Annotated in this window: 98 protein-coding genes and 2 pseudogenes (1 of these 100 running past the window's edge); 53 read left to right on the top strand and 47 right to left on the bottom strand. The window is 54.7% G+C overall.

The features are described 5' to 3' along the window. Positions 1 to 42: 42 nt before the first annotated feature. The 6 genes from RAC60_RS03665 to RAC60_RS03640 all read right to left on the bottom strand — a co-directional run bounded on the left by RAC60_RS03665 (position 43) and on the right by RAC60_RS03640 (position 6950). Positions 43 to 1113 carry an amidohydrolase family protein gene (locus tag RAC60_RS03665; protein WP_375092661.1) on the bottom strand — a complete coding sequence of 357 codons (1071 nt, stop codon included), beginning with the start codon at positions 1111 to 1113 and terminating at the stop codon, positions 43 to 45. A gap of 609 nt (positions 1114 to 1722) precedes the next feature. After that, the gene (locus RAC60_RS03660; RefSeq protein ID WP_375092659.1) at positions 1723 to 2667 is read right to left on the bottom strand and encodes a cytochrome d ubiquinol oxidase subunit II; all 945 of its coding nucleotides are present in this window, start codon (positions 2665 to 2667) and stop codon (positions 1723 to 1725) included. Further along, positions 2664 to 4025 (bottom strand): cytochrome ubiquinol oxidase subunit I, encoded by a 1362-nt coding sequence (locus tag RAC60_RS03655; protein ID WP_375092657.1) that lies wholly within the window; start codon positions 4023 to 4025, stop codon positions 2664 to 2666. The genes RAC60_RS03660 and RAC60_RS03655 overlap by 4 nt, the downstream gene beginning before the upstream one ends. Further along, positions 4025 to 4576, bottom strand: coding sequence for a DUF1641 domain-containing protein (locus RAC60_RS03650; protein ID WP_375092656.1), 552 nt, complete (start codon positions 4574 to 4576; stop codon positions 4025 to 4027). Before RAC60_RS03650 ends, RAC60_RS03655 begins: the two co-directional genes overlap by 1 nt. A gap of 662 nt (positions 4577 to 5238) precedes the next feature. After that, on the bottom strand, positions 5239 to 5565 hold the full coding sequence (locus tag RAC60_RS03645; protein WP_110267640.1) for a four-helix bundle copper-binding protein: 327 nt from the start codon (positions 5563 to 5565) through the stop codon (positions 5239 to 5241). 326 nt (positions 5566 to 5891) lie between these two features. Then, positions 5892 to 6950, bottom strand: a complete 1059-nt coding sequence (locus RAC60_RS03640) for an SDR family oxidoreductase (protein ID WP_375092655.1) — start codon at positions 6948 to 6950, stop codon at positions 5892 to 5894. Positions 6951 to 7048: 98 nt separating this feature from the next. On the opposite strand from RAC60_RS03640, the gene RAC60_RS03635 reads away from it, so the two are divergent. After that, positions 7049 to 7939 carry a LysR family transcriptional regulator gene (locus tag RAC60_RS03635; RefSeq protein WP_375092654.1) on the top strand — a complete coding sequence of 297 codons (891 nt, stop codon included), beginning with the start codon at positions 7049 to 7051 and terminating at the stop codon, positions 7937 to 7939. Positions 7940 to 8110: 171 nt separating this feature from the next. Continuing rightward, positions 8111 to 9061, top strand: a complete 951-nt coding sequence (locus tag RAC60_RS03630; RefSeq protein ID WP_375092652.1) for a GNAT family N-acetyltransferase — start codon at positions 8111 to 8113, stop codon at positions 9059 to 9061. Positions 9062 to 9167: 106 nt separating this feature from the next. Here the strand turns inward: RAC60_RS03630 and RAC60_RS03625 are convergent, their stop codons facing one another. Continuing rightward, on the bottom strand, positions 9168 to 9590 hold the full coding sequence (locus RAC60_RS03625) for a MarR family winged helix-turn-helix transcriptional regulator (RefSeq protein WP_110267637.1): 423 nt from the start codon (positions 9588 to 9590) through the stop codon (positions 9168 to 9170). A 198-nt stretch (positions 9591 to 9788) separates the two neighbouring features. Between RAC60_RS03625 and RAC60_RS03620 the strand changes: the two genes are divergently transcribed. The 4 genes from RAC60_RS03620 (at position 9789) to RAC60_RS03605 (ending at position 13738) form a co-directional block, all read left to right on the top strand. Beyond that, positions 9789 to 10352, top strand: a complete 564-nt coding sequence (locus RAC60_RS03620) for a non-oxidative hydroxyarylic acid decarboxylases subunit B (protein ID WP_033738417.1) — start codon at positions 9789 to 9791, stop codon at positions 10350 to 10352. Positions 10353 to 10385: 33 nt separating this feature from the next. Next, entirely contained in the window at positions 10386 to 11813 is a 1428-nt protein-coding gene (locus RAC60_RS03615) for a non-oxidative hydroxyarylic acid decarboxylases subunit C (protein ID WP_375092651.1), read from the top strand. Between the two features lie 9 nt (positions 11814 to 11822). Next, a complete protein-coding gene (locus RAC60_RS03610; protein ID WP_072021682.1) occupies positions 11823 to 12050 on the top strand; it encodes a non-oxidative hydroxyarylic acid decarboxylases subunit D in 228 nt (75 codons plus the stop codon). 809 nt (positions 12051 to 12859) lie between these two features. Further along, entirely contained in the window at positions 12860 to 13738 is an 879-nt protein-coding gene (locus RAC60_RS03605) for a hypothetical protein (protein ID WP_375092650.1), read from the top strand. On the opposite strand, the gene RAC60_RS03600 is transcribed toward RAC60_RS03605, so the two are convergent. Beyond that, complete coding sequence (locus RAC60_RS03600; protein WP_375092649.1) at positions 13619 to 14137, bottom strand: DUF6886 family protein; 519 nt, start codon at positions 14135 to 14137, stop codon at positions 13619 to 13621. The genes RAC60_RS03605 and RAC60_RS03600 overlap by 120 nt on opposite strands. A gap of 198 nt (positions 14138 to 14335) precedes the next feature. On the opposite strand from RAC60_RS03600, the pseudogene RAC60_RS03595 reads away from it, so the two are divergent. Beyond that, positions 14336 to 14518: pseudogene (locus RAC60_RS03595) on the top strand (helix-turn-helix domain-containing protein); the annotation flags it as partial. An 86-nt stretch (positions 14519 to 14604) separates the two neighbouring features. On the opposite strand, the gene RAC60_RS03590 reads toward RAC60_RS03595, so the two are convergent. Then, entirely contained in the window at positions 14605 to 15156 is a 552-nt protein-coding gene (locus RAC60_RS03590; RefSeq protein WP_205950052.1) for a GNAT family N-acetyltransferase, read from the bottom strand. A gap of 308 nt (positions 15157 to 15464) precedes the next feature. On the opposite strand from RAC60_RS03590, the gene RAC60_RS03585 reads away from it, so the two are divergent. Beyond that, positions 15465 to 16040 (top strand): YceI family protein, encoded by a 576-nt coding sequence (locus RAC60_RS03585; protein WP_375092647.1) that lies wholly within the window; start codon positions 15465 to 15467, stop codon positions 16038 to 16040. 29 nt (positions 16041 to 16069) lie between these two features. Here RAC60_RS03585 and RAC60_RS03580 read toward each other — a convergent pair whose 3' ends face one another. The 4 genes from RAC60_RS03580 to RAC60_RS03565 are packed head-to-tail and all read right to left on the bottom strand — an operon-like array spanning position 16070 to position 18560. Then, a complete protein-coding gene (locus RAC60_RS03580; RefSeq protein WP_058702771.1) occupies positions 16070 to 16876 on the bottom strand; it encodes an anti-sigma factor in 807 nt (268 codons plus the stop codon). Next, the gene (locus RAC60_RS03575; protein WP_375092683.1) at positions 16873 to 17430 is read right to left on the bottom strand and encodes a sigma-70 family RNA polymerase sigma factor; all 558 of its coding nucleotides are present in this window, start codon (positions 17428 to 17430) and stop codon (positions 16873 to 16875) included. The genes RAC60_RS03580 and RAC60_RS03575 overlap by 4 nt, the downstream gene beginning before the upstream one ends. Beyond that, a complete protein-coding gene (locus RAC60_RS03570) occupies positions 17411 to 17962 on the bottom strand; it encodes a tetratricopeptide repeat protein (RefSeq protein ID WP_039340843.1) in 552 nt (183 codons plus the stop codon). The genes RAC60_RS03575 and RAC60_RS03570 overlap by 20 nt, the downstream gene beginning before the upstream one ends. Before the next feature lie 13 nt (positions 17963 to 17975). Continuing rightward, positions 17976 to 18560 carry a cytochrome b gene (locus RAC60_RS03565; RefSeq protein ID WP_284181312.1) on the bottom strand — a complete coding sequence of 195 codons (585 nt, stop codon included), beginning with the start codon at positions 18558 to 18560 and terminating at the stop codon, positions 17976 to 17978. A gap of 220 nt (positions 18561 to 18780) precedes the next feature. On the opposite strand from RAC60_RS03565, the gene RAC60_RS03560 reads away from it, so the two are divergent. From RAC60_RS03560 to RAC60_RS03545, 4 genes are all read left to right on the top strand, one after another. After that, entirely contained in the window at positions 18781 to 19749 is a 969-nt protein-coding gene (locus RAC60_RS03560) for a D-2-hydroxyacid dehydrogenase family protein (protein ID WP_375092646.1), read from the top strand. Between the two features lie 318 nt (positions 19750 to 20067). Continuing rightward, a complete protein-coding gene (locus RAC60_RS03555; protein WP_039340834.1) occupies positions 20068 to 20397 on the top strand; it encodes a DHCW motif cupin fold protein in 330 nt (109 codons plus the stop codon). Between the two features lie 214 nt (positions 20398 to 20611). Then, a complete protein-coding gene (locus RAC60_RS03550; RefSeq protein ID WP_033738395.1) occupies positions 20612 to 21067 on the top strand; it encodes a GNAT family N-acetyltransferase in 456 nt (151 codons plus the stop codon). A gap of 391 nt (positions 21068 to 21458) precedes the next feature. Further along, positions 21459 to 22025, top strand: a complete 567-nt coding sequence (locus RAC60_RS03545) for a hypothetical protein (RefSeq protein ID WP_033738394.1) — start codon at positions 21459 to 21461, stop codon at positions 22023 to 22025. Positions 22026 to 22800: 775 nt separating this feature from the next. Here RAC60_RS03545 and RAC60_RS03540 read toward each other — a convergent pair. The 5 genes and pseudogenes from RAC60_RS03540 to RAC60_RS03520 form a co-directional block, all read right to left on the bottom strand. Then, entirely contained in the window at positions 22801 to 23106 is a 306-nt protein-coding gene (locus RAC60_RS03540; RefSeq protein ID WP_283787110.1) for a hypothetical protein, read from the bottom strand. A 19-nt stretch (positions 23107 to 23125) separates the two neighbouring features. Then, positions 23126 to 24670, bottom strand: a complete 1545-nt coding sequence (locus RAC60_RS03535) for a methyl-accepting chemotaxis protein (RefSeq protein WP_324028530.1) — start codon at positions 24668 to 24670, stop codon at positions 23126 to 23128. 1154 nt (positions 24671 to 25824) lie between these two features. Continuing rightward, positions 25825 to 26232, bottom strand: coding sequence for a hypothetical protein (locus RAC60_RS03530; RefSeq protein WP_033737925.1), 408 nt, complete (start codon positions 26230 to 26232; stop codon positions 25825 to 25827). A 751-nt stretch (positions 26233 to 26983) separates the two neighbouring features. Continuing rightward, positions 26984 to 27475: pseudogene (locus tag RAC60_RS03525) on the bottom strand (methyl-accepting chemotaxis protein); the annotation flags it as partial. 98 nt (positions 27476 to 27573) lie between these two features. Further along, entirely contained in the window at positions 27574 to 28533 is a 960-nt protein-coding gene (locus RAC60_RS03520) for a dihydrodipicolinate synthase family protein (RefSeq protein ID WP_375092681.1), read from the bottom strand. Here RAC60_RS03520 and RAC60_RS03515 point away from each other — a divergent pair. Beyond that, positions 28475 to 29110: a methyl-accepting chemotaxis protein gene (locus RAC60_RS03515; protein ID WP_375092643.1), complete on the top strand. Its 636-nt coding sequence runs from the start codon at positions 28475 to 28477 to the stop codon at positions 29108 to 29110. The two genes, RAC60_RS03520 and RAC60_RS03515, sit on opposite strands and share 59 nt — an antisense overlap. 206 nt (positions 29111 to 29316) lie before the next feature. Here RAC60_RS03515 and RAC60_RS03510 read toward each other — a convergent pair whose 3' ends face one another. Together RAC60_RS03510 and RAC60_RS03505 are read right to left on the bottom strand one after the other, a co-directional pair. Further along, complete coding sequence (locus RAC60_RS03510) at positions 29317 to 29754, bottom strand: VOC family protein (protein ID WP_324028528.1); 438 nt, start codon at positions 29752 to 29754, stop codon at positions 29317 to 29319. Between the two features lie 335 nt (positions 29755 to 30089). Then, positions 30090 to 31013, bottom strand: coding sequence for an alpha/beta hydrolase (locus tag RAC60_RS03505; RefSeq protein ID WP_375092641.1), 924 nt, complete (start codon positions 31011 to 31013; stop codon positions 30090 to 30092). Positions 31014 to 31083: 70 nt separating this feature from the next. Between RAC60_RS03505 and RAC60_RS03500 the strand changes: the two genes are divergently transcribed. Together RAC60_RS03500 and RAC60_RS03495 are read left to right on the top strand one after the other, a co-directional pair. Continuing rightward, positions 31084 to 32040, top strand: coding sequence for a LysR family transcriptional regulator (locus tag RAC60_RS03500; RefSeq protein ID WP_324028526.1), 957 nt, complete (start codon positions 31084 to 31086; stop codon positions 32038 to 32040). 174 nt (positions 32041 to 32214) lie between these two features. Then, positions 32215 to 33144: a flagellin gene (locus RAC60_RS03495; protein ID WP_039340776.1), complete on the top strand. Its 930-nt coding sequence runs from the start codon at positions 32215 to 32217 to the stop codon at positions 33142 to 33144. A gap of 319 nt (positions 33145 to 33463) precedes the next feature. Here RAC60_RS03495 and RAC60_RS03490 read toward each other — a convergent pair whose 3' ends face one another. Further along, entirely contained in the window at positions 33464 to 34630 is a 1167-nt protein-coding gene (locus RAC60_RS03490; RefSeq protein WP_162285599.1) for a PAS domain-containing methyl-accepting chemotaxis protein, read from the bottom strand. Positions 34631 to 35022: 392 nt separating this feature from the next. On the opposite strand from RAC60_RS03490, the gene RAC60_RS03485 reads away from it, so the two are divergent. Further along, on the top strand, positions 35023 to 35598 hold the full coding sequence (locus tag RAC60_RS03485; protein WP_205951782.1) for a histidine phosphatase family protein: 576 nt from the start codon (positions 35023 to 35025) through the stop codon (positions 35596 to 35598). 152 nt (positions 35599 to 35750) lie between these two features. Here the strand turns inward: RAC60_RS03485 and RAC60_RS03480 are convergent, their stop codons facing one another. Next, positions 35751 to 37325 carry a methyl-accepting chemotaxis protein gene (locus tag RAC60_RS03480; protein ID WP_205950067.1) on the bottom strand — a complete coding sequence of 525 codons (1575 nt, stop codon included), beginning with the start codon at positions 37323 to 37325 and terminating at the stop codon, positions 35751 to 35753. Between the two features lie 659 nt (positions 37326 to 37984). Here RAC60_RS03480 and RAC60_RS03475 point away from each other — a divergent pair. The 5 genes from RAC60_RS03475 (at position 37985) to RAC60_RS03455 (ending at position 47857) form a co-directional block, all read left to right on the top strand. Next, a complete protein-coding gene (locus RAC60_RS03475) occupies positions 37985 to 39229 on the top strand; it encodes an EAL domain-containing protein (protein ID WP_110267609.1) in 1245 nt (414 codons plus the stop codon). Positions 39230 to 40162: 933 nt separating this feature from the next. After that, positions 40163 to 41296: a glutathione-independent formaldehyde dehydrogenase gene (locus tag RAC60_RS03470; RefSeq protein ID WP_039340758.1), complete on the top strand. Its 1134-nt coding sequence runs from the start codon at positions 40163 to 40165 to the stop codon at positions 41294 to 41296. A 714-nt stretch (positions 41297 to 42010) separates the two neighbouring features. Then, positions 42011 to 44977, top strand: coding sequence for a formate dehydrogenase subunit alpha (gene fdhF, locus RAC60_RS03465; protein ID WP_375092638.1), 2967 nt, complete (start codon positions 42011 to 42013; stop codon positions 44975 to 44977). Continuing rightward, positions 44977 to 45459, top strand: a complete 483-nt coding sequence (locus RAC60_RS03460) for a DUF1641 domain-containing protein (protein ID WP_039340755.1) — start codon at positions 44977 to 44979, stop codon at positions 45457 to 45459. Before fdhF ends, RAC60_RS03460 begins: the two co-directional genes overlap by 1 nt. 814 nt (positions 45460 to 46273) lie before the next feature. Further along, positions 46274 to 47857, top strand: a complete 1584-nt coding sequence (locus RAC60_RS03455) for an APC family permease (RefSeq protein ID WP_375092636.1) — start codon at positions 46274 to 46276, stop codon at positions 47855 to 47857. Positions 47858 to 48088: 231 nt separating this feature from the next. Here RAC60_RS03455 and RAC60_RS03450 read toward each other — a convergent pair whose 3' ends face one another. The 6 genes from RAC60_RS03450 to ycgZ all read right to left on the bottom strand — a co-directional run bounded on the left by RAC60_RS03450 (position 48089) and on the right by ycgZ (position 53095). Next, on the bottom strand, positions 48089 to 48337 hold the full coding sequence (locus tag RAC60_RS03450) for a DUF2543 family protein (RefSeq protein ID WP_006119678.1): 249 nt from the start codon (positions 48335 to 48337) through the stop codon (positions 48089 to 48091). A gap of 107 nt (positions 48338 to 48444) precedes the next feature. Continuing rightward, entirely contained in the window at positions 48445 to 49137 is a 693-nt protein-coding gene (locus tag RAC60_RS03445) for a haloacid dehalogenase type II (protein ID WP_039340748.1), read from the bottom strand. A 160-nt stretch (positions 49138 to 49297) separates the two neighbouring features. Continuing rightward, positions 49298 to 50776, bottom strand: coding sequence for a SulP family inorganic anion transporter (locus RAC60_RS03440; protein WP_058708732.1), 1479 nt, complete (start codon positions 50774 to 50776; stop codon positions 49298 to 49300). 642 nt (positions 50777 to 51418) lie between these two features. Continuing rightward, positions 51419 to 51679, bottom strand: a complete 261-nt coding sequence (locus RAC60_RS03435) for a hypothetical protein (RefSeq protein ID WP_058708731.1) — start codon at positions 51677 to 51679, stop codon at positions 51419 to 51421. Between the two features lie 816 nt (positions 51680 to 52495). Continuing rightward, positions 52496 to 52771 (bottom strand): hypothetical protein, encoded by a 276-nt coding sequence (locus RAC60_RS03430; protein WP_033741039.1) that lies wholly within the window; start codon positions 52769 to 52771, stop codon positions 52496 to 52498. A gap of 90 nt (positions 52772 to 52861) precedes the next feature. Continuing rightward, positions 52862 to 53095: a regulatory protein YcgZ gene (gene ycgZ / locus RAC60_RS03425; RefSeq protein WP_006119672.1), complete on the bottom strand. Its 234-nt coding sequence runs from the start codon at positions 53093 to 53095 to the stop codon at positions 52862 to 52864. A gap of 497 nt (positions 53096 to 53592) precedes the next feature. Between ycgZ and RAC60_RS03420 the strand changes: the two genes are divergently transcribed. Further along, a complete protein-coding gene (locus tag RAC60_RS03420; protein ID WP_375092632.1) occupies positions 53593 to 54090 on the top strand; it encodes a glutathione peroxidase in 498 nt (165 codons plus the stop codon). 103 nt (positions 54091 to 54193) lie between these two features. Here the strand turns inward: RAC60_RS03420 and RAC60_RS03415 are convergent, their stop codons facing one another. Beyond that, positions 54194 to 55618: a trehalose-6-phosphate synthase gene (locus RAC60_RS03415; protein ID WP_375092631.1), complete on the bottom strand. Its 1425-nt coding sequence runs from the start codon at positions 55616 to 55618 to the stop codon at positions 54194 to 54196. 118 nt (positions 55619 to 55736) lie between these two features. Beyond that, positions 55737 to 56288, bottom strand: coding sequence for a GNAT family N-acetyltransferase (locus RAC60_RS03410; RefSeq protein ID WP_058708728.1), 552 nt, complete (start codon positions 56286 to 56288; stop codon positions 55737 to 55739). Between the two features lie 684 nt (positions 56289 to 56972). Between RAC60_RS03410 and RAC60_RS03405 the strand changes: the two genes are divergently transcribed. Both RAC60_RS03405 and RAC60_RS03400 read left to right on the top strand, forming a co-directional pair. Continuing rightward, entirely contained in the window at positions 56973 to 58088 is a 1116-nt protein-coding gene (locus tag RAC60_RS03405) for an alkene reductase (protein WP_375092630.1), read from the top strand. A 14-nt stretch (positions 58089 to 58102) separates the two neighbouring features. Then, positions 58103 to 58417, top strand: a complete 315-nt coding sequence (locus RAC60_RS03400) for a helix-turn-helix transcriptional regulator (protein WP_006119667.1) — start codon at positions 58103 to 58105, stop codon at positions 58415 to 58417. 308 nt (positions 58418 to 58725) lie between these two features. Here RAC60_RS03400 and RAC60_RS03395 read toward each other — a convergent pair whose 3' ends face one another. Next, a complete protein-coding gene (locus RAC60_RS03395; protein WP_375092628.1) occupies positions 58726 to 60270 on the bottom strand; it encodes a methyl-accepting chemotaxis protein in 1545 nt (514 codons plus the stop codon). A gap of 586 nt (positions 60271 to 60856) precedes the next feature. Here RAC60_RS03395 and RAC60_RS03390 point away from each other — a divergent pair. Continuing rightward, a complete protein-coding gene (locus tag RAC60_RS03390; protein WP_375092626.1) occupies positions 60857 to 62821 on the top strand; it encodes a methyl-accepting chemotaxis protein in 1965 nt (654 codons plus the stop codon). Between the two features lie 300 nt (positions 62822 to 63121). On the opposite strand, the gene ychF is transcribed toward RAC60_RS03390, so the two are convergent. Then, positions 63122 to 64213 (bottom strand): redox-regulated ATPase YchF, encoded by a 1092-nt coding sequence (ychF, locus tag RAC60_RS03385; RefSeq protein WP_033741049.1) that lies wholly within the window; start codon positions 64211 to 64213, stop codon positions 63122 to 63124. Between the two features lie 107 nt (positions 64214 to 64320). Next, positions 64321 to 64908: an aminoacyl-tRNA hydrolase gene (gene pth, locus RAC60_RS03380; protein ID WP_033741051.1), complete on the bottom strand. Its 588-nt coding sequence runs from the start codon at positions 64906 to 64908 to the stop codon at positions 64321 to 64323. Positions 64909 to 65166: 258 nt separating this feature from the next. On the opposite strand from pth, the gene ychH reads away from it, so the two are divergent. Further along, on the top strand, positions 65167 to 65442 hold the full coding sequence (gene ychH, locus RAC60_RS03375; RefSeq protein WP_033741052.1) for a stress-induced protein YchH: 276 nt from the start codon (positions 65167 to 65169) through the stop codon (positions 65440 to 65442). On the opposite strand, the gene RAC60_RS03370 is transcribed toward ychH, so the two are convergent. The 4 genes from RAC60_RS03370 to lolB form a co-directional block, all read right to left on the bottom strand. Beyond that, on the bottom strand, positions 65443 to 66591 hold the full coding sequence (locus RAC60_RS03370; protein WP_375092624.1) for a GGDEF domain-containing protein: 1149 nt from the start codon (positions 66589 to 66591) through the stop codon (positions 65443 to 65445). A gap of 220 nt (positions 66592 to 66811) precedes the next feature. Continuing rightward, on the bottom strand, positions 66812 to 67759 hold the full coding sequence (prs, locus tag RAC60_RS03365) for a ribose-phosphate diphosphokinase (protein ID WP_006118899.1): 948 nt from the start codon (positions 67757 to 67759) through the stop codon (positions 66812 to 66814). Between the two features lie 136 nt (positions 67760 to 67895). Continuing rightward, entirely contained in the window at positions 67896 to 68753 is an 858-nt protein-coding gene (gene ispE, locus RAC60_RS03360; protein ID WP_324028501.1) for a 4-(cytidine 5'-diphospho)-2-C-methyl-D-erythritol kinase, read from the bottom strand. Continuing rightward, positions 68750 to 69376 (bottom strand): lipoprotein insertase outer membrane protein LolB, encoded by a 627-nt coding sequence (gene lolB, locus RAC60_RS03355; RefSeq protein ID WP_006118901.1) that lies wholly within the window; start codon positions 69374 to 69376, stop codon positions 68750 to 68752. Before lolB ends, ispE begins: the two co-directional genes overlap by 4 nt. 216 nt (positions 69377 to 69592) lie before the next feature. On the opposite strand from lolB, the gene hemA reads away from it, so the two are divergent. From hemA to kdsA, 6 genes are read left to right on the top strand one after another with little or no spacing between them, the layout of a single operon-like run. After that, the gene (gene hemA, locus RAC60_RS03350) at positions 69593 to 70849 is read left to right on the top strand and encodes a glutamyl-tRNA reductase (protein WP_033741057.1); all 1257 of its coding nucleotides are present in this window, start codon (positions 69593 to 69595) and stop codon (positions 70847 to 70849) included. Between the two features lie 42 nt (positions 70850 to 70891). Next, complete coding sequence (prfA, locus tag RAC60_RS03345; RefSeq protein ID WP_006118903.1) at positions 70892 to 71974, top strand: peptide chain release factor 1; 1083 nt, start codon at positions 70892 to 70894, stop codon at positions 71972 to 71974. Continuing rightward, the gene (gene prmC / locus RAC60_RS03340) at positions 71974 to 72816 is read left to right on the top strand and encodes a peptide chain release factor N(5)-glutamine methyltransferase (RefSeq protein ID WP_006118904.1); all 843 of its coding nucleotides are present in this window, start codon (positions 71974 to 71976) and stop codon (positions 72814 to 72816) included. Before prfA ends, prmC begins: the two co-directional genes overlap by 1 nt. A 30-nt stretch (positions 72817 to 72846) precedes the next feature. After that, positions 72847 to 73245 carry a SirB2 family protein gene (locus RAC60_RS03335; protein WP_039340706.1) on the top strand — a complete coding sequence of 133 codons (399 nt, stop codon included), beginning with the start codon at positions 72847 to 72849 and terminating at the stop codon, positions 73243 to 73245. Further along, on the top strand, positions 73242 to 74051 hold the full coding sequence (gene sirB1, locus RAC60_RS03330) for an invasion regulator SirB1 (protein ID WP_033741062.1): 810 nt from the start codon (positions 73242 to 73244) through the stop codon (positions 74049 to 74051). The genes RAC60_RS03335 and sirB1 overlap by 4 nt, the downstream gene beginning before the upstream one ends. Before the next feature lie 25 nt (positions 74052 to 74076). Further along, entirely contained in the window at positions 74077 to 74931 is an 855-nt protein-coding gene (kdsA, locus tag RAC60_RS03325; protein ID WP_054687807.1) for a 3-deoxy-8-phosphooctulonate synthase, read from the top strand. A gap of 63 nt (positions 74932 to 74994) precedes the next feature. Here the strand turns inward: kdsA and chaA are convergent, their stop codons facing one another. Beyond that, positions 74995 to 76086 (bottom strand): sodium-potassium/proton antiporter ChaA, encoded by a 1092-nt coding sequence (gene chaA, locus RAC60_RS03320; protein WP_006118908.1) that lies wholly within the window; start codon positions 76084 to 76086, stop codon positions 74995 to 74997. A 365-nt stretch (positions 76087 to 76451) separates the two neighbouring features. Between chaA and chaB the strand changes: the two genes are divergently transcribed. Together chaB and RAC60_RS03310 are read left to right on the top strand one after the other, a co-directional pair. After that, the gene (gene chaB / locus RAC60_RS03315) at positions 76452 to 76682 is read left to right on the top strand and encodes a putative cation transport regulator ChaB (RefSeq protein WP_006118909.1); all 231 of its coding nucleotides are present in this window, start codon (positions 76452 to 76454) and stop codon (positions 76680 to 76682) included. A gap of 427 nt (positions 76683 to 77109) precedes the next feature. After that, positions 77110 to 77784, top strand: coding sequence for a gamma-glutamylcyclotransferase (locus RAC60_RS03310; protein ID WP_162835475.1), 675 nt, complete (start codon positions 77110 to 77112; stop codon positions 77782 to 77784). 29 nt (positions 77785 to 77813) lie between these two features. On the opposite strand, the gene RAC60_RS03305 is transcribed toward RAC60_RS03310, so the two are convergent. The 7 genes from RAC60_RS03305 to icmH are packed head-to-tail and all read right to left on the bottom strand — an operon-like array spanning position 77814 to position 86192. Further along, on the bottom strand, positions 77814 to 79220 hold the full coding sequence (locus tag RAC60_RS03305; protein WP_375092620.1) for a serine/threonine protein kinase: 1407 nt from the start codon (positions 79218 to 79220) through the stop codon (positions 77814 to 77816). A 44-nt stretch (positions 79221 to 79264) separates the two neighbouring features. Then, positions 79265 to 80206, bottom strand: a complete 942-nt coding sequence (locus RAC60_RS03300; protein WP_375092618.1) for a hypothetical protein — start codon at positions 80204 to 80206, stop codon at positions 79265 to 79267. 10 nt (positions 80207 to 80216) lie between these two features. Then, entirely contained in the window at positions 80217 to 80996 is a 780-nt protein-coding gene (locus RAC60_RS03295) for a PP2C family protein-serine/threonine phosphatase (protein WP_375092616.1), read from the bottom strand. Beyond that, complete coding sequence (tagH, locus tag RAC60_RS03290) at positions 80993 to 82120, bottom strand: type VI secretion system-associated FHA domain protein TagH (RefSeq protein ID WP_375092614.1); 1128 nt, start codon at positions 82118 to 82120, stop codon at positions 80993 to 80995. Before tagH ends, RAC60_RS03295 begins: the two co-directional genes overlap by 4 nt. 34 nt (positions 82121 to 82154) lie before the next feature. Further along, positions 82155 to 82853, bottom strand: a complete 699-nt coding sequence (tagF, locus tag RAC60_RS03285) for a type VI secretion system-associated protein TagF (protein WP_375092612.1) — start codon at positions 82851 to 82853, stop codon at positions 82155 to 82157. A gap of 13 nt (positions 82854 to 82866) precedes the next feature. Further along, positions 82867 to 84975: a type VI secretion system membrane subunit TssM gene (gene tssM / locus RAC60_RS03280; RefSeq protein ID WP_033741079.1), complete on the bottom strand. Its 2109-nt coding sequence runs from the start codon at positions 84973 to 84975 to the stop codon at positions 82867 to 82869. Further along, on the bottom strand, positions 84975 to 86192 hold the full coding sequence (icmH, locus tag RAC60_RS03275) for a type IVB secretion system protein IcmH/DotU (RefSeq protein ID WP_033741082.1): 1218 nt from the start codon (positions 86190 to 86192) through the stop codon (positions 84975 to 84977). Before icmH ends, tssM begins: the two co-directional genes overlap by 1 nt. A 109-nt stretch (positions 86193 to 86301) precedes the next feature. Here icmH and RAC60_RS03270 point away from each other — a divergent pair, with 109 nt between their 5' ends. The 8 genes from RAC60_RS03270 (at position 86302) to cobA (ending at position 99079) form a co-directional block, all read left to right on the top strand. Further along, a complete protein-coding gene (locus RAC60_RS03270; protein WP_133745185.1) occupies positions 86302 to 86499 on the top strand; it encodes a hypothetical protein in 198 nt (65 codons plus the stop codon). A gap of 633 nt (positions 86500 to 87132) precedes the next feature. Next, positions 87133 to 88356, top strand: a complete 1224-nt coding sequence (locus RAC60_RS03265) for a nitrate regulatory protein (protein WP_006118918.1) — start codon at positions 87133 to 87135, stop codon at positions 88354 to 88356. A gap of 260 nt (positions 88357 to 88616) precedes the next feature. Next, complete coding sequence (locus tag RAC60_RS03260) at positions 88617 to 89879, top strand: CmpA/NrtA family ABC transporter substrate-binding protein (RefSeq protein WP_205950079.1); 1263 nt, start codon at positions 88617 to 88619, stop codon at positions 89877 to 89879. After that, positions 89879 to 90751: a nitrate ABC transporter permease gene (gene ntrB / locus RAC60_RS03255; protein ID WP_006118920.1), complete on the top strand. Its 873-nt coding sequence runs from the start codon at positions 89879 to 89881 to the stop codon at positions 90749 to 90751. The genes RAC60_RS03260 and ntrB overlap by 1 nt, the downstream gene beginning before the upstream one ends. Positions 90752 to 90761: 10 nt before the next feature. Further along, positions 90762 to 91550: an ABC transporter ATP-binding protein gene (locus RAC60_RS03250; protein WP_375092608.1), complete on the top strand. Its 789-nt coding sequence runs from the start codon at positions 90762 to 90764 to the stop codon at positions 91548 to 91550. 10 nt (positions 91551 to 91560) lie between these two features. Beyond that, positions 91561 to 95634, top strand: a complete 4074-nt coding sequence (gene nirB, locus RAC60_RS03245) for a nitrite reductase large subunit NirB (RefSeq protein ID WP_324028496.1) — start codon at positions 91561 to 91563, stop codon at positions 95632 to 95634. Then, positions 95631 to 98252, top strand: a complete 2622-nt coding sequence (locus RAC60_RS03240; RefSeq protein WP_375092606.1) for a molybdopterin-dependent oxidoreductase — start codon at positions 95631 to 95633, stop codon at positions 98250 to 98252. The genes nirB and RAC60_RS03240 overlap by 4 nt, the downstream gene beginning before the upstream one ends. Next, positions 98249 to 99079, top strand: a complete 831-nt coding sequence (cobA, locus tag RAC60_RS03235; RefSeq protein ID WP_039340685.1) for a uroporphyrinogen-III C-methyltransferase — start codon at positions 98249 to 98251, stop codon at positions 99077 to 99079. The genes RAC60_RS03240 and cobA overlap by 4 nt, the downstream gene beginning before the upstream one ends. 34 nt (positions 99080 to 99113) lie before the next feature. On the opposite strand, the gene RAC60_RS03230 is transcribed toward cobA, so the two are convergent. Further along, positions 99114 to 99926: a DeoR/GlpR family DNA-binding transcription regulator gene (locus RAC60_RS03230; RefSeq protein WP_033741089.1), complete on the bottom strand. Its 813-nt coding sequence runs from the start codon at positions 99924 to 99926 to the stop codon at positions 99114 to 99116. A gap of 343 nt (positions 99927 to 100269) precedes the next feature. Between RAC60_RS03230 and RAC60_RS03225 the strand changes: the two genes are divergently transcribed. The 8 genes from RAC60_RS03225 (at position 100270) to RAC60_RS03190 (ending at position 108781) form a co-directional block, all read left to right on the top strand. Beyond that, positions 100270 to 101067 (top strand): GolD/DthD family dehydrogenase, encoded by a 798-nt coding sequence (locus tag RAC60_RS03225; RefSeq protein ID WP_205951800.1) that lies wholly within the window; start codon positions 100270 to 100272, stop codon positions 101065 to 101067. Between the two features lie 55 nt (positions 101068 to 101122). Then, positions 101123 to 102058 carry a D-ribose ABC transporter substrate-binding protein gene (locus RAC60_RS03220; protein WP_033741095.1) on the top strand — a complete coding sequence of 312 codons (936 nt, stop codon included), beginning with the start codon at positions 101123 to 101125 and terminating at the stop codon, positions 102056 to 102058. A 44-nt stretch (positions 102059 to 102102) separates the two neighbouring features. Continuing rightward, the gene (locus RAC60_RS03215; RefSeq protein WP_164481854.1) at positions 102103 to 102714 is read left to right on the top strand and encodes a DUF2291 family protein; all 612 of its coding nucleotides are present in this window, start codon (positions 102103 to 102105) and stop codon (positions 102712 to 102714) included. A gap of 10 nt (positions 102715 to 102724) precedes the next feature. Further along, positions 102725 to 104251, top strand: coding sequence for a sugar ABC transporter ATP-binding protein (locus tag RAC60_RS03210; protein ID WP_375092603.1), 1527 nt, complete (start codon positions 102725 to 102727; stop codon positions 104249 to 104251). Positions 104252 to 104267: 16 nt separating this feature from the next. Next, on the top strand, positions 104268 to 105335 hold the full coding sequence (locus RAC60_RS03205) for an ABC transporter permease (protein ID WP_172912406.1): 1068 nt from the start codon (positions 104268 to 104270) through the stop codon (positions 105333 to 105335). 12 nt (positions 105336 to 105347) lie between these two features. Continuing rightward, entirely contained in the window at positions 105348 to 106142 is a 795-nt protein-coding gene (locus RAC60_RS03200) for an SDR family oxidoreductase (RefSeq protein WP_375092601.1), read from the top strand. Positions 106143 to 106306: 164 nt separating this feature from the next. Then, positions 106307 to 107779 carry a YchO/YchP family invasin gene (locus RAC60_RS03195; RefSeq protein ID WP_375092679.1) on the top strand — a complete coding sequence of 491 codons (1473 nt, stop codon included), beginning with the start codon at positions 106307 to 106309 and terminating at the stop codon, positions 107777 to 107779. A 96-nt stretch (positions 107780 to 107875) separates the two neighbouring features. Next, positions 107876 to 108781, top strand: coding sequence for a bestrophin family protein (locus RAC60_RS03190; RefSeq protein WP_033741099.1), 906 nt, complete (start codon positions 107876 to 107878; stop codon positions 108779 to 108781). Positions 108782 to 108849: 68 nt separating this feature from the next. Here the strand turns inward: RAC60_RS03190 and RAC60_RS03185 are convergent, their stop codons facing one another. After that, positions 108850 to 109941 carry a porin gene (locus tag RAC60_RS03185; RefSeq protein WP_033741100.1) on the bottom strand — a complete coding sequence of 364 codons (1092 nt, stop codon included), beginning with the start codon at positions 109939 to 109941 and terminating at the stop codon, positions 108850 to 108852. An 875-nt stretch (positions 109942 to 110816) separates the two neighbouring features. Here RAC60_RS03185 and RAC60_RS03180 point away from each other — a divergent pair. The 3 genes in view from RAC60_RS03180 to astD are tightly spaced (each overlapping or abutting the next) and all read left to right on the top strand, a layout consistent with a single transcriptional unit that may run on beyond the window. Further along, on the top strand, positions 110817 to 112037 hold the full coding sequence (locus RAC60_RS03180; protein ID WP_375092599.1) for an aspartate aminotransferase family protein: 1221 nt from the start codon (positions 110817 to 110819) through the stop codon (positions 112035 to 112037). After that, positions 112034 to 113065 (top strand): arginine N-succinyltransferase, encoded by a 1032-nt coding sequence (astA, locus tag RAC60_RS03175; RefSeq protein WP_033741105.1) that lies wholly within the window; start codon positions 112034 to 112036, stop codon positions 113063 to 113065. Before RAC60_RS03180 ends, astA begins: the two co-directional genes overlap by 4 nt. After that, on the top strand, positions 113062 to 113082 hold the 5' end (the start) of the coding sequence (astD, locus tag RAC60_RS03170; protein ID WP_375092597.1) for a succinylglutamate-semialdehyde dehydrogenase. It continues 1449 nt past the right edge of the window; the window shows 21 of its 1470 coding nt (coding positions 1-21); the start codon lies at positions 113062 to 113064; its stop codon lies off the right edge, out of view. Before astA ends, astD begins: the two co-directional genes overlap by 4 nt.

Here is a 113082-nt window from a genome sequence, read left to right as displayed (position 1 = left end):
GAGAGCGTCAGGCTGGCTTCATTCTGTTCCAGTGGATGAGCCTCATGCGGTCTTGATTTGATATTCATCAGCATTCTCCAGGGAAGATAAGCGATAGCTCAACGCTGCGGTGCGCCAGAAAAGGTGTGCTTTTTCGTCGGCAGACATGTGTTCAGCCAGCCGTTTGCAGGCGTTCCAGAACACGCCATAGCTGAACATGCCTTTGTCGACCGGGAAATTGCTGGCAAACATACAGCGTGTGACGCCGAACGTTTCGACCAGCGTTTCAAACAGTGGCCGCCAGGCGAGAGAGAGCGTCAGCGAGTCCGGTGGTGTGGCGTTTTGTGCGAAGGGAAAGCCCATGACAGTCATGCCAAAGCCGCTGATCTTCATGCTGACGTTTGGTCGTTCAGCCAGAGCGGTAATGGCGTTTTGCCACGTCTGAAAGGCGGTATCCCTTTTGCCAGCATAAGGCCCCGTGCCGATCGGCCCACCGCAGTGGTCCACAATGATATGAAGATCGGGTAGCGCATCTGCCAGCGCAATAATGTCATCAAGCTGGGTGTGATAAACCCAGACATCCAGCGAGAGTCCGTTCCGGACAAGGCAGGCTGCGCCTTTGCGAAATGCGGTAGTGGTGGCAAGGCCAGCAGGCGGTGTGACAGGGCTTGATACGACGCGGGGATCACTGTGCCAGGCAAGCGGATTACGCATTCCTCGTAAACGTCCACCTGAGCGCGCCATCATGAGTTCAATGACGGGTTGCAGGTCATCTCCTGCCAGCAGACTGGCACCACCTACAATCGCTTCGCAGCCTGCTGCCTTACCATAATGGCCACTGTCAAACATAGCGGCAGCGCCGCTCGCGAACTCAACCTCACCCACGGGCCTGAAAGCTTCAGGTCCGTTACAGCGCAGCATGGAACGGCACTGCACATAAACCGTTGACAGAACCCGGTGTCCGGACTGCTCAATATCGTGGCTGAACTCAGTAACCAGATAACGTCCTGACTGACGATCCCATAAGTGGTGATGAGCATCCACTATCGTTAGATCGGGCATCAACGCGTTTTCGTGATGCCGTGCCAGCCAGTTTTCTCTGACAGGCAAATGCGGTGCGTTAACTGTCTCCATCGCTTCCCCTTATGCTTTATAACCGAACCCAATCTGACGTTGCTGACAGGGCCCGGGAACCAGTCTGCACGCAATGCGAGGTTTACAGAGTAAAACTGTGTTTTACAGAATAAATTGACTATAGAGTCATCGCCCAGCGTCAAGCCAGCAAAAAGAGGATGTTAATTGTGTAAATAAGATGTTAATCACAAATAGCCTGTCTGAACGTCAAAGCCGTGTTTTTAGCGCGTTGTTACCGCGCAATGTGTACGGGTCAATCAGTACACGTGATAACCCTGTCAGCTGCAGGTTTAAGGCAGAACATCGCGAAGGAGCGCCTGCGTCGGGCATAAAGGGAGAACCGACACTTCCGGGGTCATTACGATGCTGATAGCTACACGCGTCTGGCTGGAATACTGTATTTAACCGGAGGGTTATGTCATGCCGCATACTTATGAACGGTTAAGACGGGATAGATGGGCGTTTTTCGGTAATGGAAACGGCAAGAAAGCGAATCGATGAAATCGATAGTGCACCGGTTAACCTCATCGTGCAACGCAGCGAATGTGTTAAGACTGCCGCAACGTTCAGTTCGTGCGCCAGATCGTGTCTGTCAGGTTATCTGTGGGATCATTTGACCCGTCCCCGAAAAACCCAGAAAGCCCAGCTATTGTAGGCCAGTGTCAGGGGCATAATGATGGCGATGCCTGCCAACAAGAAATACTGACTAGAGGCACCTGACGAGGCGTCAGACAGCGTTAACGTACCAGGAATCAGCCATGGATACATGCCGGTCATCAGGGTGATAAACGTGAACGTCACCATCAGCAGCGCAAAAATTAACGGCGATAAAGCGGCGTTACTTTTCAACTTCACGACCAGCCCTGCCCAGCAGAGTGCGACAAGCGCGAGGCTTATTTTCCCGGGAAGCGTTGAGAGGGCTTTCTGCCAGGGGGCAGGTAAATACGCTATGTTAAAAATGAAAAACAGGAAAGTCAGCCCCAGTAACCACCCACTCAGTTGCCTCGCACGTATGTTTGCCTGATCGCCCACGCGCCAGCGTATCCAGCAACAGGCCAGCAGGCTGTTAATCCATACCATGCCCAGGCCACTGATTAATGCATATCCCGACAGCCAGCTAAATTCGGTTTGACCCGGTAAACCGCTCACCAGTAAGCCGGCCATGTAGCCCTGCAAAAAACCGGCCGCAAACGATGCGATAAAAAGGACGAAATCAAGCCAGCGCTTAACGCGAGATGAAGCCTGCCCGCGGTATTCCAGCGCCAGCGCACGGCCAAAGAGGGAGAAAAACATCAGAAACAGCGGAACATAGATAGCATTAAAGATCCGACTGTAGGCCGCGGGAAATAACGCTAAAAGCGCACCCGCAGTCAGGACAAGCCAGGTTTCATTAGCATCCCACACAGGCAGGATGGACTGGACCAGGCGGCGGCGATCCTGCTCATTATCAAAAAAAAGAATAACGGAACCGACGCCCAGATCGGTTCCGTCCAGCAAGAGGTAGATGAGTAACGAAAAGGCTACCGTGGCGGCGGACAGATCATCGAGACTCATGAAGAGGCCTCCGTGCTGATTTCGTCGCTGAGCGCATGACTGTCGAAAGAATTAACGAGGCGTAAGAAATAATAGATTCCCAGGCCAAAGACCAGAGAATACACCCCGATGATGCCGGTGAAAGAGAAGATGACGGTCGATAAGGAAAGGGGAGCAATACTTTGGTCGGTACGTAATAACCCGTAGATCGTCCAGGGCTGACGGCCCACCTCAGTCACGATCCAGCCTGCGAGCAGGGCAATAAAGCCAGCGGGCGTCAGGCCCACAACCCACTTCATCAACCGGCGCGGCCACAGCGCGCGCCGGTAACGCAGCCAGAGCGCGGTCAGGCTGGTCACAAAAATAATGAGCCCCATACCTACCATCACGCGGAAGGCAAAAAAGACCGGCCAGACCGGCGGCTGTTGATCAGGCTGGAATTCGCTCAGGCTTTTAATGTGCCCGGTGAGGTTATGGCGCAAATAAAGTGAGGCCACTGTCGGAATCGCCACTTCTGTGTGGTTAACCTGCGCTTTTTGATCGGGCAGGGCGAAAAGGCGTAAAGGCTCCCCCTCACCCTGAAGCGGCCTGCGCCAGCTGCCTTCAATTGCAGCCAGTTTAGCAGGCTGGTAGTCACGGGTTTTTTCGCCCTGCAGATCGCCCGTTACGATTTGCAGCGGCATAGCAATCAGCAGCAGCCAGAGGGACCATGACATCACACATTTCGCGGCAAGGTCGGCGGGTTGCTTAAGTAACCGCCATGCACTGGCCCCGGCAGTCACGCAAAAACTCGCAATAAGAGAGGCCAGCACCATATGCGTAAACCGCAGTGGAAACGAGGGAGAGAAGACGATGCTTATCCAGCTCCTGGCATGGAAAATGCCATGCTCATCGCGGAGATAGCCAACAGGGGTTTGCATCCAGGAGTTGGCGGCAAGGATCCAGAATGCGCTGAGGAAAGCCCCTAACGCGACCAGGCAGGTTACAATGAAGTGCAGTTTTGGGTTTATTTTACCCATACCAAATAACATCACGCCGGTCAGGCCTGACTCCTGGAAAAACGCCACCAGGATTTCATAAAACATCAGCGGGCCCATGACGCCACCCACTTTATGAGCAAAGGGGCTCCAGTTGGTACCAAACTGGAATTCCATGACTACACCCGAGACGGCACCCACTGCAACCGTGAGCGAAAAGACACGCATCCAGAACTGAAGCGCCTGCCAGTGGTGTGAACGGCGGTAGCGTAACCAGGCTCCTTCCAGCAAAACAATGATCAGGCCAAGCCCCAGGGTAAACGCCGCCAGCACAATGTGCATGCCTATCGTCAACGCAAACTGCGCGCGCGATAGCAAGAGTACGATTTCGGATTCAGGCATCAGCTTGGCTGACCACGGTAACGGCTGACACCGTTTCCAGACGATTGTCGGCTCTCCTGGCCCGACGCGCACATGTCTTGCCGGGCCGGTCTTATCCCCCGCCATAACGTATCGTCTTTCATTAACCTGATGATGTGCTCATCAGCCCGTCCTGCCATCTGCGCCGTTTTTGAGGCATGAACGATGACTAACACCACCGGATTAAACGCCCCGGACGGAATCGTTACCTGCGGCTCAAAGCGCCGTAACCGCTTCTGCACGGCATTGCGCACACCAGGCAGATGCGGGGCGTTGACTGGCTGCGCATAAATCGATGTGTGACTATCGGCCTTGTCCGTGACAGGACGCAGGAAACCCTGTCGATGTCTGCTTTCCCGCAACCAGACAGAGCATCTGCTTGCCGTATGCCCGGTGCGGGCAAATTCCGCGCCAGGTCTGGCGGTTCGGCGATAAGAATGTCGCTGGACAGGCCGCCTGTTCAGGGGGCAGGGGGTAACACGGCCGACGCCTGACGGCTGTTCCGCATCGCAGACAGAGGAGTATGTTTCCATCGTATTCGCCTTTCTGACCAGCAGGCCCGCGCGCTGAAAGGGTGACTCGCTGTTGCGCATAAACGGACCGGGTAATTTACTCAACGTTGTTTTTAAATTAGCTGTCAGACGGGAATAAAGCAGGCGAACCGGCAGACTGAATGAATGAAAAGCCGCCGTCAAAGATAACAGCCAGAAAATTTTAATAACTTTAAACAGTCAGTTAGCGCAGCTGGATAGACGCTCGGGAATAATCTTAATTTTAGCCATGAGTGGGATGATCACGTTACCGCTTACCCCTGAAATAACAGGCTGCAATAAACGAAGCGCAGACGCTGATCTATTCGTTTGCCGCTGCGCTCTGAATGGTTATTCCAAATGGATTTTGATTCATAAAAGAATACATGTGCTGTAGAAAGTCAGGTAATGACAGAATTTCAACGCTACAGCTTACAACTCCTTTATCCTGTGCCAGTCCTTTTAAAATGATTTTATGCACGCATTAAACCTGTCACCGTGCAGAACGTATCAGACAGGGCCTGGCAACCGGTAAACTGAGTCGGCGAGTCATGCAGGATAGCGTTGGCGCGACTTGAGCGAGGTGACATCAGCTTCAGGCTGAATATTCACTCTGATCCTTTACCTTTATAAAAACCCGCCAAAGCGGGCCTGATAATCTGTCCTCATGCGGCCATCTTCCTGCAGTGTTCAGCACACTGGTGACAGGCTCTGGCGCAGTCCTGGCAATGGTCATGTTTGTGCTGACCACATTCATCGCTACACCGCTGACAGACCTCCGCACAGAGCTGACAAAGCGCTGACGCAAATTCGCTATTAAGCGTCATAAACTGCGCGGCAAGACGACATATATTGGCACATTGCATATCCAGTTTTATGCACGTGCGCATCATATCGACATTTTCTTCTTCAAGGCATGAGGCGGCACAATGGTCGCATGCGGCTGCACACAAATAACAAGCCTCAATACAGCTTTTGTATTCATCACGCATAATATCTCCTTAGTGAAGGTGGATTAATAAGCATGAAGAAGATGGCTGTTTATTCAAGGCTGAAATGACGCAATAACCGGTTATACAGGCTACATGGTTGACTTCCGGTGAATTATTCATGGGTGCTTAATTCCGTTATGCCGCGACGGACATAAAACGACGAGTAACGTCACAGAGGGGATGACGCCCGTGCGTCATAATCAACGCACAGGCATCATTAGCGGTTTGCTAAGCCCGCATTTTTATACGACGGATCTGTTCCCGCGTAAGGGCGTCCCGACTGCCCACTTTTGTTTACGCCGGCCGGAACCCGCGGCGGTCAGCGATTAAGGAATTATGCGGGCAGCTCTGAACTGTCTGAACAGACGGAAGAACATCTCATCTGTTGCCTGCATGCCCCGAAATCCTGCACGGCGCAGCTTACTGCCATCGCCGAACATGTCGTAATCCCAGCGAAAAACAAAGTCTGCGAACTGCCCGTCGTTCAGCTTCAGAATGTCAGATTCTGCCAGACGCTTGCTCAGCGCAAGTTCACGCCAGACTGCGCGGTAATCTTTGAACATACGCTCAAACGACACTCTCACGGGCGGTGCGCATTCAACCTCAAACCAACGCGCAATCAACGGCCAGAGTTCAGCCCAGCGCCAGACATCGCCGTTGTTGACGTTGAACGCCTGGTTTGAGGCAGCGGGTGAGGTGGCTGCCCAGAGCGTTGCATCAGCGAGTAAACCTGCATCCGTAAAATCAACGATGCTGCCCCAGGTCTGCGGTGATCCAGGAAAACGGAGCGGGAGATTCAGCGACTGACAAAGTGAAGCATACAGCGCGATGCTCAGTGCAAGATTCATGGTATTACCGGGCACGTTACTGCCTACTACGCCCGGCCTGACAGCATTCCATCGCCATAACCGTCCACGTTGATAATCGCTGAGCCACGTCAGTTGAGCCGCATTGAATTCAGCGCCAGCAACGCCAGGATCGCTTTCACGCGCAGGCGTTTTAAAGGGACCAAGATGTGCGCCATACACTTTATAACCCTGCATCAGGCTTACCGTTTTTAACGATGCCACGGTATCAATGTTGGACACCAGATTACGCAGCATGGTGACGTTGGGTTCCACCATTTCGGCCCAGGTGGCCGCGTTAAGCCAGGCACTGTAAAAAATATGCGTGACATGCGTTAACGGCTGCAGCGCACGTGCGGCCTGCCCGGCATCCCGTAAATCTACGGTGACAACGGGTAGGTTTTGGAGATGCGGCGATGGGTTACGGCTCAGGCCAATCACCTCCCAGTCATTTTGCAGCAGCGTGTTAACGAGCTGACGCCCGACAATGCCACTGGCTCCCGCGACCAGCGCGACGTTTTTCGTTTGCAGCGTATTCATGCATTTTCTCCAGATAAGGTGACGGGAGAGAGTGTGATATATTCATTTTTTTGCGCATATCCCCCTTAACTGATGGCACTTATAAGTGAAATCATTAAATGAACAACAAGCTTAACGCGATGGCGACGTTCCTGCGGGTCGCTGAGGCAGGCTCCTTTTCCGCCGCTGCGCGCCAGATCGGCATGAAACAGTCTGCCGTGAGTCAGCAGATTGCCGCACTGGAAGCAGAACTGGGTGTGGTGTTATTTCGCCGGACAACGCGCGTTATGATGCTCACTGAGCAGGGAGAGAGGTACAGACGCGACATCAAACCTTTGCTGGATGCCATACGGGAAGCAGAGAGGGCGCTCAATCCCGGGGATCAGCAGTGGCAGGGCACGGTGCGCGTGCAGTTGCCCAGCGGCTTAGGGCGCCTTTTTCTTCCCCATCTTCTGGCGCTCCAGAAATCGCACGCCGGATTACATCTTGAGCTTTTACTTGATGATCGTATTGCCGACCTGGTCAGTGAAGGGGTAGATGTTGCGGTGCGGCTGGCGGGCAAACCGCCAGACTTACATGCGGTACGCATGCTGGGCCGCGTGACATCCGGGCTTTATGCGGCGCCGGGATTTAAACAAATTCATTCAGTTGATGAGCTGACGCAGTTGCCTCATATCCGGTTCAGCGGTCTCGCGCTGGACAGGCCTCTGCAGTTAGTTTCAGGAGAGGAGGCAATCGAATTAGAGGTGAACACCGTTTTTCGGGCCAACACCAGCGAAGGGCTCATCGCTGCTATTCAGGCAGGTATCGGGATCGGGGGCATTCAGCATCCGCTGGCAACGGAAGGGCTGGCGTCGGGGTTACTGGTTCCTGTCCTGCCGACATGGCGACTCCCGGATAGATTTCTTTATGCGATTTTTCCTGATGCACGTTTTATTCCCCCGAGCGTCAGGGGCGTTGTGGATGTGATCGCGCAGTTACTTCCTCAACTGGTGGGTATTCACAGTTAAGCCTGGTCCGTTCAGACGGGCACTGAGCGGGTCAGAAAGCGTTTTAGTCTGCGCCAGCCGCACAGCCGCACAGCCGCACAGCCGCACAGCCGCACAGCGGCGTAGCAAGATTGACAGGATCTCCCGCCATATGGTTGTATAATACAACTATATCGTAAAGGATCTACGCTGATGAACACCGCGACAAACACCATTAACACTATCCGCGTTGCATCACGTCTGATGGTGCGCGAACTGGGCTTTATGAATCAGACCCTGGCGGCAACCGATTATTCAGCGTCTGCCGTTCATACCTTACTCGAAGCAGAAGCAAAAGGGTGCGTGACCGCGTCCCAGTTGGTAGAGACACTGGGGCTTGAGAAATCCAGCGTGAGTCGCCTGCTCACTAAACTCGTCGAGGCCGGTGAGCTGGATGAAGCCCCGTCCGCGTATGATGGCAGAACGAAATACCTGCGGCTCACAGACAAGGGGATAAAGACCGTGGGGGCGATTAATCAGTATGCTGATGAGCGGGTCGCCGCTGCGCTGAGAAAGCTTGACCCTGCGCGACAGCACACTGTCTCACTGGGGTTGTCATCCTACGCCTGCGCACTCAAAGCCTGTCGTGAAAACACAGAGCTTGATGAACACAGCCATGTGAGCATCGTCACCGGCTACCATCCGGGCATGGCAGGTCGCATTACGGAGATGCATGGCCGTTACTATGCCAGAGAGCACAATTTCGGTGCCTTTTTCGAAGCAAAGGTCGCAGCGGGCCTTGCCGATTTTACGGGACGTCTCGGTAATGAAGGCAACCAGATCTGGCTGGCAGTCATGAACGATCGTATCGTTGGCTCTGTGGCCATTGATGGTGAAGATCTCGGGAACAATGAGGCGCATCTGCGCTGGTTCATTCTTGACGATGACTGCCGGGGCAGCGGCCTCGGTCGAAAACTGATGGCAATGGCGATGGCGTTTTGCGATGAGCAGAAGTTCTCTGCGGTGCAGCTATGGACCTTTAATAAGCTAACGGCGGCAAGGCGTTTATACGAGTCATTCGGGTTTGAATTATCGAAAGAGTGGGAAGGGGATCAATGGGGCAGCACGATTACGGAACAGCAATTTATCCGCAAAATCCGCTAACCGCGCCGTAAATATTCCCAGGCGGCGAAGATGCACCTGGTGGTTTGTCATTCCGCTGCGGGCACGACCCGGCGGTTAAACCTGTTTCTAAAAGGTAAGGACGCTTTCAGGAAACAGGTTTTTTTAACATGATCTTCAGGAGGCTGATGATGTCGTTTTGTTCATTTTTTTCTAACCTGTTCAGAAAATGGGAATCAACGCGTTCAGCTATCGGTGCCGCAGTTTTAAGCATCTCTTCGCCCTGAACCGTCAGCGTAATAAATCTACGACGTTTGTCTTTTTTTCCCTCTGCACGATTGATCAGTCCCTTACGTTCCATTCGAACAAGCAGTTCTGCCAGCGTAGCCTTTGAACTCAACGCCGCCTCCATTAAGTCCAGTTGTTCGATTCCTGGTTGAGCATGAACGGCTGACAGAACAGCGAACTGCTGCTTTGTCAGAAAGGGCATCTTTTCCTGCCATAAGGCGGTATGTTCCTGAAGAAGTTTCCGTGTCAGATGAAAGAAAAGGTTGCTCAAGTCTTTGTGCATTAAGGTTTATTCCTGATTTTTTACCCGCTGTGTCCCGCTAATGTTAAATCATTATTCCCTCCGTTCAACATTCTTTGTCGGCAGACATAAAAGATAACGCTGATAATAGTAACTATAGAAATCAATTGACTTTCAGGGCGTGCCTGGCGTACCGTCAATTTCATTCGTGCACGAACATTATTTTAATGAGGCAGTCAGATGAGAATTGTCATCGGTATGACGGGAGCCACAGGCGCGCCTTTAGGGGTTGCGCTGCTCAGAGTTTTACAGGAAATCAGCGAGGTTGAAACGCATCTGATTTTGAGCAAGTGGGCTAAAACCACAATTGAACTCGAAACGCCTTTTTCATCGCGTGAGGTGATGAATATGGCTGATGTCGTGCACGGTCCTGCCGACCAGGCCGCTACCCTCTCGTCAGGCTCTTTTCACACCGATGGGATGGTGATTATTCCCTGCAGTATGAAAACGTTAGCTGGCATTCGCATCGGATACGCGGAAGGGCTCATTGGACGGGCTGCTGACGTCATCATTAAAGAAGGCAGAAAACTTGTCCTGGTTCCCAGAGAGACGCCTCTCAGTCCTCTTCATCTTGAAAATATGCTGGCCCTCTCCCGTCTTGGCGTCGCTATGGTTCCGCCAATGCCTGCTTTTTATAACCACCCCAAAACTATTGATGATGTGATCGATCATGTCGTCGCCCGCGTTCTCGACCAGTTTGGAATTGCCTCGCCAAAGGCAAATCGCTGGAAAGGCCTCAACTAGTCTTTAAAAATTTCTGAGTATGGAGAGTGAATAATGGCGTTTGATGACCTACGTAGTTTCCTGAAGGCGCTGGACGAACAGGGCCAGCTTCTTGAAATTGATGAAGAGGTGTTGCCCGAACCGGATATCGCCGCCGCGGCAAATGCGACAGGGCGAATGGGTGAAGGCGCACCGGCCCTCTCGTTTAAAAAAATTAAGGGTTACCATCATGCTCATGTCGTGATGAACACCATCGGTTCCTGGCAAAACCATGCCATTTCGCTGGGCCTCCCACTAAATACACCAGTGAAACAGCAGATAGACGAATTCATTCGCCGCTGGGAAACGTTTCCTGTGGCTCCTGAAAGGCGCGCCAATGCGCCCTGGTCAGAAAATACCGTTGAGGGTGAAGAGATCAACCTCTTCGACATCCTTCCACTGTTTCGCTTAAACGATGGCGATGGCGGTTTCTATCTTGATAAGGCCTGCGTAGTTTCACGTGACCCACTTGACCCGGAACATTTCGGGAAGCAAAACGTTGGCATTTACCGGATGGAGGTGAAAGGTAAACGCAAACTCGGGCTGCAGCCCGTGCCGATGCACGATATTGCACTTCATCTTCACAAAGCGGAAGAACGTGGCGAAGATTTGCCCGTGGCTATCTCGCTGGGCAATGACCCCGTTATCACGCTGATGGGAGCCACGCCGCTGAAGTACGATCAGTCAGAATATGAAATGGCAGGTGCACTACGCGAAAGCCCGTACCCCATCGCGACGGCCCCTTTGACAGGCTTTGATGTGCCATGGGGATCGGAAGTCATTCTTGAAGGCGTGATTGAGGGCCGCAAACGTGAGATTGAAGGACCGTTTGGCGAATTTACCGGTCACTATTCCGGTGGTCGCAAGATGACGGTTGTGCGGATTGATAAAGTCTCCTACCGCACTAAGCCCATATTCGAATCCTTGTATCTGGGCATGCCCTGGACCGAAATTGACTATCTGATAGGCCCGGCAACCTGCGTCCCTCTGTATCAACAATTGAAAGCGGATTTCCCCGAGGTGCAGGCTGTAAACGCCATGTACACGCACGGTTTACTGGCCATTATTTCTACTAAGAAACGCTATGGTGGGTTTGCCCGTGCGGTAGGGCTACGGGCGATGACGACGCCGCATGGTCTGGGCTACGTCAAGATGGTGATCATGGTCGATGAAGATGTCGATCCCTTTAACCTGCCTCAGGTGATATGGGCCCTGTCTTCCAAGGTCAATCCACAAGGCGATCTCGTTCAGTTGCCAAACATGTCCGTACTGGAACTGGACCCGGGCTCTAGTCCCGCAGGGATAACAGATAAACTTGTGATCGATGCGACGACACCGGTCGCACCCGATATACGCGGCCACTACAGTCAGCCGGTAAAAGACCTGCCAGAAACATCACTCTGGGTTGAGAAGTTAACGGCCCTGTTATCAAACCGCGGTTAAGGAGAGAGTATGATTTGTCCACGTTGTGCTGATGAGCACATTGAAATGATGGCAACATCGCCTGTTGAGGGTGTATGGACGGTACAGCAGTGTCAGCATTGCCTGTACACATGGCGCAGCACAGAGCCGGCCAGAAGAACGGAGCGGGAACATTATCCTGACGCTTTCCGGATGACCCAACATGATATTGATACGGCGCCGGAAGTCCCGTCTGTACCTCCTCTGTTAACCCGGTAATTTCCTTTATGGCGGGCCCAGGCCCGCTATGAATGATTTGCCACGTTAAACCTGCTTCATTTCTGTTACTGAATCAAAAAATTATTTGATGACATGACGTTGTACTGCGGTGATATTAAGTGGGTGAAATTAATAATCGGCAGGCGCAAGCAGTAAGCTTAGGGCACGTTAACAGTAATCGTCACCGGGGCCGGTGTCAGCTTCACACGGCAGTAACGATCACAGGAATATAAAGCGGCTGGTTCACATGACTAAATTAAAAAAGGACTATTCTGCTGTGGGGTTACCGTGTAGCTGACGTAGACCAAAAGGGTGCCCGAAGGCTTTCCAGCCTGAGGGGGTTATCTTCAGCGCTCTGAATTTACCCAGACGACTCAGCCATCTCCATGAGATAAAAGCCCCCAGAAGAGCGGAACCGAGTGGACCTGAAAGGTGATACTGACGCTCGGTCAAGTCGAGGCACATACGATAATTCCCTTCCCATTGTTCCGGAATTTCTGTTCCCTGTTGTTCTAACCAACGAGCCCTGTGTCTGTCAGCACATCGCGCTGGCTTTCCCCGCTGGCAATCAGTCCACGGTTAAGCATCCCTTTTCGTGAGTCATCTGCGTTTCTGGCTTTTTGACAAACAGCCTGGGCTCTCTTCAGCCCGGCGGGCAATCCAGGGGAGACTCAAATGATAAAAACCTTGCAAAGGCAGTTGAGATGTTCGCCCGCTCAGGGAGGTCTGGTCAAACCTCAGAAAGCTTTTAAAATCGTCCACCTGCTATATCCTTAAGTGTTTCTAATGCCTTCCGGAGTCATGCCTTCTTGAATCAGTTACCCGATAACGTATCTTCCCCGCTGATGCGGACATCGCTTGGCCGTAGCCTGGCTGTATTTTTACTCGTTACGGCCCTGTCGGTTGTCGGTATTAACGCGTGGTCTCTCTGGAATGACTGGCGCCTCAAACTTTCTGAGCGGGAGGAAGGCGCGCGTAATCTTTCCGTCTCACTTGCCAGGCAGGCCGAAGACGCGTTTCTTCAGGTGGACATCACTCTTAGCGACGCAGTGAGGCAACTTACGCTGAACGGACCGGAGTATGCTTCCACGTCAGCATTTAAAGCGCAAATCCACGAGCAGCAGGGAAAGCTTCCCCAACTGCACGGTTTGTTTATCTATGACAAACAAGGTAACTGGGTCGCGACGTCAGGCAGCTTCGTGCCGGTAAAGGCAACTAATGCTGACCGGGACTATTTTATCTGGCACCGCACGCATGCTGATACAGGGATTCATATCAGTCACGTAATCCGAAGCCGCTCAACGGGCGATTTGGTCATACCGGTATCGGTCCGGCTGAATGATGCCGCCGGCAATTTTGCAGGGGTTGCGCTGGCGACCGTGAAGGTGGACTATTTTCGGCAGTTCTACAGTTACTACAGCCTGGGCAAGCGGGATATGCTGGCGCTTATCCTTGCCGACACGTCCGTGCTTTACATTCGTCCTTTACCCGATTCCTATATCAACCGCAGCCTTTCCTCAAGCCCGCTGTTCAGGAGCGTGCTTAAAAATTCTGACAGCGGCAGTGCGTCATGGCGCTCTGCGCTTGACGGTGTGGAGCGGATATTTGGTTATGCCCGGCTGGAGCGGCAGCCTGTCCATAACGCGAAGACCAATATTCCTGTCCGTAAGTTCGGTGGGAAGGCTTGAAAAGCATTTAAGGCCGACAGGTACAACTTCTTCAGGACATACCCACATCCCGACCTCACCTGTAGGTTCAAAACCTGCGGTAGGCAGTTCATACCTGAAAATCTGTCCGAGGTTAAACCGCGAAAGCCATGTCTGCTCTATGCAGGCTATAGCCGATGAGCTGATCATATTACCCATCCACAATTCTCTGTCCTCGCGTGTGGTTTCCGCGACAGGCCAATAAACAATGCGAGGGCATTCGCGTGGAAACAGATACAAAAGCTCATAAGCTTCGGCGGTAGCCCATATGAGTGAACCGTTCAGCCATTCCTGCCCTGCCGGTCTGTCAACACGAACCTTTAAGGGGCGAGGTCTGAAGACAGCGATGTCGGGATTATCACTGAAATGAAACAGGCGCATTCAGAAGTCCATTTAAAGTAGACGATGTATGATGAATTCATCATTCTATGTTGGAAAAGTTTTATTTAGATGAATACGTCAATGACGGTTTAAGCCACAACTTCTGAAAGATGTGCTGCATTTGCCGTGAGAAATTGTGCTGCTACGTCCAGATCCTCTTGTGCAATGCCTGAGTAACTAAACTGAACTTCAGTCTGGGTCCGTCAGCAGCTCACTGCCGCCGCCGCGAGCTACGCCGTTGGCTACGAGAGCCCGTCGCAGTTTAATCGCGAGTTCAAACGGCTGTTTGGCCTGCTACCGGCAGAAGAGATAAAGCGTATGCAACGTAATTTCGCCTTTCCGCCTTTGCAGCAAAACTCTGCATTTGTGTCATCGCACTGAAGCTGTGATGGCATCGCTGACGAGATGCAAAATGAGCAGGTAGAAAACCGCTCTTTTTCTGATTTATCACTCATATTTAAGCCGTGCTAATACCGGTAGATAACCGTATCATCAATCCGCCCCAGACTATCGAGGCGTTCGTTAACCAGTCTGGCTTCGGGTTTGAAACCGCACTTTAACGCAACAGACTGACTGCGTACGTTACGTCCTGCCGTACGAATTTCGATTCGCTTTGCCTGAAAAAAATCGGCGGCCATGTTTGTGACCAGCTTACAAGCTTCAGACATAATGCCTTTACCCCACATATCAGTAGCGAGCCAATAGCCGATTTCATAATAAGGAATCGCGCGATTCCTGATAAATAAGCTAATACAGCCTGAGAGGTTATCTGACTGACGATCAATGATTAAAAACTTATATTCAACGTTGTCATTCAGGAAATTCCCGGCCGCCTCCGCCATATTTTTCTCAACAGCATTCAGAGAGTGAAAACCGGGAGACCAGAGCAGGAATTCATGATGAAGGGAACTAAATGCATTCAGTTTTTGCTGCATTTCTTCCGTACGACTCATGTCCGGGGCGATCAGATAAAAGGTTTCATGCTGCCGAAAATTAAGGGGAATATCATCCAGGTACATAACTCATCTCCTGAACTCAGATTAATTTTCTTTCTTATCACAAGCGATGAAGATCTGCATCCGCTTCAGATAACAGGTTGGGCAACCTCCACGCCGGACACCGCGTCAACAACCCGCTCACAGCGGAAAGACGCTCGCGCATCGCCAAAAACCGCCGCACTATCCTGCATCTACCTCACATAACCGTGCCGCTTCCCCATCCAAATGCGATCTCCGGCCTCACGAATGTTATATAACTGTAAGTATTAATCGAATAACGTTGTCACCTGGCGCGTTAACGCGTTGTCTGTTTACTGGAGAAACCTGCTATGACGCGCGCTGTTTCTTTTTTGGTTGCTGGAGTGCTGCTGAGTCCGTTCGCCCATGCGGCCCCGCTTTACTACACGATTTCCACGCCTGACACGGCAATAGGGCTGTCATGGCGTGCCTTTGGCGGGATGTCGCATGCGAAACTGACGGGCGTGACCGGCGAGGTGACGCTGAACCCGGAGAATGAGCTGGATAATCATGTCCGGGTCACCATTCCGGTTTCCACGCTAATCGCCTCAAACAATCTGCTGACCTATCAGCTTAAAAGCAGCATGTTTTTTGATGCGCCGCGCTATCCCAACATCGTCTTTACCAGCACCCGCATCGTGGCGCGCGGCAACGGTAAATACCGGCTTTTTGGTGCGTTAGCGGTGAAGGACGTCCAGCGACCGGTGATCCTTGACGCGACGATGGAAGAGCATGATCGCACCGCAGAGACTGGCGACAGGATCTCGCTGCATGCGATGACCACGATCTCGCGCTCGGCCTACCATATGGATCGCTTTACCTCGCTGGTGGATGACAGGGTGACCATTACTATCGATATTCAGGCAGAGGCCAGCCATGTTCCCTGAACGCGCCTGGCCTAACTGCCGCGTGGTGGTCAGGCGTTAAGCGCGGTTTTCAGGGCACTGGCGCTGGCGGATAACTCCCCGGCCGGATTGCGGCCAATCAGAACAAACTGGTAGCCGCGGTGATGCCACCACACCAGGCGCATATCATGGCGCTGTTCGCGCTCAAGCCCGGTTGAGGTCGGATGCGCATCGGGGGAAATGCACAGCGCCATCGGTCCATATTCCGCATGGATCCAGGCAATCTGCGCAATTGACGTACTGTCATAGCGTAGCATGCGCACCATTTTTAACTCTGCGTCGGGCAGCGTGAGCTGCTGCGTATTCAGATGCAGACCGATATCCTGTGCCGTGCGGGCCAGGCCATGCTGCAAGGCGGCAGGGGAGTTATCGGCATCCAGCAGGGTTTCTGCGCTGTAGAGCGACATGTACTGCGCTTCAAGATCGCGAATCTTCTCACTCTCACTCAGCGCGGTTTTGCCGGGGCGCGCCAGATAACCCAGTCCCGAGCCGATCAGCAGAAAACTCAGCGAGGCGGCGATCAGTGAACGACGACTGACGCCCGTAGTGGACGTCATTTTGGGTTCAGGCGTGGGGGGAGCTGAGAGCGCATCCAGCTGGCGCCGCATGTTGGCTTCCGGGGCTTTGTCCAGTAGCGGCGCAAAGGCCGCCTCAAAGTCGAGCTGGCTTTTCATCAGTTCATCAATGCGCTCAGCCAGATCAGAATCCGTCTCCAGCAGCGCTTCGAGCCTGCGCGCGTCAGCCGGATCCATCTCGCCATCCAGCCAGGCGACCAGGGCTTCGTCGCTGTACGGAGGCGTAAATTGCGACGTGTTCATGAGCGTTTCTCCTTTGCGGCATCCCTATCATCAAACGACCTGGCCAGCGCCGAACGCGCGGTGGCCAGCCTGCTCATGATGGTGCCGACAGGCACGACCAGCGTCTCTGCGGCTTCCTGATAGGTAAAGCCTTCTACATAGACCAGAAACACGGTATTACGCTGGGCTTCCGGTAGCGCACTGACGCGCTGCATGATTTTCTGAAAATACAGGCGTTTTTCATCACGTTCCTGCGCGTCCGGGGCCAGCAGTTCGTCACTGTCAACAAAGCCCTGTCCCAGCCGCACGCGGCGGGCGCGCAGATCAGAAATCCAGATGGAGTGAAGGATCGTGAACAGCCAGCGATCGATGCGCGTGCCGGGCGTATACTGCGCGCTCTTTTCGAGCGCGCGAACGCAGGTCGACTGTACCAGTTCTTCGGCAACGTCGTGGTTTCGGGACAGCACCAGGCCGTAGCGCCACAGGCGCGTCAGATGGGCAGCAAGCTGTTGACGAACTTCGCTGGTCGTAATATCACTGTCCTCGCATTGCGTATCAGGATTCCGGATGGCCAGCAATGGCGGCCTGCAAATCACGATACTCCTCGCAGCCCGTTCCGCACAGGCGGGCGAGAGTATTTAACTGCGCTTTCGCCAGGTCGGGACGACCTTTAATCAGCCACGCTTCGCCGAGATATTCACGTACTTTGGCATAGCGTGGATTGAGCGCCAGCGAACGCTGATAATACCCGATACCTTCATCGGTTCGCCCGAGTTTTCGGGTGGCATAGCCGCGGTAATTCCAGGCTTCGGCGGTGTCAGGCTGTTTCAGCTTATCCAGCAGCGTCAGCGCGGCCTGGTACTCGCCTTTTTTCGCCAGATGATAGGCATAACGGGTTTTGTCTTCGTCAGTCAGACGCGCCGATTTATCGGGGACGCACTGTTTACGCTTGCTGTCATAAACCTGCCCATGCGGACAGTCCGGGATCGTACTGTTGGTGCTGTCATCCCCTGCGGCCAGCGCGGGTGCGGTGTGGATAACCAGCAGCAGCGCCGGAATCCATAGTTTACGGCCTGTATTATGCAGTATCGATGCAATGTTTTTCATGGCAGAGCTCCAGTTAACGGAAGGGGCGAACGGGCAGCATGCGACGCAGCACGTTATCGCGGAAAACAAAGTGATGAAGCAGGTCGGCCAGGGCATGAAACGCGGCCAGAACGATCAGCGCCCAGGCGATGGTGTTATGCCATTCCCTCAATGAATGTTTAAACAGGGGATCGACATGGACCCGCCCGCTCAGCCCGAAGAGACCGAAAAAGTGAAACGGCTCCTGCTGTGCCCAGCGGAACAGAAAGCCCAATACAACCTGTGTGAACAGCAACAGACAGCGCGCGCCGTGCACGCAGTGAGACAGAATGGATGCCGTACGGGATATCGACGCCGCAGGCAGGGCATAACGCAGCGAGCATTGACTCATCACCCGCCAGACCGGACGAACCACCATCACCATCACCAGCGCCAGCAAAATACCGCAGGACATGTGCACTGACTGTAAGCCTTTCCTGAGCGGCGTGCCGCGCTCCAGCCATTGCCAGATGTGGGCGCTGGCGAATAAAAAGAGGAGGCTGGCGGCGGTGATCCAGTGCAGCGCCAGAGTCAGCCGGTCATCGTGCTGTCGGGGTTTTACGGGTTGAGCATGAATCATGACATGGGTTCTCTCGTTCAGGTTTCTGCTGAGTAAACGTGCGTCCTGCGATTTCTATTCACTCTTTTTTTCGCAACCCGTTGGCAGGGTCCGCCTTGCTCAAAAGCGTGGACAGAATGCGGCGAAGTCGATTGACGAAACCCTGTTGGTGTTTTAATGATGTAAGACTGTTTACAGGCGGCAGTGAAAAGCGAATCCGACTTTTGAGGCGCGCGTAACGATGACGATACCGGTATGTATTCCCGACGATTATCAACTGGCTACGGCAGGACTGGACTGCCTGAAACGCCATCCGGCCTTTCACTGTACCGCTGTTGGGGATATCCATTGCGATCCCGCCGCCGCTGAAGCGCTGGCAAGTGCTCAGGCCCTGATCCTGATTCGCGAGCGCACCACCATTGACGAGGCGTTTTTACAGCGTACGCCCCAACTGAAGCTGATCAGCCAGACCGGCAAGATCGCCCGCAATATCGATCTTGCAGCCTGTTCCCGGGCTGGCGTGGCGGTGGTGGAAGGCGTGGGTTCGCCCGTTGCGCCGGCAGAGCTGACATGGCTGTTAATCATGGCGGCCCGCAGGAAGTTCGTACAGGCCGTTAACGCCATGCGTGCCGGACACTGGCAGGCAGAACTGGGGCAGGGTGTACACAAACAGACGTTAGGGATTCTGGGCTACGGTAAAATCGGCAAGCGCATTGCGGCTTACGCCCGCGCGTTTGGCATGCAGGTGCAGATTTGGGGCAGCGATCGCGCCCGACAGGAAGCGCAGCAAGAAGGCTTAATCGTGCCAGCCAGCCGTGAGGCGTTTTTTGCGACCAGCGATGTGATAACTGTTCATCAGCGCCTGGTGGCCGCCACCGAGGGCAACATCACGCTGAGCGACCTGGTGCAGATGAAGCCCGATGCGTTGTTTGTGAACACCAGCCGGGCAGAGCTGGTGGCAGAGGGCGCCTTGCTGAGCGCGCTCCGGCAGGGCCGTCCGGGATTTGCCGCGCTGGATGTCTTTGAGACAGAGCCCCTTTACGATCCGGCGCATCCAGTGTTATCGATGCCCAACGTACTTTGCACGCCCCACATCGGCTATGTTGAAAAGGACAGTTACACGCTTTATTTCAGCACCGCGTTTGACAATGTGGTGCGTTTTTTCCAGGGTGACACAAGCCACGTGATCAACCCTGAGGCGCTGGGTTAAACGCAATTTGCTGCGCTAAACCGCTAAGTGGACGCAGTGTCAATACGTACGGGTGTTCAGGGAAAAGATAACACGTTTAAGAAAGCTAAACAGAAAGCCGGAAAGTGATAAAGCCATCCGCTGATCCGTTTAACTATCGCCAGGTTTGTCATCGAGTCCACTCGTATTCACGGCTCACATACCCGAGCGCAGAGGGTAGGAAATGTTTTAATGGCCTGAAGCAGAAGCGTCGCGTTTACTGAGCGAGCCGTTATCTGCCTGCTCCGCTTTAAATACCCCGGGTGACGTCACTCACCCTCGCGAATAAGGCATAAAAAAATGAAGATGGAAAATATCCCTTTTGGCACAACCGACTGGTCACAGATCGAGGAAGAACGCCATGAAGGTGAATGCGGCTTCGCGCTCTGGCGTGTGGCAAAGTTTGGCGCTATCCGGGTGAGAATGGTTGAGTACTCTCCGGGTTATGTCGCCGATCACTGGTGTTTAAAAGGTCACATTCTTCTGTGCCTGAAAGGCGAAATGACCACGGAACTGGACGATGGACGAGTGTTTGTCCTGACGCCTGGCATGAGCTATCAGGTGGCGGACAATGCCGAAGCGCATCGCTCGACGACAACGCAGGGCGCAACGCTGTTTATCGTTGATTGAAGGGAGGTAGGGTGATTTTCTTGTTGTACGCCAGTAAAGGGGGAAGCGCGTTTTTTAAACGTGAGACCGGTTGTTGAAATAATGCGCCAGAACCCGGCATGGAGCACGACAGGTGATGGCCTGCGTCATTAATCATGTGCTGAGTCAGACAAACAATATAAACAGGTCTGAAATATCGTGATGATTTCATCAGACGAAAATGAAAAGGACTATCATGTTCTACCTGTCAGAAATAAATAAAGATGACGCTGCGTTAGCCTGCCTGGTAAGTGAACTTGATGCGTTTCAACGCGCGCTTTATCCTGCAGAAAGTCATCATTGCCTGGACCTTTCCACCGTCAGTAATAAGAAACTGCGCTGCGTCATTGCGCGTGATGCTAATGGGTTGCCCGCTGGTTGTGGCACTTTACTTCTTCAGGACGGCAACGTAGGCGAAATTAAACGGGTTTACATTCGTCCAGAATATCGGGGACGCCAACTCGGCGAGCAAATTCTGGCCTCACTTGAAAAATTCGCGTCAGAGAACAGCTGTTATCAGCTACGCCTTGAAACCGGCATTCATCAACAGCCCGCTATAGCGCTGTATCGTCGCTGCGGCTACAGGCTTTGTGAGGCTTTCCCTCCCTATATCAGCGATCCTTTAAGCGTGTATATGTGCAAGGACCTGTAGCAGTACGGCTTACACTTCATACCTCCGCTTTTATAACGCGCGGTGACATCTTGAGCGTTTGTCGAGGGAGCTGCGTTGCAACTGAGGGTAAATAATTCAGGAAAGACGGTGCAGTAACCGGTTTGTAACCCCGTCATGTTTGCCTGTAAAGGCGGTCGTTTCCCTCTGCCAGGGTAACGTCTGCTGCTCTGGCACTGTTTCTAATACAAGGTTCGCGAGGAAGGTGTCGCTTGTCTGACGCATGAATGTTTGCGCGGTGGCAGAAGCGGACGTTTCTGACCTGCTTATGTAGTTGTTTGGGGCGCGCAGTCTGCTCACCCTGTCCCGGTTGCCTTGCTCACCCTCGCTCTGCGTCTATGCTTTTTCATTTAAGCTTTACAGGTAAAGTAAAATGCTTCCTTCTTCCGATCCTCAGATGTTGCTGCTGCTCTACTTTGTTTTGCCTGTCTGGCTTATTGCTGGGTTTGCGGACTGGCTTTGTCACAGAGCCACTGATATCGAAACCACCACCGGTCTGAAAGAAACCTATATTCATATTCTGATGTTTCTGGAGATGGGCCTGCCCTTACTCGCGGCCCTCTTTTTAGAGGTAAACGCGTTAGTCATTGCGTTTATGATAGTGCTGTTTTTCTGCCATGAGGCAACAGCGCTGTGGGATGTGACTTATGCTGTGACCGCAAGGCGGGTCTCACCGGTTGAGCAGCATGTGCACAGTTTTTTGGAAATGCTACCTTTAGTGGCGCTTCTGCTGGTGGTTTCCCGTCACTGGCCGCAGTTTTTGGCACTGTTTGGTTTCGGTGAAGAATCTGCACGATTTGAACTTAAACTCAGAACAGACCCGTTGCCAGGCCACTATATCGTGGCTGTGCTTACAGGAATAGTGATGCTTGAATTGCTGCCTTACCTTGAAGAGTACTGGCGCGGCAAAAAAGCAAAACAGCGCACACGAAACATCTGACCTGCCATCTGATACATCAGTCGTCCTGATGCACTAAGCGACGTCCGCTCAGACGCTTAAAGCCGTCGTTTGTTTAATCCTGCCTTGTCGGTATCCGGGGTGCCGATAAGCGTGGCGCAACCGTTATGACGCCGACGTGTTTCGTTGCGCTTCAGGGGGAATTTCACTGGGGTTCATGTGGGGTGCAAAGAGGAGCGGGAAGTCACAGTGTAAGGAAGATGAGCAGCAATGCGCGCGCTTTATGTTTGAAAAATGCCCGGTCAGCACGGGAGTCAAGGTGCTCATACCGCTATTGATGACGATGCCGCACGGAGTCTTGATGTAGTCAAATCTGGAAGCGTAATGCGCCCACAGGGAGGGATGATCCACATGCTGCTGCTCGGGGGCAGGCGCCTGGCGCAAGCAGAGACAATGCCGTGTCATCGTCAGCCACGGCAGGCTTCGGTTTACCCGACTGTCAGCGAATGCTGCCGGTCTGGAAATGGCGACTAACGCAAATCATAAGGGTAATAGTCGGCCCGGTGAGCCGGTAATGTCTGTTTATTCAGTTCGGTCCAGGGCGTCTTCTGACCGTGAAGAAACACGCTACAGGATCGGACAGGCCGGAGGCAGGGAAGAGCAGGGGAAGTCAGGTGCGGGGGCTGTCTGGCAGACATTATGCCTGTAAAAAAAGCCCGTCGGCATAAACGCGACGGGCCAGCCCGAAGGCGATAAGTATCTTTCTGACAACAACCACATCCATCAGAGTTAACTCGCACTTCATGACAGGCATATTTCAGCCCACGTCAGGTTTCGGCTTCTCCGTTGTTTCTTTTGCGGCCTGACGGGAAAGGCAGTGAATAAAGTTTCCCAGTATGGCGACCGAACTGACGATACCCAGCAGATCTGCCGTGAGCAGCAAATCAGTTCGCGCCAGGCGATCAATAAGACCGGACTGTGCCAGAAAGGGCTCAATATCCTTAACCATTCGCAGCAGATGATGGAGATTGTTGGCAAAGGTATCCGGGCTGCTGTAGTCACCGCTTTTCAGTTGCGTAAAAAGTACATCAACATCTGCTTTTAGTCTCAGGACGAGAGTCATGTACTCGATGTCACCCTTTTCAGACACGGAATGCCTCCACCATGCCGCGCAGGGCATGCGCCTGCTCAGAGAGGGAGCGGGATGCCGACGATGACTCCTCGACCAGCGCCGCGTTGTTCTGCGTCACGCCGTCCATCTGGCTCACCGCCACGCTGACCTGCGAAATCCCCTGCATCTGCTCCGACGAGGCCAGCGCAATCGTGTCCATGGATTCGGCCAGTTCACCGACCATATCCACGATTTTCAGGATGCTCTGCCCGGTGCCAGTGGCAACCTCCACGCCGCTTTCCACCTGGCTCACGGCCTGTTCAATCAGGGCCTTGATGTCCTTCGCTGCCGTGGCGCTGCGCTGCGCCAGCGTACGGACCTCACCGGCCACCACGGCGAAGCCGCGACCTTCCTCCCCGGCGCGCGCCGCTTCAACGGCGGCGTTCAGCGCCAGGATATTGGTCTGGAACGCAATGCTCTCAATCACCGATGTAATATCCCGGACCTTCAGTGCACTTGCCTGAATGTTATGCATCGTCTCCGTCATGTCAGTGACCTTTGCCTTGTCAGCGTCGACCGTGCGCGCGGTTTCGCGGGCGGACTCCGCAGTCTGCTGCGCACCGGCAGTGTTGCTCTTCACTGTGGCGGTCAGCTGCTCCATGCTGGCGGCGGTTTCCTGCAGCGCGGCGGCCTGTTCTTCGGTGCGGGAAGAGAGTTCGGTGTTCCCCTGAGCAATTTCGTCGGCGGCCAGGGCCACGGAGGCGGCGGCATCCTTGATCTGCGACACCAGGCCGCGCAGGTTGGCCTGCATGCTGTCCAGCGAGGCCAGCATGCTGGTTGTGTCGTTGCGGCGAAGGACGACAGGGGTGGTCAGGTCACCTGCGGCGATGCTGGCAGCCAGCGTCTGCGCCTGAGCGGGCTCACCGCCGAGCTGACGCATCAGCAGCCGGGTAATGAAAACACCGGTGCCTGCCGCAACAAGCACGGATGCGACAGCGAGCAACATCAGGATGAATGAGGCATGTGCGATGGCGGCACTGTTTTGTTCTCCGGATGTGACGCTAACCTTCTTCTGTATTTTTACCAGGTCAGTAAGGGCGCTGAGCATCCTGTCCTGAACCGGATTGACCTCTTTTGCAAGATAGGCAATAAAGGCCTTGTCCTGATTGGCGAGTCCGAGCTGTCTGGCATTTTCAAAAACGGTAAAAAAAGCGTTCTGAGCGTCGTTCAGTCTTTTCAGCGCTTCCTGACCCGCTGGCGTTGAGTCTGCTTCCATGATCTGATGCATTTCTGCAAGGCTGGTCAGAAAGTCGGCTTTACTCTTCTGCATAAGTACATCAGCAGGTTTCATGTCTTCAGGAGTGCTGAGCAGGCCGAGTGTCCTCACCGAGATGGCCATGTCTTTCAGTTCACTGAGCATGAGGGTGGCAAGCTGGCTTTTTTTCATTTTGTAACGAACAACATCATCCAGGCTTTCACGCGCTTTAATGAGGGCATGAAGCGCAGTGCCAGTACATATGGCAGACAGGAGGATAAGAAGGCCGAAACCGGCGGCAAGGCGGGTGGAAATTTTCATGCGCTCTCTCTTTTAAGTTGTTATTTTGCTGTGTTTTTAGTTACTAACTACAATTTACTATCGGCACACCGCTCCGCTTGCTCCACACTTGTTTTGTTAAATTAATATTTCACTTTCCATCCGCAGCCGTCCGACACAGGACTGAGCGGACGTCGCTGGGCGGCGTGCTTTAGCGGATCACGCCTTCGCCTGATGCTGTGCTCTTTAACCCTTCTGCGTTCGTTTTCCGGGGACTGAACCCTCTCTGTACGTTAATGCCTGTGCCACATTTGGCGCGTCGAAAATGTTGGCGCACTGTAGGCTGAGCGCTGTCCTGCTCCCCGCCAGCATCTGACAGGCTGTCTGGCCGGACACCGGAAGGTTAAGCGTGCGTCCGAAGCGGGCGGCAGCCTGGCTGGAGCTCATGGACAGACGAGAGGAGGGCGCAGTGCATAAATTCGGCAGAAGCGGCTGGCAATGCTATCAGCAGGCGCGTCGCCTGATTAACATCTTTACTGACGCTCAGCAGACTGCAAACTTTCGCCACCTATGTCTGCGCAAAACGCGGCAGTGTGGGGTAGTCACCGTTATGAAGGAGTGATGATGCGTATTCGCGGAGCATTGATCCGTGTGATTGGCTGATGCAAACGCGATCGTTTATGAATCTGACCCGGAAGGTGGGTTTACAGAGTAAAAGGCGGTTTAAAACGACGCAACCCAGGCCGCTTTACGTCCGATAGTCGAGTTTCATTATCATTAAACCTGCTCTGCTAACGGGCGCAGAGCAGGTGATCAATCATCACACAGACAATGTAAGCGACTTTCGGCGTGCATCCCGGGCACATTGCTTTTCTGCTGCGGAAAACCAGCTTACCTGCAAAAAAGTGTAAGGTGTCGTGCGCAGAATGGCTGCGTATCGCTGACGTTTATCCTCTGTACGCACGGCGCATTTATTAAACGTCCTGGCTGGCATCAGATACACTCGCTCCCCGCCATCTGCGACTTGCGCATGCTGTAAACGTACGGCAAAGGTAAGACCGCGCAAACATGCCGAACCGCTGCTAACAGGTTGCGTATGGCCAACCAGGCGGAGAACAGGAGTAAGGAGCTGACGCTGATGGTCGGTGACGTCGCTCCGTCATTTGTCCAGGCGGAGGCAGAAAAGATTGGGGGATTTAGCCCGCAAATTTCATATATGCACACCTGATCAGGTAAGGTTCGACTGAATAATATGCCCAGACTGACGACAGGACATTCAGGTCATGCTGACTGTCACCTGAATAGGCTTTTAACAGTTTATCTTTCTTGTCTTTGGACAGTATCACCTCTTCAAGCGTGTCTTTCATCGCTTTCCGGACATCGTCAGGCGCAGCTTTAAAAATCTGGCTTGAAAAAACGGTATCAGACAGCGCTTTCATTTTTTCAGGGTGTCCAAACGCGTCAAAGATGACGGCATCAGAGGCGGCCTGAATTAACGGAATGGACGTGATGTGGCAGTATTCCTGTACTGTTTTAAGGTCTGGCGTCTGAGCCGCGAGAGCATTGCCTGTCATCAATAAGAAAAAATAAATTAATCGTTTCATAACTACCCTAGTGTAAAACCCCTGTTACAGAAACGCGGTCTGCCATAAAGTGAGAACACGACGTCATCGGGATAAAGTGAAAGGGGAAAGGTGCAATCTTTGCCCGTCGGGTATTAAACGCTGAAATATGAAGTATTCAACGCCTCTGCTCAGCGCTAAAAGCCAATCCCTGGTCGCGATCACAAGACGAATATTAAGTGTAATGCTTTTCGCTTTCGTCCTTATGCGGGTTGACGTCAGACGCGTATTCATGCTTTAAAACCACAGAAAAAAGGGGCCCGGACGTGAGCCCCAAATGACTGCATTAACTTGCTATCGATTATAGAGTGTTACTCACCGGTTAGCCGGTTCGATTAATGATAATCGGCAAAGTAAATGTAAATTGCAAGTTTTTGATTATGTTGAAATATAATTTATATATTAGTCCGAATATCTCAAGTAATAGTATATTTCGCTGATGATTTGCGTTGTCAAACCATAATGGACCAGTTCTTTATAGAATGTATAAAGCGCCGGGTGACAGACAAATCATAATGCGAAATGGTATCCGCCAGGACCTGGATTCTGATGTAATCCAGGCCTGCGTCAACATAGTTAATCAACGTGCTGTTCGCATCCTCAATAACGCGCTTAATACAGCTGTTTTATTGCCTGCAATATATTGCTGTGCATTCTGATTTGCCTTCGGTGAGCCGATAGCCCTGAGATGGCGGATATACCGCCGGGGCTGGCCGGCGGTATATCCTGTTTGTCAGAACTGCGTCCAGTTATTCTCGCTACTCTGGTACGTTCCCGCCAGCGGCGTTAAGGTTACTGGTTGCGCGGCAGATCTGCCCGGATGTGGCTTGATATCGGGCTTTCTGACGTTCCCGTCTGCAACAGGCGTAAACGCGGCGACCAGGCCGTTAAGCGCTTCTGCCTGTTCGGTCAGAGAGCGTGCAGCGGACGACGCTTCTTCAACCAACGCGGCGTTCTGCTGCGTCACGTCGTCCATCTGATTCACCGCCTGATGCACCTGGCTTATTCCCAGCGACTGCTCCTGCGCTGCAACCGAAATTTCTTCAATCAGATCGGTGACCTGACGGACTGCATCATCCATTCGCGCCATGTTCTCACCAACGTCACTGGCCTGAGACGCTCCGGCCTCTACAAACGCGATGGATGATTCAATCAGCTCTTTGATTTCATGCGCCGAGGCGGAGGATCGCTGTGCAAGATTTCTGACTTCGCCAGCCACGACCGCAACAGAAGTCGGTAATCGTATTCACTGACAGTCTTTTTGATAAAACATTAACCGGCCCGAAACGTCTGGCCGGCTAATCAAGCCTAAGACGAGGAACACTAATTGACAAGGCCAGGTTCAGCAGAACGCATCGCCGCATGGATTTCTTCTGCTGCGCCATCGCCTAAAGGAAGCAGGGGAGAACGCACTGTCGCATGGTCAAGAATGCCACGTGCAACCAGTGCATGTTTCAGTGCCACCGTGCCTTCCATGTGAGATCCGCGATGGTAAACCGCTTTCGTTACAGGCAGCAGGCGGTCGTGGATTTTACGGGCCTTACTGTAATCCTGATCCTTGCCCGCCTTAATCATTTCAATCCGAGGTTCCGGGGCGATATTACCGTAGCCCACTAGCATGCCATCCACATTAAAAACGGTGTGCAACAAATATTCATCGTGGCAGGTCAGCACCTGAAGATCAGGACGCTCCCGGCGAATCAAGGGGATTTCTGTATCCCAGCGACGCATGTTTCTGACACCGTTCTTCATGGCAAAAACCCCGGGCTGCGCTGAGATATCAAGTAAGGTTTTCAGGTTATAAGTCGCTTTGGTCACATCCGGGTACTGGAACAGAATCAACGGTAGCCCGCTTTCCTCATAAACAACGCGATAGCGGTCCTGAGGAGCACCATCCTGATAACCGAACCGGAGCCAGCCATGTGAAGGATAAAGAAGGCCAGCTGAAGCCCCCGCATCAACAGCCCCCTTAGCTTCAAGCGCTGCCACTTCCGTCCCCTCACCGGTGATACCTGCAATCACAGGAATTTTTCCTTCAACAGACGTAACGAAAGCACGTATTACCGAGGCCTGTTCTTCCTGGGTCAAAAATGTGCCTTCACCCGCACGCCCCAGGACAACACATCCTTTAACACCATTGATGCTGCCCAGCCAGCTCCCCAGGCGCTGAATGGCATCATAATCAATACGTCCGTCGCGCGTTGAAGAAGGCCGTGGTTTTGCCGTGGTGGCTGGCGAGGTGCGTAATCTTGCGCAACGAACCTCCTCCTCGGCAAAGGAAATCAGAGAGCTGATTGATTCGTCGATGCAGTTTATCCATAAAGGTTCGGAACAGACTGAGGGGGTCAGATATAATCTTGACCGCATGAACGATGCGGTGAATCAGGTGAACGACCTTATTAATGAAATATCAGTGGCGGCCAGAGAACAGTCGCAGGGTATCAGCCAGGTTCATCAGGCGGTCAATCAGATGGATGACGTTACACAACAAAATGCTGCACTTGTCGAAGAAGCTTCTGCGGCTGCGCTGTCCCTTAAGGAACAGGCCATGTCACTGAGCAAACTGGTTTCTGCTTTTATTATATCGCCCCGCAAAACCTCAGAAAATAAGAAGCCGGTAATCAGCCCGGAAACGTCAGGGCAGGGGCATGTTTATCCTTCCCCAGGCGAAGCGGGTCGTTCTGATAATAACTGGCAGACATTCCAGGAGCGTGTTCCGTTTAAGTGCCGGGTTGTCACGGTGGATAAATACTTTCCTGTTTATTCAGTAATATGCATCCGCCCTGCGATCAGGATTTGTGTGGATAGCCTGAACTTTATGAAAAGGAAGGATCGGGCCAACGTTAACAGACTCATCTAAGTCAGCTGTTACAGGGAAAAGCAGTGCCGACAGCCTCGCAACACTGCCGGCACAGCTTAACCAGTGTTTATTTTTTTAGAAATTAAGGGGTTATTTGGTAGTGATATACTGATGGCTCATCTTAAATGAGATAACCGGGAGTCTGCTTTGTGCCAGAAGCAAACATTGCAAATATTACTGTTTTAATAAGTCATAACATGTGGGCTTCATTGACTGCGTTCCATCAACTCAAGCGTCTGACCATCGGGGCTTTGTAAATATATTACTCTGGTTCCCTGCATGGGTCCTGACAAAACTGTCTGCGGTTTCCCTAGCGTCTTCCAGCCATAGTCCGATACTTTGCTCAAGAGCACATCAAGATCCTGCACTATAAACGCAAGATGCGCGTAGCCTGGGATATAGGGTGCTGAAGGCTCCTGTGGCTGTTCAATGTTATTGTATTGTAATAATTCAATTTTAATGCCAGCCAGTTCAAGCAAAGCCATTCGGACATCCGCTCCCCTTGCGCCTGTTACTTCATCAATAACAGGTCCAGACATTTTCCCTTCGCGTAATAACTTCCCTCCAAGGATATGGGTCCAAAAGAATAATGAGTCTTCAATATTTTTAACTGAAAAACCGACGTGATCAGCACTTAAAATCATGAGATTACCTGCTGTTTTTGAAAATTGAGCATACAACTATCTTAAATGCCTGTTTTATTTCTTCACGATAAGTGTGAGGGGATTTTTTTCAGGAAAAAAATCACAACCGTGTGTCTGAATAATGTATTTTTCGATTCCTCCATAGCGACAGCTGTACAGGTTAGCTGCTCCCGGTTGACTGATAAGAGGCTGCGTTACAAGTCTTTACCTGATGTAGAAAAACGACGAACGTCCGCTTTTCGCTCATAGCGGACAAAGGAAGAGATCTTAGCGTCCGCTCCGTGCCAGAAGCGGACGTTGGTTTTAAAATGCCGTGCTGATTTATTGTTAGCAGGTTAACCCTCTGTTAAAGCATCATCCAGGAAACGAATCGCATTGCGCAGCGCCTGGTCGGCCTCTGGCAGGGTACCGGCCAGTAAGTGCCATACATGGAACATGCCGGGCCAGACTTCAAGCGACGTGCGCACACGTGCTTCCCCTAAGTTCGAAGCGAGTTGAATCGCCCCACTTAACATAACTTCATTCTCACCCACCTGTATTAGTGTGGGTGCAAGCCCCTGAACATTCGCATAAACCGGAGAGGCATCAGGATGCGTCGGAAGCTCACCTGCAAGAAACTCTCTTGCTAATCGGTTGAGAAAACCAACGCTACAAACAGGATCAATTCCCTCACGGGTCGTGGCTGACAAACCGCTATGAGTGAGATCTGCCCAGGGTGAAATAGCCACTGCCGCAGCGGGGAGCGGAATACCCGCGTCACGCGCCTTGCGCATCACTGTAATTACCATTGCACCTCCCGCTGAATCGCCTGCCAGAACCAGATTCTTGGCATCGATACCACTGTCGAGTAATGACCGATAAGCTGAAAAAACATCATCTACAGTCGTTGGGAAAGGGAAGTCGGGAGCCTGTCGATAGTCTGGGGTATAGACGCTGGCTTTTAACGATGTGGCTATCCTGCCCGTTAATCCCCGATACGCTTCGACACCGCCATGCACATAGCCGCCGCCATGAATGTACAGCGCTACCCGGCTTCCGGCATGTTCTTGATTTTCGCTGATCATTACCGGCACGTTGCCCAATGTGGTGGTGTGACAGGAAACCCCTTCGATAGCAGGAAAAATTTTTTCAAGGTCTTGCATATAGTGTTTACGGATATCAGTCCAGCTGTCTTCAGACTGACCATACAGCTTCTGTACAACCGGGCCAGCGGCAGCTATCCATCCATTCAAGAGCTTTTGTGCATTTTTCGACAGCATTGTTGTGACCTTAATAAGTGAAATTCTACAATTTCACTTTAAAATAATTATTGACGAAAAAGGTTCCCTAATGACGGGCAGGAAAATCGCTTCGACAATGTCTACAGGCTCCGCTCTGGACATCAGGGCAATGCGGATCTTTGTCGCTGTTGCAGAGGCAGGGAGTTTTGTTGCTGGCGGCAAGGCGATGGGGTTAACGCGCTCTGCGGCGGGTAAAGCGATAACCCGGTTAGAAGAGCACCTGCAGACAAGGCTTTTTCAACGCACCACGCGGCGGTTATCTCTGACCACAGAGGGGCATGAATTCTATCACCGCTGCTGCAGATTACTGGAAGACATAGAAGAAGCCGAAGCCAGTATCCGGCATAATTCACCAGTGCCAAAAGGCATTCTGAGACTGACCGTGTCAGAGGGTTATGGCAAAATGGTTATCCTTCCTTTTCTCCAGACGTTTTTACAGAACTCACCAAATATAAACATTGAAGTCAGCTTTAGCGATCGGGTTGTCGATCTGGTGGAAGAAGGATTTGACCTTGCCGTTCGGGTAGGCAGTGCAGCCACAAGCCATCAATACATCACACAGGTGATCGACAGAGCAAGGTCACAGCTATTCGTATCACCGGACTATCTTAAGCAATGGGGTAAACCGGAATCACCCGCTGACCTCAAAGAACATCGTCGTCTTGTTTATGGGTTAGGAGCGGCTTCAGGCGCATGGACACTCTTTGACGAGGAGCATGGGCAAATAACGCTGAACGGCAGGAACCATGTCAGGTTCGACAGCGGCGATGCCATACGCTTAGCTGCCATAGCCGGATTGGGTATCGGTTATTTACCTTCATTCATGATTGAAAAGGATATTTTAGCAGGGCACCTGGTACAGGTATTGGCTGATACACGAGGCGAGGAGGTTGCTATCCATGCTATTTACCCCACTCGCTTACATCTCTCCCTGAGGGTGCGCATTTTTATTGATGGCCTAAAAAACTTTCTGAGTAATCATAAAAAAAGAAATATCTCTCGTTGAGAATATATATCTCCATTTCTCGCTCAACGCGGGCATTATCAGCAACGATACCGGGTTAAAAAAGCAGCAGTCTATGACAGTTAAATGATTTCTCTGTGACACAGTTAAAGAAAGTAACTATTGTGGCGATAACGGTATAGCGTGATATACACGCTTTAACTACAAGGACTTAACATGGCCGTCATTAACACCAATACGCTTTCACTGGTTACGCAGAATAACCTGACCAAATCACAGTCTGCTCTGGGCACGGCAATTGAGCGTCTCTCTTCCGGTCTGCGCATCAACAGCGCTAAAGACGACGCAGCCGGCGAAGCCATCGCTAACCGCTTTACCTCTAACATCAACGGTATGACCGTTGCAGCCCGTAACGCCAACGACGGTATCTCTCTGTCGCAGACGGCTGAAGGCGCCCTGACCGAAATCAACAATAACCTGCAACGCGTACGCGACCTGACCGTTCAGGCGCAGAACAGCTCTAACTCAGCGTCTGACATTGACTCAATCCAGGCGGAAGTTAACCAGCGTATGCAGGAAATCGACCGCGTCACCAAACAAACCGACTTCAACGGCATTAAAGTCCTGAACACCGGTTCCGGCAGCACCACCTACAACTTCCAGGTAGGCGCAAAAGACGGTCAGACAATCGGCATTACGCTGAGCGCAAGTGACGGCTTCGACCTGGCGGCAGCGGGGCAGTCTGGCACCACCCAGAATACCGAGACAACCACGGGCCAGACCGTAAACGGCAATGCCCGCAGCACCTCTGCTATCGGCTTCGACGTTCTGAAGGGCGCGGTCACCGGCGGCACTGGCGGGACGGCGTCCAGCAATACGCCGCTGGCCGACATTGATAAAGCGATTAAGGCGGTCGACAACCAGCGCAGCCTGCTGGGTGCGTCTCAGAACCGTTTTGAGTCCACCATCAGCAACCTGAACAACACCGTGACCAACCTGACCGCTGCCCGCAGCCGTATTCAGGATGCGGACTACGCGACGGAAGTGTCAAACATGTCCCGCGCGCAGATCCTGCAGCAGGCCGGTTCTTCTGTACTGGCACAGGCCAACCAGGTGCCACAGACCATGCTGTCTCTGCTTCGTTAACAGACGCCGGTGAGCTGCATTCCGTAATGCAGCTCATCAGCATTCAGCGCCGTGAAGCGTAAGCGCTCTTCCTGCCTGCACACCCTGTGATACAGTCCATAAAACAAGCAAAATCCAGTCCATATTTTGTCTCATCGCGCGTTAACGCATATTCACCGATGACCAGGCCCGGTTTTGGACCCGTAGCAGGGGCAGTAAAGGGTATGATGCGCAATTCAGTCCGAGCCCGGCAAAATGGGATGTTGTGTTGAGTAGTGGGCACACTCCCCGGAAGCCAACCAGAAAGTGTGCGATGAAACTGAAGGGTGCAGTGATGATTTTAAAGGCGCGAAGAGGCATCCAGCCGGATTTGCAGACGGCTTATGTTTTCGGTTATCTCCGCGGTTCTGTCGGCCAGTTCGCGGATTTCGCTGGCAATAACAGAAAACCCTCGTCCCTGCACGCCGGCTCTGGCGGCCTCAATGCTGGCATTCAGTGAGATGAGTTTGATCTGAGCGGCAATATTGGCATTTTCAGAGACTAAATCAGCGATCTCACTGACAGAGGCTGATGCCTCATCTCTTCGCTGGCGTTCATGCTCAGCCTGAACTTCCTGGTCTTTCAGCGTCTGTATATCGATCAGCGCCCCGACCGCCCGCAAAGGTATACCCTCTTTGTCCCGTCGGGTCTGCCCACGTGCACGGAACCACCGGTAATTGCCGTTTTTGAGTTTAACGCGGTATTCAACGTCATAACCTGTTGCGCCCGAATGGTCGTTAAGGTGTTTGATAAAGGCATCCAGCGTGTGCTGACTGTCGTCGGGATGGAGACGGGAAGCCCAGCTGTCAATCACATCAGGAAACTCTTCAACGGTTTCGAATCCAAGCAGTTTTCTGAACTGTGGGGACCACCAGAAAACGTTATTCGGATGTAAAGGGTCACCATTGATGATCTGCAGGTCCCAGAGCCCGTCATTCAGCATTTCACGCGACAGGTTGAAGCGGGTCATGACAATGTCATATTCGCTTTCGTGCGCCACGTCCTCACTGATGTTCAGCAACGTACCTGTCAGCCTCTGGTTATGGCCGTCAGCGCCGCGCTCACGTTTAACGGCTACCTGAAACCATTCGTAGCTGCCGCCTGCCGTCATAAAACGGCATTTATGGGTCACACCGGAAGCGGCAGAGGGCTGAACGGTTCGTAAAAGCTGTCTGAAATGACTTTTGTCTTCATCATGAACAAGCGAGCAAAGCGCCGAGAGAGTCAGAATATTGTTGCCCCCTTGCGGAAAATTAAACGGCGCGGCAGATGAAATCCAGAGCGGAGTGCTGTCGGTGATGTCTTTCCCCTCACAGACCCACAAGAATTCTGGCAGCAGAGCCAAAAAACTGTCCAGACGATCGGATAACGCCCCGCATGGCGGCACTTCTTCGACGGGCACCTCCTGGCGTGGCGGTAAAATGACTTCTGGCGCGGGCGGGGATTTCCTGAATAATTTGCCTAACATAACTGCTCCCTGTGATTAAAATTAATTACAGACTGGTTATCGGCCATGTTGCAGGATGCATAAGTCAGCTAAATGATGAAATTTTCTACTGTTTAGCCGGGCAGCTTTGTCTGCAGATCATGTAGGGTAATGCCCGAATGGGGCTTTTTTTCGCGGGCCGGTCTCTTACAACGCAGAGAAAGGAAACGGGGCAGGCCTTATAATCACAGACCGCCGCCAAAAAATATTCGCGCCTGGCAGACGCAGTACAGCCGATAAATCTGACCACATCAACCGCGATATTTTCGCCAGTCTTTTGCTTTTGCCGTCTTACCCATCATTTACCCCTGGTTATTACAGGCCCACGTGAAGTAGGTTATCCACTCCGCCATCATCGCCAACAGGAAACCCGGATGAAAAACGTTTTCGCGCTGTTGTTTGGTCTTGCAACACTTATCCCGTTGCAGGCTTCGGCTGACAGTACATTTGTGTTTTTCCGTCATGGCGAAAAGCCCGACAACGCCAGCGGGCAACTGACCTGCAAAGGGCTGAATCGCGCCCTGAAACTGCCGAGGGTATTGCTCAGCCGTTACGGCAATCCCGATGCGCTTTATGCCTCGGCACCGAAAGAGGATAAAACCGGCAGTTCACTGCGCCCGCTTTCAACCCTTATTCCTCTGGCGGTACAGGTTTCTCAACCCGTCATACTGCGCTTTCACGCCGACAAGCCCAATAAGCTGGTCGCGGATCTGCTGGCAGAAAAAGCGGTGCCTCTGACGTTTATCTCCTGGGAACACAAAAATCTGGTGACCGCTGCGCGCAGGCTGGTTGAAAAAACGGGTGGGGATGCCGGGCAGGTGCCGGACTGGTCAGCAACCGATTTCGATTCTGTCTATGTGGTGAAAATTGACGACAATCAGCATTTTAAATCCTTTAAACAGGATGCCGAGGGACTGAATGGCGTTTCATCTGACTGTCCTGACCGGTAGAAATGAATGCGCAGGTGGTTTGACATGAAAGCCTGTAACGAAGCCGCTAAAAGACAGCGATGCCTGATGGCTGAGAAACGGGAAAGGGGAGAGCTGAGAGCGGCGCGTTGAGCATGAAAGAGGCCAGCATCTGCATCTGGCCTCTGTCGGGGTCAGACCCTGAACGTTTCCACAATCGCCTGGAGCGCATGCGCCTGATCAGACAGACCGTGAGACGCGGTGGAAGATTCCTCAACCAGGGCCGCGTTATTTTGCGTGACGCCATCCATCTGACTGACGGCGATGCTGACCTGCGAAATACCCTGCATCTGCTCAGTCGATGCCAGTGAAATCTCATCCATGGCGGACGCCAGTGAGCCGACCATACCGACAATCTTCAGAATACTTTCCCCCGTTCCCTGTGCGACGCCCACGCCGCTTTCCACCTGCGTAACCGCCTGCTCAATGAGCTGCTTGATGTCACGGGCTGCCGTCGCACTGCGCTGCGCCAGTGTTCTGACCTCCCCCGCAACGACCGCAAAACCCCGGCCATCTTCACCGGCGCGCGCGGCTTCTACGGCGGCATTGAGCGCCAGAATATTAGTCTGGAAGGCGATGCTTTCAATCACGGCGATGATGTCGCGAACTTTAAGCGCACTGGCCGAAATCGTGTGCATGGTATCCGACATTTTCTGCACGTCAGTTTCCCCCTTACGTGCCAGCAATGCGGTCTCACGGGCAGACTCGGCGGTCTTCTGCGCACTGGCGGCATTGTTTTTCACCGTTGTCGTCAGCTCCTCCATACTGGCGGCCGTTTCCTGTAACGCGGCGGCCTGCTGTTCGGTTCGGGAAGACAGCTCGGTGTTGCCTCGTGAGATTTCATCGGCCGCCAGCGAGACGGAAGCGGATGAGGCTTTAATCTGCGATACCAGGTCACGCAGGTTGTCCTGCATGCCTGCCAGTGAGGCCATCAGGCTGAAAGCATCATCGCGGCGAAGTTTAACCGGCGTACTCAGATCGCCGGCGGCAATGGCGGCGGCCAGCGCCTGTGCCTGGGCGGGTTCTGCGCCCAACTGTTTCTTGATACGGCGCGTAATCAGCCAGCTCATGACAAAGCCCAGAGCGATAAACACCACGGTGAGCACGCTCAGCGACAGGAACACGCCTGCCAGCCCCGTTTCGGTCTTCACTGCCGTACCGCCGGTCACACGATCCTGATAAGCCACCATATCGCTGACGGCTGAGCGGTAGTTCGCCAGGTCCGTCAGTAGCGCGTTGTCGATATGTTCACGGACGGCATTGGCGTCCTGTTGCAGGGCGCGCGTCGCACTGGCCTTGAAAGGCGGCGATGACGTTTCGATTTTTTTCAAAAAGTCAGAGGCTTCATCCACTTCGCTGAGGTTAATACCCGGAATGGTACGCGCACCGTTAATCAGCGTGCGGAAGTGGGCAGTGGTGTCATCACTGTTTTGTTGTAATGCCGCAAATTTTGCAGCGATATCCTGTATGGATGCGTGCCTGTCACCCGAGGATGCCGCCAGAAGCAGCGTAGTTTGCTGTGCAACGTTGTCCTTAATGGTCTGTAAGGTGCGTAAATCATTCAGTCGGGCCACCGTCAGCTTCTGCTGATCTCTGACCGTACTGAGCTTGATACCGGCAAAAAGGGTAATACACACGCCGAGCATGATGACGGTCAGGAAAGCCGCGTTGAGCATCATGTTGAGTGACATTTTTCCTGGTCTGAACATAAGGTTCTCCATAAGAATTGTTTCCACTAATGCTGCAAAAAGGTTATCGGCAGGCCCGGCCAGACAAGGAATAATTTACATAGTCAGTCTCTGTCTTTACAAAACCTACCTGCGTGCCGGCTTGTTCAGGATGAAGCAAGGTAGCGGTAGCACCGCGTTTTTGCTGCGGGGACAAGCCAGTCTGCCGTGAAGGTGTCCCTCGTCTTCCCGGGGCGTTTGTCAGTGACACGCCACGCAGGACGAAAAAATTTCGCCCCAGCCCGATCATCACGGTCAATGCGCCGCCTGGCTGCGGCTCTTCAGCTGCCTGTCAGCAAGGCAGGGCAGGGGCTTAGCGGGGATCATGCGAGGTGATTCGCAACTGAAAAGCATAAATCACTACGGTTCGCTTGTTTAATGCCGATAACACGATCACAGCGCAAGTGCTGGCAGAAGAATGAAAGGCAAAACGCCCGGCGTTTCCCGACGTGCAGCAATATGATGCGGCCGTCTCACGGCGGCTCAACCTTTCATGACTGACTGAAAGAGAGGGTGACGGCAGACATTCCGCCAGCGCGCCTTTTTCAGATATGAAACCTCGTCATTTTATGAGGACTTAACGACTAATCGATCACCCATAACGGCCGGATGAAAACACGCGGCAGGTTGCAGGCACCTGAATGAACACGAAAAGAAAAAATGCGACATTGCATACCTGCTTTAAGAAACGGCTTCAGGCCGGTGAATTTACGCCTTATTTTCAGCCGATTGTGTCGCTCGAGGATGAGCGGGTAGTCGGCTTTGAAATGCTGGCCCGCCGCGTTTTACCGGACGGGCTTATTATCCCGCCCGATCAATTCATTCCCGAAATGGAACGTCAGGGCCTGCTGAATGAACTGACCGCCGTCCTGTTAACTCAGGGCATCCTGACCGCAGGCACCTGGCCCGAACAGCAGTTTTTATCGGTTAATGTTTCGCCTTCCCAACTGAAGGGCCGTCATCTGCCTGACATCATCAAGCACGTGGCAAATCAGTACGCCTTCAGTTTGCCCAGGCTCAAGATAGAAATCACCGAAACGGCTCTGATAGATGATGTGGATTCAGCGCGTGCGCAGATTGATTACCTTTCAGATATGGGCTGCATGATAGCAATGGATGACTTTGGCACCGGATTCTCAAGCCTGGCCTGGCTCATTCAGCTTCCTGCCACCACAATCAAAATCGACAGCAGTTTCATTCGCTCAATGCTGCACCAAAAGGACAGTCGCAAGATTGTTTCCAGCGTTGTCGGCCTGGGACGCAGCCTGGATATGGACGTGATCGCCGAAGGGGTTGAAACAGAGGAAGAGGCGGAAATGCTGCGGAAAATAGGCTGCACCTATGCGCAGGGCTATTTATTCGGCAAGCCGCTGACCGCAGATGAGACGCACGCGTTGCTACTCACCCGACCGGGTAAAAAATTTCATCGCAGGGTACAACGCATGTCTCTCGATCAGCGCGCGCATCAGATCTCGTCCATGTACGCTGCGCCCGGGACCTCCATCTGTTTCCTCAACACGGATCTCCGGATCGTGGATGCCAGTGAGACCTTCGCCGAACGCGTCTGCTGGGAGCTGGACGATCTCATCGACCGTTATATCTATGAAGTCATCCCTTCGGAGGCGGATAAACTGTTATGGCTTCAGGACTTCCGCGAAAAAGGGCTGCCTTACCCGCCTTATGAAGTGACGCTGCCGGGCGGTCGAATTGATCTGGTTATCATTACCCGGGTGGAGGATGAAGCCAAAGACTTGCTGGGCTTCTGTGTGTTCGGTATCGACATCAGTAGCCGGATGGGCACAGAACACCCTGTGGAACAGGATTTTTCCGCTAAACAGCAGGGCGCGGAAAGTAAGATATTACCGGGACGTTCAAAACCAGGCTGAATGGGCACGCTGCCGCATCGTAAAAACCTGCGCCCTCGCAGGCACCTCATCGGACGGGGCAGGCCGGAGATCACTTACCTGCTGCCATCTCCCTGCCTGATAGCGTTGTGCACGTTTATGTCTCCACACCGGTCTGACCCGCCAGACCGGCTCAGCACCGAAGGAAAGAACCGTTAGCACACAGGCAGGATCAGCGTATTGCCTGAATCTGTATTGACAGAGTAAGCATCCGGCAGCCTGTAATTAAAGCCCGGCGTGAACGGGCCACAAGCGCGAATACTGCCATGATAAATTAACACGCAGAAAGGTAATATAAGCCAGGCCGTGATAATCCCCTGCCGGGCATAATGCGCAACCTGTGAAAAATAAACACGATTTTCTGTCAGACAGAAGGAATTCATGTTTTCGGATACCGTCTGTAATTAATCTGTTCAGGTTTACGGCCTTGCTGTGCATTAAATCAGCAGGCGGCTTCGCTTTTCTCCTTTGTAACTTCCGTTCACATAATCATCTTCTCAGATAAGTCATTGTAAAAAAAGTCTAAGTTATTTTTATTTGAATTAATTTTCACGATGAGCAGCAATTTTATTTATCTCAGTTACGCTTTTAAGACTGATTTAAAAAGAACATGAAGGCAAATCTTAACCACGAAGGAGAAATGTATCGCAGGTCATTCCAGAGGGAATCTGTCATTATTCCGCCGTAGTTAAATTTGTCGGAAATATCCGAAAATATTGCGCAACCCTAATTATTTTAAAAACAGGGCAGGCAATCACGCTTTTTAGTCACGCGTATTTTAAGCGAACGGCCTCTTTCCACAGCGAACGCACGATTAGCGTCAGGCTGATTAACCAGCCCAGAAAATCCGATGCCGCTCGCCGTCCCGGTCAGGGCCGGTGGGCGCCAAATCATCCATGACCCGAGGGGAAAAATATGAAAGCAGTCGTTTATAACGGACCATACGATGTGTCAGTAAAAGACGTGCCCGATGCCAAAATTGAGCGTCCCACGGATGTTCTGGTTCGTATCACCACCACCAATATTTGCGGATCTGATCTTCATATGTACGAAGGGCGTACCAGCTTCGAACAGGGCCGTATCCTGGGCCATGAAAATCTGGGGCAGGTGGTAGAGATCGGCAGCGGTGTGGAGCGCGTGAAAGTCGGAGATTATGTCTGCCTGCCTTTCAACGTCGGCTGCGGATTCTGTGAAAACTGTGAAAAAGGGCTGACAGGCTTCTGCCTGACGACCAATCCAGGCACGGCAGGGGCGGCGTACGGCTTTGCCGAAATGGGGCCCTGGTCTGGTGGTCAGGCAGAATTATTGCGCGTACCCTTTGCCGATTTTAACTGCCTGGTGCTGCCACCCGATGCGGTTGAAAAGGAAGACGATTACGTCATGCTGTCTGATATTTTTCCCACCGGCTGGCATGCCACTGAACTGGCGGGGCTCAAACCCGGCGAAAGTGTGGCTATCTATGGTGCAGGGCCGGTAGGACTGATGGCGGCGCATTCGGCGATTATCAAGGGTGCCTCCGAAGTGTACGTTGTGGACACGCATGCCGACAGGCTGGCGCTGGCTGAAAAACTCGGTGCCATTGCCATTAATGCCACCGGGACCGATGCGGTAAATAAAATTCTCGACCTGACGGATGGCCGGGGCACCGATTGTGGCTGCGAATGTGTGGGATATCAGTGCTGTAACAAACATGGGGTTGAAGATAACGCCGACACCATGAACAGCCTGGTGGCCTCCACCAAAGCGACGGGCGGCATTGGCGTGGTGGGCGTGTTTGTGCCACAGGATCCCGGTGCTGCCACCGATCTGGCGAAAGAAGGTAAAATGCCTTTCGACTTCGGCAGCTTCTGGTTTAAAGGCCAGTCTGTCCGCACTGGCCAGGCAAACGTCAAAGCCTATAACCGCCAGCTGGCGCGTCTGATCGCGCAGGACAAAGCGAAGCCGGGACAAATCATTTCCCACCGACTACAGCTGACAGAAGCCGCAGAGGGCTATAAACATTTTGACAACCGCGACAGCGGGTGGACAAAAGTGATTTTAAAACCCTGAATAAGTTGCAGTTAACCGGGCCGCCGCAGTCTGGGATCTCGTCTGAGTACCGGGGACCGGACTGTTGGCGGTTAAAGACGGCCCCTGTGGTTAGCTGACTGACCGATGACGTTTTATCTCAACAGCATGGCTGGCAAAGGACGAGGCCGCCTCGCCTTCACCGTGCCAGCGTAAGTCACAGCCCATACCTGCTGTGGAAAGGTCTGGTACAGAGCGGCGTTTATAACGCGAGAGAAACGTGAATATAATCGTTTGGCATCCGAAAGTGTGCACCGAAAAAACGCGGGTCTATTATATGATGGCGCTACGTCATTTTACTGGCTTTATTTTAGCGAAAAAAAACCGCCGGCGCGGCGGTGAAGTGAAACAGTGAAATTCGGTTTGGGGAAACCTGTCGCTAAGTTAATTTCACAAAATATTTTTTCGCAAGCGTAAGCGGCAACCAAAAACTATTAGGAAGGGAGCAAAAAAAAGAATTTAAGAGTTTTCCTGGTGGCTGGCTGCCTGTTTCATATTCCGTTGGTATAAGAATCCTGTTTCCGATATTGCGCTTACACTTTGTTACCCCTTTTCCCTCAAATTCTCCTGCCGTCTCGCCTGATTTATCGACTGTGCACAACTAGTTTTAACAGGAAATAAAAATTACCTGGCCTTTATACAGGCAGAAAGCCGATGACCGCTTATCCCATCCGCGAAAAGAAAAAAGGTAAAATCATGGAAACATGCACCATTGTCTACAACGGGGAACGGCTGTCAGGTCAGGCAGGTTTGCCCCTGATTGATTTTCTCGAACTGCACGGCAAAAAACTGCCGCATGTCTGTTATCACCCCGCTCTGAAGCCACTGGAAACCTGTGATGTCTGTTGGGTAGAGCATGCGGGCAAACTGGTGCGGGGATGTACGCTAGAAACCGTGCACGACATGGTGGTCAGCAGCGTAGATCCGCAGGCGCAGGCGGCGCAGGAAGAGGGCATGGACCGCGTTTTGGCGCGCCATGAACTTTACTGTACGGTATGCGAACACAATACCGGCGACTGCACCTTACACAACGCGGTCAGCGATATGGCGATACCGATCCAGTATTATCCCTATGAACGTAAACCTGCGGAAAAAGACCATACCAACCCCTTTTATACTTACGATCCTGACCAGTGTATCCTCTGTGGTCGCTGTGTAGAGGCGTGCCAGAACGTCGAGGTAAACGAAACGCTGTCTATCGATTACACCGCCGACCATCCGTGCGTATTGTGGGACGGTGGCGAGCGCATAGCCGGATCAAGCTGTGTGAGCTGCGGCCATTGCGTTACCGTTTGCCCCTGCAATGCGCTGCTGGAAAAAACGATGCAGCCCAATGCCGGTCCCTTCACCAATATGCCGGAAACCGTGAAGCGTCCGCTGATTGACGTGGTTAAAAAACTGGAAAACAGCATCGGCGCGGGACCCGTTACCGGTGTTTCACTGATCGATATGGCGATGCGCCAGTCTGAAATTAAAAAAACGAAAACGGTCTGCACTTATTGTGGCGTAGGCTGCAGTTTTGAAATGTGGACGCGTGATCGCCACATCTTAAAAGTGCAGCCGGTTGCAGATGCACCCGCAAACGGCATTTCAACCTGTGTAAAAGGCAAGTTTGGCTGGGATTTTGTCAATGATCCGCACCGCCTGACTACCCCGCTTATCCGTGAGCAGGGGCGCTTTCGTCCCGCCAGCTGGGATGAAGCGCTGGCGGTTATCGTCCAGCGCCTGACGCAGATTCATCGACAGTCGGGCGGCAACAGCATCGGCTTTATCGGTTCCAGTAAAGCCAGTAATGAAGAAGCCTATCTGACACAAAAAATCGCCCGTTTAATCTTTGGCACCAACAATGTCGATAACTCCTCCCGTTATTGTCAAAACCCTGCCACCCAGGGATTGTTCCGGACCGTCGGGCATGGGGGCGACGCGGGAACCATCAAGGATATGCAGCAGGCGTCGCTGATCATTATCGTCGGCAGCAACATTGCAGAAAATCACCCGGTCATTGCCTCCCATATCAAACAGTCCCATAAACATCACGGGCAGCAGCTTCTCGTTGTGGATCCCCGTCGCCATGAAATGGCTGAGCGCGCGGATCTGTACCTGCGGATTAAGCCGGGTTATGACATGGTGTGGGCATCGGCGATGGCGCGTTACATGTTCGATCACGGCTATGCCGATGAGGCCTTTCTTGCCGAAAAGGTCAATAACGTCGCCGAGTTTCGGGCGTCGCTGGCACCTTTCACGCTCGACTATGCCAGTCAGTTAACCGGTCTGAGCGTGCAGGAACTGACGAACGCGGCAGAAATGATAGGCCAGGCCAAAAGCGCCTGTCTGTTGTGGGCGATGGGCATTACGCAGCACAGTCACGGTTCGGATACCAGCACCGCACTCTCGAATCTGCTGCTGGTGACCGGCAACTATGGTAAGCCAGGCACCGGCGGGTATCCCATGCGCGGCCACAATAATGTGCAGGGGGCCAGTGATTTTGGCTGCCTGAGTAATGTCTATCCCGGCTATGAAAGCGTCACGGATCCGGCCGTGCGGCAAAAATGGGCGGCGGCCTGGGGCGTCGATCCGGAAGCGCTTTCGGCGGAAGAGGGCGCAGATAATTACCGGATGATCGAGCAGGCGCATCAGGGCACGCTGAAAGCGATGTACATCATTGGTGAAGAAACGGCATTTGCGGATGCGCATTCCACAAAAGTCCATGAGGCGTTCAGTCGGCTCGATTTTATGGTGGTGCAGGATATCTTTATGAGCCGGACGGCAGAATTTGCGGATGTCGTGTTGCCTGCCTGCCCGAGCGTCGAAAAAGAGGGGACGTTTGTGAACACCGAACGGCGTATTCAGCGCTTTTACGAGGTGCTACCGCCCTTAGGCGACAGTCGTCCCGACTGGCGGATACTGACCGAACTCGCCAGCCGTCTGGGCCATCCCTGGTATTATCAGCATCCCGCCGACATTATGGCGGAAGCGGCGCGCATCGCCGGTATCTTTGCCGGCGTCAGCTATGACCGGCTGGCGGGCTGGCAGTCACAGCTCTGGCCTGTCAGCGCCGACGGCAGTAGCACGCCGTTGCTCTATACCGACGGTTTTCACTTCCCCGATGGCAAAGCGCGGCTCTATCCGTTGCAGTGGGAAGCGCCTGCCGAGGAGAGCGATGCCCATTATGATCTGCTGCTTAACAACGGCCGCATGCTGGAGCATTTTCAGGCCACCAACCAGACGGGGGCGGGGGGACGAATCACCTCGCTGTCGCCTCACTGGTACGTTGAAATCAGCCCCGCACTGGCGCAGGAGCGTCACTTGCAGGAAGGCGACTGGGTCAGACTGACGTCACGGCGCGGTGCGCTTGAGGTGCCGGTGATCATTACTGAACGCGTGGCAGGTAATATCCTTTTTATCCCGATACACCATGGTAAGCCGGGCGTAAACGGACTCACGGGGGATCATCACGATCCAGACGTGCAGACGCCAGCCTATAAAGAAATTGCCATTCGCCTGGAGAAGCTGGCGCGTCCTCCTCACGCTTCACCGCTGCCGTCGCACAATTTTCGCCATGGGCACCGCACGCCGCGCGATCATCTGCCCGTTGAGGATAAATGGCGTCAGCCAGGTTATACGCTGCCGCCTGAACACACCGCCCATCCGGAGAAGTTTTAATGGCTGAACCGCTAAAGTATGACGTGCCGCCCACGCGCACCGAGCCCACAGCAAACGAAGCCCTTGCCACGCTCCTGGAAAGCCTTCATCAACATGGCTTCCTGCGTCTGGCTACAGATATCGTCAATGCCAATACCCAGATTGCCGGAGTGCTGGTTGACGGCCTGAACCAGCCTGGAGCGCTTAATGCCATGCAGAATCTGTCCCTGGTCTTTAAGGCGCTGGCAACGATTCCCCCCGAAGAGTTCAATCCTGTGCTGTTGGGGATCGTTAATGCCGCAAAAGCGATGCGGGGGGCCGGACTGGCCGGGGAAGACAAAAGCGCACCCGGCATCCGCGGCATCATCCGATTACTGAAAGATGAAGAGTTATGGCGCGGGATTAAACCGGCTCTGGCAGGCGTCCGCGCGTTTGGACGTGAGATGAAACAGCCGTCTGAAAAACCGATCAGCCGGTATAGTGGGAAGCCTACCCAAAGTTGAGTATCGGGTAACGGTGGTTTTCCCGGGAGCCTGTTGTGCCGGTAATCCAGCCCGTCCGGGCTGGATTACCGGATCCGTTCAGGACGCTGGCAACAGGCGCAAAATGTGCCCGTTTAATAAAGATGATTCACTGACATCCGCTGTTTAAATAAGGGCACCGCACTGCGCCATTTTCTCACTTATTCTCCCTTCATGTTGCGGACAGGGTATTAACACACCATCAGCGGGCCAGATAAAAAAGTTCCGTGCCGCCTGACCAATCTGTTTTTATTCCCGGCAGGCCAGAACACATCTTTACGTGTCGGCCTGGTGCAAAAAAACGCCGTCTGTGACTGCCCGCTCTTATTGATCATATTAATGAGGATGAGGAAAGCCTGTTTTTGCGTCTGACGTTCCCGGATCGGATGGCCCGGCAAAATGCGAACGGCGGGCGTACAAAGCCTGACTAAGGCAGGGCAGAAGGTAGGCGCGTCAGTTTCTCAGGGGGCTGTTTCACCGGCTTTCAGGCTCAGAGACGTCCAAAACTGTGTCATGACTTTTTTACCGGTGACGGAATGTTTCAATTACCTTCACAATATATTTTTCGGATCATTGCAGTGCGCCTTGCACCGTGATCTCCTGCTTAATTTTGCCCTGATTGTCGACAGATCTGTTTATTTCCGTAGAAAGCCTCGCCTGAAACCCTTTATCGCCTGCTTATGTGAACCAGAATGTTTCTTACATAAACCATCACGACAGTAAAATAGTGCTGGCACACAATATGCTTTATTCCCACGCACAACATCTAATAATCAAAATCATACAGGGGCATATTATGGCGTCCACGGGACTTAAAAAGAAATTAGGATTGATCGATCTGTCGTTACTGGGCATCGGCTCCATGATCGGGTCGGGCTGGCTGTATGCCGCCCTTAACAGCTCCGGTTATGCAGGCAGCCATACCGGCTGGGCCTGGGTGCTGGGTGCGGTGATTGTGCTGATGATTGGCCTGGTTTACGCCGAGCTCTCCTCGGCGTTGCCGCGCGCAGGCGGTTTTGTGCGCTATCCCAACTATTCGCACGGCAATATCGTCGGCTTTGTCATTGGTGTCAGTTCTCTGCTGGCGTATACCAGCACCGCCGGAGTGGAAGTGGAGGCTGTTCGTCAGTACGCGATTTACTGGTGGCCTGCCCTGGGGCATACGGACGGCAGCCCAACGGGATTGGGGTTTGTGGTGCAGATTGGGCTGCTGGTGGTATTTTTCCTGCTTAACTACTGGAGCGTGAGTTTCTTTGGTCGTGTGAATACCATTGTTACCACCTTCAAATTTATCGTGCCGGTACTGACCATCATTACGCTCCTGCTTTACTTTCATGCGCCGAATCTTGACGTTCCGCCAGCACCGCCGGGCGGGGCGCATGGTGTTTTTAGCTCACTGACGGGGGCAGGGATTGTCTTTGCCTACCTTGGTTTTCGCCAGGCCGTGGATTTTGCGAGTGAAGCCAAAAACCCACAGCGCAACGTACCGCTGGCGATTGGTATTGCCATTGCTGTCAGCTTCGTGATTTACCTGGCCCTGCAGTATGCCTTTATGGGCGCGGTGCCGGCCGATTTACTGTCACAACATGGCTGGGCCGGGCTGAAGCAGGTGTTCCAGTCGCCCTATGCCGATTTAGCGCGCAGCCTGGGACTGACCTGGCTGATTAACCTGATTCTTATCGACGCCGTGATTTCTCCGGCCGGAACCGGCAACATCTATCTGGCGGGGGCTGCGCGCGTGCTGTTTGCCTGGGCGCGTAACGGTCATCTGTTTAAAGTGTTTGGTGAAGTGGATGCAAAATCGGGCGTACCACGCGGCGCATTGTGGTTATCGCTGCTGCTGGCCATCGCCTGGACGCTGCCTTCTGAGTTTCAGGTCTGGGGCGGATTAATCGGTGCGGTCACCTCGGCCACCGTCTTTACCTATATGCCGGGCCCGATCACGCTGGGCGCATTTCGTCGTCACCTGCCGGACATGCAGCGCCCGTTTCGCCTGCCGATAGCCGGGCTGCTCAGTCCGCTGGCGTTTGTAGCCAGTACGCTCCTGATTTACTGGAGCGGCTGGTCGGTCAATGAGATTCTTATCCCGATCCTGATTATTGCCTGGGTCGCTTACGCCGTCTTTGGTAAGAAGAACAGCGAATTCAGTCAGGATCTGCGTTGCGCCTGGTGGCTGCTGGCTTACTACATTGTGGTGATGGTGATTTCCATGCTCGGTACCTACGGCGGGAGCGGCGTGATTAGCACGCCATTCGACATGATTCTTATCATTGTCGCATCCCTGGTCTGCTACTTTTGGGGCGTAAGCGCCAGCCTGGCGAAACCTAATATTACCAATGAGGAGGAGGAGTCGGTATCCTTCGGCAAACACGCGTCCTAGCGTTTATCGTCTGCGCCTGTGCCCGGCACAGGTGCAGTTTCTCATGACGGCGCTCCGTTGTGACATTCACTTTTTTGACCGCCCAATCCCGCCCACATCAGGCATTGTGCCGTTCTTCTTGCTCCTGCTGAGTGTGAAAAATCCTTTTTTTTGAGCCCATATATTAAAAGAAACAGAAAGCGGACAGGCAGCCCATAAAACTGATGCACGGACGTGCATCAGTTATCGACATTAGTCCTCATTGCCCCATTGATTCAGAAAGGTGGCGATCTCGTCAATACGCGCCGCATCAATGCCTGCCTCGGCGGCCATCTCCTGCTGCGCGTCTTCGCTGATCGCTTCGTTATTCATCAGCCGGGTAATCAGTAACTGGAAGTAGTGCGCCAGCGCATCATGTTCTGACTCGCTGACCGGCGTTGCTGTTTCTGCCGCGTATTCTTCAGCAATGTCATAATACTTGAGTGGAACATCAGGGGTCATATCAGGTCCTCAGGGAAAGTGCTTACTGCTTTCAGGCGGCGATCATAGCAGGGTTGCGTGGGTTTTTCTGCCCTGCGGGCTGTCGTTACCGCGGGGCAGGTTCTGTTTCAACGGTGAGTGAACACAGCGGCAAGCGCGCCAATATCCCTGACGATCACATCGGGTTCAGGCGCCAACGGGAAAGGCGTTTGTCCCGGCCGCGCGATAAAGGCGGTTTTCATCCCCGCGCGCTTCGCACCGCCGACATCCCAGCCGTGCGCGGCTACCATCATGCATGATGTGGCTGGCTGTTTCATTTCATCCATTGCCCAGCGATAAACGCGCAAATCCGGCTTATAGACCTGTAATGACTCGACGCTGAGCACCCGGCTGAAAAAAGAGCTTAGCCCCGCCTGACTGAGTTGTTTTTCAGCCAGTGCCTGTGACGAGTTCGTCAACGCCACCAGCGTCAGGCCGTGCGATTTTAATGCGGATAAACCCTCAGCAACGTCAGGAAAAGCCGGCATGGCCGATAAGGCGTCAGCCAGCGAAGTAGCGTCAGGTAAAGGCGTGATCCCATAGCGTTCGGCGGTCATCTGCAGCACGGCTTCTGCGATATCACCAAAGCTGTGCCAGCTGCCTGTGACGGATTCCACCAGCGAGTAATGCAGCAGCGAAGTGAACCAGGCTTCTGCGCGTTCGGGTTTATTGCCCAGGCGACGCACCACACAGGCTTTTAACGGCGCGGTATCCAGGAGGGTTTCATTGACATCAAAAAAAAGCGTGTGGGTATCTTTACGGGTGACAGTCGTGTCTGTCATTTGACCTCCGTTAACCGTTGAGTATAAACAGACGGTACAGTAACGCCCATCTGGTCAGGCTTAAGCGTAGAAGGCCCATCTGAAACACTCAACTGCGGGAAAGCGTGGCGCGTCTGGCCACGCCTCCAGTGGCTGGGACAAACAGCCCCAGCCCTGTTTCTCAGTGACCGTTCATCAGTCTTTCGACCTCGTCAGGTTTGTCATGCACGCCGAAGCGGTCAACCAAAGTTTGCGTTGCCGCATTCATTCCCCGCAGCCCGACCTCCGTGCCTTCCCGCCGGAACTTGATCACGATGCGGTCCAGCGCGCTCACTGACGTGATGTCCCAGAAATGTGCATGGGTGACATCAATAATGACGCGTTCCACCTCCTCGCTGACGTCAAAATGGCGGGTGAAGCGATCGGACGAGGCAAAAAAGACCTGGCCCGTCACGGTATAAATACGTGTGTTACCTTGCCGCTCAGAGGACACCGCCATAAAGCGCGCCACTTTAGTGGCAAAGTTCAGCGAGGCAATCAGTACGCCGATCAGCACACCCAGCGCCAGGTTGTGAGTGGCGACCACAACGACGACGGTGGCCAGCATCACCACGCTGGTGGACATGGGATGGGTGCGCAGGTTGGCAATCGACTGCCAGGAGAAGGTTCCTACAGATACCATAATCATCACGGCGACCAGGGCTGCCATCGGGATCTGAGACACCCACTGGCGCAGAAAGACCACCATCAGCAGTAACACCACGCCCGCCGTCAGGGTGGACAACCGTCCCCGGCCGCCTGACTTCACGTTAATCACCGACTGACCAATCATGGCGCAGCCCGCCATACCGCCAATAAAGGCGGTACAGATGTTGGCGATCCCTTGCGCTTTGCACTCGCGGTTTTTATCGCTGCCTGTATCGGTCATGTCATCCACGATGGTGGCGGTCATCATCGACTCCAGCAATCCCACCACAGCCAGGCCTGCGGCGTAAGGCAGGATGATCAGCAGGGTGTGCAGATTCAGCGGAATGTCCGGGATCAGAAACACGGGCAGGCTGTCGGGCAGCCTGCCCATATCGCCGACGGTGCGCACATCCAGATGGAGCCATACAGAGATTGCAGTCAGAACAATAATGCAGACCAGGGGGGAAGGGATGGCTTTGGTGATCCGGGGGAAAAGATAAATGATGCCGAGCCCGGCAGCGGTCAGGGCATAAACCTGCCAGCTCACATGAGTCAGTTCCGGCAACTGGGCCATAAATATCAGGATAGCCAGCGCGTTGACGAAGCCGGTCACCACCGAGCGGGAGACGTAGCGCATCAGACTGCCTAACCTGAGATAGCCTGCCAGCAACTGCAGAAGGCCGGTCAGCACGGAGGTCGCCAGCAGATACTGCAAGCCGTGCTCTTTAACCAGCGTGACCATCAGCAGCGCCATCGCGCCGGTGGCCGACGAAATCATCGCCGGTCGGCCACCGAGAAAGGCCATAACGAAGGGAATACAGAACGCGGAGTAGAGTCCGACCTGGGGATCTACGCCAGCGATAATCGAAAAGGCGATCGCTTCTGGAATAAGGGCGAGCGCGACCACAATACCGGCAAGGACGTCACCCCGGACGTTACCCAGCCAGTCCTTACGCGTCGAGGACAGCAACATATTGATTTCTCAGTTTTTTAGATGAAAGTAAGCCCATGCGGGCAAAATTTAGTGATGCAAAAGCACATCCGCAGTCGGGATGTTATTGCGTGCGCGATCGGTTAAGCCGGTGCGCCAGGGAAGGGGGGAAAACTCAGGGTGGCGTAAGACGCATGATTGTAATTCTCCTTTACGGCCATAAGGGGCTTTCAGGAAGGACATTCCTGCCCGGACGCGATATCCGGGGCAGACGGCGATGCCTGTCAGGTGACGAAATGGTGCTTTCCTGAGCAGAACAGCGACTCACTATAAACAAAACGACACGCAGGTCAACATTAAATCGTCCTGCGTATTTCTGACAGGCTGCAAAGTCAACCCGAAAGTGAGTGTCAGGGGAACACAGTGAGGAAAGGGGGCGGCCGTACTCGAAAAGAAAGCGCCACGCGTCGTCAGCCGGCTGTATCCGCGTGTTTGACGCGATCGTTTCGTTTACAGAACGTGTTTTGACCGCACGAGGAGCAAAAGACAACACCGTGGTTATGCGCAACATGCCGTGAAGTGTCGTCCCTGATAGTATCTCCGGCCGGTACGCGCTCGCGCGAGACCGATGAGGTTATCTCGTATCGTCGTCTTCCGGCCGGGGCCGGACTACGTCCATTGGCGTTATTTCTTTTCTTCGTTCAGGCCTGCAAGTGTCTGCAGGTAGGGCACTGGCTGCTTTACGAGACCGGGCGTTAAAAATGCTCTTAGCCATGTTCTGGCTTTCAGGATTTTACTCAGGCGATCGTCGCTGCAATTGTCTGTTGCCATGCGTCTCAGTTCATTCATCAGAGAAGTAATGTTTATTTCCCTGTCAGCCAGCGCCAGGTGCAATGCTGCTTCGCCAATAATGACGTGGCCTTTCTCGTCGTCTTGAAGTAACACGGTCAATCCTCCATAAGTACGATTTATGACAACCTCACCACTGACTGTAGTCGTCCCCGCAGATAATGCCTGCTTAAAATATTCAGCACTTACCCTGTTCTGTCCTGATGCGCTCAGAAACAGGTACGCGTAACCCAAGCCGGGTCTGTTATTCGTGCGTTAAAGGGAACATAATGGCACTGTGACCGGAAGGGAGAAAATCTTTTTCATTTAAAGTTATTACCGTTAGCGTAATCTCTTCGGGTGTTCAGTTTCATTTGCACTGTCTTAACCTGAAAGCGCAAGAAAGAGCCGAGGTTGGGTGGTGGGGTGAAAAGTGATAAACTGTATGTTTATACACCTGCCGGGAGGACGATTGAAAAACAATGAGCACGATATTTCACAAGAGGTGCTTGCTCTGGTAGGCAGAACCGTCAGCCAGCTCCTGAGACGGGAGGGCACTGTCATGCCTGAAGACCTGACGAGGGCCTTGCAGACGATGAGTGAACATAGCGTAGAGGCAAAAACGCGCGCGGACTGCGGTGAACTCATTATCCGGCTTATGAAAAAGATGCATTAATATCCGCTTCACGTCAGGCATCTTCTTATCTGCGTCGCAGTCGGGCCTGTCGCCGTAAGCTACGTGCGCAGAATATCGGGCCTTACTCTCTCTGGTGTCGTTCCGGTCACGGTAATACGAAACGTTTTGTCTTCCAGAAAGCCTTGCCTGGCAGGGATAGCGCTTCGACGCTGTTTTCACCCCCAAACAGACAGCCTGCTTGTGTCGTTAATCGTAAATGACTTGCTTTGACAGACGTGTATAACGCTGAGACACGATCAGTTCCGTGAGGTTTCATCGGCATCTTGTGACAGATGGGCGGCATGGTCATCGTCCCTGTCATCAGGAGAGCGACGAGCGGCCATATCGGCTTTAATTTCACTGATGGCCATGCTTACTGCGCGGCTTTTCTCTTCGCTGTCAGAAGAACGCATGATGGCATCAAGATTTTCCAGCACGCTCTTGAATGTGACGCTGCCCTGCTCCTCAAGGGATGCCAGGGCAGCCTCTCCAATGAGTGTGTCACGGAGTTTTTCATCTTTACTGTATGTCATTATTACTCTCTGAATAAGTTTTGCCTGCCCGGCTGTCGTGTATATCAGCCACTGTGCCGCAAAGTCCCTTTCAGAAGGTTCCAGCCAGTATCAGAACAGAAGGCGCAACAGTTCCTGCAGGTGTTCTTCTTCCTGAGGAGAAGAAACATGGCTCATACGTTCAATGAGCGACTTGCAAAGCGCTTTGCGGTTCAGCGTACGACCTGCTCTGAGTATTTCAACCACGACAACGCCCAACGTTTCCTGCTGAGAGGGCAGTGATGCGCGGCTGAAGAAGGATGAAACATCTTTACTTACGCCAGTTACGGGCAGTCTGTGTTGCATAGGTTTCTCCATTGTACAGTTATTATGCTGAGTGTATAGATCTAAGTTATACAACAAATCAGTCATTGTACAGGTTTATTTTGGATTCTGATTTTTAGAGGTCAAATCATCAGGTTTCAAAGTAACTGATCGCCCAATGACGTTGGGAGAAACGGACAGGATGAGCCAGACAGCCGCTCTGATGGGACAGGCAACAAACGCCTGTAAACACGGGGGCCGGGCCTTTTTCATCTTAACGCGACATCGTTCCGCTTTACACCGCTGGTTTAATGACAGGCGTATTTCTCTGTTATGCTTTGGCCACGTCTTTTTAAATACCCTGGCCAGTGTTATCCCTGGCTAAGCGCGAAGAGGGTGTGCCATAGAATGGGTGGGCCGGGCCACATCCTGTTGCCAGCGCCTTTGCCGCCGATCAAAAGTCGGCTTGCCGGGTCCCTGTGTTGTGATGTACGGCGCGCCAGTCCTGGCGATAAAAGTTTTTCTCTGAGGATTACACTATGACGGTCTTTTATCAACTCAGTGCGACCCGTTTACATGGCGAGCGCATTACGATGGCCGACTATGCAGGCAAGGTGGTGTTGGTGGTGAATACCGCCAGTCATTGTGGCTTCACGCCCCAATATGCAGGCCTGGAAGCGCTTTACAAAAAGTATGCCGATCAGGGGCTGCTGGTACTGGGCTTTCCCTGCAACCAGTTCGGCAGGCAGGAACCCGGTAATGCCGACGATATCGCACAGACCTGCCATATCAACTATGGCGTGAGCTTCCCGATGTTCGAGAAAGTCGAGGTCAACGGCGCCGCAGCGCACCCGGTGTTTCGTTTCCTGAAACAGGCATTGCCTGGTGTGTTGGGTGGGCGGATTAAGTGGAATTTCACTAAGTTTCTGATCGCGCGTGATGGTAAACCGCTCAGACGATTTGCCCCCATCACTTCTCCTGAAAAAATGGAAGCCGCGATTGTTGCCGCGCTGGAAAGCACAGCGGCTGTGATTTGAAGCGTTGCTCTGAGTGCCAGCAAAGGACAGCGACCCGGTCAGGTTGTCTGCCGTGCCGCAACCGGCGCCAGGGGGCTGACTGGCGCAGCGTTTGCCTGTCACCTCAGTAGCGCACCCGGCTGCTGCTCAGACGCAACGCGGGCGCGGCTGCCATAACCGGGCCCGGAAGGACCGGCATGCCGCCCAGCACAGACAGAAATGCCTCTGCCCAGTGATGGCTGTCATGCAGATGTAACCCCTTCATCAGGCGCGCGTGCAGGTGTCGCCGTTCACGCAGCGGCATCAGCAGAGCACTGTGAATGGCATCGGCCATGGCATCCGGATCGTAGGGATTGACGATAAGCGCGCCGTCCATCTGCTCCGCCGCGCCCGCAAACTGTGACAGGATCAACACACCCGGGTTTTCCGGATCCTGCAGGGCCACATACATCTTCGCCATCAGACTCATGCCTGACATCAGGGGCGTGACCAGCGCGACGCGTGAGGCACGATAAATACCCGCCTGCTCCTCACGGCTGTAGGCATGCGTCAGGCAATTCACGGGATACCAGTTCATCATGCCATGCACGCCATTACATTCTCCGCACAGAGTTTCTAACGTGTGCGTGACAGCCGCTGCCCGGTCCGCGTAGCCCGCAGCAGGCGGGGCCAGTTGCAGCAGGGTAATATTTTTTTGATAGACGGCATGTTTGCGCAGTAACACTTCTACCGCGCTGATGCGGTAAGGCAGTCCGGCGCTTTCATCAAGATGACCGCCGCTCAGAACGGTGTTTTCCGGTAAGCTTTCACGACACTGCATTTCCATAAACGCACAGCTGTTGCTGTCACGCAGGCAGCGCACATCATCCAGATCGATCCCGACAGGAAAGACGCCGAGCTTTACAATCCGCCCCTGCACGCGAACGCTGTCTACGCTCAGGCGCTCGGTGCGGAATTCGCTTTCCAGCCAGACGATAAAGTTGTTCAGGTCCTGAACGGTCTGAAAGCCGAGCAGATCACAGCACAGCAGCGACTGCGTGAGCCAGCGCCAGTCAGGAATCGCCTCAAACATCGTGCCTGAGGGAAAGGGCTGGTGCAGGAAGAAGCCCACAGGAGTAGTCAGTCCGGCCTCACGAAGGTAATGGGCGCAGCCCAGCAGATGGTAATCCTGTATCCAGATGGTGTCATCGGGCATAGCGTTATCACAGATGACCCGCGCATAGGCTTCGTTAATCTTTTTGTATTCCCGAGAGCCGTCAGCAGAAAAGCGGGCCAAATCCGGACGCTGGTGGAAAACCGGCCACAATCCCTGATGAACATAATGGTGATAACCCTCTTTCACTTCGGCGGAAGACAGAGGAAAGGTCAGCGTTTCATAAGGGCCTTTCTGCTGAATGCTCAGCGGTCTTGGTGTATCAGAAGGCAGCACCGTCGTCTCACCATCCCAGCTTATCCAGAGTCCGCCGTGGCGGGAAAGCAGGCCTTCATAAATTGCAGACAGCGTGGAACGTTGTGAATGATTATGTGATACCAGGATAAAAGCTGACATGGTGTTTTCCTTATGGGCGGGCAGGGCATCAGTTGCCGTGCCCGGCGTCCAGCCGTTATCGGGTTGAGGTCGGATGAAAAACTGCAGCAGGCCACACATGGCAAAGCGTCCTGTCCGCTTAATGGTGGTGGGCGCGGTCAGCGCTCAATGAGTCGCTCAGGCCGTAAGGCGCAACCGCCCTGAGATAAAGACCCGGCAGCGAGGCATGGCAAATGAATCCGTTGCGTTCAAGAAAGTCCTGGGCGCTGTCGCTCAGCGCAATAATGCGATGACAGCCACTGGCGCCAGGGTGGGTCAGACAGCAGTGGAGCAGCCAGGATCCCAGCCCGATATAGCGATACTCTGGCGAGATAAACAGGTCCTGTATAACCCAGGTTTCGGCCATATCGGTAACGACCCGCGCAAAACCGATCTGCCGGGTATGACGATAGAGGCCAAAGCAAAGACTGCTGTTCAACGCCAGCGTCAGCAGACGTGCATCGGGAATAGCCGAACCCAGCCACTGGGCAATCAGCCGCGGATTGAGCATGGCCGGATCGGTGTTGACCTCCATCGTCTCTCTGAACCATTTACGGGGAGAAAGCAGGCGCAGCCGCTGCTGCTCGGCAAGATCCGCAATCACGGCATCACCACAAACCGGCAGGAAAGAGGCCGCATTCACACATTTCATCAACGGTTTCCTTTTACATGGACGCCTTAGCGCCCGGTGCCGTTGATTTAAGCGCCCGGCGTGTAAAAGTGGCGTAAAAAAGAGCGGGTGCGGTGTAAAAAGGGTGCAAAGGAAAGGGCGAAGACATGGGGCGCCTGTGCCAGTGAAGATGTTCCCGTGGCGCAAAGATTACGTGCCGTCGTATCCCCAACCTGATATATCCCTGTCCTCTCTCCTGAAAAGGGCGGCATGCATATGCTGAGGACGGGACAGAGAAGCAATGTTATGTGCAGGCGACTCGCCTTCGTCTCTGCCTGAGCTGTAGCGCAGGTCGCGTTTCAGGTGACCGGTTCTGACGATTTAACAGGGTATAAAGCGGCTATCTTCTGCTTTATGCGCCAATCCGCCATTGTTTCGCAGCGTTCATCATCGAGGCTGCATCCGTTCAGACTGCGCTGATAAAGGGCAGTGAGGGATTTCCCGACCGGCGGGGTGATGCTGATTTTTGCCGCAAAAAAGCCGAAACAGCCACCATCAGCCCGGTCGTTCCGCCGTGAGGATAACGGTAACGCTTAGGTGAAGGGCGCGGTGAAGGCAGTCTGGCAGAGTCATCATGACAACGGGAGATAACCGCACACATTACATATTTACAAATTTAAATGTGTAAATATAATGCCGACCCTGTTTCTTTTAAGGATGTTAATTATGTCGTCTCTTTTCACGCCCCTGACGCTGGGTGATCTCACGTTGCGTAACCGCATTGCGCTTCCGCCCCTGACCCGTTGCCGTAGCGAGCAGCCGGGCAACATTCCCGGCACGATGATGGTGGAGTACTATCATCGTGCCAGCGCGGGCTTCATGATCACCGAAGGTACGCAAATTGAACCGCGCGGGCAGGGCTATGCCTGGACGCCTGGCATTCACAGCGACGCACAAATTGCGGGATGGCGAAACGTCACCGACGCTGTGCATGCAGAAGGCGGAACGCTCTTTTGCCAGCTCTGGCACGTGGGCCGCGTATCGCACAATGCGTTGCAGCCCGGTAAACAGCCGCCTGTTGCTCCTTCCGCCGTTGCCGCCAGCGGCGTACGGGTCTTTATTGAAACCGGACCTGGTGCCGGTATGCTGACGGAACCAAGCATGCCGCGCGAACTGACCACATCGGAAGTCAAAGCGATTGTGGCGATGTACCGCACGGCAGCAGAGAACGCGAAAAAAGCCGGTTTTGACGGTGTCGAGCTGCATGCCGCCAACGGTTATCTGATCAATCAGTTTATTTCTGAACACACCAATTTCCGTACCGATGAACATGGCGGCTCCCTTGATAACCGCCTGCGCTTTCTGCGTGAAGTCACCGAAGCGGTGAGTGCGGTATTTGGCAGTCACCGTGTCGGCGTACGTTTCGCGCCATTGTTCTCAAGCACAGAGGAAGAACGCGTTTATCTGGGGCTGGTTGAACGCGATCCGCATGCTACCTACATTCGTGCTGCGCAGATGCTAAACGAGCTCGAAACTGGCTATCTGTCTATCGCCGAAGCGGACTGGGACAACAGTCCGGAGATGCCCGAAAGCTTCCGTATTGCGCTGCGTGAAACCTTCCGTTCCCCCATCATGTATTCCGGACGTTATACCAGGGAAAAGGCCGAACGTATGCTGGAAAAGGGATGGGGCGATCTGTTTGGCTTCGGGCGCACGTTTATCGCTAACCCGGATTTACCGGCGCGTTTCAAAATGGGCTACCCGCTGAACAACGCGAATCCTGCCTCACTGTATGGTGGAAGTGAGAAAGGCTATACTGACTACCCTTTCTATTCTGTTTGAGGTTCTGAGACGGCATGACACCTGAAAATGCCATTAAATTACTGGCTAACCCAACACGGGTTGCGGTGCTCAAATGGCTTAAACGCCCTGACGAAGCCTTTGCTGACTATTCTCAGCTGTATCCCTTCGATCAGTACGGTGTCTGTGCAAGTCTTATTCAGGACAAAGCGGGCCTCTCACAGCCCGCCACCTCGTTATGTCTGAAAGCGCTGCATGATGCCGGCCTGCTTGAGGCAAGCAAGGTCGGTAAATGGACATACTATCGCCGGCGTGAAGAGGCGGTTCATGAGATGAATACGTCAATTATCCAGGCCCTGCAGGATCTGTAGGCGGCTTGTCAACGACAGTCATACGGACGTCCGGTAACGCTGCGTTGTGGCACATCAGGACATGCATGAAAATCAGCGCCAGGCTCACGCATTTCGCTGGCGAGGAAGAGAGGGCGCATGAGCGCCACTCTCTTTTACCGTTGCGACGTTTAGGGCAGCCTGAATAAGTCACGATACAAAGCGCCATCCCTTCGTAACACGCGCCGGAATTTGTCGCAGATACCACAGCCTGTGAACCTGCGCCAGGCGGATGTGATTGTCCCTGTACCTTCCTGATGAAGCCTGGAACGCCGGCGTTACCTGAATGTTCAGACGCTAAACGACCCAACAATCTGTCGTAATGTTTGGGCCTGTTCAGACAGCGAACGGGAGGCCATTGACGATTCCTGGACCAGCGCCGCGTTATTCTGTGTGACGCCGTCCATCTGATTCACTGCCACGCTGACTTCTGAAATTCCCTGCAGCTGTTCAGAAGAGGCCCGGGCAATCGAGTCCATCCCTTCAGCCAGGTCGCTGACCATACTCATGACCTTCAGGACGCTCTGCCCGGTTAGCGCGGCAATTTCTACGCCGCTATCAACGTGTGCGACGGCCTGTTCAATCAGACGCTTGATGTCTTTCGCGGCTGTGGCACTACGCTGGGCAAGTGTCCGCACCTCACCAGCCACGACGGCGAATCCGCGACCATCTTCACCTGCACGCGCGGCTTCCACGGCGGCATTCAACGCCAGGATGTTGGTCTGAAAAGCGATGCTTTCAATCACGGACGTAATATCACGGACCTTGACTGCGCTCTCATGGATGTTGTGCATGGTATCGGTCATGTGGCTGACCTTGGACTTGTCGGCGTTAACGGTCTCTGCTGTTGCCCGGGCAGATTCAGCGGTCTGCTGCGCACCGGCTGTGTTGCTCTTCACCGTGCTGGTGAGCTGCTCCATGCTGGCGGCGGTCTGCTGCAGCGCGGCAGCCTGCTGCTCGGTTCGTGATGAGAGTTCTGTATTTCCCCGGTCGATTTCATCGGCCGCCAGCGCAACGGACGCGGAGGCGTCTTTAATCTGCAACACGATCCCGCGCAGTCTGGCTTGCATCGCGTCGAGAGACGCCATGAGGCTGCGGTCATCATTTTTTCGCAGTTGAACCGTTGAGGTCAGATTCCCTTGTGAAATAGCGTAAGCGAGCCGTTGCGCTGTAACCGGCTCACCGCCGAGTTCACGCATAATCTTGCGAATCAGGTAACTTCCCGTCAGCAAGCCCAAAATGACCGCAATGCCCAGCAGAACCAACAAAATAATATAGGCCTGCTCCGTTGTCTTACTGTTCTGACTGACGGCATTATCAGAGCGCTGAGTGAGCACTTCGCCCATTGAGGTGAGTCCGTCAATCAGGGGGTTCTGGGCTGGTCTGACGGTATCAAGAAGAAATTTCACTGTTGCTGCGTTATTTTTCCCCAATGCCAGAGGAACAGTATTACTGAAGGAGTCCAGGGCATTTTTTTGACTCTTTTCTATTGCCTCAAACGCTTTTTTTTCCTCGTTACTGCCCGACTGGTCAATCATCTGGCCCAGTTGAGAACTGCTGTCAACAAACCGGGCTTTTAATTTTTCAAGACGAGCGGATTGCTCTTCAAGACCTTTTTCATCTGTAAATAAGGACAGATTCCTTACCGTGATTGCCATATCACGCTGAATAAGTGTCAGGTCTGTGATTAATTTTGTTTTCTTCATATCACCCTGAACAATGGCTTCAAGGGTGTTTTTAGACTGGTATAAAGAATAAATGGCTACCACTATGCACAGGGAGAAAAAAATGATTAACGTGCCAAAACCCAAACCGAGCCGTGTTGCGATCTTCATAAATCTATCCTGATAAAGGGAGAGGGGGACGGTGATCTTTCGGCACAGACAGACCAACCTTTATCGAAACCAGGACAATTAAATGTAAGAAAACACGTCATGGTAATTTCTGGAAAAATTAAATTTTGTCAATGAGTTAAGACGCATTATTCATAGGTTTTTCTTATATCCCTCCCGTCATCAAACCATCGGTAAATCGCAGTAAAAAAGTCATGTCTTCCCCTCTGTCGTACGGCGTGACGGGTTTCAGAATGACTTAACAGAAGGACAGGTCACTGCGCTGGCCAGGAAGGCGTCCGGGCGGAAAGGGCGCGTCGGTTCTGTGCGCATCTTAACCGCGGGCGGGCATCCCAATGAAAATGCAGAGAACCAGCCTGTCGCAACCGTCGCCCTGTCCAGCACTGACCCATCAATAACAATAATCGCAGTAATCGTTGAAGCAATTGCCTCCTGTGTCGATAACGCATGCTCAGCTCAATGTTGGGGCTGAGCCTGAAGCGTCAAAGCTGATTACTACTCAGTCATTTGTGTGCTTTTTTACGACACCAGTACGTGCATTCCTTTTAATTACAGTGGAAACAACAATATGTCTGTCATCAAGACAATGACCAGAAGCTTAACCGGTTCACGTTTTGCGGGGGGATCTCAGCCCGCCAACGGGATCTTTAACTGTGAAAGCTTACCCACTTCGCTCTCTGCAGCAGGCCTCAGCAGTCGTGCTGCGGGTATTTTGCTGACGTTTGTGCCGCCAGAGGCCGATTTTCATAAGGTCAGTCAGGCATGGCAACGCTTTACATCAACAGATTTGACAGTCATTACGCTCTCCTCTAACGGAGCGCTCAGCGCCAGCGGCAAGCAAACAACGTACTGCAAAGGCGACGGGCAGGAAGGCAGCTGGCTCTGGTTACCCCGTAACCTGATTGCAGAGCATGAAACACATGTGGTCGATCTGCACCTGCACGATACCCACACGGCGACGGACCGCATTCGTGCCATTCAGGATGAGCTGGCTGCGTTGAGGCTGAGCATGCCGCTCTCTGCTGATCGTACCTTTGCCATGATTTACTGTGACGGGCTGTCTGCATCGGAAGGGTTTTTAATGCAGGCCTGGTATAATACGGGCCGCTTTCCCTGCCTGGCAATCGGCGGATCCGCCGGTGGACGCGTCACCTTTGACGGGACATGGATTGGCGCTGGCGGGCGTGTACTGCAGGGGAAAGCCGTTATTGTTTTCTGCAAAATGGCGGCGGGTAAGTCCTTTTCACCCTTTAAGAGTCAGAACTTCGAGCCACTGAACAAGAGCTGGCTGATTGCCGAGGCGGATCCGGTTAAGCGTACCCTGACTTCCGTGTTCAACCCACAGGGGCAGCAACAGCCCTTCACCCAGGCACTGGCTGAACATCTGGGCTGCAATGAACAGCAGCTGACGGAGCGTCTGAAAGGTTTAACGTTTGCGGTGAAGGTAGGTGACGCGTATTTCATTCGTTCTGTAGCGAAGATGGACAGCCACAGTGTGCAGTTTTTTTGCGATCTGGAGTTTGGCGATCGGCTTTACTTAATGCGTGAAACCGATTTTAAGCAGGCTACGCTGCGGGACTGGCAGGCCTTTACGCAACGTCATGGCAAACCGGCGGCGGTCCTGATGAATGACTGCATACTGCGCCGACAGGGCAATCCCGATAAGCTGCACGATGCGCATTTCTTTAAAGGCATCCCGGCTGCCGGGTTCTCCAGCTTTGGTGAAATTCTGGGCGTACCGATCAATCAGACCTTGTCTGCACTGGTATTCTTCAATCATAACGTAAACGCCATGGCGCAATTTCCGGTGGAATATGCCAGCTATGCCGCGCACTATGTGCAGCGCGCGTTACGTCGCTGGGAAGCGCTAAACCGCGTCCAGTCGGGCGTGCTGGCTCGCGTGGTGAACTATCAGCAGGAGTTGGCACCTATCGTTCAGGCGCTGCCGGTGCTTGAGGCGGCAACCCAGAGCCAGAGCGAAGCGTTGTCGATGGCCGAAAGCAGCATTCGCGCTATCAGCACTCTTGCCAAAGAAAGCCAGCAGGCACAAGGGCGCCTGGGGGACGGGCTGGACGATCTGGAAGCGATATCTAACGGCATCAACGTTATTACGCACGGCATCAGCAATATCGCTTTCCAGACCAATATTCTGGCGCTCAATGCCGCTGTCGAGGCTGCACGCGCGGGGGAAGCTGGTAGAGGATTTGCCGTTGTGGCAGGGGAAGTTCGCCGTCTGGCGCAATCCTCGAAAGAGCAGGCTGAAGCGACCGCAAGCAACATTAATGATGCGGTCGACACGATCTCGCGTATCCGCGATGTCGCGACAAACACGGTACAAACCGCGACGGACATGGCAGACCGCAGTATCCAGGCTGCCGATGCGATTGCCGCCATGAGCGATCGAAGCCGCCATGAACGGGCAGGGATGGCGAAACAGCTGGATAATCTGCGCACCTTAACGGCAGGTATGGATGCGATGCAGGAAGCGGTCGCCGAGCTGAAAGTGCTGCAGACACTTTCCTCGTCACGGTAAGTCACTGCTGGCGCCGCGACCAGGAAGGCCCTGCGCCAGTCTCTGTTAAGCAGGGATAACAACTAAGGTAATGGCAAAGTGAACCCGGGCTTTCTTGTTGTTATTTATCACACCTCGTCAGATTGCTTATTTGCCGCCTTATTTTCAAGACGGAAAATTCAGCCTACGTTGCGTTTGATCCTCAATGTCTTAGTGGCTTTTTTCAAACCTGTTCTGTGAAGCTTTAAAACAAAAAAGCCACGCATTCGCGTGGCTTTCACAACCTTATTCATTCACGTGCAGTTCACTTCACCGTGAGGATTAGACGTTAAACAAGAAATTCATCACATCGCCATCTTTAACGATGTACTCTTTGCCTTCTGAACGCATCTTGCCCGCTTCTTTCGCGCCTTGCTCACCCTTATAGGTAATAAAGTCTTCAAACGCGATCGTTTGTGCGCGAATGAAGCCTTTCTCGAAGTCGGTATGGATTTTACCGGCGGCCTGTGGGGCGGTGGCGCCAACAGGGATAGTCCATGCGCGTACTTCTTTGACGCCGGCGGTGAAATAGGTCTGCAGATTCAGCAGTGCGTAACCGGCACGAATCACGCGGTTCAGGCCTGGCTCTTCGATGCCCAGCTCGGCCATAAACTCGTCACGATCTTCGTCTTCCAGTTCGGCGATGTCAGATTCGACAGAGGCGCAGACTGGCACAACGACAGAACCTTCTTTGGCGGCGATTTCGCGCACTTTATCCAGGTACGGGTTGTTTTCAAAGCCATCTTCGTTGACATTGGCGATGTACATCGTGGGCTTGAGCGTCAGGAAGCTCAGATAGCGCAGAGCGGCTTTGTCCTCATCGGTCAGATCCAGCGCGCGCAGCATGCCCGCGTTTTCCAGATGAGGCAGACATTTCTCCAGCGCCGCCTGTTCCGCTTTCGCGTCTTTATCGCCGCCTTTGGCTTTTTTCTGCACGCGCTGCAGTGCACGTTCACAGGTGTCCAGATCCGCCAGCGCCAGCTCGGTGTTGATGGTTTCGATATCATCAGCCGGATCGACTTTATTATTCACGTGGATAATATTGTCGTTTTCAAAGCAGCGAACCACGTGGCCGATCGCTTCGGTTTCACGGATATTGGTCAGGAACTGGTTGCCCAGGCCTTCACCTTTTGATGCACCTTTTACCAGACCGGCGATATCGACGAATTCCATGGTAGTCGGAACCACGCGCTGTGGCTTGACGATCTCGGACAGCTGATCCAGACGCAGGTCAGGCATAGGTACAACGCCCGTGTTGGGTTCAATGGTGCAGAAGGGGAAGTTCGCCGCTTCAATACCCGCTTTTGTCAGCGCGTTAAACAGAGTGGATTTACCGACATTTGGCAGGCCCACGATACCGCATTTGAATCCCATGGTTTAATACCCTTTATAGCTGGATGGGCAACGCCTGAACGCAGGCGCCGCCGGAAACGTAAGATAATTTTCGCGCATTATACACAGATTCGCGACAATCGGGGCGATTAGACAGGCTTAAAGGCATGCAGGCGGTTCATTGCCTTAATGCGATCTTCCTTCAACCACAGTTCGGTGCAGCGCGCTGCTTCATCAATGGCGTCATCGATCAGCTTTTGCTCGCTGGCGGGCGGTTTGCCTAACACAAATCCGGTCACTTTGTTGCGGTCACCGGGATGGCCGATACCGATGCGCAGACGATGAAAGTTATTATTATTGCCCAGCTTGCTGATGATGTCTTTCAGGCCGTTATGACCGCCGTGACCGCCGCCTTGTTTGAATTTCGCAATGCCCGGTGGCAGATCGAGTTCATCGTGCGCCACTAAAATTTCTTCGGGCGCAATACGGTAGAAGGTCGCCATCGCCGCGACCGCTTTGCCGCTGAGGTTCATAAAGGTGGTGGGCACCAGCAGTCGGACATCTTCGCCCGCCAGCGCCAGTCGCGCCGTATAACCGAAAAATTTGGCTTCTTCTTTTAACGACTGATTGTGCCGCTCAGCCAGCAAATCCAGATACCACGCACCCGCGTTATGGCGCGTGGCGGCATATTCCGCACCGGGATTCGCCAGGCCGACAATCAGTTTAATGCTGCTCACAAGGAATATCCTGCTGTTATCACCAAAGGGCAGTAGTTTACTGTGCCAGGCTGCGGATCACAAAGTGTGAGCCACGAATTATTAGTGTCGGTGATTAATTGTTTTCCATCTAAATCAATAAGCTGTAATTATGCTTTGGTCACACTTATCCTGCTCTGAGTGTGACGAAGTGCACAAATTAGCCTGCTATCATTGCCTAAACTACTGACAGGTTAACATTGTGTGCGCTCATCGGTCCGCACCGTCAGGAGGTGAAAGATGAAACGTCATCACTCACGTATGGCAGGAAATGCCTTAATGGCACTGGGCTTAGTGACCATGGTACTCGGCGTTGGTTTTTCGATTATCAACCAACTTCCCTCTTTAAATCTGCCGCAGATACTGGCGCAGGGCGCGATGTTTGGGATTTTCTTTGGCGCACTGTTATGGCTGGCCGGTGCCTGCATTAGCGGTCGTGAGAAAGTCGAAGATCGCTATTACTGGGAGCGGCATTATGGCGATAAACGCTGCCGCCGCAGCCATCACTCGTCATAATCACGTTCCCGGCAACGTCAGGCAGGATTGGGTTCGGTTTCTGCCTTTGGCTTTTGCCTGATAGAGCGCTTTGTCAGCCAGCGCCATCAGTTCGCCAAAATCAATGTGGCGATTGTCGGCGGTAGAGAAGCCAATGCTGACGGAATAGGGAATCTGCCCCGGTCGGGAAAGGTGGATCGCCTGGCGCACCTGCTCGCACCAGACGTTAGCCTGTGCTGACATCATCGGCAGAAGGGCGGCAAATTCTTCGCCGCCCAGTCGCGCAAAGCGCGCCCCTTCAGGCAGCATGCCGGACACACGGTGACTGAAATCAATCAGAACCTGGTCGCCCTGATGATGCCCGTAGCGGTCATTAATGCCTTTAAAATGGTCCAGATCGAATAACACCACCGTCAGCGCTTTATTCTGCTTCTGACAGGCTTTAATCATCACCTCGGCCCCGGTAAACAGCGCACGACGGTTCCAGATATTGGTCAGAGGATCGTGCAGTGAAGCCGCTTTCAGCGCATTGCGCGTCCGCTCATTGACCATCGCCAGAATCGTCACGGTAAACCCAATGACAAACAGCATGGATTCCATAATCACATAGACGGAGAAATTCGATCCGCTTATCGCGCCCTGAACGCCGACCGGGCGGGAACTATCCAGAAATATGCGAGCCACATGGAATATCAGGTGAATCCAGAGCAGGAGCTGGGCAGGCCAGAACGTTGCATCCATATTGCGCCGCGCCAGCCAGAGAAAATAGATAAGCGCTCCGGTATACCCGATGCAGAGCAGGCAGAGCACCAGTACGCGCAGCGATAAGCTGTAATAAAATCCCGGAATCAGGCAGAGCAGTGACCAGATCAGCGCCCCGACCAGACCACTCATCCCCGGCTGCTTACCGCAAAAGGTGCGAAACGCGCTGAACAATCCCCCGTAAGCCAGCATAAGCAACACGTTGCTCATGGCCACCGGTAAAAACTGATAGCCCTGGCTGCGCAGGCTACTGAGAATAAAGGCGACCAGCGTCAGTAAAATGGCCACGCAAACATAGCCCAGCGTGCGATCGTAATGCGAACCGACCCAGGCAAATGCCAGGATCAGACTCATAAACCCCAGTACGTAGAGTTCGCAAATAAATAACGTATAGACGTCGAGGTTCATAGTGGAAAACGATCGCAATAAAAAGTGCGGGCAAAGTACCACTCAACGCAGAATGGCAAAAGAGCAGATAAGATAATTTCAGCGAAAGAGTTTTTCGTAGTAAGCGTGACAATAACGGCGGTGACTCATAACGAAAATTTCTGTGAATCAAGCAGCTTTGTCGGAAGGGGAGAGGTACAGACAAAAGAAAAGGCCGGACAGCGTGTCCGGCCTGCGAAGATTAGTGTTCGAACATTGCCGAAATGGACTCTTCGTTACTGATGCGGCGAATGGCTTCTGCCAGCATGCCTGACAGCGTCAGGGTACGGACGTTTGGCAGCGACTTCATCTCTTCGGATAACGGAATGGTGTCACACACGATAACCTGATCGATGACAGATTTACGTAAGTTTTCCACCGCGTTACCGGAGAAGATAGGGTGCGTCGCGTACGCGAAGACGCGCTTGGCACCGCGCTCTTTCAGCGCTTCCGCGGCTTTGCACAGTGTGCCGCCGGTGTCGATCATGTCATCGACCAGCACACAGTCACGGCCCGCTACGTCACCAATGATATGCATGACCTGAGAAACGTTCGCACGCGGGCGACGTTTGTCAATGATGGCCATATCGGTGTCGTTCAGCAGTTTCGCAATAGCACGGGCACGAACCACGCCGCCAATGTCAGGCGAAACAACAATCGGGTTTTCCAGGCCAATCTGTAACATATCCTCCAGCAGAATGGGACTGCCGAAGACGTTATCAACCGGGACGTCGAAGAAGCCCTGGATCTGCTCAGCGTGCAGGTCAACCGTTAAAACACGGTCAACGCCGACGCTGGAAAGAAAGTCAGCCACGACTTTGGCGGTAATAGGCACACGCGCAGAACGCACGCGGCGGTCCTGACGGGCATAACCAAAGTAGGGGATAACAGCGGTAATACGACCAGCTGAAGCACGACGCAGCGCGTCGACCATCACGACCAGTTCCATCAAATTATCATTGGTGGGAGCACAGGTGGACTGGATGATGAAAATATCACCACCGCGTACATTTTCATTAATTTGTACGCTTACTTCGCCATCACTGAAACGACCGACAGCGGCGTCGCCCAGGCTGGTGTAAAGGCGGTTGGCAATACGTTGTGCTAGTTCCGGGGTGGCGTTACCAGCAAAAAGCTTCATATCAGGCACGAGAAGAACCTCAGGCTTTGCGTCCAGAGAATGAACGTCATGACAGTAACCGGCGAATACTGTCGTGATCGTTCACACGGGTATGTGAGTGCGAAACGTGCTGTATCTGGAACAGGGTGACACAGTCACGCTATCGCTAATCGCCTTGCAGAGTGCGCTGTAACGGCGAGACGTTAACGCCTCGGGCTACAAAACCGCGCACCCATGACGGGGCAAGTTCCAGCACCTGGCGAGCAGCGTACTCGGTGTCAAATTCAGCAAACACACAAGCACCTGTCCCTGTCAGGCGCGACGGCGCGTATTCTAGCAGCCATGAAACAAGCTCATCAACCTCACGAAAACGTTTTCTTACTACTGATTCGCAATCGTTAAGAAAGGGGGCCTGTAAAAGTGCTGATAAAGTGCGCACGGGCGTGTCACGGGGAAGTGCCGGATCGTTAAAGACCACTGGCGTGGCCACGCTGACGCCGGGATGGGCAACAAGATACCATTTTTCGGCAGGCGATGCGGGAGAAAGCACCTCGCCGACCCCTTCGGCGAAGGCGGCGTGCCCTTTTACGAACACCGGGACATCCGCACCCAGTTTCACGCCCATCTGTGCCAGTTCCGTCGGCGTAAAACCGGTTTGCCAGAGATGATTAAGCGCCACCAGAACCGTAGCGGCGTCAGAAGAACCGCCACCCAGTCCACCGCCCATTGGCAAACGCTTTTCAATGGCGATCCGCGCACCCGCCTGCGCCGGCAGCGTTCCCTTCTCGCGGGCAGCCGCCTTAAGCATGTCGGCGGCACGCACGATCAGGTTTTCAGCATCCGGCACGCCGGACACGGGCGTGAGAAGGGTAATGGCATCGCTCTGATCGGGAACAATCTCCAGACTGTCGCCATAATCCAGAAACTGAAACAGGGTTTGCAGGTTATGGTAACCGTCCGCCCGGCGCCCGGTGATGTACAAAAAAAGGTTCAGTTTTGCCGGAGCAGGCCAGGTGGTGATCATTTCAGCGTCCAGCTATCCATACGTAACTTGATGCGCTGATCGCCTTCTTTCAGCTCCAGGCTGGCGGGCAGCGCAGGGGTGACGTTGCTGTCGTAGCCGGCGATGGTCACCTGCCAGGTCTGGCCATCATGCTGATAGTTCAGGCTGCGCAACTGATACTGATCGTTAAGCTGGTAGTCGGTCGCATCGCCCGGCAGGCCCATCATCCACTGGCGCAGGTTGGTCAGCGGAATATCCATGCCGGTCAGCTGCGAGATCATCTTCTGCGCATCGTTGCTGACATAGCGTTTGCCCTGGCTATCCACGATCTGCACCACAGAACCCTGCGCATCAAGCTGCAGTTCTGTGCTGCCTAACGGGTTGGTTAACAGCAGACGATAACGGTCAGGTGCGGTCTGCTGCCAGTTGAAGCGGGCATAGACTTTTTGTTTGTCCGACAGATAGGCGAACGCGCCGCGCGTCTGGTACTGCGTCACTTTACTGACCGCTTGCTGATGATGTTGCCATTGGGGTGCAGTGGCGCTCGGGCCGGGACCTTGTGGTTTATTGATGCTACAGGCAGCCAGCAGAACAGCACCGGCCAGGGGTAAAAGGCGCAACAGATTGCGTGGGGAAGTAAGCATCAAGTGGTCATCTCCTCGGACTCATTTTTCATTGGTAACAGGTAACGCTAACCATCCGCATTTTAACCGTCAATGCTGTTATACGGCAAAATCGCTATGATCGGCTTAATCTTATTACAGTCATAGCCTTTGTATGGCTTTTCTTGATCTGCTGCATCTTGTAGAATGCGCTTCACAAAACCCTGACATTATTGGGACAACCCAACCTAAATCGCCATGACGCTGCTCGCTCTCGGAATCAATCACAAAACTGCACCCATTGCTCTGCGCGAACGCGTTGCGTTCGGGCCGGAGTCGCTGGAACAGGCCTTAGACAGCCTGTTATCCCAGCCCATGGTGCAGAGTGGCGTCGTGCTCTCCACCTGTAACCGAACCGAACTCTACCTGAGTGTAGAGCAACAGGTCGATCTGCAGGAACGTCTGGTGCGCTGGCTGTGTGACTATCACCAGCTTGATGAAGAGGATGTACGTAACAGCCTCTACTGGCATCAGGACAATGAGGCCGTCAGTCATCTTATGCGCGTCGCCAGCGGGCTGGATTCGCTGGTGCTGGGCGAGCCGCAGATTTTAGGTCAGGTGAAAAAAGCCTTTGCCGATTCGCAGCGCGGTCATGCACTGAGCAGTGAACTGGAACGTATGTTCCAGAAAACCTTCTCGGTTGCCAAGCGCGTGCGTACGGAAACGGAGATCGGCGCGAACGCCGTTTCCGTTGCCTTTGCCGCCTGTACGCTGGCGCGGCAGATCTTTGAGTCCCTCTCCACCGTCAACGTGTTACTGGTTGGCGCGGGGGAAACCATCGAGCTGGTGGCGCGTCATCTGAGCGAACATCAGGTCAAAAAACTGATTATTGCCAACCGTACCCGCGAACGCGCGGACGCGCTGGCGAAAGAAGTGGGCGCGGAAGTGATTGGCCTTGCGGACATCGACGCGCGCCTGGCCGATGCCGACATCGTCATTACTTCCACCTCCAGTCCCTTGCCCATCATTGGTAAAGGCATGATGGAACGGGCGCTCAAAGCGCGCCGTAACCAGCCAATGCTGCTGGTGGATATTGCGGTGCCGCGCGACGTAGAGCCGGAAGTGGGCAAGTTAGCGAATGCCTATCTCTACAGCGTTGACGATCTGCAGGCCATCATTGAGCAGAACCTTGCCCAGCGCAAAGCCGCTGCGGTGCAGGCCGAAAGTATCGTGGTGCAGGAATGCAGCGATTTCATGGCCTGGCTGCGTTCCCAGGGCGCGGTCAACTCTATTCGTGAATACCGTGCTCAGGCGGATGATATCCGCGCTGAACTGGAAGGCCGTGCGCTGCAGGCGCTGCAGCAGGGTGCCGATCCGCAAAAAGTGATGCAGGAACTGGCCCACAAGCTGACCAACCGTTTGATTCATGCACCGACCAAATCTCTTCAGCAGGCCGCGCGCGACGGCGACAGCGAACGCCTGCAGATTTTACGCGACAGCCTGGGTCTCGATTAGGCACACTGCTGTCGTCTTCTGTTACGGGAATCCCACAGTTAAATGAAAACCTCTATTGTTGCGAAACTGGAAGCGCTGCAGGAGCGCCACGAAGAAGTGGAAGCGATGCTGGGCGATGCAGGCGTCATTGCCGATCAGGAACGCTTTCGTGCTTTGTCGCGTGAATATGCTCAGTTGACCGATGTCACGCGCTGCTTCCGCGACTGGCAGCAGAACCAGGATGATATCGAGACGGCTAAAATGTTACTCGACGATCCTGAAATGCGCGATATGGCGCAGGAAGAGCTGCAGGCGGCGCGTGAGAAAACCGACGCGCTGGAGCAACAGTTGCAGCTGTTACTGTTGCCGAAAGATCCGGACGATGAGCGCGACTGTTTTGTCGAAGTCCGTGCCGGTACCGGCGGCGACGAAGCGGCCATTTTTGCAGGTGACCTGTTCCGTATGTACAGCCGTTACGCCGAGTCACGTCGCTGGCGGGTGGAAATCGTCAGCGCTAACGACGGTGAGCACGGTGGCTATAAAGAGGTGATTGCCCGTATTATGGGTGACGGTGCCTATGGCCGACTGAAATTTGAATCCGGCGGCCATCGCGTACAACGCGTACCCGAGACGGAATCCCAGGGCCGTATTCATACCTCTGCCTGTACGGTGGCGGTGATGCCTGAACTGCCGGAAGCGGAGCTGCCCGAGATCAACCCGTCAGATTTAAAAATCGATACTTTCCGCTCCTCCGGTGCCGGTGGGCAGCACGTTAACACCACCGACTCCGCGATCCGTATTACCCACTTGCCGACCGGTATTGTGGTGGAATGTCAGGATGAACGCTCTCAGCACAAGAACAAGGCAAAAGCCTTATCGGTGTTGGGCGCGCGTATCCATGCGGCCGAAATGGCAAAACGTCACGAAGCTGAAGCCAGCACCCGCCGTAACCTGCTGGGCAGCGGTGACCGTTCCGATCGTATCCGCACCTATAACTTCCCGCAGGGCCGTGTGACCGACCACCGCATCAACCTGACGCTTTATCGTCTGGATGAAACCATGGAAGGTAAACTGGACAGCCTGATCGAACCCATCGTTCAGGAATACCAGGCTGACCAACTGGCGGCGCTGGCCGGTCAGGATTAATGGATATTCGCCACTGGCTCAAACAGGCGGTTGCCACGCTGTGTGGGGGCGACAGCCCGAAGCGTGATGCGGAAATCCTGCTGGGTTATGTCACAGGCAAACCCCGCAGCTGGCTGGTGGCTTTTGATGAAACCCTGCTCAGTGACGCGCAGTTACAACAGTTGACGGCGTTGCTGGCACGGCGCGCCCGGGGAGAACCGATCGCCCATTTAGTTGGCGAGCGCGAATTCTGGTCGCTCCCGCTGAGGGTTAGCGACGCCACACTTATCCCGCGGCCGGATACCGAGATCCTGGTTGAACAGGCGCTGGCCCGATTGCCTGCCGCACCTGCGCGCGTGCTGGATCTCGGCACGGGCACCGGTGCCATTGCCCTGGCGATTGCCAGCGAACGGCCCGATTGCACCGTGATCGGCGTTGATCGTGTCCCTGCTGCCGTTGCGCTGGCGCAGGATAACGCTGCGCATCTGGCGATAGCTAACGCGACGTTTGTGCACAGCCACTGGTTTGCACAGCTCACCCCGACCCGATTTGATCTTATCGTGAGTAATCCGCCTTACATTGATGCCAGCGATCACCATCTGGAGGAGGGCGATGTGCGTTTTGAACCGCGCAGCGCACTGGTGGCAGATGAGGCGGGCATGGCCGATCTCCGGTGGCTGATCGCACAGTCACCCGCCTGGTTACAGCCGGGTGGCTGGCTGCTACTGGAACATGGCTGGCAGCAGGATGAGGCGGTGCGTCAACTGATGTGCCAGCACCACTATCAGGCGGTGGACACGGTGAAGGATTACGGTGGCAATCCCCGGGTCACATTTGGGCAGACCGCGCCGATACCGGTATAGTGCCGCAACGTAAAATCACAGGGATGAATGATGTTTACTTATTACCCACTGCTAAAAAATCTGCATCTGCTGACCGTGGCGATCACGGTTTCGCTGTTTCTGCTGCGCTTCTACTGGCAGCGCGTTGGCGCAGCCATACTGCAACGCCGCTGGGTCCGCATCCTTCCACATGTCAACGACACGTTGCTGCTGCTGAGCGGCGCAGCGCTGGTAATGCTGACCCACTTCTATCCGTTTTCACCTCAGGGAAGCTGGCTGACGGAGAAGCTGTTAGGCGTTATTATCTATATTGCCCTTGGGTCCGTGGCGCTGAGCCGCCGCCCTCGTTCTGATCGCACCCGCTGGATGGCCTTTGTGGTCGCCTTAATCGCGCTGGTGACGATCATTAAGCTGGCACTGAGTAAAATGCCGTTATTGGGGATAGTATGAGCTCCACCGAACAACTCGATTACAGTGAAACACCGCTCTGTGAGGCGGTGATGGGTGCAACCAAAGCCATTCGCACCGATTTTCCGACCCTGTCGGTCGAACAACAGTTAGCGGCGTTAGTGGCTGAAGCCCGGGATTACGTCAGCGACCAACAGGATGCGGATTTAAAGCTCGAAAAGCTGCTGGAGCTGTTTTACAAGCAGTGGAAATTTGGCGGTGCCAGCGGCGTGTATAATCTGTCTGATGCACTCTGGCTGGATAAAGTGCTGAAAACCCGTCAGGGAACCGCCGTGTCACTGGGCGTGATTCTGCTGCATATTGCGGCGGAACTGGAACTGCCCCTGATGCCGGTGATTTTCCCGACGCAGTTGATTCTGCGCGCCGACTGGCTGGATGGCGACAAGTGGCTGATTAATCCGTTCAACGGGGAAACCCTGGATACGCACACGCTCGAAGTATGGCTGAAAGGCAATATCAGCCCGCTGGCGCGTCTGTATGATGACGATCTCGACGAAGCCAAAACCGTCAGCGTAATGCGCAAAATGCTGGATACGCTGAAAGCGGCGCTGATGGAAGAGAAGCAGATGGAGCTGGCCCTGAACGTCAGCCAGGTGTTGTTGCGCATTGACCCGGACGATCCCTATGAAATTCGCGATCGGGGATTAATCTATGCACAGCTTGAGTGCGATCATATCGCGTTAACGGACTTAACCTACTTCGTTGAACAGTGTCCTGAGGATCCGGTCAGCGAAATGATTAAAGTCCAGATTCACGCAATCGAACAAAAACGCGTGACGCTGCATTAAGCGTCACCCCAGATAAGGAAAGGGCATGACACAGAAAGTTGTCAGTATTGGTGATATCAGGGTCGCAAACGATCTGCCATTTGTTCTCTTCGGCGGCATGAACGTGCTGGAATCCTACGACCTCGCGATGCGCATCTGCGAGCACTATGTAAACGTGACCGACAAACTCGGCATTCCTTACGTTTTCAAAGCGTCTTTTGACAAAGCCAACCGCTCCTCCATCCACTCTTACCGTGGCCCCGGCCTGGAAGAGGGCATGAAGATTTTCCAGGCCCTGAAGCAGGCCTTTGGCGTGAAAATCATCACCGATGTGCACGAAGCGGCGCAGGCTCAGCCTGTGGCGGATGTTGTTGATGTGATTCAGCTGCCGGCCTTCCTGGCGCGTCAGACCGACCTGGTTGAGGCGATGGCGAAAACGGGCGCGGTGATTAACGTCAAGAAGCCCCAGTTTGTCAGCCCCGGCCAGATGGGCAACATCGTGGACAAGTTTGCCGAAGGCGGAAACGACAAGGTTATTCTTTGCGACCGCGGCAGTAACTTTGGCTACGACAACCTGGTAGTGGATATGCTGGGTTTCAACGTCATGAAAAAGGTGACGAATAACTCGCCGGTGATTTTCGACGTGACGCACGCGCTGCAAACGCGCGATCCGTTCGGTGCCGCATCAGGCGGACGCCGTGCTCAGGTGGCCGAACTGGCGCGTGCCGGTATGGCGGTGGGCATTGCGGGCCTGTTTATTGAAGCCCATCCGGAGCCGGACAACGCCAAATGCGACGGTCCGTCGGCGTTACCGCTGGATAAACTGGAACCGTTCCTGGTGCAGATGAAGGCGATTGACGATCTGGTGAAAAGCTTCCCGGAACTGGACACCAGCAAATAAGCCGCAGTGCAGACGAAAAAAGAGCGAATTCTCGCTCTTTTTTTTCGTCTCAGTTTTGTGAGATTACAGCATGATGGTCATCAGATAGCCGACAAATAAGGCCAGGTGCGCGGCACCATTCAGCACATTCGTTCTGCCGGTTGAGAAGCTAATCTGACACAGGATCAGAGAGGCAATCATAATGACCATCTGCGGCGGTTCCAGGCCGAATATCAATTCCTGGCCTGTCAGCGTCGCAATAATAGAGACCGCCGGTACGGTCAGCGAAATCGTGGCCAGCACTGAGCCAAAGAACAGGTTCATCGCGCGCTGTACCTGGTTCATCAGGACGGCCCGGATGGCACCCAGACCTTCCGGTGAGAGGATCAGTAACGCCACCAGGAAGCCGGTGAACTGCTTCGGTGCGTTGAGGTCGGTCAGCAGATGCTCCAGCGGGTTAGCATTCATCTTGGTGACGGCAATCACCGCAATCAGATGCACGATCAGCCAGATGGCGTGCCAGAGGCTACTGTGCGCAGAGGGTTTACCGTGGTGAGGATCGCCATCATCACTGTCATCTTCGTGCTCATAGACAAACAGGCTCTGGTGCGTTTTGGTCTGAATCAACAGGAAAACGCCATACATCGCGGCAGAAATAGCGGCAATCAGTAAACTTTGCGCAGCGGTGAAATTTCCGCCCGGCAAGGCATTCGGAAACACCAGCACCAGGATGGCTAACGGAAAAATAGCGATCAGGTATTGCTTTACCCCGGCCAGATTCACGTATTGCGTCGCAAACTTTCTGCCGCCCAGCAGTAAGGCAAAGCCCACCAGCCCGCCGGTCACGATCATAATGATTGAGTAGAGCGTATCGCGCATCAGCGCAGGCGCCGCATCGCCGGTGGCCATCAGTGCCGAAATCAGGCTGACTTCCAGAATCACGACAGACAGGCTGAGGATCAGGGAACCATAGGGTTCGCCCAGGCGGTGAGCCAGCACATCCGCATGACGCACCACGCTGAACGCGCTGCTGAGAATAGCAACCAGCGCCAGTAAATTAATGCCGACGACGAGCGGAAGTGAGGTTTGTGCACCAAAAAAATAGAGTACACCCAGGGCAATAAGGGGAAGTATCAGTGAAAACTCTTTGTGACGTGTTTTTTCATGTAAAGGCATTCACTCTCCTCGCTGCTGAATAAAAGGGGCAATTCATTTACCCACCCTGACAGGGAAATATATAAGTCAGGCAGTGTAACTTTTCAATCGAACAGCAGGTGAAAATTTACCGCTTTTTACTTTCACACACATTCAGCCTGAAAAGGGGTTTATAAAAATTTATTCCCGCTTTTGTCAGATAAATCAGTCATCAAGTAAATCCTCTTTCGCGATAATCTTCCGCATTATTGCAAAATACATCCCAATAAGGTGATCGTTAATGCCGGAACAGAGAAATAACAAGCGGAGAGGCGCAGAAACCACAGTTTGCATTTTGGCTTATCTGCGCCAGACTTATAAACCATCATGTTAGAGGAGGATAAACGATGCCTTATGCTAAGCGAAGCGACCTGCCAGAAAGCGTTAAGCACGTCCTGCCAGCGCATGCCCAGGATATCTATCAGCAGGCCTTTAACAATGCCTGGTCACAATATAAGGATCCCGATGACCGACGAGGCAATGAATCACGCGAGGAAGTGGCCCATAAAGTGGCCTGGTCAGCGGTGAAACATGACTATGAAAAAGGGGATGACGATAAATGGCATCCCAAAAAATAGTGTGTTGCGTTGTGGGCCTGAACAGCAGGCCCGTTTATATGTCCCGTCCTGCCAGCGTCATGTCCGTTCTCACGCGCATTTCTTCCCTCTGATCGCCCACGTTTCAGGCTTCTTTTCGCGCCCACGTTACGCATGTTTACTTCACGTTGCGCGAGCAGGGGTTATCCTGAATGCCAAAATGCCGTGAAGAAACTCATCAGCCCTTACCGTTTTACGCGCTGTAAAACACTTTTTTTAGGTGTTATAGCTGCCGCTTTTAATAGTTAAATAAAGGCTATTTTTTAGCGGATATTCCCACTCTTACTTGAAACTGATTTTGTTAATAATTAATGTCAGTTTAATGAATACAGCGTAAATTTGTGAATGTTCACGCAACAGAACCGAGGAGTGTCTTACACAGGACGTGGTGAAAGTCGAGGAGGTCGCATTGCTTACCCGGGAATTTTTATTAAAAGCGGATTGTAAAACATCATTTGGTGATATTGAGGAGACATTACTGTGGAGTTGTGAACAGCGCGCGGCGTCGCTGGCGGCAACCCTGGCATGTCGGCCCGATCACAGCCCGGTATGGATCTTCGGCTACGGTTCTCTGATGTGGAACCCGGTATTTGAAGCCGATGAAGTGGCATCGGCCTCGCTGCACGGCTGGCACCGAGCCTTTTGCTTACGCCTCACAGCCGGGCGCGGCACGGCTTCCCATCCGGGGCGCATGCTGGCGCTGAAAGAGGGCGGCATCACGCAGGGACTGGCATTTCGCCTGCCGGAATCACGGCTGCACGACGAACTGGCATTACTGTGGAAGCGTGAAATGATCACCGGCTGCTATTTGCCGACCTGGTGTGAGCTGGTGCTGGACGATCAACGCCGCGTGACGGCGCTGGTTTTTATTATGGATCCGCGTCATCCGCTTTATGAACCGGATACCTGTCCTCAGGCGGTTGCGCCCCTGATCGCCGCGGCCAGTGGACCGTTAGGCTCGAACGCCCAGTACCTGTTTTCGCTGGAAGAAGAACTGACTAAGCGCGGGATGCAGGAGGACGATCTGATCCGCCTGGCGCACCAGGTGCGTGAACTGCAGCAGCACTGGCCAAGACAGGCGTAATCCGCGCCCGCCAGGCCAGCAGCATCCGGTCACTGGGTTGGGTTAATCAGCCAGGTGCCCGGTCTGTCAATCACCACGGACTGACTGCGCGTCGTATTCCCGGCATGCACATCAATGCGGTACTGGCCTGCCGCCAGGTTCAGCACGGCAAAACCGTTGCTGCTGGCGTGCAAGGCCACGGGCTGACCGTTCAGGACCACCTGTTCATCACCGGCCAGTTTCAGGTAAACCATCGCCAGGCCCGCGGGCACTGTGCCGGTCGCTGGTGCAGCACTGCGTTTCGCCACCTGTGGCACCGAAGCGGTTTGCGAGTTTTCAACCCACACCACCGCGCCGACGGCAATAACGGCAACGGCGGCCAGCGCCAGAAGCCCCGGTGACGGACGACGCACCGTGCGTCCGATCAGCGGTTCCGCCATCGTCGCCCCGTGATTCATCGCCAGGACCACCGGTGGGACCGTGTCGGCCGCGGCTGCGTCCAGTTGGTTTTGCGCGTCATTGCGCTGTTGCAGACTGTTAACGACCGCCTCCACATCGCTGACCGGTAAGGCAATGAGGGCAGCAAACATGTCGATGCTCTGCGGACGATCGTGCGGTTTCATCAATAGCGCACAGTCAATAGCATGCAGCAGCGGCAGCGAATAGCCTGAAGGCTTACGCACCACCAGCGGTTGATAGTTGTCTTCAATGCAGCGCACCACGCTGACCGGCGGCGGGGAGCCGGTAATCAGCGTGTGCAGTACCGCGCCCAGCGCATAGATATCTGTCCACGGGCCTTGTTCACCTTCGCCTTCTTCGCTGTACTGCTCAATGGGGGCAAAACCCGGTTTCAGCATGATTTCGGTTTCATCAGAGAGATTGCCTATCTCTTTGCGGGCAGAGCCAAAGTCGAGCAGCACCGGCAGTTGATTTTCCTGAATCTGAATATTATCCAGCGAAATATCACGATGCAGATAGCCAGCCTGATGAATGGTATTGATAGCCCCCAGCAAGGGCGGCAGTAAGCGGCGAATCCAGTCTTCGGTGATAGACTCATGGCTGGTTAACTGCCACTCTTTCAACGTCATGCCGTTGTAGTAAAGTGTGCCCATATAGGCGGTGCCGTTTTGTTCCCAGAAGCGCAGGACATGCAACAGGCCCGGATGATTGAAGCGTGCCAGCAGTCGGGCTTCCTGAATAAAGCTGTTCAGACCGGCATTAAACAGCTTCTGAAAACGTTCACCGCGCAATTCCAGCGACATATCCGCCGTCCTGACCGCCAGCGAAACAGGCATGTATTCTTTAATGGCAATGGTGCGTTCAAGTTGATGGTCCCATGCGCGATAGACAATGCCGAAACCGCCGCCGCCAATCACTTCTTTGATTTCGAACTCGTTAAAGCGATATCCGTCAGGCAAGGCATTCGGTACTGCTTTCTGATTGTCATTAGCCGACATAGTGGACTCTCTGAACTGGGCCTGCTTGCCAGGCAACGCGATAATTAATGGATGTTACGCCAGGCACCTGCGCCGGGATCAACCTGATCCGCGCGCAAGGTGTCCACAAGTAACACATTCACTTTCTGTTGTGACGGAAAACTGCCTGCCCACCGGCTACGCAGCGTGTCGAGCCGTGCAGACAGGGCGCTGGCATTCTGCTGCGCAGTGGCTTTATCCGCTCTGACCAGAAGGGTGCCCTCAAAGCGCCACAGATGTTGCGTATCGTCGAAAGGCAGCACCAGCCAGCTGTCAGGCGCATCAGCACGGGTCATAATCATGCGCTGTTTATTGACGCTAACGATTTGCAGGGCGTTACCGGCAATGGCCAGACTGGCGATCGGGTAACCCTGGTAAAACGTGACGGCAAGCGTCTGCGGTTGGCCGTGTCCACTGACGGTAATATCACTGTTGCCTTCGAGCCAGCCTTCCGACGAGCAGCGCAACCGACCGCCTTGCGGGACAAAGATCGACAATCCGTTTTCGTCCCATGCGGTGCGAAAGCGGCAGCCATCAGGTAACGCAAAATGCTGTAACGGGGTGCTGTCTGCTGGCCGCGACGCGACAACCGGAACGTTACTGCTTGTGGCAGCATCGGCGTTCACAATCAGACGCCAGTTCTGCAATTTACTGGCGCTGCCGGAAGCCAGCACGCTGCCCTGGCTGTTGGTCATTTGCCAGGGCAGAACGTCCAGTTCATTACACTGATTCGCTAACAGTGTCCCGACGCGCGGCAGGAACGATTTAAGGATCTCTGCATTCTGGCTCTTACCCGAGACAATACGCAGTGGCAGTGTCTCCTGGCACCAGTCATCGGGCGTTTTGCCTTCAACGTTGTCGATATACACTTCCAGTTCGAGGCTGGGTGAGTACACCACGCGATAATTTTCCGCCTGCGCAGTAAAGGCCATCAACAAGGTAGCCAGAGCGGGCAACCACACTTTCATAGCGTTTCTTTCATCCATCACGAGAGGGCAGAAAACGGGTTGAGTCAGCCAGCGAATAAAGCAGCGTGGCCTCCTGCGGTTCGCCGATCCACACGGCCAGCGCACTCAGATTATCTTTCTTTACTTCACGGCTCACGGCATGTTCCATCAACGTCAGCCACTCTTCACAGGCATTCACCATGCGCAAGGTCTGCTCCATTTCCTGGGTGGTCAGATTGAGCCAAAACCCGTCGCTACAGACTAAAAACGCATCGCCGTCTTCCAGCAGTATTTCGTCAGAAAAGCTCACAGGATGGGCAGGTTCTGTGCCGAGCGCATTATAAAGTAAATTACTGTTAATTCCGGTATTTTCATAGCCTGCCTCGCTCAGTTTTTGCACAAGGCTGTGGTCGCGGGTGACCGCATTGAGCACGCCATGCCGAAAGTGGTAAACCCGGCTGTCGCCCGCGTGCGCCCACCATGCGCGCTGTCGGGTGCGGTCGATAAACAGGCCCGCCAGCGTGGTGCACATCGCGGCAAAATTCGGATTATTACCCTGTGCGATTTCAAGCACAGAGCGGCACGTTTCTATCGCCTGCTGTGTGAAGGCGAGGGTAAGGTGCGGACAGGTGTGCAACTGAGTCAGCAGGCTGTCGCATACCAGTTGTGCCGCCTGTTCCCCACCGGGCAGTCCCGCTACGCCGTCGCATACCACGAAGCTGGCCTGATGGGCATCCAGTACCACACCGGTGCGATCCGCATGTTCATCACGCTGACCTTGCTGACTTCGCTGGGCAAACGCGATATTCATGCATCATCCGTACGCGTCTGGGAATCTTTGTACTGATTCACCTCCATGTCGTAAGCATGAAGGAAAGCTTCACCAAACAGCGTATGGAAATCGTCTTCGATTTCACCCGCAGTGCGCTGATAGCGGCGAGTGAAATAGTCCCACAGTGCGGCTTTTTGATAAGGCGTAAACGGGACTTTTGACACGGCACCGTCTGACTTCGCCTGCTCCTCCAGCCCCTGCGGATTAAACGACTGCAACATGGCGGCGATGATGGCGCGGATCCCGGCGATCATGCCCAACTGATGTGCCTGCAGATCCACCAGCGCATCCCGTACCGCCTGTTCAGGCTGCATAAAGCCCGGCATCTGGCTCTGGTACATCTGCATCAATACGGTTTTGCCCGAGGGCAGAATCTTGAACGGGTTATTTGCTTCGTTCAGGATCATCGTCATTTCCGCTTTGACGCCCCGTTTAAGGATAGAGCGCGACGACAGCAATGCCACCGTGCCCTGCGAAAACAGACTTAACATGCGGCCAGTGGTCCGCATCTGTTCTTCGTTAATCACCGTATTGTGGCCGTTGCTTAGTCCCATACCGTCAAGCAGCGCCGCGACCAGGTTGTCGTGATCGTGTGCGGCGGGCGAGGGCGCATATCGGGACTCACCGGCCTGGGGATCGATGGCCAGCCTGGCATCGCCCCGGTGGTCGTGGCGTCTGGCGACAGGTTCCTGAGCGACCTCTTCGACTTCAGTAAATTCGGGGATATCCAGCGGATTCGTCTGCGGGCCCGCATGGCTAAAAAACGCCAACGGATCGCTGTTGATGCCCTGTACCGCAGGGTCACGTACGTCGATGGCATAGTCGCCGATGCGCAGAGCATCCCCGTGTTTCAGGCTCACCTGCATTCCCCGGCTGAGCGGCACACCGTTGTGTTCGACCGGTGTCACGCTGCCCTGATTAGTCAGGCGGCACTCTCCGTTACAGAACAGGTGCACCAGCGCCTGCAGACGAGAAATAGAACGGGCTTCATCCGGTAACACCAAATCGTTATCCTGACTGCGGCCGATCGTGCCGCCCGGCGGATGAAACGTGACGGTTTTCACCGGCACATCAGACGTGCATTGAACGATGGTAAATTGCATGAGCTATCCCGTTATGAAGGACAAAGGCAACGTCTCACTCGAACATCGGTGGATAGAGGCCGTTGCGTCCCGGCTGTGCACCTGCTGCCGGATTAAACAGTAATGAGAACAGTTCTGCCGTGAGGGTACCGCTATGCTTGTGTGTCGCATGTACGAAACCGTCACTGCGGTTGCTCCACCAGTAACTTATGTGTTGCTGCGGGTCGAAATGTTCGGCGACGTCCTGCCAGCTCAGCGTGCAGGGCAAATCCGCGAAACCGATTACATCCATAATATCTGACGGCTGCTGGACCGGGACCATCAGCGGAGCCAGGGCCTGGATGTGCTGATCGAGCTGGTCCGGGCTCAGACCGTGAGTCACGGCATTCAGCAGCGTGGCCCCCAACTCCTGATACCAGTCTCCCGAGATCGTTAACTGTGCCGGATGCCACTGACTGAGCGGAAAGCTCAGCAAGGCCAGCAGCGGCCAGGCGCGCCCCACACGATCGCAAGACGGTAACAGGCAGCCCATCTGTACCTGCTGACGCGTTGGCGTGATCGGTAACACAAAATTCCACACCGGCGCGCGCAGAAAATCGGCGCTCACGGCCGCGTCCTGCTGATGCCAGTGAATGAGGCCCTGCTGAAACCAGTGATTCCACGGCGTGATGACCAGTTCAGTGAGCCGATGATGTATAAAGTCCCCTGTTGAGGGCAGTTTGCCAAACCAGCCAGGGGCCAGAGATACAGACATGTTCACCTCGCCATTATGGATTATGCGTTGTCGGGCGCTGTGCCTTCGCGGGGGCAATCGCCAGTACCGCGCCGCCGCGCCCCGCATTGTTCAAATTATCAGCCAGCTTGCGCATCATCAGCGCATTGTCACGCGCATAAGGTGAAGACTGAATTTGCTGATCGAGTAGCTGGCTTAAATGCCAGTCAAGCTGCTGCAAATCCCGCGCGCTGACCTTTTCAGGTAACGAACGCTGCAGATTTTGCAGTAGCCAGGCCCGTAGAAATTCCCCATCGTAGTTTCTGGGCTGATACAGCATCTGATAAGCGCGGAGCGCATTACGACTGTATTCATTGTCATCACCGGGATCGTTACGCAGCAGGTTGGTGATCTGCTGAGCGACCCGGGGCAGCAGTAAAGACTTAAGCGCATTTTGATAAAGCGCCCAGGCGGCATCGCTGACCTGATTGCCACGATATAAGCCTGCCCGCATAGTAAGCGGCGGATTATCGAGAGAAAACTGGTCGGACACCGGTAACTTCACCAGGTTATTCAGAAAGGGTAGCAGATCAAAAATATTATCAGCGGGCTGATGTATCACTTGCTGACTTTGTGCAGAAATTGCCGGTACGCGCGCGGTAACCTGCTGCAGATAATGCTGGTTCTGATAGTAGCTGATCAACCACAGTCCGCTCATGATTACCAGCGCCCCGGCCAGCATACCGTAGCCAATCCAGTGCAGGAGCTGATTACGGTATTCCCAGCGACGATTGCTGCCCGCCAGGCCACTTTCTTTAAACACCAGATTGCTCAGCAAATCACGAATAAAAAAGCTCTGGCCTTTATTGCCGGGAATAGGGCTGTTGCGGTTGACCCGATCCCAGGCGGCAATCGAGTGTGCCCCCGCCTGACGCAGTTGCAGTTTGCGGCTCAGCTCGCCCATCACGCGGTCAAAAGGCAAACCTTCCTGTGTACCGCTGGTAAAGAACAGCCCACGAGGATTCCAGGCCACGGTCTCAGAACGCGGGGAAAAAATGCTGTCCAGGTATTCGCTGAGCAGGGGACGCAGCGAAGCAAACTCCTGCGGAAACAGAAAACATTCTGCCCGCTCATTGAGGTCGCGCTCATGGGTCATTTGCCCGGCCAGTTGCTGCTGCAGTTGCTGTTCTAACTGGGTAAACTGCCCCTCGAAGTGAAGATGCCAGTCCTGCTTGTGTGGCTTACCGGCTTCCCAGGGAAACGTAAAGCCCCAGATAGCATCGCGGCGGGCCTTCTCCATGCTGCCGAAATAACTCATAAAGCCTTTCAGCAGGTCGGTTTTGGTCACCATGACATAGACGGGAAAATGAATACCGGTGTGCTGATGCAGTTCGTTCAGCCGTTCGCGCAGCGCGTTCGCCTGTTCGTAACGCGCCTCAGCCGAATCGCTGAGTAAATCCGCGACGCTGATGGTCAGGATGACGCCGTTGATCGGCTGCCGCGCCCGATAGCGCTTCAGCAGATTGATAAAACTCTGCCACTCGCTGGCATCGCGTGCCCGCTGGCTTTCCTGTAACGCATAGCGCCCGGCGGTATCGATCAACACGGCGCTGTCGGTGAACCACCAGTCGCAGTGCCGGGTACCGCCGACGCCGCGAACGGCCTCGTTGCCGAACGTATCGGTCAGGGGAAATTTCAGGCCGGCATTGAGCAGAGCGGTGGTTTTACCAGCACCCGGCGCACCAATCATCAGATACCAGGGGAGCTGATAGAGGTAATTGGCGTTAATCCGTGCCCACAGGCTGCCCTGGCGTCGGCCAAAATGGGTGCGCTTGAGGCGCATGGCCGCCTCACTAAAGCGCTGGCTGAGCAGCGCCTCAGTGGCCTGCCGTTCCGCCGGATCGTCGCTCTCTGCGACCTGCAACCGGTCAAGCAGGCGACTGTTGAACCAGGCACGGTACAGCGCAGGAATTAGCTGGAAACCAATCCAGAGAAGATAAAGCAGACTGACCACAATCTTGCGGTGTAGAGCGGGTTCAAGCGGGCGGGTTTCATTCCACGCGATAAGCGGTCCCAGCATCCACAGCAGGCAACTCAGTGCCGTGACGCCAATAAAGCTCCACAGCAGCCGATGCGTTAAGAATAAGCGGAAAGAAGCGCGCATCAGGGTGTTCCTTGGTGAGTACTCAGTGTTTCAGGTGCGGCAAACAGCGTAATTTCAACACGGCGATTACGGGTACGGTTCTCGCTACTGTCGTTGGGCAGCAGCGGATCGCTGTCGCCGCGGCCTTCTGACCGGAGCACGTGTGAATCGGCCAGTTGCACCTGCAGTAACTGGCTAATCGCCCGGGCACGGGCGAAAGAGAATTCATAGTTTGAGGCAAACCGACTGCCGTCAACAGGCTGATCGTCGGTAAACACCGACACCAGAATGGTGCCTTTGACGTCTTTCATCGCTGCGGAGACGCGCGCCAGAAGCGCCCGGCCCACCGGATTAATCACCGTGCCCTGTTCGGCAAACAGCTTGTCTGCCGGGATAATCACTTTGCTGCCAAACGCACCGTCGCTGACTTCGAGCTGGCCGGCGGCGATCACGTCATTTAACCGCTGACGTAAGTCGAGCAGCGCCTGTGGCGAAGAAGGGCGACGATTCATCATGATTTGTGGCAACGGCATATTATACAGACTGCGCAGCAGAGGCTCAGCCGCGTTGCCGAGCCGCCAGTTGAGTCCGCTGTAAATCAGGCAGCCGATCAGGGCGACCAGCATGGCACAGGCCCAGAGTGGCACCATCGGACGGGCCAGCGTATTAACCAGCGGATGTACCTGCACCAGCGGCGTGGACTCCGTGGTTTGCTGCGCACGGGTTTCGTCGATCAGCGCTTTTAACCTTGCCCGCAGGCTGTCGCACTGCGCCCGGCCTTTTTCACTGCCCCGGTAACGCCCTTCATAACCCAGCAGCAGGCAGTAATGAATAATTTCCAGCAGCCAAAGGTGCTGCTGAGGGCTTTGTGAAATGCGTGAAAGCAGCTGGAAGAACTTTTCGCCGCCCCAGCTTTCATTGTGGAAGGTCACCAGCATGCCGTTGCCGGACCAGACGCCGCGCGTGCCCCATGGCGTTTGCGCGGCGGCTTCATCCAGGGCACTGCACACACAGTACCGTGCACCGATGATCATCTCAAACGGCAGGCCTGCCTGCTTGCAGCGTTGTTCAAACAGGCGGATTTCATCAATCAGAGACTGACGTAAACCTGCCGGGTCATCGTGGGTAGCAGCCTGACGAATTTGCACCACCGCATTCAGCAGAGGCGCGGCCGCTTTGAGTAACAAATTTTCGCGACCAGAGGTCGTCACCTCACGCGGTGAAGATTCCACGCTCATGGCTGTGTGTACTTCCCGCGTTGCGTTGCACGTCCGGCAGCATGCGCAGGACGGCAGGGGTTAAATTTCATCAGTTCATGATCCAGGTTGCCGTCGTGACAGGACCGCAGTGTCTGCTGTCGCCACCCACGTCAACGCACAGGGGTTAAGTTATCTGGCCATGCAAATGCGTGCTGCCTCGCGTGTCACCGTCAGGACGACGGTTCACACCGGTGGTCAGCTCAACCTCGCCGGGAGCCTGCCCGCGGACATCACCGCAATGGCATATCCGTATCGGCAACGTCGGGGTGGACCGGGGCTGTGTTGAGCCTTTGCCCGCGCGGCCTGACTCAGGCAAAGGCGGTGGGCATGTCCCGAACAGGGCGCGCACGTTCCACTGCACGTCACCGGCGAATCGGCATTGACCGAGGAGGGGGCGTTTTGCTGCCGGACAAAAAATGTGCAGCTAACGGGCAAAACGCTAAATGATTTTTCACCCTTTTCCTCACGTCAGTGTCTCTGCCTGCACGATGTTTATCACACGTATCGCACCTCCTCATCGGGAGGCGCAGAGCCGGGCAGGTGATCTGTTCAGAGACAAGGCCGCTCATGGTCACTCTTTACAGCGCTCAGTCTACCTAAGACTTTTGAGAATTCAAACCATTGCACCCAATGATATAGCATGGTAGTGGCCGTTTAGCCCGTTCCTTGTGCAGGGGCTTCAGGGATGGCGCCTCCGGGGCAGTATCGGGCGCATTACTCGCGACATTTCGCCTCAAAAACGCGGGTGATCTCATCCCTGCCACGGCCCGGCGGCCTGGGTAAAAGAATAAGCCGCATTAACCACTTTACACCGCAGTGAGAGATGGAAAGGGCGGAACGTGCGGCACAAGCCGTCAGGCTAAGAAAAGACGGCACGGCTTTTGCTTGACTCCTTTTTTGTACAAAAAGGGGGTGAGCAATGGATGACGCACTGAGCTGGGTGCAGGCCTCACGGCAAAGCGATATTGCCAGCCTGCAACGCCTTCGCCAGACCGGTAAACTCATTACCACCGTCAGCGAACTGGTGCATCAGCTTCAGCGTGAGCGGGGGGCGAGCACTCTGTGGATTTGTTCTGAAGGCCGGCTTTACGGTGAGCAGCGGCTCGCCAGTGAGCAGGATGTGACGCGCTGCCAACGGGATTTTTGCCAGGCCTTACCCAAAGCCGAAGCCCAGCCGGGATACAGCCGGTTCTGTAACCTGATCGCTGCCGCGCTGCAGGCCCTGGCCGGGTTACCGGCGTTGCGCCAGCAGATTACGCAACAACAGATTGTGCACGCGCAGGCCGTTGCGGCATTCAACACAATTATCCGTAGCTTACTGAACCTGGTCTTTGAAGCCGCCGACACCGCCAGCCATCCTGACATTACCCGCGCGCTCATTGCGCTGTTCAGCTTTATGCAGGGCAAAGAGCTGGCGGGACAGGAACGCGCTCTGGGAGCGGCCGGCTTTGCCGCCGGCCAGTTCAGCGCAGAGCAGCGCAGCGCCATGGTGGCCTTAATTGAAGCACAGGAGCAAAGTTTTTCGACGTTCCAGCAGTTTGCTGATGAGGCGGTTTTGCATCACTGGCAGCCGCTGGCGCAGGCCAGTCGCGAGATTGAACGACTGCGGCGCATTGCCTGTACCGACGGGCGGCGGGATGACAGCGGCGCACCGCACTGGTTTTCACTGCTGTCACAGCGTATCGATCAAATGAAACTGCTGGAGGATCAGCTGTCAGCCACGCTGATGTCGCGCTGCCGCGAGGCGATCGCACTGGCACAGCATCAGGCCGCTGAACCCCTGCATGTGGCACAGTCGGGCTGCAATTTTACGTTATATGTCTCCGGGGCGGACTGGCTGGCTGCCGAGTCCGGTGCGCTGAACAGCGACGGGCTGGCGCCCCAGCTCGGTCGCTCGCTGCTGTCGTTGATCGCGGAGCAGTCCCAGCGTTTGCAGCATCAGGCCAATGAGCTGGCCACTCTGCGCGCCACGCTGGAAGAGCGCAAACTGCTCGACCAGGCTAAAAACTGGCTGATGCAGCAGCATGGGTTGAGTGAAGAGCACGCCTGGCAACGGCTGCGTAAAAGCGCGATGGATCAGAACAAACGGCTGCCGGAAATCGCTCAGGCGATCGTCACGGTGGCCGCCACGATGAAGAGGTAACTCGAAAGCGTTAGCTGCACAATGCTTGTGCGTGATCTGCGTCACCAATGTGCAAAATCGGTTAAAAACTCGCCAGAGGAAACCCTGAAGCGCCACGCGCAGGACCGTTTCAAAGCTGGCACGCGGTTTGCTTTACCTTACTGAGTGTGTGCATTTGCTTTGCCAACGGCGGTAAAGCGAGTGCTTTGGATAAAGGCGTCCATCTCCCTGTGAAAGCAGTGGAGAGGACGCCTTTTTTTATTTCCTGAGGGTGGCAAAAAATGAGCAAATCGCCAGTTTCACTGTCTCGTCGTCAACTGCTGTTATCCAGCGCCGCCGTTGGCGGGCTGTGGCTGTTGCCGGGATTGCGCAACGCCGTATGGGCGGCGGGTTCCGATGCGCCAGAAAAAGCCACCGTGCGGGTGGGATTTATTCCGCTGACCGACTGTGCGCCGGTCGTCATGGCCTCGGTGAAAGGCTTTGACAAAAAATATGGTCTGACGCTACAGCCCAGTAAAGAAGCCAGTTGGGCAGCCGTCCGCGACAAGCTGATCTCCGGTGAGCTCGATGCGGCACACGTTTTGTACAGCCTCATCTATGGCCTGCAACTGGGCGTTGCCGGCCCGCAGCATGCGATGGCGAACCTGATGACGCTCAATAACAATGGCCAGGCGATCTCCCTGTCGAACCAGCTGAAAGCGCAGAAGGTTACCGATGCCGCCAGCCTGAAAAAGACCATCGACAGCCAGGCCAAAGGCAGTCTCACCTTTGCCCATACCTTTCCGACCAGCACCCACGCGATGTGGCTGTACTACTGGCTGGCGAATGCCGGTATCAATCCGTTTGATGACGTGCGCACCGTCGTCGTGCCGCCGCCGCAGATGGTGATGAATATGAAGATTGGCAATATGAGCGGCTTCTGTGTGGGCGAGCCGTGGAACCAGCGCGCCATCAGCGACGATATTGGTTTTACCGTCGCCACCAGTCAGCAGATTTGGCCCGATCATCCCGAAAAAATTCTCGGCACCCGCGCCGCGTGGGTGAAAGAGAACCCCAATACGGCGCGCGCGCTGACGGCGGCTGTCCTTGAGACGGCACGCTGGATCGATGCCTCCGATGATAACCGCCGCGAAACGGCGCAGGTGCTGGCCGGGCGCGCCTGGATCAACACCAAACCTGAGATTCTGCAAGGCCGCATGCTCGGCCAGTACGAAAACGGGCTGGGACAGAAATGGCAGGACCCGCATGCGATGCGCTTCTTCCATGACGGCAGCGTCAGTTTCCCGTATCTGTCCGATGGTATGTGGTTCCTTACCCAGCTTAAGCGCTGGGGGATGCTGACCCAGGATCCGGACTATCTGACTGTCGCAAAGCAGATCAACCAGATCGATATCTACAAACAGGCTGCCAGCGCTGTCGGCAACGTCACGTTGCCCGGCAGTGAGATGCGCAGCAGTACCCTGATGGACGGCAAGGTATGGGATGGCACGAATCCTGCCGCTTACGCCGCCAGCTTTGCCATTAATCATAAAGAGAGGTCGTGATGAAAACCCAGACTCGCTCCCTGGCGCAGCCTGAGACGCTGCCCACCCACGCTACCGTGGTGCCCCTTCAGGTTACGCCAAAAAAGATGCGTTCACCTGCGCGCCTGCGTCCGTTTTTGCAGCGTGCCATTCCCGCGCTGTGCGGTGTGCTGCTTCTGCTCCTGATCTGGCAGATCGCGGCGCTTTCCAGCAAAGGCTTTCCCGGCCCGTACGCCACCTGGGAGGCGGCGAAAGTCCTGTTCGCCGATCCGTTCTATAACAACGGCCCCAACGATCAGGGCATCGGCTGGAATGTGCTGGCCTCGCTGCAGCGCGTGGCTGTCGGCTTTGGTCTGGCCGCGCTGGTGGGGATTCCCGCAGGCTTTCTGCTGGGGCGTTTTACCTTTGTGGCACGCATGTTCAATCCGGTTATCGCGCTACTGCGCCCGGTCAGCCCGCTGGCCTGGCTGCCTATCGGCCTGCTGCTGTTTCAGCGCGCCGAACCGGCCTCCAGCTGGACCATTTTTATCTGTTCCATCTGGCCGATGATTATCAATACCGCAGAAGGCGTACAGCGCATTCCCCAGGATTACCTCAACGTGGCGCGCGTGCTGCAACTGTCGGAATGGACCATCCTGCGCCGCATCCTGTTTCCCGCCGTTCTGCCAGCGGTGCTGACCGGGGTCCGCCTGTCGATTGGCATCGCCTGGCTGGTGATCGTGGCCGCCGAAATGCTGACGGGCGGCCTGGGGATCGGCTTCTGGATCTGGAACGAGTGGAACAACCTCAATGTTGAAAACATCCTGATTGCCATTTTGCTGATTGGCGTCGTTGGCCTGCTACTGGAGCAGGGACTGATGCTGCTGGCGCGTCGTTTTAGCTGGGATAAATAAGGGGAACACTATGCAACCTATCATTCGTGTACAGCAGGTCAGCCAGCGTTTTACCACCTCCGGCGGCGATTTTCTGGCGCTCGATAATGTCAGCTTTGATCTTCATCAGGGGGAAACGCTGAGCCTGATCGGTCACTCTGGCTGTGGCAAATCCACGCTGCTCAACCTGATCGCCGGTTTAACCCGGCCTACCAGCGGCGTCCTGTTGTGCGATAACCGCGAAGTCACCGGCCCCGGCCCTGAGCGCGCCGTTGTGTTCCAAAACCACTCTCTGTTGCCCTGGCTGACGGCGTATCAAAACGTTGAGCTGGCGGTCGAGCAGGTGTTCAAAAGCAAGATGAACAAAGCCGAAAGACGTGACTGGATCGAGCACAACCTCAACCAGGTGCAAATGAGTCATGCCATGCATAAGCGCCCCGGCGAGATCTCCGGCGGCATGAAGCAGCGCGTCGGCATCGCCCGCGCGCTGGCAATGAAACCTCGCGTGCTGCTGCTGGACGAACCCTTCGGTGCGCTGGATGCCTTAACGCGCGCGCATCTGCAGGACAGCGTCATGCGCATCCAGCAGGCGCTGAACACCACCATCGTCCTGATTACCCATGATGTGGATGAAGCCGTGTTGCTGTCCGATCGGGTGCTGATGATGACCAATGGCCCGGCGGCGCAGGTGGGCGACATACTGACGATTGACCTGGCCCGGCCGCGTTCACGCGTGGCGCTGGCGGATGACGTGCGTTATCACCAGCTGCGTCAGAAAGTGCTGCATTTTCTCTACGAAAAACAGACCTCGGCGGCATAAGGACGACACCATGAGACAACGGTTGCTGGTTGTGGGTAACGGGATGGCGGGCATGCACATGGTGGAAACCCTGTTGCAGCTGGCGCCGACGCGTTACGACATCACCGTGATTGGCCGTGAGCCGCACGGCAACTATAACCGTGTGCTGTTGTCGCCACTGCTGGCCGGGGAAACCACCGTTGCGCAAACGCTGATCCACGATCGTGACTGGTATCACCGTCACGGCGTGACCTTGCTGGCGGGAGAGACGGTGGAACAGGTGAATGTTGCTGAGCGGACCTTACGCACCGACCAGCGCCTGCTGCACTGGGACCGCCTGGTACTGGCGACCGGATCGCAGCCCTGTCGGCCGTCAGTCCCAGGCAGCGACCTGCCGCATGTCAGCACCTTTCGCACGCTGCAGGATGTGGACACTTTGCTGGCGGGGCAGGGTCCGGTCGTGGTGGTCGGCGGGGGCTTTCTGGGTATAGAAGCGGCCGCCGGCCTTCAGGCGCAGGGGCGTCAGGTTACGCTGCTTCATCGACAGTCGTGTTTGCTGGACAGACAACTGGACGCCAGGGCAGGAGAATTACTGCTGGCCCAGCTCCGGGCGCGCGGCATTCGCTGTGAACTGAATACCAGCCTTGCGGCGATCCGGACGGATAGCGTGATCCTCCACGATGGCCGGGTGCTGGCGGCGCAGCAGGTGGTGATGGCCATTGGTGTCCAGCCGGCAATCGCCCTGGCGCAGGCCGCCGGGATTCCCTGCCAGCGCGGCATTCTGGTGGATCGCCAGTTGCGCAGTGCGCACGCGGGAATTTATGCCGTAGGCGAATGTTGTGAAATCAGCGGCGAGACCTTCGGTCTGGTCGCGCCCTGTCTGGCCCAGGCGAAGATTCTGGCGGCGCAACTGGCCGATCGGCCTCAGGCGGATTTCTACAGCGCGGCCACGGGCACCCGTCTCAAAGTCAGCGGAATTTCCCTGTTTAGCGCCGGTGACGTTCGCGAAGCCCCGTCTGTCATTAGTTTTGACCCGATCGCCGGGCACTATCGCCGCCTGTTCCTCAAAGACGGCCGGCTGAAGGGCGTGCTGCTGTATGGCGACTGCCAGCAAAGTGGTGCGCTGCTGAACCAACTCCATAATGCCGGACCGGTTTCTGTGAATACGCTGTTCGGCCTTGATGAACCTGAAACGCAGCCGCTGGCTGCAGGAAACCCTGTGATGAGCCAAACGAAACCTGTATTAGCCGTGGTGGGTCACGGCATGGTCAGCCACCATTTTCTGGAGCAACTGGTCGATCGTAACCTGCATCAACATTATCACGTGGTGGTTTACGGCGAAGAGCGCTATCAGGCTTACGACCGGGTTCACCTTTCCGAGTATTTCACCGGTAAAACGGCCACGCAGTTGTCGCTGGTAAGCGAAGAATTTTTTGCCCAAAACGCGATTGAACTGCGTAGCGGTTGCCGGGTAGAGGCGATCGATCGCCAGCAGCGCAGCCTGCGCGACAGCGCGGGCCGTGAGCTGGCCTGGGATAAGCTGGTGCTGGCCACCGGCTCGCGCGCCTTTGTCCCCCCGGTACCCGGCCATGACGGCGAGCGCTGCTTTGTCTACCGCACGCTGGACGATCTGGATGCCATCGCAGCCTGTGCCCGCCAGAGTCAGCGCGGCGTGGTGATCGGCGGCGGGCTGCTGGGCCTGGAGGCCGCCAACGCGCTGAAGCAGCTTGGGCTGGAGACCCACGTGGTTGAGTTTGCGCCGCGCCTGATGGCCGTGCAACTGGACGAAGGCGGGGCGCTGATGCTGCGGCAAAAGATCGACGCGCTGGGCGTGACGGTACATACCGCGAAGCAGACCGAACAAATTGCCAGCCAGCCTGACGGCAGTCTGGTGCTGCACTTTGCCGATGGCGGCGAGCTGGCCACCGACCTGGTGCTGTTCTCTGCCGGTATCCGTCCGCGTGATGAGCTGGCCCGCAGTGCCGACATCAGCGTGGGGCCGCGCGGCGGCATTACCATCAATGACCATTGCCAGACCAGTGACAGCGACATTTATGCCATCGGCGAATGCGCGCTGTGGAACGGGCAGATTTTTGGCCTGGTAGCGCCGGGCTACCAGATGGCGCGAGTGCTGGCCGGGCATCTGGCGGCCGAACCCGCGCAGTTCACCGGTGCCGACATGAGCACCAAACTGAAGCTGCTGGGCGTAGACGTCGCCTCCTTTGGCGATGCGCACGGCAAAACGCCGGGCAGCCTGAGCTACCACTGGGCCAATGGACCAAAAGGCATTTACAAGAAGATCGTCGTGAGCGCCGACAATACACGACTGCTGGGCGGCGTGCTGGTGGGAGACAGCAGCGACTATGCCACCCTCCTGCAAACGATGTTAAATGACATGCCGCTGCCGGCAGCACCGGAAGCGCTGATTTTGCCTGTATTAAATGGCGCGCCGGCCAAAGGGTTGGGCGTCGCTGCGCTGCCGGACAGCGCCCAGGTGTGCTCCTGTCATAACGTCAGTAAAGGCGATATCTGCCAGGCGGTGCAAAGTGGCTGTGGCGAGATGGCCAGTATTAAAAGCTGCACCAAAGCGGCAACCGGCTGTGGCGGCTGCGCTGCGCTGGTAAAACAGGTGATGGAGTTTCAGCTGGAAAACCAGGGCGTCGCCGTTAAAAAAGACATCTGTGAGCACTTCGCCTATTCCCGTCAGGCGCTGTATGACCTGATCCGTATCAATGGCATCAAAACCTTTGACGAGCTGCTGGCCAGCCACGGACGGGGCTGTGGTTGCGAGGTATGTAAACCGCTGGTGGGTTCGCTGCTGGCCTCGTGCTGGAACGATTACCTGCTGAAACCGGCCCATTTACCCTTACAGGACACGAATGACCGTTACTTTGCCAATATCCAGAAAGATGGCACCTATTCGGTAGTGCCGCGGGTGCCAGGGGGCGAGATCACGCCACAGGGCCTGATCGCCATCGGCGAAGTGGCCGCGCGTTACGATCTCTATACCAAAATTACCGGCGGCCAGCGTATCGATCTGTTTGGTGCGCGACTGGACCAGTTGCCTGCTATCTGGGAAACCCTGCTGGAAGCCGGCTTTGAAACCGGTCATGCCTACGGAAAATCCCTGCGTACGGTGAAATCCTGCGTTGGCTCGACCTGGTGTCGTTATGGCGTGCAGGATTCTACCGCCTTCGCCATCGCGCTGGAGAACCGGTATAAGGGCCTGCGCGCACCACATAAGATCAAGATGGCCGTGTCCGGCTGTACCCGCGAATGTGCGGAAGCGCAAAGTAAAGATATCGGGGTCATCGCCACGGAAAACGGCTGGAACCTGTATGTCTGCGGCAATGGCGGCATGAAGCCACGCCATGCGGAACTGTTTGCCAGCGATCTGGACGATGACACGTTGATCCGGTACGTCGACCGGATTCTGATGTTCTACGTGCGCACGGCGGATCGCCTGCAGCGTACCAGCGTCTGGATGGATAACATGGAGGGCGGGCTGGACTACCTGCGTGAGGTGGTGATTCATGACAGCCTGGGGATCGCCGCCACGCTGGAACAGGACATGCAACAGGTGGTGGACACCTGGCAGTGCGAATGGCAGACCACGCTGGCCGATCCTTCGCGACGTGCGCTGTTTACCGCCACAGTGAACAGCGATCACCCGGATGAAACGCTGCACTATGCGCGCGTGCGCGGACAGCGCCAGCCCCACAAGGCCAGCGGTATTCCCCTGATGCATCTGCCCGCCGAACCCTGGAGCGAAATCTGCCCACTGGAGGCCATCCCGCCAGAGGCCGGCATCGGGGCCCGTCTTGGCAGCGTCCGTATTGCCTTATTCCGTCTGGGTGATGACTGTTATGCGCTGGAGGATCGTGAGCCAGGCAGCGAAGCCAGCGTGCTGTCACGCGGCATCCTTGGCGATGTTGCCGGGGAGCCGGTGGTGATCTCTCCGCTTTACAAACAGCGGGTGCGCCTGCGGGACGGACAGAGCCTGGATAACCCTCAGCATCAACTGCGCTGCTGGCCGGTCAAACTGGAGAACGGCCAGGTGTGGGTCGCCAACCGTCCGCTTAACCTGATGGCGCAGGCATCATGAAAACCACCTGCGCTTATTGCGGTGTGGGCTGCGGCGTCGAGGTCACGCAGTCGCAGAGCGCGTCGGCTCAGGTCCGGGGCGATGCCAGTCATCCGGCGAATGCCGGGCGGCTGTGCGTGAAGGGCGCGGCGCTGGGCGAAACCCTGACACAGGCCGGACGGTTGCTGCATCCTCAGCTTCATCACCAGCGCGTCAGCATGGAGACGGCGCTGGATGCCGCGGCTGACGGACTGCGCAGGATTATCGATACGTACGGCCCGGAGGCGGTGGCTTTTTACGGTTCCGGCCAGTTGCTGACCGAGGATTACTATGTGGCGAACAAGCTGATGAAAGGTTTTCTCGGCGTCGCCAATATCGATACCAATTCACGCCTGTGTATGGCCTCAGCGGTGACGGGCTATAAACGGGCGTTCGGCGCGGATGCCGTGCCGTGCTGTTACGAGGATCTGGATCAGGCCGAGGTGGTTATCCTGGTCGGCTCGAACGCCGCCTGGGCTCATCCGGTGCTGTTTCAGCGCTTGAAGCAGGCAAAAACGCAGCGCCCTGAGATGCAGGTTGTGGTGATCGATCCGCGCCGCACGGCCAGTTGTGAATTCGCCGATCTGCATTTACCGCTCCGGCCGGGCAGCGATCCGGCCCTGTTTTCGGGCCTGTTGCACTGGCTGGAACAGCATGGCGGCATTGACGCCACGATGCTGCCGCATCTGGACGGTGTAGACACAACCATACAGGCCGCGCGGCAGTGGGATTGTGCGACGGTGGCAGCCCATTGTGATATCAGCCACGACATGATCGCCGCGTTCTACCGGTTGTTTACCCGGCATGAGCGCGTACTGACCTTATGGTGTATGGGCATCAACCAGTCACAAAGCGGCAGTGACAACAACAATGCCATTCTCAATGCGCATCTGCTCAGCGGCAAGATAGGCCGACCCGGCTGCGGCCCGTTTTCGCTGACCGGACAGCCGAATGCGATGGGCGGGCGGGAGGTTGGCGGACTGGCCAACCAACTGGCGGCTCATATGAGTTTCACTGCGGAAGACTGCGACCGTTTACAGCGTTTCTGGCGCAGTCCGCGTATGGCGCGTCAGCCCGGCCTGACGGCGGTCGATCTGTTCGACGCCATTGATCGCGGGGCGGTCAAAGCCGTATGGATTATGGGCACCAATCCGGCGGTTTCGATGCCAGAAGGCAATCGCATTGCCCGGGCGCTGGCTGCCTGTCCGCTGGTGATAGTGTCAGACGTACTGGCGCAAACGGACACCACCGCCTTTGCGCATATTTTGCTACCCGCGCAGGGCTGGGGGGAAAAGAACGGCACCGTGACCAATTCTGAACGCCGGATTTCCCGCCAGCGCGCGTTTATGCCCCCGGCCGGAGAAGCGAAACCGGACTGGTGGTTACTCGCCCAGGTCGCCCAGCGTCTGGGCTTTCATGAAGGCTTTGCCTGGACGCACCCGGCAGCCATTTTCCGCGAACACGCGGCGTTGTCGGGGTTTGAGAACAACGGCCAGCGCGCGTTTGATATCAGCGGTCTGGCCGGGATGAGCGACGCACAGTGGGATGCGCTGACGCCGGTGCAGTGGCCGGTCAACGTCCGCTATCCCCAGGGTTGCGCGCGGCTGTTTAGCGACCGGCACTTTTACCATCCTGATGGTAAAGCCCGCCTGTTGCCACCGGCCACGCCGCAGCCCGTCACGTGCAGGGCGGCGTATCCGTTATTGATGAACAGCGGACGGATCCGCGATCAGTGGCACACCATGACACGCACCGGCCTGGTTCCCCGACTCATGCAGCATTGTGATGAGCCGTTTGCAGCACTGCATCCGCAGGACGCACAACGCTATGGCCTGTGCGCGGGGGCACTGGCACGGGTGCAGTCCGACGCGGGCTGGATGACGGTGCGCGTGACGCTGGACAGCGGTCTGCGACGCGGTGAGATCTTTGTCCCTATGCACTGGAACCGACAGTTCAGCCTGCAGGGCACGGTCGGCGGGCTGGTGGCCTCAACCCGCTGTCCGGTCTCGGCACAGCCTGCCTTTAAACAAACCGCCGTACGTATCCAGCCGCTCCACACCCGCTGGCAGGGCTGGCTCTGGCAGCGCGACGTAAGCCCGCCTGACGGGCTGCGCTACTGGGCGCGTACACCCTATGAGGGCGCGCAACGTTTTAGCCTGGCCGGAGACGGTTCGCCAGAACAGTGGCTCACGGCAACGATCCCGCTGGACGGGCTGCAACGGCAAACCGCCCACGCGGCGGAACCGCATTACCGCCTGCTGGCCTGGCGCAACGGTGAGCTGCAGCTGGCCTTTTATGCCGGCGCGTCGTTACCCGCGATCGATCATGACTGGGTTGCGCAGGCTTTTCGCCAGGCGCCGGCGAATGCGGCGGAACGGCATGCTCTGCTGGCGGGACAATCGGCACAACGTGCCGTGGCTGGCCGGACGATCTGTAGCTGCTTTGGCGTCGGAGAAAACACGATCTTACAGGCGATTAAACAGGGCTGTCACAGCACCCAAGCACTGGGTAACGCACTCAACTGTGGTACTAACTGCGGCTCCTGTCTGCCGGAGCTAAAACACCTTTTGCTTTCCGTTGCTGTACCGGAGGAAGAATGACGATCGCGATCAACGCTTTAGATAAACTGCTGGCGCCGGAAAACGCGTCCAGCCCGGGCAAGGTCTGGCTGGTCGGGGCCGGGCCGGGGGATGTGGAGCTACTGACAGTCAAGGCGCTGCGTCTGCTGCAACGCGCGGACGTCGTGGTTTATGATCGCCTGGTCAGCGAAGCGGTGATGGCGGAAGTCGCCAGCAGCGCGCTCTGTATCGACGTCGGTAAACAGCCGGGTCATCACGGCCTGAAGCAGGCACAGATCAATCAACTGCTGGTGGATCTGGCCGCCAGCGGGCGCAATGTCGTGCGGTTAAAAGGCGGCGATCCCTTTATCTTTGGCCGTGGCGGCGAAGAGATGGTCAGCCTGCAGCAGGCGAATATTGTCTGCGAGGTGGTACCCGGCATTACCGCCGCCGTGGGCTGTGCGGCTGCCAGCGGTATTCCGCTGACGCACCGTGACTGCGCCCAGTCATTGCGCTTTATCACCGGGCACGGGCGCAGCGGCGAACCGCAGCTGGATGCGGCGGCGCTGACCGCCACCAATCAGACGCTGGTGTTTTACATGGGGTTAAGCTGGAGCAGCGTGATTAGCGCCCGGTTACGGGAATATGGCCGCAGTGAGGCGACGCCGGTGGCAATCATTGAAAACGGTACGCGCCGGGACCAGCGGGTGCTGATCACCACGCTGGCCGGGCTGCCTGATACGGTCGAACAGCAAAAACCGGTGTCACCGTCGTTACTGATTGTGGGCGACGTGGTGCGCTATTACCGTGCCGATCTTATGGCTGCCCAACCGCGCGAGACGGCGATGAGCGTGACGGCATCGCACTGACGATGACGGCGTCGGGGGAAAAATCAGGGACAGACTATCCTGACCGGCGGGTCGGAGTAGGCGCAACCAGCACCCTGACGCCCAGCGCTTCAAAGGCCGCAATATGCGACGGGCTGATCCCACTGTCGGTGATCAGATAGTGGATGTGGCTCCAGTCGCAGGGCAGGGCAAACATCGAGACCTTGTCGATTTTGCTGGAGTCCGCCACGACATAAACGGTACTGGCGGAGTTAATCATCGCCATTTTCACTTTAATATCGGTTTCACTGGGAAAGCTCAGGCCCAGCCGCGGCGAAATACAGGCGGTGGCGAGAAACAGCTTTTCCGCCAGCACATTTTCAAAAAAGCTGGCCGCTTTCTCGCCCGACGTTGACAGCGTCGGAAACTTAAAGGTGCCGCCTGTCAGCAACACATTAATGCCGGGCTCACCGCCCAGTTTCAGGGCGATGTTGACGGCGGTGGTGACCACAGACAGACGGCGAATGTGGCTGATGGCATCGGCAATTGCCGTCGTTGTCGTACCGGAATCGAAAATCACCGTATCGCCATTTTCGATGTGCTGTGCGGCCAGACGACCAATGGCGTCTTTCTCTTCCAGATGCGTCTGACGTTCAAGCTGCAACAGGCCGGTGTTCTGCTTGCCGGTCATCAGCGTTGCGCCACCATGATAGCGTTGTACAAATCCCTGTTTTTGCAGCATGCGCAGGTCGGTCCGCAGCGTGGCCTCGGTAAGCCCAAAGGTTTGGGTTAACGCTTTAACCGTTACCGTGCCGTCTTCCCGAATCATCTCTAAAATCTTTTCACGCCGCTGCTGCATTTCAGCTAACTGCTCAGTTTTGCTTTTCAATCGAAATGCTCCCTCTTTTACTTGCATCGGGCTTCGTGCATTCACGCGCTGTGAAAGAGTTTACCTTGCCGGTTTCGCGTTGGCGAGTGAGCGCCGATTCTCTGTTTGTTTTCGAACGAAAATGAATGTGACTTATTGTCGCCTCCTGTCTCTCACCCTGTCACCGTTTGCACCGCCTGTTTCACGGGATCTGTAATCTGGATCACGGGATTTTAACGGGCTGTCGCTGCCTGAAGGGCATTTTCGCGAAATTTGATCTTAGCCACATTAACCATCAATTCGATAGCATATATTTTTGTTCGAAAATGATTGTGGGGAATTAAAAACCTGAGAGGACAGTCGGATGAGCAGTGAATATGACGTTAACCTGCGTTATGGCGTAGACAACAACATGGATCTCAGCGGCAAAGTAGCCGTGGTGACGGGCGGCCTGGGCGGCATTGCCATGGCCAGTAACGAGATGCTGTTGAAGAAAGGGGCTCGCCTGGCGCTGCTTTATCCGCCTTTTGAAGCCGAAAAAGCGGAACACCTGCGTGAGACGTTCGCCGGTCAGCCGGTGCAGCTGGTGTGCTGTGATGTGACGGAACCTGCCGACGTTGAACGGGCGTTCGGGGAGGTGGAAAACCACTACGGATATATCGACATTCTGGTGAACTGCGCGGGCTATGTGATGCTCCAGCCGGTGCTGGACACCGAATTTGCGGAATGGCAAAAGCAGATCGCCGTCAATCTGACCGGGCCTTTTCTGTGCTCGCAGGCAGTGGCGAAACGCATGGTCCGGGCTGGCAACGGCGGCAAGATTATTAATATCGCCTCTCAGGCGGCCTCCATCGCTATCGACAACCATGTGGCCTATACCTCGGCGAAAGCTGGCCTGCTGGGTATGACAAAGGTGATGGCGAAAGAGTTCGCCCCGCACCGCATTAACGTCAATACCTTATCACCGACGGTGGTACTGACGCCCATGGGCGAAAAAGCCTGGCGCGGTGAGAAGGGCACAGAAATGAAAAAACTCATCCCCTTAGGCCGCTTTGCCTATACCGACGAAATTGCCGCCGCCGTCCTGTTCTTTGCCAGCAATGGCAGCGACATGATCACCGGTGCTGACCTGATGATCGACGGTGGATTCACCATCTGGTAAGGCGACCGGCCCCGTCATCTTTTCCCTGCCACAACGATAATAGCGAGACATCACCATGAAAAAAACGACGTTGCTCTGTACTTCGATTGCCGCCTGCCTGTTTTCCCACGCGGCGCTTGCCGTGGAAAAGGGCACCATCATGATTTTGGTTAACTCCCTGGATAATCCCTATTACGCCTCAGAAGCGAAGGGGGCCAATCTGAAAGCGCAGGAACTGGGCTACAAAACCTCGGTGCTGTCTCATGGTGAGGATGTCAAAAAACAAAATGAGCTGATCGATGCGGCCATCGGCAAAAAAGTGCAGGGCATCATTCTGGATAACGCGGACTCGACAGCCAGCGTCGCGGCCATTAAGAAAGCGAAAGACGCCGGGATACCGGTGGTGTTAATCAATCGCGAAATCCCGGTAGACGATGTGGCGCTGGAACAAATCACCCATAACAATTTTCAGGCCGGTTCGGATGTGGCCAACGTGTTTGTCGAGAAAATGGGTGAGAAAGGCAAGTATGCCGAGCTGACCTGTAACCTCGCAGACAATAACTGCGTCACCCGTTCAAAATCCTTCCACCAGGTACTGGAACAGTATCCCGATATGCAAAGCATCGCCCGTCAGGATGCCAAGGGCACGCTTATCGACGGCAAACGCATCATGGACAGCATTTTACAGGCCCACCCGGACGTAAAAGGGGTGATTTGCGGTAATGGTCCGGTTGCGCTGGGCGCGATTGCCGCACTGAAAGCGGCAGGCCGCAACGATGTGGTCGTGGTCGGGATTGACGGCAGCAATGACGAGCGTGATGCGGTGAAAGCCGGGACCTTAAAAGCCACCGTCATGCTGCAGGCCCAGGCGATTGCCGCGCAGGGCATGACTGACCTGGATAACTACATCCAGAAGGGCGTCAAGCCGGAGAAACAACGTGTGATGTTCCGCGGCATTCTGATCACGCCAGACAATGCCAAAAACGTACAAGATTTTAACTACAAGTCGTAATTCACGCGTATTGCGCCCGTCTTTACGGGCGCCAGGGAGAATGTATGTACAACCGACTCTGTCTGATACTGGTGGTTGCCGCGCTGAGTGGCTGCCGTATTGTCTCGCAGCAGGAACTGGCCGATCTCAAGAATCCCCCCAATCCGCACATGGCCAACATCCACGCCCTCTGGCAGCAGAAGCTGGTTCCGCAGATCGTCGCTCAGGCCAGACCGCTGGGCGAGTTGATGCAGCGGCTGCAGGCAGAGAAGGATCTGGACAGCGCCTGTAAGGCGCTCGGCTATCGCTCACAAAGCGAAAACCCCTGTGTCTTTAGCGTCAGTGTCAGCGGCGATGTCACGGCGCTGGAGACCACCTCGCGCAACGGCAAAATGAAAGTCAAAGATGCATCGGGTGACACTGTCACTATTCAGACGGGCCCGATTATTCGTGGTACGGCGCTGCGGGATGCGTATAAAGGCATCAGCTATCAGGACTTCAACAATCAGGACCTGTTCAGTGATTTTGGCAAAGCCATTAATCAGCAGGCCGTCAACATGATGAAGGACAGCCATATCAAAACCGGTGATCACGTCCAGGTGGTAGGGGTGTTCAGTAGTTGGGATATTCCGCGCGCCCTTCCTGCTATCACGCCAGCCCAGATTACGCGTCAGTGAGGAGGTGATCATGCCTGAAGCGCAACCGCAAGACGACGTCATTATTGAAACGCGTGGCCTGTCACGCGTGTATCCCGGTGTGACCGCGCTGGATCAGGTCAATTATCGGGTGTATCGCAACAAAGTAAATGTGCTGATCGGGGAGAACGGCGCAGGCAAATCCACCATGATGAAGATGCTGGCGGGGGTTGAAACGCCCTCATCAGGTGAAATCTGGCTGGATGGCAAGCCGGTTACGCTCAGTTCCACTCATCAGGCTGAGAAGTTGGGCATCAGCATTATTTTTCAGGAACTGAACCTGTTCCCCAATATGAACGTGATGGACAACATCTTTATCGCCAACGAATTCTTTCAGCGCGGCGTCATCAATGAAAAGTACCAGTATCAGCTGGCCCAGGCGCTGCTGGAGCGGCTGGAGCTGGACGTCGATCCCTGTGCGCCGCTGGATGAGTTAGGCATTGGTCATCAACAACTGGTAGAGATCGCCCGGGCGCTGTCAAAGGACACGCGCGTGCTGATCATGGACGAACCCACCAGCGCCCTGAGTCAGTCGGAAGTCAAAGTGCTGTTCAACGTGATTGAGCAACTCAAGCGACGTGGCGTCACCATCATTTATATCTCCCATCGGCTGGAAGAACTGATGGAAATTGGCGACCACATCACCATTTTCCGGGACGGGCGCTTTATTGCGGAACGGGAGGTGCGCGAGGCCAGCGTGCCCTGGATCATTGCGCAAATGGTGGGCGACAAGAAAAAACACTTCGACTATCAGCCTGCCGTACAGGGCGAAACGGTACTGAAAGTCGACGGGCTGACGGCGCTGCATCAGAACGGCGGTTACCGCCTGAATGCAGTCAGTTTTAGCCTGCGCAAAGGCGAGGTGATTGGGATTTATGGTCTGCTGGGTGCCGGGCGAACGGAGCTGTTTAAAGGTCTGATCGGGCTACAGCCCTGTCAGGACGGGCATATCTGTCTGGGTGAGCAGCGACTGGATACCTGTAATTTTCAGCAGCGGCTCAGGCGTGGGATTGCGCTGGTGCCAGAGGATCGCAAGGGCGAAGGCTTCGTGGGGTTGATGTCGATCACCGCCAACATGACGTTGTCCGATCTCAGCCTGCGCGGGTTTCGACGCGCGCTGGGCCTCATAAACCCTGAACGGGAGCAGCAGCGGGTGAATGAGATGATTCGGCAGCTGGCCATTAAAGTCAGCGACAGCGAACTGCCCATCACCTCGCTGAGCGGCGGCAACCAACAGAAAGTGGTGCTGGGCAAAGCGCTGATGACCGGTCCTCAGGTCGTCCTGCTCGATGAACCCACGCGCGGCATTGATGTGGGCGCCAAAACCGATGTGTACCACCTGATTGGTCAGCTGGCGCAACAGGGGCTGGCGGTCATGTTTTCGTCGTCTGAACTGGATGAGGTCATGGCGCTGGCCGATCGCATTCTGGTGATGGCCGACGGCCGTATTACTGCCGATCTTCCCCGCGCGGATGCCACGCGCGAAAAACTGATTAGCGCGTCAACCCCGCAAGCCTGAGGTGCCGGAGAACTCCATGAACCAAAAATATCTGCTTTATATGTATATGCTCAAGGCGCGTACCTTTATTGCCTTACTGATCGTCGTCGGTTTCTTTAGCGTCATGGTACCGAATTTTCTGACGCCCTCTAACGTACTGATCATGACGCAGCATGTGGCGATTACCGGCCTGCTGGCGATTGGCATGACGCTGGTGATCCTGACCGGCGGCATTGATCTCTCGGTGGGCGCGGTTGCCGGTATCTGCGGTATGGTCGCGGGGGCGTTGCTGACCGCAGGCATCCCGTTATGGCACGGGAACCGGCTCTTTCTGAACGTGCCGGAGGTGATTCTGGTGGTAGCGCTGTTTGGTGTGCTGGTGGGCATGCTTAACGGGACGATAATTACCCGGTTGGGCGTCGCCCCCTTCATCTGTACCCTAGGCGTGATGTATGTCGCCCGCGGCGCGGCGCTGCTGTTTAACGATGGCGCGACCTATGCCAACCTGGTGGGCCTGCCTGCGTTAGGCAACACCGGCTTCGCGTGGTTAGGATCGGGCACCTTCCTGGGCGTGTACATTCCGATCTGGCTGATGATCGGCTTCCTGCTGCTTGGCCTTTATCTCACCCGTAAAACGCCGCTTGGTCGCTACATCTATGCGACGGGCGGCAATGAACCGGCCGCAAGGCTGGCCGGTGTGCCGATTATCAAAGTGAAAGTATTCGTCTATGCCTTTTCGGGCCTGTGTGCCGCACTGGTCGGCCTGATCGTTGCCTCCCAGTTACAGACTGCGCATCCGATGACCGGCAATATGTTTGAAATGGATGCTATCGGTGCCACGGTGCTGGGCGGTACCGCGCTGGCGGGGGGACGCGGTCGTCTCTCCGGCTCAATCATCGGGGCCTTTGTTATCGTCTTTCTGGCTGACGGCATGGTCATGATGGGCGTCAGTGATTTCTGGCAAATGGTGATCAAGGGCGTGGTGATAGTGACCGCCGTGGTGATTGACCAGTTCCAGCAGCGCCTGCAGAGCAAAGTGATACTGCTGCGTCGTCATGAAAAAAAGCAGCCGGTCACGCCACGGGCTGATATCAGTCATGGATAACAGGGGAGCAGCATGAACCGCAATTTTAGTGGAAAAACCGTGGTGATCACCGGCGCCTGCCGTGGGATTGGTGCCGGCATCGCCGCCCGCTTTGCCCAGGACGGCGCAAACCTTGTGATGGTCTCCAATGCTGATCGGGTATTTGCCACGGCCGACAGTCTTCGCGCCACCGGGGCCGCTATCATGGCCCTGCAGGCGGATGTCACGGATGAAGCGCAGGTACAACGCCTGTATCGGCAGGCCGCAGAACGTTTTGGCGGCATTGACGTGTCGATTCAAAACGCAGGGATTATCACCATTGATGCGTTTGATGCGCTGCCGAAAAGCGATTTCGAGCGCGTGCTCGCCGTCAATACCACCGGTGTCTGGCTGTGCTGTCGTGAGGCGGCCAAATACATGGTGCAGCAAAACGGCGGCAGCCTGATCAATACGTCCTCCGGCCAGGGACGCAAAGGCTTTATCTACACGCCGCATTACGCCGCCAGTAAAATGGGGGTAATCGGTATTACACAAAGTCTGGCACTGGAACTGGCGCGCTGGAACATTACCGTGAATGCGTTTTGCCCGGGCATTATTGAAAGTGAAATGTGGGATTACAACGATCGGGCCTGGGGGGCCATTCTCAGCAGCGATAAGAAAACCTATGGCAAAAGCGAACTGATGGCGGAGTGGGTCGACACAATTCCGTTGAAGCGCGCCGGACAGCCGCAGGATGTGGCCGGGCTGGTGGCGTTTTTGGCCTCGGATGATGCGCGCTATATTACCGGGCAAACGATCAATGTGGACGGCGGATTGATTTTCTCCTGATGTTTTCCCCGGCGCGTTACGTCGGTGAAGGGTTATCTTAACCCCGTTTCATGCGGGGTTTGCCGCTTCGCTGAGCACAAATATCGCTTCAAATCATTAATCTGTGTCACATTATGCTAAAATAGTCTGCGCTGGTTTTGTCATTCTCGTTGAGAAACCACCTGATAATGTTTATGCCCGGACCTGATGATGTGATTTACAGACCTGTTCTCCTCGCGTTGACTGTCATGACGGCCTTCGCCGCCGCCCCTGTTCGTGCGCTGCAAGCCGACAGTCAGATTCCTGCCACCCCGTTTGGCGATCCCTCTCGTTTCCGGCAGTCGCTTGACGACCTTCCGTCGCTGGGGCATGTCGAGGAGGATCATCAGTGGAGTGAAAAACTGGCGAAGGCGGCGAAAAGCATTGCAGAAGCCAGTGAAAGCAGCAGCGATGTGACCTTTGGTCAGCAGGCCGGGCAGTGGGCGTTTAATCATCTGCGTGACGAAGTTGCGACGCGGGTGGAAACGGAAGGGCAGTCGCTGCTCTCTCCCTACGGTAATGCAGAATTCGACCTGAAAGTTGACATGGACGGCAATTTTGACGGGACCGGCGGTAATCTGTTTAGTCCGCTGGCCGATGAAAACCGCTATCTGACGTTTAGTCAGCTTGGTCTGCACGATACGGTGGAAGGGGTGGTCGGTAATGCGGGACTGGGCCAGCGCTGGGATCTGGGCAACTGGCTGTTAGGCTACAACAGTTTTATCGATCGCAGTTTTCGCAGCGGCCTCCAGCGCGCATCGGTGGGAACGGAAGCCTGGAGCAACAACCTGCGGCTCTCCGCTAATTACTATCATCCGCTTTCAGGATGGCGCAATCGTGACAGCAGCCAGCAATACCGCATGGCCGAAGGTTACGACATCACCACTCAAAGCTATCTTCCTTTTTACCGTCAACTGGGCGTGTCATTCAGTTATCAGCAGTATCTGGGTGAAAAGGTTGATCTGTTTAACAGCGGTAATCGCTACCACAATCCGGCGGCACTCTCGCTCGGGCTGTCTTACACGCCCGTGCCGCTGGTGACCTTCACGGCCAGCCACAAAACCAGCAGTGCCGGCGAGACCCAGGATCAGGTTGGGCTGAAACTGAATTATCGTTTTGGCGTGGCTTTAAGCCGCCAGCTGGATGCCAGTAACGTCGCTGAGATGCGTTCGTTGCGTGGCAGTCGCTACGATACCGTCACGCGCAGCCAAACGCCGGTAATGGCTTACCGGCAGCGCAAAACCCTCTCCGTGTTTCTGGCGACGCCGCCATGGCAGCTTAATCCGGGCGAGAGCGTTCCACTTAAGCTGCAGGTACGCGCCAGTCATGCGATTAAGGGGCTGAGCTGGCAGGGCGACACGGCGGCGCTGAGTCTGACTGCTCCCCCGAACAACAGTGCAACGGACGGCTGGAGCGTGATTGTGCCGCCGTGGGACAGCACGCCAGGGGCCAGCAATACTTACCATCTGTCGGTTACGGTCGAAGACAGTAAACAACAGCGCGTGACGTCCAACTGGATCACCCTCAGGGTCCAGCCGCCGTTGTCGCTGGATGAGCCGCCCGCGGAACAGGCGGAGGCGCGCTCGCCGGTTACCGATCCGCTGAGCTTCAGCGACTAACGTCACAATAAAATGTGATTTTTGTCACACTTTTTCACTGGTAAAAGCACATGCACACTCGCAGAATCGGCAAAAATATCCATTCATCTGCACACCATGATTCTTCGACCACCCAACCATTGGTTTATCCGCCTGTTTGCCTGGCATGGCTCTGTTCTGCCCGATATCCTGTTCCGCCTGTTTCTTAACCTGTTAATGTCGCTGCTCGCCCTGGCGTTGCTGGACTGGTATGAAACCCTGGGCATTAAGCTCACGCTGGCGCCGTTCAGCCTGTTGGGCGTCTCCATCGCTATCTTTCTGGGTTTCCGTAACAGCGTTTGCTATGCGCGATTCAGCGAGGCCCGCCTGTTACTGGGGGCGTTGCTGATTGCCTGCCGTAATATTTTGCGTCAGGTTATTGCCTTCTGTCCGGCAGATGCGGAGCGGGTGCAGGCCATGCTGCTGGCATTCTGTGCCAGTCTGAAACATCAACTCCGTCATACGGATGCACGTGACGACCTGACGCGCCTGCTGGGCAGCGAGGCCGAGGTGCTGCTGGGCCAGCACTCGGCGGCAAATATGCTGCATCTGCAATTGTCGCAGTGGCTGGCAAAGCAGCGACAAATAGGGGTAATCAGCGATATTGTCTGGAGCACGATTGACAACAACCTCAACCAGATTGCGGCAGTGCTGGGAGGATGTGAACGGCTGGCCAGCATGCCGGTGCCGTTTGCCTATGGCTTGCTGCTACGGCGTACCGTTTATCTGTTTTGTGCGTTGCTGCCGTTTGCGCTGGCGCCGGACCTGCATGCGATGACGCCGCTGGTGTCGATGTTTATTTCCTACACCTTTTTGTCACTCGATACGCTGGCGGAAGAGCTGGAAATGCCGTTTGGCTATAAGAATAACCATCTGCCGATGGATGCTATCTGCATCAACATAGAAATCAATTTGCGGGAAATGTCGGGAGAGAAGGATCTGCCCCAACCGATGCAGCCGGACTGTCACTATCGCCTGAGCTGAGAGGACGGGGTAAAGAGAAACGGCCCGTCAGACACAGGCCGGGCCGTTTAACAATGAGGGGGTAACGCTTAGAACTGGTAGACCAGACCTACCGCTGTAATGTCATCTGTTGCCAGACCCAGCGGATTATTTTTCTTCAGCAGGTTAATACGGTATTCGCCGTACACCGACATGTTTTTATTGAAGTAGTAAGTTGCACCCACAGAAGAGTATTTATACAGATCGGCATCACCGATGCCTTCAATGTCTTTGCCTTTTGAGGTGACGTAGCTTAATGAAGGGCGTAAGCCATTCAGGAACTGGTATTGCGCAACAAATTCCATGTTCTGTGCTTTGTTAGCGAAACCGGTCGCACTGGAAGGCATCGGTGTGGCGTTAAGCGTTTCACCGTACATTGCTGCCAGGTAAATCTGGTTAGCATCATACTTAACAGATGTTGCCCATACCTGTCCTTTGTCACCGCGACCAAAAGTCGCTGCGTTTTGTGCCTGAGTACGTTGCAGGCTTGAGTAAGCGCCAGCAAAACTCAAACCAAAATCAAAGTCATATGAGGTAGATAAAGCAAAGCCATCGCCATTCGCACGGCTCACCTGCAGACCGGCATTGTTGGTCGAGGTACGATCGTTCTTACCTTCGTACTGTGCCGCAATGTTCCAGCCCTTCACCAGACCAAAGAAGTCTTTATTGCGCCAGGTCAGTACACCACCTGAGCGAGCAGTCAGGAAGGCGTCGTTATAGGCAGAGTCTCCACCCCATACCGGCAACATATCGGTGTAGCTTAATGCGTCATAAACCAGACCGTAGTTACGGCCGTAGTCCAGTGAACCCAGTTCGCCATATTTCAGCCCGGCATAACCCAGGCGGGTTTTGTTACCGGTGTTGGCATCTGCACCTTCAGAGTTTTTGACGCTGAACTGGTACTGCCAGAAACCATAGCCAGTGAGTTGATCGGTGATGGCGGTTTCGCCTTTAAAACCGATGCGGGCATAGGAAGTGAGATCGCCATTATTTGACGGATCATCTGAAAAATAATGCGAAACGTTAACCTTGCCTTGTAAATCCAGCTTATTTCCGTCTTTATTATAAATTTGTGCGGCCTGAGCAGTCGGCAGGCCGATCAGTAACGGCATTAATGCCGCCACTAAAGTGCGCTTCATCATTTATTATTTACCCTGTGGTTGTCTTATTATTTGCCCCTCTGGTGGGGTGAAAAGAAAATGACACAAATTGTTAATCCAGCCTAGCGCAATAAGTGTAACTAATTGTGTATTCAGGGAACTAAACGATAAAATCGCCATTGCTGAGTAGTGTTTACCCGGTGTTATTGTTTTTTCTTATGATTTATCTGCCAATGAAAAGAATAAAATATCATATATAACAGTGGCTTGTTTGGTGTTGCTCGCCCGCCTTATTCAGCATGACAAAAAAATAAAAATGCCAGTAGGTGTGGTGAAATAATCACCCGTATCTGGTTAATAAATAATCTTAAAAGGTAGCGATCATACCATTAGTCTGCATATTAATAATCGACCTAGCATGGCAAAGGGTTATTAACTTCCTGATAGTCACCCAGGAAATAAAATAATAAAACAGATGAATAAATAATAATTATGGCGTCGTGAATGCGTTATTTTCAGCCTTTCTTTTATTTTTTATTTGAGTTTATTCATCCCGACCACGGCATTTTTCTTTTTTATGCACAACAACCATGCAAGCGCCCCATTGTGAGGCGCACTTTGCACGCTTTTAAACAAATAATTTATCAGCGATCACAAAAGCAATATTTCATATCGCCGTTGCATAATTCCGCTATAAAAAACGCTACTATCCCGTCTTCCTCAGACTATTATTCACTATTTATGCATTTTAAATGAATAGGAGCCACTCGTAAGTTATTGATAATTGGTTATGCGCTCCATTTTATGCATTTTAGTCCTTGGCTGGCACGCTATCTGCAATCTATCGTAGGACGAGTCTTTACATTCTTAACATTTAACAAACAAACAGATTACCCCTGGGGTACAGGAGAAGGACTATGCCACTGCAGGTTTCGCGTCATGATTTTGATCACTGGATGATGCCGGTTTATGCACCCGCCAGTTTTGTACCGGTCCGCGCAGAGGGCTCAACCGTCTGGGATCAGCAGGGAAAAGACTATATCGATTTCGCCGGCGGTATCGCCGTTAATGCACTGGGCCATGCGCATCCCGCGCTTCAGCAGGCGCTTCAGGAGCAGGCTTCACGTCTGTGGCATACAGGCAATGGATATACCAATGAACCCGTTTTACGTCTGGCGAAACACCTGATCGATGCCACCTTTGCTGACCGTGTGTTCTTTTGCAACTCCGGGGCAGAGGCAAACGAAGCGGCGCTGAAGCTGGCCCGAAAAGTGGCACATGACCGGTTTGGTAACCATAAAAGCGGCATCGTCGCATTTAAAAATGCCTTTCATGGCCGCACGCTGTTTACCGTTTCTGCGGGAGGGCAGCCTGCCTATTCAAAAGATTTTGCGCCACTTCCGGCAGATATTCAGCACGCGGAATTTAACGATCTTGCGTCTGCTGCCGCACTGATTTCCGATCAGACCTGTGCCGTCATTGTCGAACCTGTTCAGGGCGAAGGCGGTGTTGTTCCGGCAGAGCCCGCGTTTCTGCGCGGCCTGCGTGAACTGTGCGATAAACATCAGGCCTTGCTGATTTTCGATGAAGTGCAGAGCGGCGTTGGCCGGACCGGCTCGCTGTACGCCTATATGCACTATGGCGTGACGCCGGATGTCCTGACCAGTGCCAAGGCGCTGGGCGGTGGGTTTCCCATCGGTGCCATGTTAACGCGTGAAGACCTGGCGCAGGTGATGGGCGTGGGCACGCATGGCACAACCTATGGCGGTAATCCCCTGGCGAGCGCGGTGGCAGGGAAAGTCATGGAACTGATTAACCGGCCTGAAGTGATGGACGGCGTGAAGATGCGCCATGACTGGATTGTGGCGGCGCTGAATGACCTCAATCAACGTCTGCATCTGTTTAAAACGGTGCGCGGGTTAGGGTTATTGATTGGGGCCGTACTGAACGACGACTTTGCGGGGAAAGCCAAACAGATCAACCTCGCCGCCGCTGAACAGGGCGTTATGGTACTGATCGCCGGGGCTGACGTGGTGCGTTTTGCGCCGGCGCTGAATATCAGCGAACAGGAAGTAAAGACCGGTATGGCGCGCTTTGCCCAGGCCTGTGAACAGCTGTTTAAGGGCCAGGCATCATGATGGTGATTCGTCCGGTCGAGCGGGATGATCTGAGTCAGCTGATGGCACTGGCGGCAAAAACAGGCGGCGGACTGACCTCCTTGCCGGTTGACAGCGCCACGCTACAGGCCCGAATCGAACGCTCGCTGCATACCTGGCAGGGCACGCTGCCGCGTGCTGAACAGGGCTATGTGTTTGTGCTGGCTGACAGCCAGGACAATCGCGCGGTGGGGATCTGCGCCATTGAGGTGGCTGTAGGTCTACAGGAACCCTGGTACAACTTTCGGGTCGGCACACAGGTGCATGCCTCAAAAGAGCTGAACGTGTACGCCACGTTGCCGACACTGTCATTAAGCAATGACCATACAGGCAGTAGCGAACTCTGCACGCTGTTTCTGGATCCCGACTATCGTGACGGTAAAAACGGTTATCTGTTATCGAAGTCCCGTTTTCTGTTTATGGCGAACTTTCGCGACTGCTTTATGGCGCGGGTGGTTGCCGAAATGCGCGGCGTCAGCGATGAACAGGGGCATTCCCCGTTTTGGGACAGCGTGGGCATTCACTTTTTCTCGATGGAATTTCGCAAAGCCGATTTTCTGAGCGGTACCGGGCAGAAAACGTTTATTGCGGAACTCATGCCCAAGCACCCGCTTTATCTGCACTATTTAACCCCGGAAGCGCAGGCCGTCATTGGTCAGGTCCATCCTAAAACCGCGCCTGCACGGGCGGTACTGGAGGCGGAGGGTTTCCGCTACCGCCAGTATATTGACATCTTTGATGGCGGGCCGACGCTGGAATGTGACATTGATGACATCCGCGCCGTGCGGGACAGTCGGTTACTGACGGCACGAAAAGGCGAGGCCCGGCAGGATGCGCCACTTTGTCTGGTCGCCAACACCGATTATCACCGGTTTCGTGTCGCACTCATACCGGTCGATCCGAGCGCTGAACATATTCAGCTTAATGACGAACAGTTACAGGCGTTGCAGTGCCAGCCGGGTGACAGCCTGCGCGTAGTGACGCTGTGTAGTGAGGAGAAAAAGGCATGACGCACCTGATTAACGGA

This window comes from Pantoea sp. BR_17 (assembly GCF_041955125.1).
Classification (GTDB): Bacteria; Pseudomonadota; Gammaproteobacteria; order Enterobacterales; family Enterobacteriaceae; genus Pantoea; species Pantoea stewartii.
The sequence above is the reverse complement of the archived record's forward strand: the minus strand, read 5'-3'. Positions and strand labels throughout refer to the sequence as shown.

Bases quoted from the DNA above. Each gene is read 5' to 3' on its own strand.
- RAC60_RS03665 (WP_375092661.1), bottom strand. From the start codon at position 1,113: ATGGAGACAGTTAACGCACCGCATTTGCCTGTCAGAGAAAACTGGCTG.
- RAC60_RS03660 (WP_375092659.1), bottom strand. From the start codon at position 2,667: ATGAGTCTCGATGATCTGTCCGCCGCCACGGTAGCCTTTTCGTTACTC.
- RAC60_RS03655 (WP_375092657.1), bottom strand. From the start codon at position 4,025: ATGCCTGAATCCGAAATCGTACTCTTGCTATCGCGCGCGCAGTTTGCG.
- RAC60_RS03650 (WP_375092656.1), bottom strand. From the start codon at position 4,576: ATGGAAACATACTCCTCTGTCTGCGATGCGGAACAGCCGTCAGGCGTC.
- RAC60_RS03645 (WP_110267640.1), bottom strand. From the start codon at position 5,565: ATGCGTGATGAATACAAAAGCTGTATTGAGGCTTGTTATTTGTGTGCA.
- RAC60_RS03640 (WP_375092655.1), bottom strand. From the start codon at position 6,950: ATGAATACGCTGCAAACGAAAAACGTCGCGCTGGTCGCGGGAGCCAGT.
- RAC60_RS03635 (WP_375092654.1), top strand. From the start codon at position 7,049: ATGAACAACAAGCTTAACGCGATGGCGACGTTCCTGCGGGTCGCTGAG.
- RAC60_RS03630 (WP_375092652.1), top strand. From the start codon at position 8,111: ATGAACACCGCGACAAACACCATTAACACTATCCGCGTTGCATCACGT.
- RAC60_RS03625 (WP_110267637.1), bottom strand. From the start codon at position 9,590: ATGCACAAAGACTTGAGCAACCTTTTCTTTCATCTGACACGGAAACTT.
- RAC60_RS03620 (WP_033738417.1), top strand. From the start codon at position 9,789: ATGAGAATTGTCATCGGTATGACGGGAGCCACAGGCGCGCCTTTAGGG.
- RAC60_RS03615 (WP_375092651.1), top strand. From the start codon at position 10,386: ATGGCGTTTGATGACCTACGTAGTTTCCTGAAGGCGCTGGACGAACAG.
- RAC60_RS03610 (WP_072021682.1), top strand. From the start codon at position 11,823: ATGATTTGTCCACGTTGTGCTGATGAGCACATTGAAATGATGGCAACA.
- RAC60_RS03600 (WP_375092649.1), bottom strand. From the start codon at position 14,137: ATGCGCCTGTTTCATTTCAGTGATAATCCCGACATCGCTGTCTTCAGA.
- RAC60_RS03590 (WP_205950052.1), bottom strand. From the start codon at position 15,156: ATGTACCTGGATGATATTCCCCTTAATTTTCGGCAGCATGAAACCTTT.
- RAC60_RS03585 (WP_375092647.1), top strand. From the start codon at position 15,465: ATGACGCGCGCTGTTTCTTTTTTGGTTGCTGGAGTGCTGCTGAGTCCG.
- RAC60_RS03580 (WP_058702771.1), bottom strand. From the start codon at position 16,876: ATGAACACGTCGCAATTTACGCCTCCGTACAGCGACGAAGCCCTGGTC.
- RAC60_RS03570 (WP_039340843.1), bottom strand. From the start codon at position 17,962: ATGAAAAACATTGCATCGATACTGCATAATACAGGCCGTAAACTATGG.
- RAC60_RS03565 (WP_284181312.1), bottom strand. From the start codon at position 18,560: ATGATTCATGCTCAACCCGTAAAACCCCGACAGCACGATGACCGGCTG.
- RAC60_RS03560 (WP_375092646.1), top strand. From the start codon at position 18,781: ATGACGATACCGGTATGTATTCCCGACGATTATCAACTGGCTACGGCA.
- RAC60_RS03555 (WP_039340834.1), top strand. From the start codon at position 20,068: ATGAAGATGGAAAATATCCCTTTTGGCACAACCGACTGGTCACAGATC.
- RAC60_RS03550 (WP_033738395.1), top strand. From the start codon at position 20,612: ATGTTCTACCTGTCAGAAATAAATAAAGATGACGCTGCGTTAGCCTGC.
- RAC60_RS03545 (WP_033738394.1), top strand. From the start codon at position 21,459: ATGCTTCCTTCTTCCGATCCTCAGATGTTGCTGCTGCTCTACTTTGTT.
- RAC60_RS03540 (WP_283787110.1), bottom strand. From the start codon at position 23,106: ATGACTCTCGTCCTGAGACTAAAAGCAGATGTTGATGTACTTTTTACG.
- RAC60_RS03535 (WP_324028530.1), bottom strand. From the start codon at position 24,670: ATGAAAATTTCCACCCGCCTTGCCGCCGGTTTCGGCCTTCTTATCCTC.
- RAC60_RS03530 (WP_033737925.1), bottom strand. From the start codon at position 26,232: ATGAAACGATTAATTTATTTTTTCTTATTGATGACAGGCAATGCTCTC.
- RAC60_RS03510 (WP_324028528.1), bottom strand. From the start codon at position 29,754: ATGATTTTAAGTGCTGATCACGTCGGTTTTTCAGTTAAAAATATTGAA.
- RAC60_RS03505 (WP_375092641.1), bottom strand. From the start codon at position 31,013: ATGCTGTCGAAAAATGCACAAAAGCTCTTGAATGGATGGATAGCTGCC.
- RAC60_RS03500 (WP_324028526.1), top strand. From the start codon at position 31,084: ATGACGGGCAGGAAAATCGCTTCGACAATGTCTACAGGCTCCGCTCTG.
- RAC60_RS03495 (WP_039340776.1), top strand. From the start codon at position 32,215: ATGGCCGTCATTAACACCAATACGCTTTCACTGGTTACGCAGAATAAC.
- RAC60_RS03490 (WP_162285599.1), bottom strand. From the start codon at position 34,630: ATGTTAGGCAAATTATTCAGGAAATCCCCGCCCGCGCCAGAAGTCATT.
- RAC60_RS03485 (WP_205951782.1), top strand. From the start codon at position 35,023: ATGAAAAACGTTTTCGCGCTGTTGTTTGGTCTTGCAACACTTATCCCG.
- RAC60_RS03480 (WP_205950067.1), bottom strand. From the start codon at position 37,325: ATGTTCAGACCAGGAAAAATGTCACTCAACATGATGCTCAACGCGGCT.
- RAC60_RS03475 (WP_110267609.1), top strand. From the start codon at position 37,985: ATGAACACGAAAAGAAAAAATGCGACATTGCATACCTGCTTTAAGAAA.
- RAC60_RS03470 (WP_039340758.1), top strand. From the start codon at position 40,163: ATGAAAGCAGTCGTTTATAACGGACCATACGATGTGTCAGTAAAAGAC.
- fdhF (WP_375092638.1), top strand. From the start codon at position 42,011: ATGGAAACATGCACCATTGTCTACAACGGGGAACGGCTGTCAGGTCAG.
- RAC60_RS03460 (WP_039340755.1), top strand. From the start codon at position 44,977: ATGGCTGAACCGCTAAAGTATGACGTGCCGCCCACGCGCACCGAGCCC.
- RAC60_RS03455 (WP_375092636.1), top strand. From the start codon at position 46,274: ATGGCGTCCACGGGACTTAAAAAGAAATTAGGATTGATCGATCTGTCG.
- RAC60_RS03450 (WP_006119678.1), bottom strand. From the start codon at position 48,337: ATGACCCCTGATGTTCCACTCAAGTATTATGACATTGCTGAAGAATAC.
- RAC60_RS03445 (WP_039340748.1), bottom strand. From the start codon at position 49,137: ATGACAGACACGACTGTCACCCGTAAAGATACCCACACGCTTTTTTTT.
- RAC60_RS03440 (WP_058708732.1), bottom strand. From the start codon at position 50,776: ATGTTGCTGTCCTCGACGCGTAAGGACTGGCTGGGTAACGTCCGGGGT.
- RAC60_RS03430 (WP_033741039.1), bottom strand. From the start codon at position 52,771: ATGACATACAGTAAAGATGAAAAACTCCGTGACACACTCATTGGAGAG.
- ycgZ (WP_006119672.1), bottom strand. From the start codon at position 53,095: ATGCAACACAGACTGCCCGTAACTGGCGTAAGTAAAGATGTTTCATCC.
- RAC60_RS03420 (WP_375092632.1), top strand. From the start codon at position 53,593: ATGACGGTCTTTTATCAACTCAGTGCGACCCGTTTACATGGCGAGCGC.
- RAC60_RS03415 (WP_375092631.1), bottom strand. From the start codon at position 55,618: ATGTCAGCTTTTATCCTGGTATCACATAATCATTCACAACGTTCCACG.
- RAC60_RS03410 (WP_058708728.1), bottom strand. From the start codon at position 56,288: ATGAAATGTGTGAATGCGGCCTCTTTCCTGCCGGTTTGTGGTGATGCC.
- RAC60_RS03405 (WP_375092630.1), top strand. From the start codon at position 56,973: ATGTCGTCTCTTTTCACGCCCCTGACGCTGGGTGATCTCACGTTGCGT.
- RAC60_RS03400 (WP_006119667.1), top strand. From the start codon at position 58,103: ATGACACCTGAAAATGCCATTAAATTACTGGCTAACCCAACACGGGTT.
- RAC60_RS03395 (WP_375092628.1), bottom strand. From the start codon at position 60,270: ATGAAGATCGCAACACGGCTCGGTTTGGGTTTTGGCACGTTAATCATT.
- RAC60_RS03390 (WP_375092626.1), top strand. From the start codon at position 60,857: ATGTCTGTCATCAAGACAATGACCAGAAGCTTAACCGGTTCACGTTTT.
- ychF (WP_033741049.1), bottom strand. From the start codon at position 64,213: ATGGGATTCAAATGCGGTATCGTGGGCCTGCCAAATGTCGGTAAATCC.
- ychH (WP_033741052.1), top strand. From the start codon at position 65,167: ATGAAACGTCATCACTCACGTATGGCAGGAAATGCCTTAATGGCACTG.
- RAC60_RS03370 (WP_375092624.1), bottom strand. From the start codon at position 66,591: ATGAACCTCGACGTCTATACGTTATTTATTTGCGAACTCTACGTACTG.
- ispE (WP_324028501.1), bottom strand. From the start codon at position 68,753: ATGATCACCACCTGGCCTGCTCCGGCAAAACTGAACCTTTTTTTGTAC.
- lolB (WP_006118901.1), bottom strand. From the start codon at position 69,376: ATGCTTACTTCCCCACGCAATCTGTTGCGCCTTTTACCCCTGGCCGGT.
- hemA (WP_033741057.1), top strand. From the start codon at position 69,593: ATGACGCTGCTCGCTCTCGGAATCAATCACAAAACTGCACCCATTGCT.
- prfA (WP_006118903.1), top strand. From the start codon at position 70,892: ATGAAAACCTCTATTGTTGCGAAACTGGAAGCGCTGCAGGAGCGCCAC.
- prmC (WP_006118904.1), top strand. From the start codon at position 71,974: ATGGATATTCGCCACTGGCTCAAACAGGCGGTTGCCACGCTGTGTGGG.
- RAC60_RS03335 (WP_039340706.1), top strand. From the start codon at position 72,847: ATGTTTACTTATTACCCACTGCTAAAAAATCTGCATCTGCTGACCGTG.
- sirB1 (WP_033741062.1), top strand. From the start codon at position 73,242: ATGAGCTCCACCGAACAACTCGATTACAGTGAAACACCGCTCTGTGAG.
- kdsA (WP_054687807.1), top strand. From the start codon at position 74,077: ATGACACAGAAAGTTGTCAGTATTGGTGATATCAGGGTCGCAAACGAT.
- chaA (WP_006118908.1), bottom strand. From the start codon at position 76,086: ATGCCTTTACATGAAAAAACACGTCACAAAGAGTTTTCACTGATACTT.
- chaB (WP_006118909.1), top strand. From the start codon at position 76,452: ATGCCTTATGCTAAGCGAAGCGACCTGCCAGAAAGCGTTAAGCACGTC.
- RAC60_RS03305 (WP_375092620.1), bottom strand. From the start codon at position 79,220: ATGTCGGCTAATGACAATCAGAAAGCAGTACCGAATGCCTTGCCTGAC.
- RAC60_RS03300 (WP_375092618.1), bottom strand. From the start codon at position 80,206: ATGAAAGTGTGGTTGCCCGCTCTGGCTACCTTGTTGATGGCCTTTACT.
- RAC60_RS03295 (WP_375092616.1), bottom strand. From the start codon at position 80,996: ATGAATATCGCGTTTGCCCAGCGAAGTCAGCAAGGTCAGCGTGATGAA.
- tagH (WP_375092614.1), bottom strand. From the start codon at position 82,120: ATGCAATTTACCATCGTTCAATGCACGTCTGATGTGCCGGTGAAAACC.
- tagF (WP_375092612.1), bottom strand. From the start codon at position 82,853: ATGTCTGTATCTCTGGCCCCTGGCTGGTTTGGCAAACTGCCCTCAACA.
- tssM (WP_033741079.1), bottom strand. From the start codon at position 84,975: ATGCGCGCTTCTTTCCGCTTATTCTTAACGCATCGGCTGCTGTGGAGC.
- icmH (WP_033741082.1), bottom strand. From the start codon at position 86,192: ATGAGCGTGGAATCTTCACCGCGTGAGGTGACGACCTCTGGTCGCGAA.
- RAC60_RS03265 (WP_006118918.1), top strand. From the start codon at position 87,133: ATGGATGACGCACTGAGCTGGGTGCAGGCCTCACGGCAAAGCGATATT.
- RAC60_RS03260 (WP_205950079.1), top strand. From the start codon at position 88,617: ATGAGCAAATCGCCAGTTTCACTGTCTCGTCGTCAACTGCTGTTATCC.
- ntrB (WP_006118920.1), top strand. From the start codon at position 89,879: ATGAAAACCCAGACTCGCTCCCTGGCGCAGCCTGAGACGCTGCCCACC.
- RAC60_RS03250 (WP_375092608.1), top strand. From the start codon at position 90,762: ATGCAACCTATCATTCGTGTACAGCAGGTCAGCCAGCGTTTTACCACC.
- nirB (WP_324028496.1), top strand. From the start codon at position 91,561: ATGAGACAACGGTTGCTGGTTGTGGGTAACGGGATGGCGGGCATGCAC.
- RAC60_RS03240 (WP_375092606.1), top strand. From the start codon at position 95,631: ATGAAAACCACCTGCGCTTATTGCGGTGTGGGCTGCGGCGTCGAGGTC.
- cobA (WP_039340685.1), top strand. From the start codon at position 98,249: ATGACGATCGCGATCAACGCTTTAGATAAACTGCTGGCGCCGGAAAAC.
- RAC60_RS03225 (WP_205951800.1), top strand. From the start codon at position 100,270: ATGAGCAGTGAATATGACGTTAACCTGCGTTATGGCGTAGACAACAAC.
- RAC60_RS03220 (WP_033741095.1), top strand. From the start codon at position 101,123: ATGAAAAAAACGACGTTGCTCTGTACTTCGATTGCCGCCTGCCTGTTT.
- RAC60_RS03215 (WP_164481854.1), top strand. From the start codon at position 102,103: ATGTACAACCGACTCTGTCTGATACTGGTGGTTGCCGCGCTGAGTGGC.
- RAC60_RS03210 (WP_375092603.1), top strand. From the start codon at position 102,725: ATGCCTGAAGCGCAACCGCAAGACGACGTCATTATTGAAACGCGTGGC.
- RAC60_RS03205 (WP_172912406.1), top strand. From the start codon at position 104,268: ATGAACCAAAAATATCTGCTTTATATGTATATGCTCAAGGCGCGTACC.
- RAC60_RS03200 (WP_375092601.1), top strand. From the start codon at position 105,348: ATGAACCGCAATTTTAGTGGAAAAACCGTGGTGATCACCGGCGCCTGC.
- RAC60_RS03190 (WP_033741099.1), top strand. From the start codon at position 107,876: ATGATTCTTCGACCACCCAACCATTGGTTTATCCGCCTGTTTGCCTGG.
- RAC60_RS03185 (WP_033741100.1), bottom strand. From the start codon at position 109,941: ATGATGAAGCGCACTTTAGTGGCGGCATTAATGCCGTTACTGATCGGC.
- RAC60_RS03180 (WP_375092599.1), top strand. From the start codon at position 110,817: ATGCCACTGCAGGTTTCGCGTCATGATTTTGATCACTGGATGATGCCG.
- astA (WP_033741105.1), top strand. From the start codon at position 112,034: ATGATGGTGATTCGTCCGGTCGAGCGGGATGATCTGAGTCAGCTGATG.